103 protein-coding genes and 2 pseudogenes (2 of these 105 only partly in view) are annotated in these 112093 nt (G+C 72.7%); 45 read left to right on the forward strand and 60 right to left on the reverse strand.

The window, feature by feature from the left end; translation table 11 throughout:
• Positions 1–698, reverse strand: partial view of an aminoglycoside phosphotransferase family protein gene (locus tag AC07AW_RS05980; protein ID WP_478814229.1) — the 5' portion only. Its footprint begins 367 nt before the window's first position; only the first 698 of its 1065 coding nucleotides appear in the window; its start codon is at positions 696–698; the stop codon falls past the left edge of the window.
• A gap of 128 nt (positions 699–826) precedes the next feature.
• Between AC07AW_RS05980 and AC07AW_RS05985 the strand changes: the two genes are divergently transcribed.
• From AC07AW_RS05985 to AC07AW_RS06000, 4 genes are all read left to right on the forward strand, one after another.
• Entirely contained in the window at positions 827–1372 is a 546-nt protein-coding gene (locus tag AC07AW_RS05985) for a GNAT family N-acetyltransferase (RefSeq protein ID WP_478814230.1), read from the forward strand.
• 23 nt (positions 1373–1395) lie between these two features.
• On the forward strand, positions 1396–1908 hold the full coding sequence (locus tag AC07AW_RS05990) for an SMI1/KNR4 family protein (RefSeq protein ID WP_478814231.1): 513 nt from the start codon (positions 1396–1398) through the stop codon (positions 1906–1908).
• Between the two features lie 298 nt (positions 1909–2206).
• Positions 2207–2752: a hypothetical protein gene (locus AC07AW_RS05995; RefSeq protein WP_478814232.1), complete on the forward strand. Its 546-nt coding sequence runs from the start codon at positions 2207–2209 to the stop codon at positions 2750–2752.
• 148 nt (positions 2753–2900) lie between these two features.
• A complete protein-coding gene (locus AC07AW_RS06000; protein WP_478814233.1) occupies positions 2901–3329 on the forward strand; it encodes an SgcJ/EcaC family oxidoreductase in 429 nt (142 codons plus the stop codon).
• Positions 3330–3352: 23 nt separating this feature from the next.
• On the opposite strand, the gene AC07AW_RS06005 is transcribed toward AC07AW_RS06000, so the two are convergent.
• From AC07AW_RS06005 to AC07AW_RS06015, 3 genes are all read right to left on the reverse strand, one after another.
• A complete protein-coding gene (locus tag AC07AW_RS06005; protein ID WP_478814234.1) occupies positions 3353–4384 on the reverse strand; it encodes a sigma-70 family RNA polymerase sigma factor in 1032 nt (343 codons plus the stop codon).
• Between the two features lie 40 nt (positions 4385–4424).
• Positions 4425–5354 carry a hypothetical protein gene (locus tag AC07AW_RS06010; protein ID WP_478814235.1) on the reverse strand — a complete coding sequence of 310 codons (930 nt, stop codon included), beginning with the start codon at positions 5352–5354 and terminating at the stop codon, positions 4425–4427.
• A 159-nt stretch (positions 5355–5513) separates the two neighbouring features.
• The gene (locus AC07AW_RS06015; protein ID WP_478814236.1) at positions 5514–5924 is read right to left on the reverse strand and encodes a hypothetical protein; all 411 of its coding nucleotides are present in this window, start codon (positions 5922–5924) and stop codon (positions 5514–5516) included.
• A gap of 81 nt (positions 5925–6005) precedes the next feature.
• On the opposite strand from AC07AW_RS06015, the gene AC07AW_RS06020 reads away from it, so the two are divergent.
• Both AC07AW_RS06020 and AC07AW_RS06025 read left to right on the forward strand, forming a co-directional pair.
• A complete protein-coding gene (locus AC07AW_RS06020; RefSeq protein WP_478814237.1) occupies positions 6006–6824 on the forward strand; it encodes a helix-turn-helix domain-containing protein in 819 nt (272 codons plus the stop codon).
• A complete protein-coding gene (locus AC07AW_RS06025) occupies positions 6821–6994 on the forward strand; it encodes a DUF397 domain-containing protein (protein WP_478814238.1) in 174 nt (57 codons plus the stop codon). Before AC07AW_RS06020 ends, AC07AW_RS06025 begins: the two co-directional genes overlap by 4 nt.
• A gap of 55 nt (positions 6995–7049) precedes the next feature.
• Here the strand turns inward: AC07AW_RS06025 and AC07AW_RS06030 are convergent, their stop codons facing one another.
• The 3 genes from AC07AW_RS06030 to AC07AW_RS06040 form a co-directional block, all read right to left on the reverse strand.
• On the reverse strand, positions 7050–8273 hold the full coding sequence (locus tag AC07AW_RS06030) for a peptidase inhibitor family I36 protein (RefSeq protein WP_478814239.1): 1224 nt from the start codon (positions 8271–8273) through the stop codon (positions 7050–7052).
• Positions 8274–8402: 129 nt separating this feature from the next.
• The gene (locus AC07AW_RS06035; protein ID WP_478814240.1) at positions 8403–9359 is read right to left on the reverse strand and encodes an alpha/beta fold hydrolase; all 957 of its coding nucleotides are present in this window, start codon (positions 9357–9359) and stop codon (positions 8403–8405) included.
• A gap of 711 nt (positions 9360–10070) precedes the next feature.
• Positions 10071–10760, reverse strand: coding sequence for an iron-dependent transcriptional repressor DtxR (locus AC07AW_RS06040; RefSeq protein ID WP_362570237.1), 690 nt, complete (start codon positions 10758–10760; stop codon positions 10071–10073).
• Positions 10761–10912: 152 nt separating this feature from the next.
• On the opposite strand from AC07AW_RS06040, the gene AC07AW_RS06045 reads away from it, so the two are divergent.
• Complete coding sequence (locus AC07AW_RS06045; protein WP_478814241.1) at positions 10913–11668, forward strand: SIS domain-containing protein; 756 nt, start codon at positions 10913–10915, stop codon at positions 11666–11668.
• Positions 11669–11762: 94 nt separating this feature from the next.
• Here AC07AW_RS06045 and AC07AW_RS06050 read toward each other — a convergent pair whose 3' ends face one another.
• Complete coding sequence (locus AC07AW_RS06050) at positions 11763–12107, reverse strand: hypothetical protein (protein WP_478814242.1); 345 nt, start codon at positions 12105–12107, stop codon at positions 11763–11765.
• An 81-nt stretch (positions 12108–12188) separates the two neighbouring features.
• Positions 12189–13076, reverse strand: coding sequence for an NAD(P)-dependent oxidoreductase (locus AC07AW_RS06055; protein ID WP_478814243.1), 888 nt, complete (start codon positions 13074–13076; stop codon positions 12189–12191).
• 61 nt (positions 13077–13137) lie between these two features.
• Between AC07AW_RS06055 and AC07AW_RS06060 the strand changes: the two genes are divergently transcribed.
• Positions 13138–13488: a winged helix-turn-helix transcriptional regulator gene (locus AC07AW_RS06060; protein WP_478814244.1), complete on the forward strand. Its 351-nt coding sequence runs from the start codon at positions 13138–13140 to the stop codon at positions 13486–13488.
• 153 nt (positions 13489–13641) lie between these two features.
• Here AC07AW_RS06060 and AC07AW_RS06065 read toward each other — a convergent pair whose 3' ends face one another.
• Complete coding sequence (locus AC07AW_RS06065; RefSeq protein ID WP_478814245.1) at positions 13642–14970, reverse strand: PAS domain-containing protein; 1329 nt, start codon at positions 14968–14970, stop codon at positions 13642–13644.
• Between the two features lie 603 nt (positions 14971–15573).
• On the opposite strand from AC07AW_RS06065, the gene iscB reads away from it, so the two are divergent.
• Positions 15574–16890, forward strand: a complete 1317-nt coding sequence (gene iscB, locus AC07AW_RS06070) for an RNA-guided endonuclease IscB (protein ID WP_478814397.1) — start codon at positions 15574–15576, stop codon at positions 16888–16890.
• Positions 16891–17302: 412 nt separating this feature from the next.
• On the opposite strand, the gene pdxH is transcribed toward iscB, so the two are convergent.
• Positions 17303–17959, reverse strand: a complete 657-nt coding sequence (pdxH, locus tag AC07AW_RS06075) for a pyridoxamine 5'-phosphate oxidase (RefSeq protein WP_478814246.1) — start codon at positions 17957–17959, stop codon at positions 17303–17305.
• A 195-nt stretch (positions 17960–18154) separates the two neighbouring features.
• Here pdxH and AC07AW_RS06080 point away from each other — a divergent pair, with 195 nt between their 5' ends.
• Positions 18155–19255: a citrate synthase 2 gene (locus tag AC07AW_RS06080; RefSeq protein WP_478814247.1), complete on the forward strand. Its 1101-nt coding sequence runs from the start codon at positions 18155–18157 to the stop codon at positions 19253–19255.
• A gap of 5 nt (positions 19256–19260) precedes the next feature.
• On the opposite strand, the gene AC07AW_RS06085 is transcribed toward AC07AW_RS06080, so the two are convergent.
• A complete protein-coding gene (locus tag AC07AW_RS06085) occupies positions 19261–20301 on the reverse strand; it encodes an isopenicillin N synthase family dioxygenase (RefSeq protein WP_478814248.1) in 1041 nt (346 codons plus the stop codon).
• Positions 20302–20672: 371 nt separating this feature from the next.
• Here AC07AW_RS06085 and AC07AW_RS06090 point away from each other — a divergent pair, with 371 nt between their 5' ends.
• The gene (locus AC07AW_RS06090; protein WP_478814249.1) at positions 20673–21710 is read left to right on the forward strand and encodes a M4 family metallopeptidase; all 1038 of its coding nucleotides are present in this window, start codon (positions 20673–20675) and stop codon (positions 21708–21710) included.
• 5 nt (positions 21711–21715) lie between these two features.
• Here AC07AW_RS06090 and AC07AW_RS06095 read toward each other — a convergent pair whose 3' ends face one another.
• The 8 genes from AC07AW_RS06095 to AC07AW_RS06130 form a co-directional block, all read right to left on the reverse strand.
• Entirely contained in the window at positions 21716–22315 is a 600-nt protein-coding gene (locus AC07AW_RS06095; protein WP_392151238.1) for a TetR/AcrR family transcriptional regulator, read from the reverse strand.
• The gene (locus tag AC07AW_RS06100) at positions 22303–23037 is read right to left on the reverse strand and encodes an enoyl-CoA hydratase family protein (RefSeq protein ID WP_478814250.1); all 735 of its coding nucleotides are present in this window, start codon (positions 23035–23037) and stop codon (positions 22303–22305) included. Before AC07AW_RS06100 ends, AC07AW_RS06095 begins: the two co-directional genes overlap by 13 nt.
• The gene (locus AC07AW_RS06105; protein ID WP_478814251.1) at positions 23034–24611 is read right to left on the reverse strand and encodes an AMP-binding protein; all 1578 of its coding nucleotides are present in this window, start codon (positions 24609–24611) and stop codon (positions 23034–23036) included. The genes AC07AW_RS06100 and AC07AW_RS06105 overlap by 4 nt, the downstream gene beginning before the upstream one ends.
• 280 nt (positions 24612–24891) lie before the next feature.
• The gene (locus AC07AW_RS06110) at positions 24892–26025 is read right to left on the reverse strand and encodes an acyl-CoA dehydrogenase family protein (protein WP_478814252.1); all 1134 of its coding nucleotides are present in this window, start codon (positions 26023–26025) and stop codon (positions 24892–24894) included.
• Entirely contained in the window at positions 26022–27908 is a 1887-nt protein-coding gene (locus AC07AW_RS06115) for an acetyl/propionyl/methylcrotonyl-CoA carboxylase subunit alpha (protein ID WP_478814253.1), read from the reverse strand. The genes AC07AW_RS06110 and AC07AW_RS06115 overlap by 4 nt, the downstream gene beginning before the upstream one ends.
• 11 nt (positions 27909–27919) lie before the next feature.
• The gene (locus tag AC07AW_RS06120) at positions 27920–29518 is read right to left on the reverse strand and encodes an acyl-CoA carboxylase subunit beta (protein ID WP_478814254.1); all 1599 of its coding nucleotides are present in this window, start codon (positions 29516–29518) and stop codon (positions 27920–27922) included.
• Positions 29515–31182, reverse strand: a complete 1668-nt coding sequence (locus AC07AW_RS06125; protein WP_478814255.1) for an acyclic terpene utilization AtuA family protein — start codon at positions 31180–31182, stop codon at positions 29515–29517. The genes AC07AW_RS06120 and AC07AW_RS06125 overlap by 4 nt, the downstream gene beginning before the upstream one ends.
• Positions 31179–31973, reverse strand: coding sequence for a TIGR03084 family metal-binding protein (locus AC07AW_RS06130; RefSeq protein WP_478814256.1), 795 nt, complete (start codon positions 31971–31973; stop codon positions 31179–31181). Before AC07AW_RS06130 ends, AC07AW_RS06125 begins: the two co-directional genes overlap by 4 nt.
• Positions 31974–32480: 507 nt before the next feature.
• On the opposite strand from AC07AW_RS06130, the gene AC07AW_RS06135 reads away from it, so the two are divergent.
• Positions 32481–34979, forward strand: a complete 2499-nt coding sequence (locus AC07AW_RS06135) for an FtsX-like permease family protein (RefSeq protein ID WP_478814257.1) — start codon at positions 32481–32483, stop codon at positions 34977–34979.
• Here AC07AW_RS06135 and AC07AW_RS06140 read toward each other — a convergent pair.
• Positions 34976–35401, reverse strand: coding sequence for a hypothetical protein (locus AC07AW_RS06140; protein WP_478814258.1), 426 nt, complete (start codon positions 35399–35401; stop codon positions 34976–34978). The genes AC07AW_RS06135 and AC07AW_RS06140 overlap by 4 nt on opposite strands.
• Before the next feature lie 84 nt (positions 35402–35485).
• Positions 35486–36853, reverse strand: a complete 1368-nt coding sequence (locus tag AC07AW_RS06145; protein WP_478814259.1) for a hypothetical protein — start codon at positions 36851–36853, stop codon at positions 35486–35488.
• A 57-nt stretch (positions 36854–36910) separates the two neighbouring features.
• Here AC07AW_RS06145 and AC07AW_RS06150 point away from each other — a divergent pair, with 57 nt between their 5' ends.
• Complete coding sequence (locus AC07AW_RS06150) at positions 36911–37147, forward strand: hypothetical protein (protein WP_478814260.1); 237 nt, start codon at positions 36911–36913, stop codon at positions 37145–37147.
• On the opposite strand, the gene AC07AW_RS06155 is transcribed toward AC07AW_RS06150, so the two are convergent.
• Complete coding sequence (locus AC07AW_RS06155; protein WP_478814261.1) at positions 37102–38394, reverse strand: acyl-CoA dehydrogenase family protein; 1293 nt, start codon at positions 38392–38394, stop codon at positions 37102–37104. The genes AC07AW_RS06150 and AC07AW_RS06155 overlap by 46 nt on opposite strands.
• A 158-nt stretch (positions 38395–38552) precedes the next feature.
• On the opposite strand from AC07AW_RS06155, the gene AC07AW_RS06160 reads away from it, so the two are divergent.
• The gene (locus AC07AW_RS06160) at positions 38553–39131 is read left to right on the forward strand and encodes a TetR family transcriptional regulator (protein ID WP_478814262.1); all 579 of its coding nucleotides are present in this window, start codon (positions 38553–38555) and stop codon (positions 39129–39131) included.
• 450 nt (positions 39132–39581) lie between these two features.
• On the opposite strand, the gene AC07AW_RS06165 is transcribed toward AC07AW_RS06160, so the two are convergent.
• The 3 genes from AC07AW_RS06165 to AC07AW_RS06175 are packed head-to-tail and all read right to left on the reverse strand — an operon-like array spanning position 39582 to position 41832.
• Positions 39582–40334: an HAD family hydrolase gene (locus AC07AW_RS06165; protein WP_478814263.1), complete on the reverse strand. Its 753-nt coding sequence runs from the start codon at positions 40332–40334 to the stop codon at positions 39582–39584.
• Positions 40331–40789 (reverse strand): LysR family transcriptional regulator, encoded by a 459-nt coding sequence (locus AC07AW_RS06170; RefSeq protein ID WP_478814264.1) that lies wholly within the window; start codon positions 40787–40789, stop codon positions 40331–40333. Before AC07AW_RS06170 ends, AC07AW_RS06165 begins: the two co-directional genes overlap by 4 nt.
• Positions 40790–40842: 53 nt before the next feature.
• On the reverse strand, positions 40843–41832 hold the full coding sequence (locus AC07AW_RS06175; protein ID WP_478814265.1) for a ScbA/BarX family gamma-butyrolactone biosynthesis protein: 990 nt from the start codon (positions 41830–41832) through the stop codon (positions 40843–40845).
• Between the two features lie 121 nt (positions 41833–41953).
• Between AC07AW_RS06175 and AC07AW_RS06180 the strand changes: the two genes are divergently transcribed.
• Positions 41954–42595, forward strand: coding sequence for a ScbR family autoregulator-binding transcription factor (locus AC07AW_RS06180; RefSeq protein WP_478814266.1), 642 nt, complete (start codon positions 41954–41956; stop codon positions 42593–42595).
• A gap of 94 nt (positions 42596–42689) precedes the next feature.
• On the opposite strand, the gene AC07AW_RS06185 is transcribed toward AC07AW_RS06180, so the two are convergent.
• The 5 genes from AC07AW_RS06185 to AC07AW_RS06205 all read right to left on the reverse strand — a co-directional run bounded on the left by AC07AW_RS06185 (position 42690) and on the right by AC07AW_RS06205 (position 47994).
• Positions 42690–43739, reverse strand: a complete 1050-nt coding sequence (locus AC07AW_RS06185; protein ID WP_478814267.1) for a DMT family transporter — start codon at positions 43737–43739, stop codon at positions 42690–42692.
• 115 nt (positions 43740–43854) lie between these two features.
• A complete protein-coding gene (locus AC07AW_RS06190; protein ID WP_478814268.1) occupies positions 43855–45453 on the reverse strand; it encodes a class I adenylate-forming enzyme family protein in 1599 nt (532 codons plus the stop codon).
• A 34-nt stretch (positions 45454–45487) separates the two neighbouring features.
• Entirely contained in the window at positions 45488–47209 is a 1722-nt protein-coding gene (locus AC07AW_RS06195) for an aminotransferase class I/II-fold pyridoxal phosphate-dependent enzyme (protein ID WP_478814269.1), read from the reverse strand.
• A 106-nt stretch (positions 47210–47315) separates the two neighbouring features.
• Positions 47316–47498, reverse strand: a complete 183-nt coding sequence (locus AC07AW_RS06200) for a DUF1272 domain-containing protein (protein WP_478814270.1) — start codon at positions 47496–47498, stop codon at positions 47316–47318.
• Positions 47499–47616: 118 nt separating this feature from the next.
• Entirely contained in the window at positions 47617–47994 is a 378-nt protein-coding gene (locus AC07AW_RS06205) for a VOC family protein (RefSeq protein WP_478814271.1), read from the reverse strand.
• A gap of 207 nt (positions 47995–48201) precedes the next feature.
• Between AC07AW_RS06205 and AC07AW_RS06210 the strand changes: the two genes are divergently transcribed.
• The gene (locus AC07AW_RS06210) at positions 48202–48483 is read left to right on the forward strand and encodes a hypothetical protein (protein ID WP_359514381.1); all 282 of its coding nucleotides are present in this window, start codon (positions 48202–48204) and stop codon (positions 48481–48483) included.
• Positions 48484–48534: 51 nt separating this feature from the next.
• Here the strand turns inward: AC07AW_RS06210 and AC07AW_RS06215 are convergent, their stop codons facing one another.
• Positions 48535–49449 carry an EamA family transporter gene (locus tag AC07AW_RS06215; protein WP_478814398.1) on the reverse strand — a complete coding sequence of 305 codons (915 nt, stop codon included), beginning with the start codon at positions 49447–49449 and terminating at the stop codon, positions 48535–48537.
• A 201-nt stretch (positions 49450–49650) separates the two neighbouring features.
• Between AC07AW_RS06215 and AC07AW_RS06220 the strand changes: the two genes are divergently transcribed.
• Positions 49651–50508, forward strand: a complete 858-nt coding sequence (locus AC07AW_RS06220) for a LysR family transcriptional regulator (RefSeq protein WP_478814272.1) — start codon at positions 49651–49653, stop codon at positions 50506–50508.
• Here AC07AW_RS06220 and AC07AW_RS06225 read toward each other — a convergent pair.
• The 3 genes from AC07AW_RS06225 to AC07AW_RS06235 form a co-directional block, all read right to left on the reverse strand.
• Positions 50495–50887, reverse strand: coding sequence for a hypothetical protein (locus AC07AW_RS06225; RefSeq protein ID WP_478814273.1), 393 nt, complete (start codon positions 50885–50887; stop codon positions 50495–50497). The two genes, AC07AW_RS06220 and AC07AW_RS06225, sit on opposite strands and share 14 nt — an antisense overlap.
• An 18-nt stretch (positions 50888–50905) precedes the next feature.
• Positions 50906–52642, reverse strand: a complete 1737-nt coding sequence (locus AC07AW_RS06230) for an FG-GAP repeat domain-containing protein (RefSeq protein ID WP_478814274.1) — start codon at positions 52640–52642, stop codon at positions 50906–50908.
• Positions 52643–52769: 127 nt separating this feature from the next.
• Complete coding sequence (locus AC07AW_RS06235) at positions 52770–55535, reverse strand: FAD-binding and (Fe-S)-binding domain-containing protein (RefSeq protein ID WP_478814275.1); 2766 nt, start codon at positions 55533–55535, stop codon at positions 52770–52772.
• Positions 55536–55586: 51 nt separating this feature from the next.
• Here AC07AW_RS06235 and serC point away from each other — a divergent pair, with 51 nt between their 5' ends.
• The gene (gene serC / locus AC07AW_RS06240; protein WP_478814276.1) at positions 55587–56705 is read left to right on the forward strand and encodes a phosphoserine transaminase; all 1119 of its coding nucleotides are present in this window, start codon (positions 55587–55589) and stop codon (positions 56703–56705) included.
• A 60-nt stretch (positions 56706–56765) separates the two neighbouring features.
• On the opposite strand, the gene AC07AW_RS06245 is transcribed toward serC, so the two are convergent.
• Positions 56766–57755, reverse strand: a complete 990-nt coding sequence (locus AC07AW_RS06245) for an SdiA-regulated/phytase-like domain-containing protein (protein ID WP_478814277.1) — start codon at positions 57753–57755, stop codon at positions 56766–56768.
• Between the two features lie 70 nt (positions 57756–57825).
• On the opposite strand from AC07AW_RS06245, the gene AC07AW_RS06250 reads away from it, so the two are divergent.
• On the forward strand, positions 57826–58671 hold the full coding sequence (locus AC07AW_RS06250) for an alpha/beta fold hydrolase (protein WP_478814278.1): 846 nt from the start codon (positions 57826–57828) through the stop codon (positions 58669–58671).
• 58 nt (positions 58672–58729) lie between these two features.
• Positions 58730–59410, forward strand: coding sequence for a GDSL-type esterase/lipase family protein (locus AC07AW_RS06255; RefSeq protein WP_478814279.1), 681 nt, complete (start codon positions 58730–58732; stop codon positions 59408–59410).
• Between the two features lie 59 nt (positions 59411–59469).
• Here AC07AW_RS06255 and AC07AW_RS06260 read toward each other — a convergent pair whose 3' ends face one another.
• Positions 59470–59874, reverse strand: coding sequence for a carboxymuconolactone decarboxylase family protein (locus tag AC07AW_RS06260; protein ID WP_478814399.1), 405 nt, complete (start codon positions 59872–59874; stop codon positions 59470–59472).
• A gap of 48 nt (positions 59875–59922) precedes the next feature.
• Between AC07AW_RS06260 and AC07AW_RS06265 the strand changes: the two genes are divergently transcribed.
• The gene (locus AC07AW_RS06265) at positions 59923–60468 is read left to right on the forward strand and encodes a MarR family winged helix-turn-helix transcriptional regulator (RefSeq protein WP_478814280.1); all 546 of its coding nucleotides are present in this window, start codon (positions 59923–59925) and stop codon (positions 60466–60468) included.
• Positions 60469–60479: 11 nt separating this feature from the next.
• Here AC07AW_RS06265 and AC07AW_RS06270 read toward each other — a convergent pair whose 3' ends face one another.
• The 4 genes from AC07AW_RS06270 to AC07AW_RS06285 all read right to left on the reverse strand — a co-directional run bounded on the left by AC07AW_RS06270 (position 60480) and on the right by AC07AW_RS06285 (position 66945).
• Positions 60480–61469 carry an aldo/keto reductase gene (locus tag AC07AW_RS06270; RefSeq protein WP_478814281.1) on the reverse strand — a complete coding sequence of 330 codons (990 nt, stop codon included), beginning with the start codon at positions 61467–61469 and terminating at the stop codon, positions 60480–60482.
• Positions 61470–61656: 187 nt separating this feature from the next.
• Positions 61657–62241 carry an RNA 2',3'-cyclic phosphodiesterase gene (gene thpR, locus AC07AW_RS06275; protein ID WP_478814282.1) on the reverse strand — a complete coding sequence of 195 codons (585 nt, stop codon included), beginning with the start codon at positions 62239–62241 and terminating at the stop codon, positions 61657–61659.
• Between the two features lie 68 nt (positions 62242–62309).
• Complete coding sequence (locus tag AC07AW_RS06280) at positions 62310–64595, reverse strand: hypothetical protein (protein ID WP_478814283.1); 2286 nt, start codon at positions 64593–64595, stop codon at positions 62310–62312.
• A 94-nt stretch (positions 64596–64689) separates the two neighbouring features.
• A complete protein-coding gene (locus AC07AW_RS06285) occupies positions 64690–66945 on the reverse strand; it encodes a hypothetical protein (RefSeq protein WP_478814284.1) in 2256 nt (751 codons plus the stop codon).
• A 95-nt stretch (positions 66946–67040) separates the two neighbouring features.
• On the opposite strand from AC07AW_RS06285, the gene AC07AW_RS06290 reads away from it, so the two are divergent.
• Positions 67041–67541 (forward strand): GNAT family N-acetyltransferase, encoded by a 501-nt coding sequence (locus AC07AW_RS06290; protein WP_478814285.1) that lies wholly within the window; start codon positions 67041–67043, stop codon positions 67539–67541.
• Between the two features lie 209 nt (positions 67542–67750).
• On the opposite strand, the gene AC07AW_RS06295 is transcribed toward AC07AW_RS06290, so the two are convergent.
• Together AC07AW_RS06295 and AC07AW_RS06300 are read right to left on the reverse strand one after the other, a co-directional pair.
• Positions 67751–69103 (reverse strand): MFS transporter, encoded by a 1353-nt coding sequence (locus AC07AW_RS06295; RefSeq protein WP_478814286.1) that lies wholly within the window; start codon positions 69101–69103, stop codon positions 67751–67753.
• A gap of 26 nt (positions 69104–69129) precedes the next feature.
• Entirely contained in the window at positions 69130–69573 is a 444-nt protein-coding gene (locus AC07AW_RS06300; protein WP_030693586.1) for a MarR family winged helix-turn-helix transcriptional regulator, read from the reverse strand.
• A gap of 200 nt (positions 69574–69773) precedes the next feature.
• Between AC07AW_RS06300 and AC07AW_RS06305 the strand changes: the two genes are divergently transcribed.
• Entirely contained in the window at positions 69774–69998 is a 225-nt protein-coding gene (locus AC07AW_RS06305; protein WP_086830707.1) for a hypothetical protein, read from the forward strand.
• Here the strand turns inward: AC07AW_RS06305 and AC07AW_RS06310 are convergent.
• Entirely contained in the window at positions 69968–71419 is a 1452-nt protein-coding gene (locus tag AC07AW_RS06310; protein ID WP_478814287.1) for an NCS2 family permease, read from the reverse strand. The genes AC07AW_RS06305 and AC07AW_RS06310 overlap by 31 nt on opposite strands.
• 153 nt (positions 71420–71572) lie before the next feature.
• Here AC07AW_RS06310 and AC07AW_RS06315 point away from each other — a divergent pair, with 153 nt between their 5' ends.
• From AC07AW_RS06315 to AC07AW_RS06325, 3 genes are all read left to right on the forward strand, one after another.
• Complete coding sequence (locus tag AC07AW_RS06315) at positions 71573–71893, forward strand: DUF2530 domain-containing protein (RefSeq protein ID WP_478814288.1); 321 nt, start codon at positions 71573–71575, stop codon at positions 71891–71893.
• An 88-nt stretch (positions 71894–71981) separates the two neighbouring features.
• The gene (locus AC07AW_RS06320) at positions 71982–74390 is read left to right on the forward strand and encodes an HAD-IC family P-type ATPase (protein WP_478814289.1); all 2409 of its coding nucleotides are present in this window, start codon (positions 71982–71984) and stop codon (positions 74388–74390) included.
• A 251-nt stretch (positions 74391–74641) separates the two neighbouring features.
• Complete coding sequence (locus tag AC07AW_RS06325; RefSeq protein ID WP_478814290.1) at positions 74642–75454, forward strand: hypothetical protein; 813 nt, start codon at positions 74642–74644, stop codon at positions 75452–75454.
• 77 nt (positions 75455–75531) lie between these two features.
• On the opposite strand, the pseudogene AC07AW_RS06330 reads toward AC07AW_RS06325, so the two are convergent.
• The 5 genes and pseudogenes from AC07AW_RS06330 to AC07AW_RS06350 all read right to left on the reverse strand — a co-directional run.
• A pseudogene (locus tag AC07AW_RS06330) lies at positions 75532–75771 on the reverse strand (HD domain-containing protein); the annotation flags it as partial.
• Positions 75772–75820: 49 nt separating this feature from the next.
• Positions 75821–76570, reverse strand: coding sequence for a hypothetical protein (locus AC07AW_RS06335; protein WP_478814291.1), 750 nt, complete (start codon positions 76568–76570; stop codon positions 75821–75823).
• A gap of 181 nt (positions 76571–76751) precedes the next feature.
• The gene (locus tag AC07AW_RS06340) at positions 76752–77579 is read right to left on the reverse strand and encodes an alpha/beta fold hydrolase (protein ID WP_478814292.1); all 828 of its coding nucleotides are present in this window, start codon (positions 77577–77579) and stop codon (positions 76752–76754) included.
• Positions 77580–77691: 112 nt separating this feature from the next.
• The gene (locus AC07AW_RS06345; protein ID WP_478814293.1) at positions 77692–80835 is read right to left on the reverse strand and encodes a sacsin N-terminal ATP-binding-like domain-containing protein; all 3144 of its coding nucleotides are present in this window, start codon (positions 80833–80835) and stop codon (positions 77692–77694) included.
• 871 nt (positions 80836–81706) lie between these two features.
• Positions 81707–82636 carry a DUF3027 domain-containing protein gene (locus AC07AW_RS06350; RefSeq protein WP_478814294.1) on the reverse strand — a complete coding sequence of 310 codons (930 nt, stop codon included), beginning with the start codon at positions 82634–82636 and terminating at the stop codon, positions 81707–81709.
• 602 nt (positions 82637–83238) lie between these two features.
• Between AC07AW_RS06350 and AC07AW_RS06355 the strand changes: the two genes are divergently transcribed.
• The 4 genes from AC07AW_RS06355 (at position 83239) to AC07AW_RS06370 (ending at position 86868) form a co-directional block, all read left to right on the forward strand.
• Entirely contained in the window at positions 83239–84621 is a 1383-nt protein-coding gene (locus AC07AW_RS06355; RefSeq protein WP_478814295.1) for an MFS transporter, read from the forward strand.
• 150 nt (positions 84622–84771) lie between these two features.
• Positions 84772–85251 carry a DUF2771 domain-containing protein gene (locus AC07AW_RS06360; RefSeq protein ID WP_478814296.1) on the forward strand — a complete coding sequence of 160 codons (480 nt, stop codon included), beginning with the start codon at positions 84772–84774 and terminating at the stop codon, positions 85249–85251.
• 7 nt (positions 85252–85258) lie between these two features.
• On the forward strand, positions 85259–85990 hold the full coding sequence (locus tag AC07AW_RS06365; RefSeq protein WP_478814297.1) for a futalosine hydrolase: 732 nt from the start codon (positions 85259–85261) through the stop codon (positions 85988–85990).
• Positions 85987–86868, forward strand: a complete 882-nt coding sequence (locus tag AC07AW_RS06370; protein ID WP_478814298.1) for a 1,4-dihydroxy-6-naphthoate synthase — start codon at positions 85987–85989, stop codon at positions 86866–86868. The genes AC07AW_RS06365 and AC07AW_RS06370 overlap by 4 nt, the downstream gene beginning before the upstream one ends.
• 7 nt (positions 86869–86875) lie before the next feature.
• On the opposite strand, the gene AC07AW_RS06375 is transcribed toward AC07AW_RS06370, so the two are convergent.
• Positions 86876–87259 carry a cold-shock protein gene (locus AC07AW_RS06375; protein ID WP_478814299.1) on the reverse strand — a complete coding sequence of 128 codons (384 nt, stop codon included), beginning with the start codon at positions 87257–87259 and terminating at the stop codon, positions 86876–86878.
• 143 nt (positions 87260–87402) lie between these two features.
• On the opposite strand from AC07AW_RS06375, the gene AC07AW_RS06380 reads away from it, so the two are divergent.
• On the forward strand, positions 87403–87666 hold the full coding sequence (locus AC07AW_RS06380; RefSeq protein WP_369145735.1) for a hypothetical protein: 264 nt from the start codon (positions 87403–87405) through the stop codon (positions 87664–87666).
• A 2-nt stretch (positions 87667–87668) separates the two neighbouring features.
• Here the strand turns inward: AC07AW_RS06380 and AC07AW_RS06385 are convergent, their stop codons facing one another.
• Positions 87669–88295, reverse strand: coding sequence for an HAD family hydrolase (locus tag AC07AW_RS06385; protein WP_478814300.1), 627 nt, complete (start codon positions 88293–88295; stop codon positions 87669–87671).
• A gap of 101 nt (positions 88296–88396) precedes the next feature.
• On the opposite strand from AC07AW_RS06385, the gene AC07AW_RS06390 reads away from it, so the two are divergent.
• From AC07AW_RS06390 to AC07AW_RS06400, 3 genes are all read left to right on the forward strand, one after another.
• Entirely contained in the window at positions 88397–89401 is a 1005-nt protein-coding gene (locus tag AC07AW_RS06390) for a FecCD family ABC transporter permease (RefSeq protein ID WP_478814301.1), read from the forward strand.
• Positions 89402–89592: 191 nt separating this feature from the next.
• On the forward strand, positions 89593–90651 hold the full coding sequence (locus tag AC07AW_RS06395) for a FecCD family ABC transporter permease (protein ID WP_478814302.1): 1059 nt from the start codon (positions 89593–89595) through the stop codon (positions 90649–90651).
• A complete protein-coding gene (locus tag AC07AW_RS06400; RefSeq protein ID WP_478814303.1) occupies positions 90648–91454 on the forward strand; it encodes an ABC transporter ATP-binding protein in 807 nt (268 codons plus the stop codon). Before AC07AW_RS06395 ends, AC07AW_RS06400 begins: the two co-directional genes overlap by 4 nt.
• A gap of 385 nt (positions 91455–91839) precedes the next feature.
• Here AC07AW_RS06400 and AC07AW_RS06405 read toward each other — a convergent pair whose 3' ends face one another.
• Entirely contained in the window at positions 91840–92892 is a 1053-nt protein-coding gene (locus AC07AW_RS06405; protein ID WP_478814304.1) for a hypothetical protein, read from the reverse strand.
• Positions 92893–92964: 72 nt separating this feature from the next.
• On the opposite strand from AC07AW_RS06405, the gene AC07AW_RS06410 reads away from it, so the two are divergent.
• Positions 92965–95613, forward strand: coding sequence for a helicase-associated domain-containing protein (locus AC07AW_RS06410; RefSeq protein WP_478814305.1), 2649 nt, complete (start codon positions 92965–92967; stop codon positions 95611–95613).
• Between the two features lie 192 nt (positions 95614–95805).
• Positions 95806–97443, forward strand: a complete 1638-nt coding sequence (locus tag AC07AW_RS06415; protein ID WP_478814306.1) for a DNA repair helicase XPB — start codon at positions 95806–95808, stop codon at positions 97441–97443.
• Between the two features lie 42 nt (positions 97444–97485).
• On the opposite strand, the gene AC07AW_RS06420 is transcribed toward AC07AW_RS06415, so the two are convergent.
• Together AC07AW_RS06420 and AC07AW_RS06425 are read right to left on the reverse strand one after the other, a co-directional pair.
• A complete protein-coding gene (locus tag AC07AW_RS06420; RefSeq protein WP_478814307.1) occupies positions 97486–98820 on the reverse strand; it encodes a COG1361 family protein in 1335 nt (444 codons plus the stop codon).
• Between the two features lie 89 nt (positions 98821–98909).
• Entirely contained in the window at positions 98910–99086 is a 177-nt protein-coding gene (locus AC07AW_RS06425; RefSeq protein WP_478814308.1) for a hypothetical protein, read from the reverse strand.
• A 231-nt stretch (positions 99087–99317) separates the two neighbouring features.
• Here AC07AW_RS06425 and AC07AW_RS06430 point away from each other — a divergent pair, with 231 nt between their 5' ends.
• Positions 99318–101345 (forward strand): HelD family protein, encoded by a 2028-nt coding sequence (locus AC07AW_RS06430; RefSeq protein WP_478814309.1) that lies wholly within the window; start codon positions 99318–99320, stop codon positions 101343–101345.
• 215 nt (positions 101346–101560) lie between these two features.
• Here the strand turns inward: AC07AW_RS06430 and AC07AW_RS06435 are convergent.
• The 3 genes and pseudogenes from AC07AW_RS06435 to AC07AW_RS06445 form a co-directional block, all read right to left on the reverse strand.
• Positions 101561–101707: pseudogene (locus AC07AW_RS06435) on the reverse strand (helix-turn-helix domain-containing protein); the annotation flags it as partial.
• Positions 101708–101856: 149 nt separating this feature from the next.
• On the reverse strand, positions 101857–102744 hold the full coding sequence (locus AC07AW_RS06440; RefSeq protein WP_478814310.1) for an aminoglycoside phosphotransferase family protein: 888 nt from the start codon (positions 102742–102744) through the stop codon (positions 101857–101859).
• A 17-nt stretch (positions 102745–102761) separates the two neighbouring features.
• Positions 102762–103352: a TetR/AcrR family transcriptional regulator gene (locus AC07AW_RS06445; protein WP_478814311.1), complete on the reverse strand. Its 591-nt coding sequence runs from the start codon at positions 103350–103352 to the stop codon at positions 102762–102764.
• A 116-nt stretch (positions 103353–103468) separates the two neighbouring features.
• Here AC07AW_RS06445 and AC07AW_RS06450 point away from each other — a divergent pair, with 116 nt between their 5' ends.
• Positions 103469–104059 carry a DUF2867 domain-containing protein gene (locus AC07AW_RS06450; protein ID WP_478814312.1) on the forward strand — a complete coding sequence of 197 codons (591 nt, stop codon included), beginning with the start codon at positions 103469–103471 and terminating at the stop codon, positions 104057–104059.
• A gap of 39 nt (positions 104060–104098) precedes the next feature.
• Here the strand turns inward: AC07AW_RS06450 and AC07AW_RS06455 are convergent, their stop codons facing one another.
• Both AC07AW_RS06455 and AC07AW_RS06460 read right to left on the reverse strand, forming a co-directional pair.
• Positions 104099–104791: a copper homeostasis protein CutC gene (locus AC07AW_RS06455; RefSeq protein ID WP_478814313.1), complete on the reverse strand. Its 693-nt coding sequence runs from the start codon at positions 104789–104791 to the stop codon at positions 104099–104101.
• A gap of 51 nt (positions 104792–104842) precedes the next feature.
• Entirely contained in the window at positions 104843–105829 is a 987-nt protein-coding gene (locus AC07AW_RS06460) for a hypothetical protein (RefSeq protein ID WP_478814314.1), read from the reverse strand.
• Between the two features lie 218 nt (positions 105830–106047).
• Here AC07AW_RS06460 and AC07AW_RS06465 point away from each other — a divergent pair, with 218 nt between their 5' ends.
• The 3 genes from AC07AW_RS06465 (at position 106048) to AC07AW_RS06475 (ending at position 109113) form a co-directional block, all read left to right on the forward strand.
• Positions 106048–106329 carry a heavy-metal-associated domain-containing protein gene (locus AC07AW_RS06465; protein ID WP_041130551.1) on the forward strand — a complete coding sequence of 94 codons (282 nt, stop codon included), beginning with the start codon at positions 106048–106050 and terminating at the stop codon, positions 106327–106329.
• A 197-nt stretch (positions 106330–106526) separates the two neighbouring features.
• The gene (locus AC07AW_RS06470; protein ID WP_478814315.1) at positions 106527–108794 is read left to right on the forward strand and encodes a heavy metal translocating P-type ATPase; all 2268 of its coding nucleotides are present in this window, start codon (positions 106527–106529) and stop codon (positions 108792–108794) included.
• Between the two features lie 37 nt (positions 108795–108831).
• Positions 108832–109113, forward strand: coding sequence for a metal-sensitive transcriptional regulator (locus AC07AW_RS06475; protein WP_015035316.1), 282 nt, complete (start codon positions 108832–108834; stop codon positions 109111–109113).
• 28 nt (positions 109114–109141) lie between these two features.
• Here the strand turns inward: AC07AW_RS06475 and AC07AW_RS06480 are convergent, their stop codons facing one another.
• A complete protein-coding gene (locus tag AC07AW_RS06480) occupies positions 109142–109297 on the reverse strand; it encodes a hypothetical protein (RefSeq protein ID WP_478814316.1) in 156 nt (51 codons plus the stop codon).
• Positions 109298–109379: 82 nt separating this feature from the next.
• Here AC07AW_RS06480 and AC07AW_RS06485 point away from each other — a divergent pair, with 82 nt between their 5' ends.
• From AC07AW_RS06485 to AC07AW_RS06500, 4 genes are all read left to right on the forward strand, one after another.
• Complete coding sequence (locus AC07AW_RS06485) at positions 109380–109790, forward strand: BlaI/MecI/CopY family transcriptional regulator (protein ID WP_478814317.1); 411 nt, start codon at positions 109380–109382, stop codon at positions 109788–109790.
• On the forward strand, positions 109787–110698 hold the full coding sequence (locus AC07AW_RS06490; RefSeq protein ID WP_478814318.1) for a M56 family metallopeptidase: 912 nt from the start codon (positions 109787–109789) through the stop codon (positions 110696–110698). The genes AC07AW_RS06485 and AC07AW_RS06490 overlap by 4 nt, the downstream gene beginning before the upstream one ends.
• 122 nt (positions 110699–110820) lie before the next feature.
• Positions 110821–111303, forward strand: coding sequence for a GNAT family N-acetyltransferase (locus tag AC07AW_RS06495; RefSeq protein WP_478814319.1), 483 nt, complete (start codon positions 110821–110823; stop codon positions 111301–111303).
• 157 nt (positions 111304–111460) lie between these two features.
• A protein-coding gene (locus AC07AW_RS06500; RefSeq protein WP_478814320.1) for an SAM-dependent methyltransferase crosses the window boundary here: on the forward strand, positions 111461–112093 show its 5' portion. Its footprint extends 261 nt past the window's final position; 633 of the gene's 894 nt are visible here — the first part of the coding sequence; the start codon lies at positions 111461–111463; its stop codon lies off the right edge, out of view.

Here is a 112093-nt window from a genome sequence, read left to right on the forward strand (position 1 = left end):
CCCTCCGGCAGCAGCAGCCACGCGGCCGAGAGGTCCGTCGCCGGGTCGCCCGCGCAGAGTTCGCCGAAGTCGAGCACACCGGCGAGGGTGCCGTCCGCGACGACGACGTTCGCGGGGTGCAGGTCCCCGTGCAGCCACACCGGCGGGCCCTGCGGGCCGGGGGCCGCCAGGGCGTCCTGCCACACCCGTCGTACGTCCTCCGGGTCGGCGAACTCCGCCAGGAGCGGGAAGCCCGCCTCGAACCCCGCCACGAACTCCGCGAGGGGAACGCCCCGGTCCGGGTTGGCGGGAGCCTCCTCGGGCGCCTCGCGGTGCAGCGCCCGCAGGAAACGCCCGAGGGCCTCCGCCGCGTGGTCGCCGCGCGTGACCGGCACGACGTCGCTCGGCTCGCCCGGGACCCAGCGGGCGACCGCCCAGGTCCGCGGGAAGCGCGCGGACGGCTCCCCGGTGCGTACGGGGGCGGGCACGGGCAGCGGGAGCAGCGGCGCCAGGGCCGGCAGCCAGCGGTACTCCTTGCGCAGCAGGCCCGGGGCCCGTTCGGTACGGGGCATCCGTACCGCCAACTCGTCGCCGAGCCGCCACATCTGGTTGTCCCAGCCGCCCGGCACCCGCTGGAGCGGCAACTCCGCCAGGTCCGGGTGCTGGTCGCGGAGCAGCGCCCGCACAAGCCCCTCGTCGCATTCCATGGCGTCCCCCATGATGACTCTCCGTCCGATCGTCGACCGGCTTGGAGCGTACGCATCGCACGGCTGCGGACGCCGGAACCTGCGCCCGTACCCACCGAAATCCCTTTGCCCGGGTGATCGGTGCGGAGGATCCTCCGGGCATGAACCCTTCACCTGAGACAGTCATCGAGGTCGACGGCGGGCTCGTGCTCCGCGCGTTCGAGGGCGAGGCGGACCTTCCGGAGTTCTTCCGGGTCGTCGACGAGTCGCTGGAGCACCTGCGCCCGTGGATGCCGTGGGTCGCCGAGCACGGCAGCGGGGAGACCGCCCGCTTCCTGGCGACCCGGGCGGACCTGTGGGCGAGCGGAGAGGCGTACAGCTACGCGATCGTGCTCGACGGGGCGGTCGTCGGCTCCTGCGGGCTGCATCGGCACGAGGACACGCCGGACGGCACGGTCGAGCTCGGCTACTGGCTGCACCCGGCGGCAACCGGACGGGGCCTCGCGACGCGCGCCTCGCGGGCGCTCGTCGAGCAGGCGTTCCGCCTCCCCGGTGTCACTGCCGTCGAGGTCGTCCACGACGTCGCCAACCACGCCAGCGCCGCCGTCCCCTCCCGCCTCGGCTTCACCGCCCACCTCCGCCGCCCGCACGAGCCCACGGCCCCGGCGGAGACGGGCGAGGACCAGGTGTGGCGCCTGAGCCGGTGAACGGCGTTCCCTACGATGCGCGGGTGGCGCGATTCGACGAGGTGAAGACGGCGTTCTGGGGCGAGGGCCGGTACGGGGTCCAGGCGCCGCTGACCGACACGGCCGTCCGGGACGCGGAGGCCCGTCTCGGCGTCCGCCTGCCGGCGCCGCTGCTTGAGCTCCTACGGCTCCGCAACGGCGGTGACGTGGCGGAGTCGTGGAACGCGTACCCCACGGCCGTACCGACCTCGTGGAGCGACGGCCACGTCCCGTTCGACGTGCTGATGGGCATCGGCGAGGCCGACGGCCACCATCTGTCGATCGTCGACTCGGCCTACCTGATCGAGGAGTGGGACCTGCCGTCCCCCTGCGTCCTGCTCTCCGGCGACGGTCATACGTGGATCGCGCTCGACTACCGGGCGTGCGGGGCGGACGGGGAGCCGTCCGTCACGTGGTTCGACGCGGACGACGCGTCCGAGCTGCCCCTGGCCCGGGACTTCCGGACGTTCGTCGAGGGGCTGAGGGCGGCGACGTCGTTCGACGACGGCGAGGGCTGAGGGCCGCCCGCACCCGTTGGCGCAACCTTCCTGGCGGTGCCGGAGTCTGAAGGGAAAACACCTGCCGTGGAAGCAAGCGCCACTGTGGACGACGTTCTGGTGAGGGCAGTCACATGGGTCGCTCGCGGTGTGGGCCTCGCCGTTGATCTCCTCAATCTCCGCGAGGGATTCGTCAAGCTCCGCCACGACGTCCGCAAGGCCCGCAGGGCGCGCGGCCAGGACCCGCGCGGACAGCTGTGAGGGCTCCTCGGTCACCGCACCCGCCTGCTCGCGGGAAAGATCTGACAGGGAGACGGCGTTGCCGATACGTAAGAGAACGGGCCTCCTGCTCGCGGTCGTCCTGACGGCCGGGGGCCTCACCGGCTGCTCGGCCGTCACGGGCGGCCTGGACGTCAAGGGCTGCGCGGGCAGCGACGAGCGGGTGGAGCGGCTCGGGGCGCTCGCGATCCTCGGCTCCGGGCCCGAGGAAGCCACGTTCGCCAAGGGGTACGAGAAGGTCGACGCGGGCTGCTGGGCGGACAGCGGGGACGCGTGGGTGTACGCCAACCGCACCTACGCCTTCCCCGGCACCCCGGCCGACGTGATCCGGTACTACCGGACGGCGGCCGCCCGCGACGGCTGGCGACCCGGCCCGTGGTCTGCCTCGGACCCCGTGGCGGCTATCGACCTGTGCTTCACCCGGAACGTGGACGGAACCCCGACGGTCCTGAACATCTACTCCCTCGACCCCGAGAAGCACGCGACGGAGGGCGACTCGCTTCCGCCCGAACTCACCACCGGCTCGGGCTTCCGCGTCGCGGCGACGGCGGACGCCTGGGGAGAGCCGACCGACTGCGAGAGCTGAGGGCTGATGGACGGGCCTGCCGAAGCCGCAGCGGCTGCGGCTCGCCTGAAATCCGCGCTCCAGGTGCGATGAGTTCCGGCAGTCGGCTCGGTAGGTACTCGTGGGCCCGTCGAAGGGCCCGCGAACGCAGACCGACGAGGAGCAGACCATGAACACCGACCAGGCCGTGACCGTCAACGAGTCCCGAGAGGCCGACGAGGCCGCCATCCACGCCGTGCTGGCGGGCGTCTACCAGGCGTGGGACGCCGGAGACGCCGATGCCTTCGTCGCCGAGTACACCGAGGACGCCAGCGCGATCCTGCCCGGCAGCTACCGCGGCAGCCGGGAGGAGATCCGCCAGACCATGGCCGGCGGCTTCGCGAGCTACCTGAAGGGCTCGACGACCACCAACCGGATCGACCAGCTCCGCTTCCTCGGCGCCGACGCCGCCGTCGTGGTCAGCGAGACCGGCATCCTCTTCCCCGGCGAGACCGAGGTGCCCGCCGACCGCATCGCCCACGCGACCTGGGTGCTGGAGCGGCGCGACCGCGGTTGGCTGGTCGCGGCCTACCACAACAGCCCGGCCAACGCGGGCTGATCAGCGCCCTCGGGTTGGCGCCCTCAGTCCTGAAGCCGGGGCGCCAACCCGAACGCCGCGAACACCTCGGCATCCTGGAACACCGAGTTACGACTGATCCCGTCGGCCGTGACCGTGAACACCTGCAGCGTGTGCATCTCGTACGACCCACTCGCCCCGCGCACGTAGGCAGCGACCGCCGGCTGCCCGTTCGCCGACACGGACAGCAGCCGCCAGTCGGTACCGGCCTTGGCGAAGACCCACTCCATGAACAGGCCGTAGGCCTCCCGGCCGACGAACCAGTTGACCACGGGCGGCATCTCCATCAGCACGTCGTCGGTCAGCAGTTGCTTGAGCGCGGCCACATCGGCCTTCAGGAACGCCTCCACGTACCGGTCGACCATCGCGCGCCGCTCCGCCTCGGGCGGCTCCTCGATCCGCGCCTCGGACACTCCGGCCTCGCCGAGCCGGGCGCGTGCCCGCTGCAGCGCGCTGTTCACGGCTGCCGTCGTGGTGTCGAGGATCTGCGCCGTCTCGGCGGCCGAGAACTCGAGCACCTCACGCAGGATCAGCGCCGCACGCTGGCGGGCCGAGAGCACCTGCATCGCGGCGACGAAGGCGAGCCGCAGGCTGCCCCGGGCGACCAGCGCCGCCGCGGGATCGGCATCCGAGATCCGCGCGTCCGGGAACGGTTGCAGCCAGGCGATGTCCGCGCCGGACACCAGCGGCCCGGTGGGATCGCTCGGCTCGACCAAGCCGGACGGCAGCGGTCGGCGGCTGCGGCCGTCCAGCGCGGTCAGGCACGCGTTCGTCGCGATCCGGTACAGCCAGGTCCGGACCGAGGCCTTGCCCTCGTCGTACTGCTCCCGCGCGCGCCAGGCCCGCAGATAGGTCTCCTGGACCAGGTCCTCGGCGTCGTGCACCGAGCCGAGCATCCGGTAGCAGTGAGCGAGGAGTTCCGACCGGTAGGGGTCGATCCGCCGGCCGAACTCCTGCGTCGTCGCGCCTGCCAACCTGGCACCCCTCTCGATGGACGTGACGGAGCCGACCCTAGGGGGTGGCTCCGTCCCAGACACCTCGGGCGCCGCACTGGTGGGCCACCCGCGGAGTACGGACCTAACCAGCGGCCTCGGCCACCACCTGCTCGACGCGAGTCCGCCAGGAGGCGCCTGCGGCGGGCTCCCGGAGCCGGACTCCGTGGGCCTGCCGCGCCAGTTCCATGCGGCAGCCGCCGCAGTGCGTCTCGTCGCCGACCGGCCGGAAGACGTGCTCGTCACCGAACCCCTCGCAGGTGACCAGGCCCGGCCGCGGGGCTTCGGCCGGGCGCTCCTGGGGCGTCGGAGGCAGCAGCGGGACCGGGAGCTTCTCCGTCAGGCGGTGGCGCAGGAACCCGACCGCCGAACGGACGCCGTTACGCGGCAGATGGGCCGTCAGGGCGTGCCTGAGGTCCGCGACGGACACCCCACGCCGCAGCCACTCCGCCGCAGCCTCGGCCAGACCACGGGCCTCCCTGACGCCGAGCAGCAGATCCCGGTTCTGATGCCGGAGCGACAGCAACAGGCGTTCGGCCTCGACGACTTCGGGGGTGTCGTCGACAGCGGACTCCGGCTCCGGCTCCGGCTCCGGCTCCGCTTCCGGCCTCGGCGCCGGCTCTTTGGTGGGTGGGTGGGGAGAAGTCTTCTCTCCGTCTTTGTCTTTCGGAGAAGAGGCCACCGGCTTCCGGCTCTCTGTCGAACCGACCGCCCGTTCCCGCACACTCGGCGACTCGGTCGGCACCCCGTCCCTGATCCCGTTCGCCTCGTCACGCGTCAGGGTGACATTGGAGATCAGCTGCTCGGTGATCCAGTGCCCGCGCCGACTCTGCCACCGCCACTCGTGGAGGTACCCGTTCTGGACCAGGCACTCCTTGGCCCGGTGGTACGCCCGGGGCTTCATCCCCAGGTCCGCCGCGTGCTCGCCGAGCGGCTTGTACGACACGGAGGCGGGGAGGCTCTGGACGTACATCAGGAGGATCTTCGCGTCACTGTTCAGACGCGGATGACGCACGACACCGTTCGAAACCTTGGTGAAGGACTGAACGGGAGCGATAGCATGCCGAAGCATTTCTGGTGGACCTCTGACTTCCACTGGAGTGAAGGTCCCCGGGTCACTGGTGTTGGCGCACCACCGGGGGCCGCTCCGTTTTTACGGAGCGTGATGATGCGATCACCGTAGCGCACACTTCACCGTGTGATGCAACAACTCCGGCTCCACGAACGGATCTTCGATTGTCGGCCGCGACCTCCAGTCCAGCGGCCAGGTCACCCCGTGCAGCGCCGGAATCCCTACGAACGCCTCGCCCCGCCCGTTCCGGCTCAGCGCCCGCGCCGGAGCCGGCCACGCGTGCGCGGCGGCGGTCTGCGGCGGCAACAGGAAGTAGTGGTTCTTCTCCCCTGTCGCCTCACGGACGATCGGCCCCGCCTGGAAGTCCGTGAACGCCATGAGGCGGTACGCCACGTCCTCACCGAGGAACCCCCCGATCCGTACGGCGTCGAAGTGCACCCCGGCGTGACGGAGGGCGTGACCGGAAGCGGGCACCCAAGAGGGCACGCTGTCAAGCGACTTGCGCAGATTCATGCGGCCAGCTTGGCGACCGTGGTCTCCTGTGACCAGCGACGCAGTCCGGTTGTGCAGGACTGTGCACTCGGGAGGTCGGGTGTGAACAACGAGAACAAGAAGGGTCAGGGGGCCTCGAAGGCCTTCGGCGCGCTTCTGCGGTTCTACCGGGAGCGGGCCGGGGTATCGCAGGAGGCCCTGGGCAAGGAGACCGGTTATTCCAAGTCCCAGGTGGCCATGATCGAGCGCGGCCAGCGACGCCCGAGGGGCCGGTTCGTCGAGATCGCGGACCCGTTCTTAGGTGCACAAGGTGCACTTCTGGAGGTCGCGGAGCAGCTGACGGCAAGCGGTGTTGCCGCCTGGTTCGAGGACTACTTGGAAGAGGAGACCAAGGCGGCAGGGATTCACTGGTACGAGACGCATCTGATCCCGGGGTTGCTCCAGACCCCTGAGTACGCGCGGGCCGTCTTCCACTGCGCGGTACCGGCTCTGGAGGACGAGGACATAGAGGCCGGCGTCGCCGCGCGTATCAAGCGGCAGGAGCTGTACTTCCGTAAGCCTGCACCGGTCGTGACCTTCGTCCTGGAGAAGGCCGCGCTCACCAAGCCGATCGGCGGACAGGACGTCCTCCGCAAGAACCTGCTGTACGTACGCGAGTGCGCCGACCTGCGGAACGTCACCGTTCAGTTGATGCCTGAGGACCGGTGGAATCACGCCGGGCTCAACGGGCCGTTCATCCTGCTTGAGACCGAAGAGCGCCGCAATCAAATCGTCTATGTCGAGGGACAGGGCGGCAGGTACTTTCTCAGCGAACAGCCCGACGTGGGGGACTGCTTCGCCCGCTACAGCGCACTGCGGGCGCAGGCCCACACGCCGGAGGATTCCGTACGACTCATCGAACAGGTGGCACGAGAGCTATGAGCACCGACCTCAACTGGTTCAAGAGCAGTTACAGCGGCGATCAGGGGGGCGCCTGCGTCGAGGTCGCCTCCTGCCCCGACGCCGTCCACGTCCGTGACTCCAAGGACACCGCCCTCCCCTCCTTCGAGGTCTCCCCCGCCGCCTGGGACTCCTTCGTCGCGGCGCTGTGAACGCCGAGGGCCTCCACCCCCGGCCGGGGGTGGAGGCCCTCGTCAAGCTCGCCGGTCAGAACGCGCCGTTCAGGCCCCACCAGTTGCCGTCCTCCGGCACGCCCGCGTTCAGCGCGCCCGTGCCCTTGCCCGTGTACAGGACCAGGCAGCCCACGCCCCGGCAGCCCTCACCCGAGTAGCTGCTGGTGGTGATCGTCGCCAGGTCGTTGCGGCCGTCCGCGCCGAAGTCGCCGACCGCGAGGAACGAGGCCATGACGTTCCAGCCGCCGGAGCCGATCAGGACGCGCGAGCCGACGCCGCCCGTGGCGGTGCCCGGGTAGAACCACAGCTTGCCTGTGGAGCCCTCGCGGGCGATCAGGTCGGCCCGGCCGTCGCCGTTCATGTCGCCCGGTGCGACCAGCGCGTTCATCGCGTTCCAGCCGCCGCTGCCGATCAGCTTCCGCGCGCCGATGCCGGTGCTGGTGCCCGGGTACAGCCACAGCTTGCCCGTGGACTTCTCGACGGCGAGGAGGTCCGAGCGGCTGTCGCCGGTCAGGTTGCCGAAGGCGGTGATCTGGTTCATGCCGTTCCAGCCGCCGGAGCCGATCAGCTTCCGCGTGCCGACGGCGCCGGTGCCCGTGCCCGGGTACAGCCACAGCTTGCCCGTGGAGGCCTCGCGGGCGATGACGTCCTCGCGGCCGTCGCCGGTGAAGTCGCCGTGGCGGCTGAGGGCGTTCATGGCGTTCCAGCCGCCCGAGCCGATCAGGCGGCCGGTGTTGTCACCCGGCAGGAACCACAGGCGGCCTGCCTTGTCGCGGACGATGACGTCCGACGTCTTGTCGGCGTTCATGTCGCCGAAGCCCGCCGCGTTGGGGGCGGCGTACGCGTGCCACTCCGGGTACGCGGGCAGGACGCACTCGCGCTCGGTGGGGACGAACTTCAGCGAGCTGACGGTGTTGCTGCCCGGACCTCCCCACTCGGAGCCCGACGGGCTCGGGTCGATCACGGTCGCGCCCGTGGAGTCGCCGTAGTTCGGGTCGTCGTACAGGCAGGCGATCTTGTTCGTGCGGTTCACGACCGAGCGGAACGTGTTGTCCCAGGTCCCGAGCGTCGCCGTGTTCACGTTCGTCTTGTACATCGTGCCGGTGCCGTTGTCGGTCTTCCAGGCACAGAAGTAGCCGGACGGGCAGTCGCTGACGGCGGCCTGCGCCGGCGCCACGCCCGCGCCGAGGAGGCCGAGCGAGGTGAGCCCCAGCGTCGTGGCCACCGTGGCCACGCGCCGCAGCATGGAATTGCGCATGTGGTTTCCCTCCAACCGGCGCGGAGGCGTGCTGCTCGACGCGCCGTGGCAGGGACCGTACCGTGCCGGTTCTCCCGCGTCACCGCTGGGGCCCCGTTTCCGGAATGCCTGCTTCCCGGGGCCTCCGCGTCAGGGCGTGAGCACCCCGTTGAGGAAGGGCTCCACGGCCTCGCTCCAGGCCTCCGGGTGGGTGTAGTGGAGGAGGTGGCCGGCGTCGGGGATCTCCGCGTACGCCCCGTGGGGCAGGACCCGGACCATCTCCTGGGCCTCGGCGCGGCCCAGCTCGCCGTCGAGGCCGCGGACGACGAGGGTGGGGCAGCGGACCTGGGCGAGGGAGTCCCAGTGGGCGTCGTGGACCCAGGTCTCGCGGGAGGTCAGCATCTGCTCCGGGTCGAAGACCGGGCGCCAGCCGTCGGGGTGCTCGGCCATCACCTCGGCGAAGAACGCGCCCCGCGCCGGGTTCGGGGTCTCCACCCAGGGGTCCTCGTCGCCGAACCAGCGGTGGACCGCCTCCAGGGACGGGAAGGGCGCGGGCCAGCCGCGGAACCAGTCCTGCCAGGCGCGCTGCGAGGCCGCTCCGAGGGCCGAGGCGCGCATGTCGCAGATGACGAGGGCGCGGACGAGGTCGGGGCGCTCGGCGGCCAGCTGCCAGGCGGTCAGGGCGCCCATGGAGTGGCCGACGAGGGTGACGGGGCCGAGTCCGAGCTGCTCGACGACGGCGGCGGCGTCCGCCACGTACGCCTCGCGTGTGAAGGGACCGCCGGCGGGCTTCTCGCTCGCGCCGTGCCCGCGCTGGTCGAGGGCGACGATCCGATGACCGCCGGTGAGGCGCCGGACGGCGGGGGCCCAGTGTCCTGCGTGCCCCATCAGGCCGTGGAGCAGTAACACCCCGGGGCGGGCGGGAGCGTGCGGGCCGGGGGCCTGCGGGGCTCGTGCGGGGCGGGGGACGGGCCGGCCGCCGGGGCGCCCCGTGGTGTCCGGGCCGGGCTGCGGGACGATCCCCGGCCCGCCGCCGGGCCCGGCCGTGTGGTCCCAGGCCGCCAGCCGGACGCCGTCGGCCCCGGTGACGTCGAGTCGTCGCGCCATGGATCCGGCACCCCCTCTTTTCCGTCGAACCTCGCCAGACTATCGAACTCGCATTCGAAAATGCGCTCCTGCCGCGCAACACCCCTCGTTCGAGTGACAGGGCTCAAGGATTGACGCGCGCTGCCGAGGGGAGATCTTGAGCGGGAGGCGGACCGCTCGGGGAAAAACGGTCCGAGGGGAATGACCTTGAGAGCTCGGGGCTCCAGGTCAGCACAGGGGAGGACAGGCCCCGGCGCCGGAAGGCGCCGGGGCCCTCTGTCGTCCGCGGTCCGCGATCCCGTGCCGTCCGTAGCCCTCATGGCCCCACCCCCGCACCCGCTCCAGGCCCCGCTCCCACCAGCGTGGCACGGCAAGGGCGTGGGCGTGGCGATTCCGGCGTAAAACGGGGCGCGCGACGGTTCGTTGACCCGCCGAGGCCGAGCCGATACGGGTTCGTGACCCCGCCCCGTACAACCAACACCCCGGACCGGGGATCCATCTGGTCATGCTCACCGGATCGAGGGCGGCAACGCCTACGCCACCAGCGCCTTCCTCACCGCCCTGAACAACGCCCTGCCCGAAGAACGGGACCCGGCCGGCATCGCCCTCGGCATCCTCGCGCTCGGCCCGTGGGGAGTCCTCGCCCCGTACCTCTGATACGTGACGGGGCGCCCCGCCGGTCACTCACAGGACCGGCGGGGCGCCCCCGTCACGTACGGACGACGCGCGGACTCAGCGCTTCGCGACGAACACGTGCGCCGCGACCTCCGCGTCCAGCTCCGCCGCCTCGCCGCTGCTGCCCACCAGGACACCGCCCGGCGACTCCGACACCGACACCACCGAGCCGGGCTGCACGCCCGCCCTCCGCAGCGTGTACATCAACTGGGCGTCCGTCTGGATCGGCTCGCCGATCCGGCGCACGATCACCGTCTTGCCGCCGCTCGCGTCCAGGTCGGCGAGGGACACCATCGAGTCGTCCAGGAAGGCCTCGGCCTCCGCCTTCTCGCCCAGCTCCTCCAGACCCGGGATCGGGTTCCCGTACGGCGACTCCGTCGGGTGCCGCAGCAGCTCCAGGACCCGCCGCTCCACGGCCTCGCTCATCACGTGCTCCCAGCGGCAGGCCTCGGCGTGGACCTGCTCCCACTCCAGGCCGATCACGTCCACGAGCAGACACTCGGCGAGCCGGTGCTTGCGCATCACCCGGGTGGCGAGACGACGGCCCTCGTCCGTGAGCTCCAGATGGCGGTCGCTCGCCACGGCCACCAGGCCGTCGCGCTCCATCCGGGCCACTGTCTGGCTCACCGTCGGGCCGCTCTGGTCGAGCCGCTCGGCGATGCGGGCACGCATCGGGACCACACCCTCCTCCTCAAGCTCGAGGATGGTGCGGAGATACATCTCCGTTGTGTCGATCAGTCCGGACATACGTGCCCCTCGATGAGTCGTGCGCTGGCCCTGCACCAATTCTTGCGCATCGGACCGACAACCGGGCCGCGCCGGGTGAGGCGGTATTGACAGAGCAATGGTCCAGACCGCACCGTGATCGGCGACCACGAGGACGAGAAGGAGCCGCCGCCATGGGCGAGAGCAAGCTGGCCGGACAGTTCTTCGACGCCGCGATCGGCCTGCTCCAGCAGGTGCGCGACGGGGACTCCGCCGAGATCGCCGCGGCCGGAGCCGCGATCGCCGAAGCCGTCGCGAACGGCAACCGGCTCTTCGCCTTCGGCGCCGGACACTCCTCGCTCGCCGCCCAGGACGTCGTCTACCGGGCCGGCGGCCTCGCCCTGATGAACCTGCTCGCCGTCCCCGGCGTCGTCGGCGTCGACGTCATGCCGGCCACGCTCGGCTCCGCCCTGGAGCGCGTCGACGGCCTCGCCGGGGCGGTCCTCGACTCCTCCCCCGCCAAGGCCGGCGACGTCCTGATCATCATCTCCCTCTCCGGGCGCAACGCACTGCCCGTGGAGATGGCCATGAACGCCCGCGCGCTCGGCCTCACCGTCATCGGCGTCACCTCGGTGGCGTACGCCACGGAGACGAAGTCACGGCACGTCTCGGGGACGTACCTCAAGGACCACTGCGACATCGTCCTCGACTCGAAGATCGCCATCGGGGACGCGGAGCTCACCCACGAGGGCATCGAGGCGCCCTTCGCACCCGCCTCCACCGTCGTCACCAGCGCCCTCATGCAGGCCACGATGGCCGCCGCCGCCGAGGAACTCGTACGCCTCGGCATCGAACCGCCGTTGCTGCGCTCCGGCAACGTCGACGGCGGCCACGAGTGGAACGGGCGCGTGATGAGCGAGTACGGCGACCGGATCTTCTACCGGCGCTAGGCCGGCCCGGCGCCGGGGGCAGACCGGCGCTGGGCCGGACCGGCGCCGAGTCCCGTACGGACTAGGCCGGGACCGGCGCCGAGTCTCGTACGGACTAGGCCGCCGGGTGCGGGGCCCGCCCGTGACGCGGGCTCCGCCGGCTCGCCGCGATCTGGGCGATGCCGATGAGCTCCAGGAAGTTCCCGATGAAGGCGAGCCACGGGTCGCGCTCGACGGCACCGACGTGGAGTGCGTAGTACGTGACCACCGAGGTGAGCAGGCCCACGCCCACCAGTACGGCGCCGACGCCGTAGACCCGGGGCTGCCGGACGCTCCGGCGCGCCGGGGGGATCATCCATCCCGTACGGAACGCGGCCACGCCCATCGCGATCGCCAGCACGCCCAAAGGCACGCACACACCCATCAGCCACGCCACCATGACGGCCCCCACAGAGTTCAAGAAAGTGAGCCCATCGTCGTCCCGCCGCACCGGTCCCGCCATGCCGGAACCCGGCAGGTTCCGGCCCCTCTTCGTTGCCCGTCAGTGGCGGTCGAGGACCTGCGTCACCCGCGTGAAGCCGTCCGCGCCGTACCCCCGGTCCACCGCCCGGAGCGCCAGCGCCTCGGCCGCGCGCATGACGCTCGCGTCGATGCCGTGCCCCTCGGCGGCGTGCACGACGTGCCCCATCGTCGAGACGGCCGAGGTCAGCGGATTGCCCTCGCCCGAGTACGAGCCGCCGTCCACGTCCTCGGCCCACTCCTGGAACAGCGGCGGCAGGATCGCCCCGATGCCCTGGGCGTACGGCGCGAGCTCCCGCGCCGAGATCCCCTCCGCGCGGGCCACCGCGAGGGCGTGCACGTACCCCGTCATCGACGTCCAGAAGATGTCGAGCAGCGCCACGTCGTACGCGGCGGCGCGGCCGATGTCCTCGCCGAGGTGGGTGTGGGCACCGCGCAGCGCGTCCAACACCGCCCGGTGCTCGCGGTACAGCGGCTCGGGTCCGCTGTACAGGAACACCCCGGCGGGCGTCCCGATGTCCGGCGTCGGGGTCATGATCGCGCCGTCCAGGTAGCCGACACCGTGCTCCGCCGCCCAGCGGCCGGTGTCCCGGGCCCGCTCGGGGGTGTCGGCGCTCAGGTTGACGACGGTCCGGCCCTTGAGCGCGTCCGTGACGGCCGGCTGCCGCAGTACGGAGTCCGTGGCGTCGTAGTTGACCAGGCAGATCACCGTGAGCGCACTCGCCGCGACCGCCTCCTCGGCGCTCGCGGCCAGGACCGCGCCCCGCGCGCCGAGGTCGCCCTCCTTGCCCGGGGTGCGGTTCCACACGGTGGTCCACACCCCGGCGTCCAGGAACGCACCGGCCAGCGCCCGGCCCATCGGCCCGAGACCGAGGACGGTGACCGAAAACTGCTCGTCGGAAGAAGACATGACGGAACTCCCTTGCACATACGTGAGATACAGAGGTGACTGACGAAGGAGAGGGACGCGCATGACACGCCTCCGGGCCCAGGACACGAACGTCTGCGGCGTGACCGCCGCGATCGCCGTGATCGACGGGAAGTGGAAGACGTCGCTGCTGTGGCTGCTGGAATCCGGCCCGCACCGGCCCGGTGAACTGCGCCGCAGGCTCCCCGAGATCAGCGAGAAGGTGCTGACGCAGGCGCTGCGGGAGATGGAGACGGACGGTCTCGTGCACCGCGAGGTGCACGACGTGCTGCCGCCGAAGACCGTCTACTCGCTGACGGAGTTCGGGCTCGAACTCTCCGTACTGCTCGGCCCGTTGTCGGACTGGGGCCATCGCCGGCTCGACCGGCTGACGGCGGCGCGGGCCGCCTCCTAGGCCCTGTCGTTCCCCTCTCCGTCCGGGCCGTGACCAGGCTCTCCCGGACCCGGGACAGCGGACAAGTACCCACAAAAAAGTGGGTGTACGGGGTCCCCCGGGCCCCGTCGCCTCGTCCCGGTCGCCTCGTCCCGGTCGCCTAGTCCCGGTCGCCTAGTCCCGGTCGCCGAGATCCAGCGTCGCCGCCACCCGGGACGCCACCGCCTCCGCGTACACCACGTCCTCGCGCTCGAAGGCCGCCCGGCAGGCGGCCCGCAGGAAGGTCAGGACGCCGAGGGTCCGGCCCCGGGAACGCAGGATCACGCACAGGGCGTGCGCCGCGTCCCCCGGCCACTGATGGGCATCCGCCCACACCTCGGCGGTCCGGCCCGCGCTCGCCCGCACCGTGCCCACCCGGTCCCAGGCCTGGAGCGCCGGGTGCCGCGGCCCGTACCGCAGCGGGATGCCGCCGCCCACGACCGGCGAGGACGGGCCGGGGGCGCCGCCCGCCGGGGTGGCCAGGGCCCGGGTGAGGCGCCGCTCCCCCGCCGGACGGTCCACCAGGGCGTGGTCGGCGAACCCGGCCAGGGCGAAGTCCAGCAGGACCGTCGCCGCCTCCGCCGGGTCCTCGCACTCCGCGGCCGCCGCGCCCGCCCGGTGCAGCTGGCTCCACCGGAACCGCAGCCGGTCCGCCTCGCGCGCCGCGAGCCGCTCCTCCGTGACGTCCTGGAACAGCCAGGCGACACCCAGCGGCACGGGCTCCTCCGCCATCGGCGACGAGAGCCGCAGGAAGCCGCTGCGCCAGCACCGGCGCCGCTCCCCCGAGGAGGTCCTGAGCGTCACCCACACCTCGGCGGGCGCGGGCGGGGTGCCCTCGGCCAGGACGTGCTGGAGGGCGCCCTCCAGCTCCTCCGCGCCGTGCACGACGACGTCCCCGAGGGGCCGCCCGAGCAGGGCCGTACGGCCGGTCCCGAAGGCGCGGGCGGCGTGACCGTTGATGACGGCGGGACGCAGATCGGCGTCGACGAGCACGACGCCCCAGGAGGCGTCCTCGAACAGCGCCTCGCTGAGGGCGACCGACCGCTCCAGGTCGAGCTGGACGTGGACCTCGCTGAACGCGCAGTACACCCCGGCGGGGGTGCCGTCGGCGCCCCGCACCCCGGCGGCCTGGCTCCGCACGAGGACCCGCCCGCCGTCCTTCCGCAGGAGCACGAACTCGTGGACCTGCCGCCCGGGCCCCTTCATGGCCCCCATCAGCCGGCCCAGGGTCTCCTCGGCGTCCGCGCTCCGCGCCGCCCACCCCTCGAACCCGCGCCGCCCGACGGCCTCCCCGGCGGACCAGCCGAGAATCCGCTCGGCCTCCCGGTTCCAGTGCGTGACCGTCCCGTCGGCGTCGAACGCGCAGAGCGCCGCGTCCATCCCGTCGAGCAACGCGGCCAGCAGATCGGCCCCCGCGCCCGGGACGGACACGTCATCGCTCGTGGCCCCCGTGAATGCACTCATCCAGGCACCCCCCATACTGCGACCATTCAACTGGAACGTGACCCAGAGCACATCACCTTCGCGGGATTCGTCGCATCAGAAGCACGGATCGCGGAGCCTTCTCCGGCAAGCCACCCCGCCCGACGAATGGGATGTGACCCATATCACACGGATGGCTTCACGCGGAGATTCGCTGGTGCGCCTCCCTACGCTGATCACACGGATTCGTGAGGTCACTCGCTCCCCGGCGCATGCCGGACTCCCACGCGGAATCGGAGTGACCAGCCCCAGTCATCATGATCGTCGGATCGGAAGCGGGTGCCTTCGATGACTACGTTCCCGGCAGGCCGGAAGACCCACCAGGCTGTGCTTCCTCAGCAGCCTGCTCTGGAATCCGCGAGCGCAGACACCCCTGGGAGCAGGGACGAAACGGCTCGCGGACACCTCGCGGACACGCGAGGCACCGGCCGGGGACATGGGCGAGGGGAGACCGACGGGCGCGGCACCCGGGCTCGTCGGCGTCACGCCGAACAGGCAGAGAACAGGGGCGGTGACGCCCCACAGGCGCGGACCGGAAGGGGTAGCCATCGCGTGTTCGTCCTCTCCCAGGACGGGCAGCCCCTCATGCCGTGCCATCCGGCCCGCGCACGCGCACTGCTGGCCCGTGGGCGGGCGGCCGTGGCACGCCACACGCCCTTCACCATCCGGCTGAAGGACCGCAGACGCGCCGACGCCGAGGTCCCGGGTGTCGAGCTGCGGATCGACCCGGGTTCCCGCGGCACCGGCCTCGCACTCACAGAGACGCGGAGGCAGTCGTCCCCTGATGGCCGTGCCCCCACGGTCCGCCGGGGGCTGGTGGCGATCGAACTGCGGCACCGTGGGCCACAGATCCACCAGGCGATGGTGCGCCGTGCCGGGTACCGGCGCAGACGACGATCGGCTGGGCTCCGATACCGGCCTGCCCGTTTCGCCAACCGGGCCCGGCGGCCTGGCTGGCTCGCGCCGTCTCTGCGACACCGGGCCGACTCGGTCCTCTCGGTCGTCGCCCGGCTGTGCCGGTACGCCCCTGTCGTCGGGATCCACGTCGAGGAGAACTCCTTCGACATCCCCTCTCTGAGCGCGGCGGAGGGAGGAGGGACACCTCATGGCCGCGCCCGCTCACGCGTACGGTCGCGGGAGAGCTGCGCCTACTGCGGAGCGTCCGGCGTTCCGCTCAACGTCGACCACGTCCGGGCCCGCGCCCGCGGTGGCACCGACCGCCCTGCCAACCTGCTCCTCGCGTGCCTGCCCTGCAATCAGGCCAAGGCAGCCCGTCCCGTCGAGGAGTTCCTGGCCCATCGGCCCGAACGCCTGGCCGCCGTCCTGAGCCAGCTGCGGTCCCCCCTCGGCGACTCGGCCGCCATGAACGCGACCCGAGCACGGCTCATCCTGCTGCTTCAGGGAACGGGTCTGCCCGTGCACAGCTGGCCGGCGGCCGTGACCTCGGTGAATCGCGCTGCCACGGGCCTGGCGAAATCTCACACGCTCGACGCGCTGTGTGTGGGGCCACTGGGCACTGGAACGGACGACGCGATCGTCCGTCATGCGACCTCCGTGTACGTCTTCGCGTCCACGGGCCGCGGTTCGTACGCCCGCACCACACCGGACCGCTACGGCTTTCCTCGTCTGCTGCGCCCTCGTCAGAAGCGGCACCAGGGTTTCGCCAGCGGCGATTCTCGTGCGGGCCGCCGTCCGGAAAGGCCGCTGGACAGGTGTCTGGACCGGTCGGGTCTCGGTCCGCAGTACGGGGCGGCACAGCGTCGCCACGCCCCTCGGGCGGTTCAACGCGTCCCACGAGAACCTGCGCCTGCTCCAGCGGGCCGACGGATTCACGTACTCCTGGCGCAGCGAAGCCGCACTCGCCGAAATAAATCGGTTGAGCGCCCTGAGCGGGGTTCGTAACGTGTGAGCCACGCATGAAAGGAGGTGATCCGGAAGTGATTTCTTACCGGACCAGCGAGGTGACTGCGGGCTGAGGCCTGCCGTCGCACTCTGTGCACCTCGGCAGGCCGAACTGCCGAAGAACAACGCAGTCACCCGACCCGTGGGTCGCCGGTAAGTCCGGCCGGCTCCTGTCCGAACCTAGGCGGACGGGACCAGACCCACGGGTCGTCTGCGTTTCAGGACACGTGGGCGAGCGAGCGCGTCCTTCCTGGACGACCGGCTCGGCGGAGCCGGCTCGGAGAAGGCGGCGAACGCGTTGCGAGCGGCGCTCGAAGCGCAGCGGTTCACCGAGTACCACCAGGTGCTCTACGCAGCCGTGAGGGAGGTCCAGCAGGACCCCGTGTGGTGGAGCTCCTACGCATTCTGAGGGTCACGGCGCCAGTCGCTCCACCCGCCACGTCCCGTCGTCCTCGTGGACGTAGCGGAGGCGGTCGTGCAGGCGGTTTTCGTGGCCCTGCCAGAATTCGACCGTCTCGGGGACGACGCGGATGCCGCCCCAGGACGGGGGGACCGGGACCTGTTCCTGGTCCGGGTAGCGGGCGGCCAGTTCGTCGTAGCGGGCCAGGAGGTCCGACCGGGAGGCGATGACCTGGGACTGGGGGCTCGCCCAGGCGCCGAGCTGGGAGCCGTGCGGGCGGGTGCGGAAGTACGCGACCGTCTCGTCGCGGCCGACGTGGACCGCGCGGCCGGTGACGATGACCTGGCGGGCCAGCGGGTGCCAGGGGAAGAGCAGCGAGGCGTACGGGTTCGCCGAGAGTTCCCTTCCCTTGCGGGACTCGTAGTTGGTGAAGAAGACGAAACCGGCCTCGTCGTAGTGCTTCAGGAGGACCGTGCGGGACGACGGGCGGCCTTCGGCGGTCGCTGTCGAGACGATCATCGCGTTCGGCTCGTGGATCGCCGGGTTCGCGGCGGTCTCCTTGAACCAGCGTGCGAACTGTCCGATGGGTTCGGGCGCGAGGTCGGCCGCGGACAGCTCCAGGGTGCGGTACTGCTCGCGCATGTCGGCGGGATCCAGGGCGTCGGTCACAGGGTCATCCTGCCGCAGCGCCCCAGTCTGCCCGGCACCGCCGGGCGCTAATCCTCTCCGCCCGGATCGGCGCAGTGTGCCGGATGTCACGCTTCCCCGCATCATCGGAACCGTACAGACTCTTCCGCTGGATGACTGTTGATTCCCCACCATCGACCAACCTGGTTGATCGATCATCGATAGAGGAGCCGCCTGATGTCCGACTTCGTACCCGGGCTCGAGGGAGTCGTCGCGTTCGAGACGGAGATCGCCGAACCCGACAAGGAGGGCGGCGCCCTCCGCTACCGCGGGGTCGACATCGAGGACCTCGTCGGTCACGTCTCCTTCGGGAACGTCTGGGGTCTCCTCGTCGACGGCGCGTTCAACCCCGGCCTGCCGGCAGCCGAGCCCTTCCCGATCCCCGTCCACTCCGGTGACATCCGCGTCGACGTGCAGTCCGCGCTCGCGATGCTCGCCCCCGTGTGGGGCCTCAAACCGCTCCTGGACATCTCCGCCGAGCAGGCCCGCGACGACCTCGCCCGCGCGGCCGTCATGGCCCTCTCGTACGTCGCGCAGTCCGCGCGCGGCCAGGGCCTCCCGATGGTCCCGCAGGGCGAGATCGACAAGGCCGAGTCCGTCGTCGAGCGCTTCATGATCCGCTGGCGCGGCGAGCCCGACCCGAAGCACGTCAAGGCCGTCGACGCCTACTGGACCTCGGCCGCCGAGCACGGCATGAACGCGTCGACCTTCACCGCGCGTGTCATCGCCTCGACCGGGGCGGACGTCGCCGCTTCCCTCTCCGGTGCCGTCGGCGCCATGTCCGGCCCGCTGCACGGCGGCGCGCCCTCCCGCGTCCTCGGCATGATCGAGGAGATCGAGCGGACCGGCGACGCCACCGCGTACGTGAAGCAGGCCCTCGACAAGGGCGAGCGCCTCATGGGCTTCGGCCACCGCGTCTACCGCGCCGAGGACCCCCGCGCGCGCGTGCTCCGCCGTACCGCCAAGGAGCTGGACGCCCCTCGGTACGAGGTGGCCGCCGCGCTGGAGAAGGCCGCCCTGGACGAGCTGCACAACCGCCGCCCCGACCGGGTCCTCGCGACGAACGTCGAGTTCTGGGCGGCGATCGTCCTGGACTTCGCGGAGGTCCCGGCGCACATGTTCACGTCGATGTTCACGTGCGCGCGTACGGCCGGCTGGTCCGCCCACATCCTGGAGCAGAAGCGCACCGGCCGCCTCGTGCGCCCGTCGGCCCGCTACACGGGTCCCGGCCAGCGGGACCCGCGCGAGATCGAGGGCTACGCCGACATCTCCGGCTGAGGCCGTCAGACCAGCTGGGCCTGGTGCTCGTGTGCGAGCAGCAGGTCCGCGTGGTGGCGGGCCGTCGTCAGCGGGTGGGCGCGGAGCTTGCCCTTCAGTTCGTTGCGGCCGTACTCGGCGAACAGCGGGTTCGCCGGGTCGGCCGTGACGCCGGGCGCCCGGTCCGCGAACGGGAACTCCAGCGGGGCGATCCGGGCGTCCAGGCGCGGGTTGTAGAAGAACGGCACGGAGAATCGTTCCGTCGCTCCGGGCGGCGAGACCACGCGGTGGTTCGTGGCGATCAGGTAGCCGTTCGTGGCGACCTCCAGGAGCTCCCCCAGGTTCACGACGAACGCGCCGGGCAGCGGCGGCACGTCGTGGAACTCGCCGTCCTCGCGCTGCACCTGGAGCCCGCCGACCTGGTCCTGGAGCAGCAGGGTGAGGAAGCCGTAGTCCTTGTGCGCGCCGACGCCCTGGTCGTCGCCCTCGCCGCTGCTGCCCGGGTAGCGCACCAGCTTGAGGTGCGGGTGGGCGCGCGGGCCGAAGATGTCGTCGTAGAAGTCCTCGGGCGCGCCGATGGAGGCGAGCAGCTCGTGCAGGAGGCGCTCGGCGACGCCGCTGAGGCGGTCGATCCAGTGCAGGGCGGCCGTGCGGAGCTCGGGGAGGGCGGCGGGCCACTGGTTGGGGCCTTCGAGCCACCAGTACGGGGCTTCCCAGGGTGCCGGTTCGCGCGCGGGCCGCTCGGCGCCGATGTCGAGCTGGTCGCGCCAGTCGCGGGCGCCGGCGGTGCGCTCGTCGCCGATGCGCGTGTATCCGCGGAAGTGCGGCGAGTTGATGTTGTCGAGGGCGAGCCGGTCGGCCTCGGGCAGGGCGAAGAAGGCGTGCATGGCCGAGGTCAGGGCCTGCGTCTCGGCCTGGGTGACGCCGTGCCCGATGAGCTGGAAGAAACCCACGTCGTGGGCGGCGGAGTGGAGCTGCGCGTGGAGCAGCTTCCGGGCCTGGGGGTCTCGGTCTGCCGCCGAGAGGTCGACGATGGGGAGCTGCGAGGAGTACGAGCTGTTCGTCATGTGTATGCATCCGCGGGGTATACGGGTGCCCGGGGCGGCCGCCAAGGGTGGGGCAGGGGCCACGGGTGCCGGTCGGCTTGGTGCTCGGACGAGGGACCGCGGGGGTGTGGAGTGGTACCCCGGAGGTCAGGCGGAGCGGCGACAGCCCATGCTCGTGACGCGGACGTAGTCCACGTGGCGACGGCGTACGAGCAGAGGCATGGAGTCAGCGTACTGCGGTGGTGAGCGGGCGACTGTGGTCCCCGTCACGTCCTGTCCCGGGATGGCTCAAAGTCTGTTCAAAGTGGCGGGCTTGCGCGAAGATCGCCGCCATTGCGTGTTCAGTACACGCCAAGCTTCCCGTCACCGCATCCCATCGCAGGAGGATGTCCATGACCCGCCGCACCTCTCGTGGCCTGGCCGCCGCGGCCGCCGTCACCGTGGCCACGGCCACCGCGGCGCTGCTCCCGTCCGCGGGGGCCTCCGCCGCCACCGCGCCGCAGGCCCGCGTCTTCATGGTGAACCCGGTCCAGTCCTCGGGCGACCAGTCCCTCACCGACCACAAGGACGCGGTGAGCGACGTCCCCGCCTCCGCGTACGCCACCGCCACCCTGCGCAACCTCGACGCGAGCGGCGCCCTGTCCGGCAAGTGGGCGGCCGTCCGCTCGGAGACCGGCAACCCCGCGAAGGCCGCCGACGCCGCCGCGTACGACCGCTCGGACGACGAGTTCGAGCAGGTCATGGCGTACTTCTGGGTCAACGAGGCGCAGGAGTACCTGCAGGGCCTCGGCTTCGGCACCGAGCTGCGCGGGGCGAACGACCGGGTGCAGCCGGTCCGCCTCAACCAGTGGGGCGCCGACAACTCCTTCTTCACCGACAAGAAGGCCGAGATCCGCTTCGGCAAGGGCGGCGTGGACGACGCCGAGGACGCCGAGGTGATCGTCCACGAGTACGGTCACGCGGTGCACAACGCCCAGGTGCCCGGTTTCGGCACCTCCGCGGAGGCCGGCGCGATCGGTGAGGCCTTCGGCGACTACCTGGCCGTGGAGGTCGGCTCGAACGCGGTCGGCAAGTACGGCTGGCCGATGAAGGCCGACCTGGCCTGCGTCGCCGACTGGGACTCCACCGGCTACAGCGCGGCCCCGCACTGCCTGCGCCGGATCGACGGCACCAAGACCTACGCGGACCGGGCGGGCGAGGTCCACGCGGACGGCGAGATCTGGTCCCGCGCCCTCTTCGACATCCGGAACAAGCTCGGTGCCCGCACGGCGGACCGGATCATCGTGAACGCGCAGTTCGGCTTCGCCGCCGACACCAGCTTCAAGGACGCGGCCCTGACGACGGTCGCGACCGCGCAGAAGATGTACGGGACGCAGGCCGCGGCGGCCGTGCGGGACGCCTTCCGGGCGCGGGAGATCCCGGGCGTCTGACCGCTCTAGTCGCTGAGCGCCTCGCTCACCAGCCGCGCCCACTGGGACACCACGCGTTCCCGGCGGGCGCGGTCGTCCGTCAGGAGGGTGGCGAGGCCCAGGCCGCGGGCCATGTCCAGGAGGCCCTGGACGGTCTCGCGGACGCCGGGGCGGGACTCGTCGGCGCCCAGGACCTCGACGGCGATGCGGTGGGACTCGCGGCCGACGCGGGCCTCCAGCTCGGTGACCCGCTCGCGGAGCTGCTCCTCGCCGGAGGCGGCGACCCACAGGTGGAGCGCGGCCCGGAAGAGGGGCCCGGTGTAGAGGCCGACGAGGGCGGCGACGGCCCGTTCGCGGTCGTCCGTGCGGACCGCCCGCAGGGCCTGTGAGCGTTCCTCCGCGACGTACTCGACGGCGGCGGTGAACAGGTCCTCGCGGGTGGGGAAGTGGTGCTGGGCGGCGCCCCGGGAGACGCCGGCGCGTTCGGCGACGACGGCGACCGTGGAGCCCGCCCAGCCGTGCTCGGCGAGGCAGGACACGGCGGCTTCGAGCAGCCGCTGCCGGGTGGCGCGGCTGCGGTCCTGCTTGGGGTTCCGGTCGGGCTTGGGCGCGGTCAGAGCCGCCATGCGGGGTCCCGTCGTTCGAGGAAGGCCGTCATCCCCTCGCGCGCCTCGGCGGAGGCGAAGAGCGTGGCCGCCCTCTGCACCAGGTCCTCCGCGTCGCGTTCGAAGGTCTCCAGGACTCTAGCGGTGACCAGTCGTTTCGCCTCCCGCAGGCCCTGCGGGGAGGCGGCGCGGAGGGCGTCGAGGATGCGGTCCTTCTCCTGGTCGGGGGCGGTCACGAGGCCCATGGCGACCGCCTCGGGGACGCCGAACCGCTCGCCCGTCAGGTAGTACCGGGCGGCCGCGCGGGGTTCCAGCCTGGGGAGCAGGGTGAGGGAGATGACGGCGGGCGCGACCCCGATCCGTACCTCCGTGAGCGCGAAGTCCGCGCCCTCGCCCGCCACCACGATGTCGGCCGCGCCGAGCAGGCCGAGGCCGCCGGCGCGGGTGTGGCTGCCGGGGGTGACGTGGGCGACGACGGGTTTCGGCAGCTCGACGATCTGCCGGAGCAGGTCGACGAAGGCGTACGGGCTGGGTGGCGCCTTCAGGTCGGCGCCCGCGCTGAACGTGGAGCCGGTGTGGGTGAGGACGACCGCCCGTACGGCCGGGTCCTTGCCGCAGGTGGTGAGCGCGTCGGCGAGCTCGGTGACGAGCGGGGCGGAGAGCGCGTTGCGGGTGTCCGGGGAGTTCAGGGCGAGGGTGGTGATGCCCCGCTCCTCGGTGACGTCGATCAGGGGCAGAGTCATGCGCGGTCCCTCAGTTCCCTTCGGAGGATCTTCCCGGACGCTGCCCGGGGGACGGTGTCGATGAACTCCACGGCGCGGACCTTCTTGTACGGGGAGACACGCGCGGCGACGTGCGCGATGACCTCCTCGGCGGTGAGGCCGGGCGCGGCGGGCTGGCGGACGACGAAGGCCTTGGGGATCTCGGTGCCGTCGGCGTCGGTGACGCCGATGACGGCGGCGTCGGCGACGCCCTCGTGGGTGAGGAGGAGCGCTTCGAGTTCGGCGGGGGCGACCTGGAAGCCCTTGTACTTGATCAGCTCCTTGACGCGGTCGACGACGAAGAGCCAGCCGTCGTCGTCGACGCGCCCGATGTCGCCGGTGTGGACCCATCCGTCGGCGTCGATCATGTCGGCGGTGGCGTCGGGGCGGCCGAGGTAGCCCTTCATCACCTGGGGTCCGCGGATGGCGATCTCGCCCTCCTCGCCGGGCGCGGCGTCCTTGGCGGGGTCGTCGAGGGAGAGGATCCGCATCTCGGTGGAGGGCAGGAGCCTGCCGACGGTGCCGGGCGGGGGTGTCGGGGCGTCGAGCGGGACGACGTGGGTGCCGGGCGACAGCTCCGTCATGCCGTACGCCTGGCTGACCGGAGGGAGACCGAGCCGGGCGGAGCAGGCCTCGGCGAGGGCGGCGTCGAGGGGGGCGGCGGCGCTGACGATGTACTCCAGGGAGGACAGGTCGTAGTCGGCGACGGCCGGGTGCTTGGCGAGGGCGAGAACGATCGGCGGGGCCACGTACAGGCCGTTGATGCGGTGGGTCTGGATGGCGCCGAGGAAGGTGTCGAGGTCGAAGCGGGGCAGGACGACGACGGTGGCGCCGGAGCGGAGGGGGGCGTTCATGAGGGCGGTGAGCCCGTAGATGTGGAAGAAGGGAAGGACGGCGAGGATGCGGTCGCCCGGTCCCATGGGGATGACGGGCTCCAGCTGCGCCAGGTTGGTGGCGATGGAGGCGTGGGTGAGCATGACGCCCTTGGGCACGCCGGTGGTGCCGGAGGAGTACGGGAGGGCGGCGACGTCCTGGTCGGGGTCGATGTCGACGGCGGGGACGGGCCCGGTGGACCCGAGGAAGTCCTGGAGCGACCGGGCCCCGTCCCCCGCCTCGGCCCGGTCGCAGACGAAGATCTCCTCGATCCCGCCGGCGAGTTCGGCGGCCGCGCGGGCGGAGGCGAGCAGCGGGGACACGGTCACGATCCACCGCGCGGACGAGTCGCGGAGCTGCTTGGCGAACTCCTCGGGCGTGGCGAGCGGGTGCACGGTGGTGACGGAGGCCCCTGCGCGCGTGGCGGCGTAGAAGGCGATGGGGAAGAGCACGGTGTTGGGACTGTGCAGGGCGAGCACGTCCCCCTTCCGCACCCCGGCCTCGGCGAGCCCGGCGGCGACCCGCCGATGGAACGTGTCGACCTGCCCGTACGTGAGGCCGAGCTCCCCGGCCCCGTCGATCAGGGCGGGCGTGTCCCCCCACTCGGCGGCGCGCCCGAGGACGGCGTCGTGGATGGGGAGGGAGACGGTGGGAACGGGCTCGTACGCGCTGTGGAACACCATGCGTGTGCCTCCTGGGGAGGTGGAAGGTGATCGCCAGGATCGCTGCTGCGGGCGGTACTTGGGGAGACCTTGTCCGTACGGAGACTCGGTACGGAACCTTGTCAGTACCCCGAAAAACAATCAAGCATGCTTGCATGGTTCCTGGGACGACCGACGGCCCGCCCCTGGGAGAGGAGCGGGCCGCAGAACGCCTCGGCGCGTCTCAGTTCTCGCAGGCCACGCCGTCGCGGTCGGAGAAGCGCGGAGCGCCCGCCGGGCCGGGGCGGGCGCCCCGTCCCGGTCAGTACGACTTGGGCAGGCCCAGTGTCTGGTGGGAGACGAAGTTCAGGATCATCTCCCGGCTGACGGGGGCGATCCTCGCCACGCGGGCCGCCGTGATCAGGCGGGCCAGGCCGAATTCGCGGGTGAGGCCGTTGCCGCCGAGGGTGTGGACCGAGGTGTCGACGGCCTTCACGCAGGCCTCCGCCGCCGCGTACTTCGCCATGTTCGCGGCCTCGCCGGCGCCCATGTCGTCGCCCGCGTCGTAGAGGGCCGCGGCCTTCGCCATCATCAGGCGGGCCAGTTCGAGTTCGATGTGGGCCTCGGCCAGCGGGTGCGCGATGGCCTGGTGGGAGCCGATCGGGGCCTTCCAGACCTGGCGCTCCTTCGCGTACTTCACCGCCTGCGCGAGGGCGTACCGGCCCATGCCGATGGCGAAGGCCGCCGTCATGATCCGCTCCGGGTTCAGGCCCGCGAAGAGCTGGAGCAGGCCCGCGTCCTCGTCGCCCACCAGCGCCTCGAAGGGCAGGTGCACGTCGTCGAGGGTCAGCTCGAACTGCTTCTCGTTCGCGTCGAGTTCCATCTCGATGTGCCGCCGCCCGAAGCCGGGTGCGTCGCGCGGGACGATGAACAGGCAGGGCTTCAGGTTCCCCGTGCGGGCGTCGGACGTGCGGCCCACGATCAGCGTCGCGTCCGCGATGTCGACGCCCGACACGAAGACCTTGCGGCCGTTCAGGACCCAGCCTTCCTCGGTGCGGGTCGCCGTCGTCGTGATGCGGTGCGAGTTCGAGCCCGCGTCGGGCTCCGTGATCCCGAACGCCATCGTCTTCGACCCGTCCGCCAGCCCCGGCAGCCACGCCCGCTTCTGCTCGTCCGTACCGAAGCGGGCGATGACCGTGCCGCAGATCGCCGGCGAGACCACCATCATCAGCAGCGGCGCGCCGGCCGCGCCCGCCTCCTCCAGGACGATCGACAGCTCGGCCATGCCGCCGCCCCCGCCTCCGTACTCCTCGGGCAGGTTCACCCCCAGGTAGCCGAGCTTGCCCGCCTCGGCCCACAGCTCGGCCCGGTCGAAGCCGGGTCCGTGGCGGTGGCCGAGCGCGGAGACGGCGGCGCGCAGTGCGGTGTGCTCGGGGGAATCGATGAGGGTGCTCATGCGGGGTCTTCCTCCTGTGCTTCGGTCGGGGCGTTTTCCTGTACGACGGCCAGCAGGGCGCCCACCTCGACCTGGCGGCCGGGGACGGCGTGCAGCGCGGTGAGCGTGCCGGAGGCGGGAGCGATGACGCGGTGCTCCATCTTCATGGCCTCCAGCCAGAGCAGCGGCTGCCCGGCGGTGACCCGGTCGCCGACGGCCAGGCCGTCCGCGACCCGGACGACGGTGCCGGGCATGGGGGCGAGCAGCGAGCCGGGGGCCGACTGGTCGCGCGGGTCGGTGAAGCGGGGGCGGACGGCGAGGCGGTGGCCGCCCGCGTGGACGGTGTTCTCGTATGCGGCGACGGCGAAGTGCCGTACCACTCCCGCCACTTCCAGGCTGACGGAGTCGGGCTTCGCCTCCACGACCCGCACGCCCTCCGGGGACGTGACCTCGTAGCCGCCGTCCCTCGTCGGCCGGTAGCGGATCTCGTGGTCTCCGTACGTCCGCGTCTCGTCCTGCGAGCGGAGGTTGCGCCACCCTCCGCCGAACCGGCCCGTGCGGGAGGAGGCGTGGGCGAGGGCGGCGGCCACGGCCGCGTACTCCTCGCCCTGCGCCGGGGCCGTCAGGCCGGGCAGGTTCCGGTCGTAGAAGCCCGTGTCGAGAGCTTCCTCCCGCGCGTACTCCGGGTGCCGCAGGGAGGCGACGAGCAGGTTCCTGTTGGTGACCGGGCCGTGGACCACCGCCCGCTCCAGGGCGTGGGTGAGCTTGCGGAGGGCCGCCTCCCGCGTCTCGGCGTGGACGATCAGCTTCGCGAGCATCGGGTCGTAGTGGACGCCGATCGTGTCGCCCGAGGCGTATCCGGTGTCGACGCGCACTCCTCCGGCGACCTCGAAGCGGTGCAGGACGCCCGTCTGCGGGGCCCAGCCCCGCGCCGGGTCCTCGGCGTAGAGCCGGGCCTCGATCGCGTGGCCGTGCGGGGCCGGGGGTTCCGGGGGCAGCGGGCGGCCCTCGGCGACGGCCAGCTGGAGGGCGACGAGGTCGACGCCGTACACCTCCTCGGTGACCGGGTGCTCGACCTGGAGGCGGGTGTTCATCTCCAGGAAGTGCGCCCGCCCGTCCGCGACGAGGAACTCGACCGTGCCCGCGCCGACGTAGCCGACGGCCTTCGCCGCCGCCACCGACTGCTCGTACAGCGACTCGACGAGGCCGGGCGGCAGGCCGGGCGCGGGGGCCTCCTCGACGACCTTCTGGTGCCGCCGCTGGAGGGAGCAGTCGCGGGTGCCGAGCGCCCAGACCGTGCCGTGGGTGTCGCAGAGGAGCTGCACCTCGACGTGGCGGCCGTTCTCCACGTACGGCTCGACGAACACCTCTCCGTCGCCGAACGCGCTCGCCGCCTCCGTCGACGCCGCCCTCAACGCATCGGAGAGATCGGCGAGTTCTCGTACGATCCGCATGCCCCGGCCGCCGCCGCCCGCCGCCGCCTTCACCAGGACGGGCAGGTCGGCCGCGGTGACATCCATGAGCGGGGCGATCCCGAGGAGTTCCTTCGCGCGGGTCTTCGACGCCATCGCCTCGATCGCCGCCGGGGGCGGGCCGATCCAGATCAGGCCCGCGTCGGTCACGGCGCGCGCGAAGTCGGCGTTCTCGGAGAGGAAGCCGTACCCGGGGTGGACGGCGTCGGCGCCCGCCGCGAGCGCCGCCTTCACCACGAGGTCGCCGCGCAGATACGTCTCCGAGGGCGCGGCCCCCGGCAGCCGTACCGCCGCGTCGGCCTCCCGGACGTGCAGCGCGCCCGCGTCCGCGTCGGAGTACACGGCGACGGTGGAGATGCCCAGGTCACGGCAGGTGCGGAAGACCCGGCAGGCGATCTCGCCCCGGTTCGCGACCAGTACGGTCGAAATCATCGGAAGAGGCCTCACATTCGGAAGACGCCGAAGCCGCCGCGCGCGCCCTCGACCGGTGCCGTGTGGATCGCGGAGAGGCACAGTCCGAGGACCGTGCGGGTGTCGCGGGGGTCGATGACCCCGTCGTCGTAGAGCCGGCCGGAGAGGAACATCGGCAGCGACTCGGACTCGATCTGCGCCTCCACCAGGGCGCGCAGACCGGCGTCGGCCTCGTCGTCGTACGGCTGCCCCTTCGCCGCCGCCGAGGCGCGCGCCACGATGGACAGGACGCCGGCGAGCTGCTGCGGGCCCATGACGGCGGACTTCGCGCTCGGCCAGGCGAAGAGGAAGCGCGGGTCGTAGGCGCGACCGCACATGCCGTAGTGCCCGGCGCCGTACGACGCCCCCATGAGGACGGAGAGATGGGGCACGCGGGAGTTCGACACCGCGTTGATCATCATGGCGCCGTGCTTGATGATGCCGCCCTGCTCGTACTCCTTGCCGACCATGTAGCCGGTGGTGTTGTGGAGGAAGACGAGCGGGATGTCGCGCTGGTTGGCGAGCTGGATGAACTGGGCGGCCTTCTGCGACTCGGCGGAGAAGAGGACGCCCTGCGCGTTGGCGAGGATGCCGACCGGGTAGCCGTGGAGCCGCGCCCAGCCCGTGGTCAGCGAGGTGCCGTACAGCGGCTTGAACTCGTCGAAGTCCGAGCCGTCGACGATCCGGGCGATCACCTCGCGCGGGTCGAAGGGGGTCTTGAGGTCGCCGGGGACGATCCCCAGGAGTTCCTCCGGGTCGTGCTTCGGGGGTTCGGCGAACGCCGGGTCGGGGTGGGCCTTGCGGTGGTTGAGCCGGGCCACGATCCGGCGGGCCTGGCGGATCGCGTCGGCCTCGTCGACGGCGTAGTGGTCGGCGAGACCGGAGGTGCGCGCGTGCATCTCGGCGCCGCCGAGCGACTCGTCGTCGCTCTCCTCCCCCGTCGCCATCTTCACCAGCGGCGGACCGCCGAGGAACACCTTCGACCGCTCCCTGATCATCACGGCGTGGTCGGACATGCCGGGGACGTACGCGCCGCCCGCCGTCGAGTTCCCGAAGACGACCGCGACGGTCGGGATGCCGGCGGCGGAGAGCCGGGTGAGGTCGCGGAAGAGCGCCCCGCCCGGGATGAAGATCTCCTTCTGGGAGGGCAGGTCGGCGCCGCCTGACTCGACGAGCGAGATGACGGGGAGCCGGTTGGCGTACGCGATCTCGTTGGCCCGCAGGGCCTTCTTCAGCGTCCACGGGTTGGAGGCGCCGCCGCGCACGGTCGGGTCGTTGGCGGTGATCAGGCACTCCACGCCCTCGACGACCCCGATGCCGGTGACGAGCGAGGCGCCCACGGTGTAGTCGCTGCCCCAGGCGGCGAGCGGGGAGAGTTCGAGGAAGGGGCTGTCCGGGTCGACGAGCAGCTCGATCCGCTCGCGGGCGAGGAGCTTGCCGCGTTTCCGATGGCGTGCGGTGTACTTCTCGCCGCCGCCGGCGAGGGCCTTGGCGTGCTCGGCGTCGAGGGCGGCGAGCCTGTCCAGCATGGCCGAGCGGTGGGACGCGTAGTCGGGTCCGCCGGTGTCGAGGGCGGAGGCGAGGACGGTCACAACAGTTCCTCCGGAATGTCGAGGTGGCGGGCGCGGAGCCATTCGCCGAGGGCCTTGGCCTGGGGGTCGAAGCGGGCCTGGGAGGCGACGCCCTCGCCGAGGATCCCGGCGATCGTGAAGTTCACCGCGCGGAGGTTCGGGAGAAGGTGCCGGGTGACGGTCAGGCCGGCGGTCTCCGGCAGGAGTTCCGCGAGCTTCCCCACCGTGAGGGTGTGGGCCAGCCAGCGCCACTCCTCGTCCGTCCGGACCCACACGCCGACGTTCGCGTCGCCGCCCTTGTCACCACTGCGGGCCCCGGCGATCCGGCCGAGGGGTGCTCTCCGGGTCGGCCCCTGCGGGAGCGGCCGGGGCAGCTCCGGGTCGGGTACGGGTGCCAGGTCTGCGGTCCTCGGGGGTACGGGGAGCTCCCGGCGGCTCCCGTCGGGGAGGACCGCCGTGTGCGGGACCTCGCCGGCCGGTACGTACCCGGCCTCGAAGACCCCGTAGGGGGCGCCCTTGCCGGGCGGGGCGGTGACGTGGAAGCCCGGGTAGCTGGCGAGGGCCAGTTCGATGGCGGCCCCGGTGACGGTGCGGCCGACCTTCTCGGGGTCCCGGTCGCGGACGACGAGGCGGAGCAGGGCGCTCGCGGTCTCCTCGGTCTCCGCGTCGGGCCGGTCGGTGCGGACGAGTTCCCAACGGACCTCTGCGGGAGGGGACTTCTCCAGGGCGTCGTGGATCTGCTCCTGGAGCAGGGCCGCCTTGGCCTCGATGTCGAGGCCGGTGAGGACGAAGACGACCTCGTTGCGGAAGCCGCCCAGCCGGCTGAGCCCGACCTTGAGGGTGGGGGGCGGGGCCTCTCCCCGTACGCCCTCGATGCGGACCCGGTCGGGGCCGTCCTGGGTGAGCCGTACGGAGTCGAGGCGGGCGGTCACGTCGGGGCCGGCATAGCGGGCGCCGGCCGTCTCGTAGAGGAGCTGGGCGGTGACCGTGCCGACGTCGACGAGGCCGCCGGTGCCGGGGTGCTTGGTGAGGACGGAGGACCCGTCGGCGTGGAGTTCGGCGACCGGGAAGCCGGGGCGGCGCACGTCGTGCCCCCGGAAGAAGGCGTAGTTGCCGCCGGTGGCCTGGGTGCCGCACTCCAGGACATGCCCGGCGACGACCGCGCCCGCGAGCTCGTCGTACACCTCCGGGCCCCAGCCGAAGTGCCACTGCGCGGGCCCGGTGACGAGGGCGGCGTCGGTGACGCGGCCGGTGACGACGACGTCGGCGCCCGCGGCGAGGCAGGCGGCGATGCCGGCGCCGCCGAGGTAGGCGTTGGCGGCGAGGGCGCCGTCGCGGGCGGGCAGCCGGTCGCCCTCGACGTGGGCGATCCGGGTCGGCAGACCGAGCTTCGCGGCGAGGGTGCGCAGGGCGTCGGCGAGTCCGGCGGGGTTGAGGCCGCCGGCGTTGGTGACGATCCGGACTCCGCGCTCGTGGGCGAGGCCGAGGCCCTCCTCCATCTGGCGCAGGAAGGTCTTCGCGTACCCGGCGGTGGGGTCCTTGAGCTGGTCGCGGCCGAGGATGAGCATGGTGAGTTCGGCGAGGTAGTCGCCGGTGAGGACGTCGAGTTCGCCGCCGGTGAGCATCTCGCGGACGGCGTCGAAGCGGTCGCCGTAGAAGCCGGAGGCGTTGCCGATGCGGATCATTCGGCGGCCCCGTGAGGCGCGCGGCCGCCGCCCGCCGGGCCCGCGAAGGCCTGGGCGATGGTGAGCCAGCGCTCGGCGTCCGCGCCCTCGGCGACCAGGGCGGTGTCGTCGCGGTGGAGGCGCTGGGTGACGAGGAGGCAGAAGTCGAGGGCCGGTCCGGTGACCTTCTGGGCGGCGCCCTCGGGGCCGTACGTCCACAACCGGCCGTCGGGGGCGACGAGTTCGACGCGGAAGGGTTCGGCGGGCGCCGGGATGCCCCGTACCAGGAAGGCGTAGTCGCGGGCCCGGTGGCCGATCCAGGCGACGTGCCGGAGCCGGTCGGTGGGCGCGCGGACGACCCCGAGGGCGTCGGCGACGTCCTGGCCGTGCGCCCAGGTCTCCATCAGCCGGGCGGTGGCCATGGCGGGGGCGCTCATCGGCGGCCCGTACCAGGGGAACCTGACCCCGGGTGGGACGGCGCGCAGAGCCTCCCGGAGCCGCTCGCGGCCGGCGCGCCAGCGGGCGAGGAGCTCGGCGGGCGGCAGCTTCGCGCCTTCCTCGGCGCCCTCGTCGACGAAGCGGTCGGGGGCGGCGAGGGCCTTCTCGGTCTCGGCGGCGAACGCGTCGGCGTCGGTGGCGGCGAGGAGGGCGGCGCGGTCGGTCCAGGCGAGGTGGGCGATCTGATGGGCGATCGTCCAGCCGGGGGCGGGGGTCGGGGCGCCCCACTGCTCCTCGCTCAACTCCGCTACGAGGGAGTCGAGTTCCTCGCTCTCGTCGCGCAGGTCGTCGAGGACGTCGACGGGGTCGGACACGGTGCGCTCCCCTCGGGGGACGGGCGGTCACGGGCCTTCGCGGAGGAGCATGCCAGCGGGACCAGAAACAATCAAGCGTGCTTGCTTTAGTTTCGCTGCGGGCAGCCGTTCCGCCGGGGCGGCAACCACCCCGTTGTGGGCAATCGTTCCGCCGGGGCGGAACGGGTGGGCGCAACGGACCCGCGCCCTGCCGGCGCCCGAGGCTTCCGCGCCCTGACCCGCACCGACTCGTGCGCCGCCCGGGGGTGCGGGTCCAGGCTCGGAACGCGGAGGCGCCGCTGGGCGCGCCGTCCCGTGTGCCCACCCGTCCCGCCCCAGCGGGACGATTGCCCACACGGCGGGTGGGCCGGGGCGCCGCCCTGCGCGGGCGCTGGCCCACACCGGCGCGGGGCGCGGGGCGTCATCCTCCAGAGGTACGTAGGGGCGTCGCGGGGCCCCTTCGGGATGACCCCGAATCCTGCTCCGTGGGGCCGTGTTCGCCCCGCCCTCCCTCCTAGCGTGGACGCCATGTCGTCGTCACTGCTGACCTTCACCCTCAAGGACTTCCGGGCCCAGCTGCGCCGCCTCGTGCTGACCGGCTCGGCCGTCGCCGTCGGTGTGGCCTTCCTCGTCCTCTCCGTCGGCGGCGCGGGCGCGCTCGTCCAGTCGTACGAGCAGTCCGCCGCGGCCGACGTCGGCGACGCCGCCGTCCAGGTCGTCGCGGACGGCACCGACGGGTCGCTGCCCGCCGGCTCGGCCGCGCGCGCCGCGCGGGTGCCGCAGGTGACGTCGGTGGCGGAGCGCCTGGCCGGCCACGCCAATGTGATCGCCCCTTCCGGGCGCCCGCTCGACGACCGGGCCCTGGTCACCTCGATCGCCGCCGACCCGGCCCTGCGCTGGCAGCGCCTCGCCACCGGCCGCTGGCCCGAGGGCCCGGGCGAGGTCGTCCTCGACCGGGAGAGCGCGGAACGCGTCGGCGCCGAGCCCGGCGGCACCGTACGGGTGACGCAGGCCGACGGCGGCGCGGCGGACGTCCGGCTCACCGGCCTGCTCGACACCTCCGCGTCGGCCGCCCTCGGCTCGCAGCCCGCGATCGGCGTCCCGTACGCGCAGACGAAGACGTACGCGACGGGGGTGCGGGCCACCCACCTCGACCTCTCCGTCGCCCAGGACGCGGACGCGCTCACCGTGGCGAAGGCGACCAAGAAGGCGCTGGGCGGCAAGGTCTCCGCGTACACCCACGACGGCGCCGTGGGCAACGCCCTCCAGGGCGCCAGGACCATGTACGCCGTCGTCATGACCGCCGCCCTGTCCTTCGTCCTCATCGCGATGGCCGTGGCCCGCATGGTCGTCACCAACACCTTCTCCGTCGTCCTCGCCCAACGCGCCCGCCAGCTCGCCCTGTTGCGCTGCGTCGGCACCGACCGCGACCAGCTCCGCCGGATCATCCGCCGCCAGGGCCTGCTGCTCGGCGTGCTCGCCTCCGCGGCCGGGCTCGCGGCGGGCGGGGCGGCCTGCGCGCTCGGCACGGCGGCGATCAACGGCCTCGCCGACCTCGGGCCGATCGAGGTCTCCCTCGTGCCGGGCCCGTGGACCTTCGGCCTGGCCGGGGTCTTCGGGGTGCTGCTCACCCTGTGGGCCGTCCGCAAGCCGGCCCGGGCCGCGGCGGCCGTGCCGCCGGTCGCGGCACTCGCCGCGAGCGGCTCGGCGAAGCTGCCGGAGCCGGGCAGCCGGGCCGTCCGCGAGGCGGTGTCGGTGCTGATGCTCGTCGTCGGCACGGCGCTGCTCGTGCTCGGGGCGTTCGGCGGCTCGGCGCTCTCCCTCCTGGCCGTGACGGTCGGCGCGATCCTCACGTTCTTCGCCGTACTCCGGTACGCCCGGTACCTGTTGCCTCCGCTCGTCGGACTGCTCGGGCTCGCGCTGCGCCGCCCGTTCGGCACGGTCGGCAGGCTGTCCGTGCAGCAGCTGCGGGCCAACGCCCGCCGGACCGCCGCCGCCTCCTCCGCGATGCTCGTCGGCGTGACCGTCGCCGTCTCCGCCGTGACGGCGATCGGAGCGGCCAAGGGCGGCCTGGACAGCATGCTCGCGAACCGCATGCCGGCCGTCTTCGCCCTCGACACGGACGCCGGCCGGGTGCCCGCCGACGCGATCGCCGCGCTGCGCGCCGAACACGGGCTGACCGTCACCCCGGTCCGTACCGCCACCCTCACGGTGGACGGCCGCAAGACGGTCGTCGCCGCCGCGGACCCGGCCGGGCTGAACCCCGAAGCGGAGGGCGTGGGCGCGGCCCGCGCGCTCAAGGACGGCGAGGCGATCACCCTCACGCAGCGCCGGGAGCTGACCGTCTCGGGCACCCGGCTGACGCCCGTGACCGGCGCGGCGACCCTCCCCGTCTCCCTCTGTCCGGAGGCCACGGTGTACGTCACGGGGGCCACCTTCGACCGGCTCGCGCCGCGCGCCTCGACTGTCTCCACCGTGCTGCTCAATCCGGCCGGTGACACCGGCCACGACGCGGCCCGCGCGGCCGTGGACCGGGCGCTCGCCACGCACCCGGAGATCCGGATCGCGGACACCGGGTCCGATGCCGACCTCATCCGCTCCATGCTCGACCGGATGATGCTGGTCGTCACCGTCCTGCTCGGCTTCTCGATCGCGATCGCCGCGCTCGGCGTCGCCGCCACCCTGATGCTGACGGTGGAGGAACGCACCCGTGAGTTCGGGATGCTCCGCGCGATCGGCCTCGCGGGCGAGCAGCTGCGCCGGATGCTGACCCTGGAGTCGGTGCTGCTCGCACTCACCGGGGCGCTCGCCGGCACCGCCCTCGGCCTGCTGTACGGGACGCTGGCCGCCCGCTCCGTCCTGACGGGCCACGTCTCGCCCCTGGAAGCCCTGGCCTCCTCGGGCGGCACGGCCCTGACGATCCTGGCGATCCTCGCGGCCACCGTCCTCACGGGCGTCGCGGCCTCGGTCCTGCCGGCCCGCAGGGTCCGCCGGATGGTGGTCGTGGACGCGCTCCAGGCGGCCTAGACGACCTTCTTCTCCCTCCGTACGAGGGAGGCGAGGGCGGTGACGCCGACGACGAGAGCGAGGGAGTGGAAGGGGAGGAGGGTGCCGGGGGCGTCGTCGATCAGGTCGACGCCGTTCCCGACGGCGGTGACCCAGGCGACCGTCCCCACGAGCACCATCGGCCCCACCCGCCGCTCCCCCGCGACGAGCATCCCGATCCACAGGACCAGCGGCATGACCAGGAAGGTGTTGATGAGCGCCGAGGTGAACGCCTGATCGGCGGAGTACCCGGGCCCGGCCCCGAGCGCCGTGGCGGCCTGACCGGCGAAGGACAGGTAGAGCGTGTCGGAGAGGATCAGGTGCGCGGCGGCGACTCCGAGGGTGGAGACGATCAGCGCTTTGAGGAGGCGGGGGGCGAGGGGGGTGGGTGTGGACGGTGCCATGCGCACTGACTATACGCGCGGTGTATACATGGTGTGTATAGACCCCCTGCGGGGAGTCCCCCGCACATACGGGCTGCTCACGGACTAGTGGACCGGGGCAACAGCGAGGACGTCGTCCAGAACGGCCATGGGGATGACGAAGCCCCTTTCCCTCGACCCGCCCATCAGGAGCACCCCCACCAGCGCCCCCGCTCCGGAGAACGCCGGCGCACCGGACAGGCCTTTCGCCAACTCACCGGCCACACGCAGCAGCCTGCCCGAGCGGCCCTTCACTTCGAGAAGGCAGGAGTACCGCTCCTGATAGGAGTGCGCGCTCACCAGGAGGCGAGCGCCCGGCATGGGGCGCGGGTCGAACACCAGCGGGGCCGGGGGGACCGGAACCGGTTCGAGCAGATGCAGGACCGCAAGCACGGGCGTCGCGGCCTGTTCCTGTTCCATCTTCCGGACGGGCACCACCGCGCGCGCCGTGGTCGGCACCGCTCGCCCTCCGACGACGACGGTCCGTTGACGCTTCGAGAATGCGGCGAGATCCACATCGTGCGTCCACTCCGCGACGACGACCGTCTCGGCGTCGAGAAGGAGCCCGTTGGTCGGCGGCCCCTCACCGCGGGACACCTGAACGCTCACCGCCGCGACGAAGTCCTCGTCCACCTGCCAGCCGTCCGTGACGACCGTGACGTCACCGTTGACGTGCTCGAACCGGTACGCCGGATGCGCCTCGGCCGCGATCGCCCGTACCTCCACCTCCCCTTCGGCCTCCGACTCCGCCTCCGCCAGCCGCCGTTCCAGCCGCTCGCAGCGTTCCTCCGCCTGGCGGTGGAGGTCCCGGACGCGGTTCAGCTCGGCCGTCAGGTCCTGGACCTCCTCGCGCAGCCGGGCGTACTCGTCGGGTGACGGCTCCCCGCCCACGGCACCGAACGAGGCCTCGCCCGCCCGTAGCTCGCGCTCGCGCAGCTGGAGGTCCCGGATGCGGTGCTCCCGGTCCTGGAGGGCCTCCTCCAGGACCCTCTCGCGGGTGGCCGCCCCGCGGGCCGCGCGATCGGCCTCGGCCAGCTGGCGTTCCAGCAACTGCACTTTGTGGGTGGTGCCGTTGCCGGAGTCCACGGCCGCCGTGTGCAGCGCCCGGAGCATGGCGACGGTCTCCTCGGTCGGCAGGGCACCCCGCTCCTCGGCCACGTCGTGAACGAGGTCGAGGACGAACTTCCACGGTGGCAGCCGGCGCCCGGCGAGGTAGCGGGAGACCGTGCCGGAGTCGTACGAACGCCGGATCCCGTAGCGGCGGGCCGAGACCCGCAGCCCCTTGAACAGATCCCGCAACGCCCGGGCGAGTGCCTGCACTTCGGGCGAGCTCGCGCCCTCGATCGGCTTCAGCTCGGTCATCCCACCGCCCCGTTCCCGCATCCGCGCGTGCTGCCAGTCGTCCGGCAGCACCTGCTGCACCTGCCGCAGCACCCCACCCCTCGGAGAGCCTGGTCACCCCATCATCCACCGAGAGGCGGGAGCCCTCCCATGCCCAAAGGAAACAAGCGAGTTCAGGACCTCGTCGCCTTCCTCGCCGTGCTCGTCACCGGCGCTGTCCTCGTCCTGCGCGGCGTCGCACCGGAGTCGCTGGCCACGATCGCCGTCGCCGTGTCCGGCATCTACGCCGCCTGGCGCGGCAACGGCGGGCCCCCGCAGCCGCCCGCCACCGGGGGAGGCGGTCACACCCCCGGGACGGAGGCCGGCGGGAAGACCGTCGCCGCGTAGGCCGCGGCCGCCGGGGCGGGCTGGAGGGCGGCGTGGGCGGCGATGGCGTGGATGTCGCGCCAGGCGCGCTCCAGGCCGCCACCGGCGTTGAGGCCACGGGCGCCGCCGGTGCGCATCAGGCGCTCGACGGCACCGGTGAGGAGGTCGACGGCGAGGGCCACGTCACGCTGGTTGAGGGCGGCGTCGAGGGTCGCGTCGCGCCGGTCGGGGGCGGCGTCGAGGATCGCGTCGCGCCGGTCGGGGGCAGCGTCGAGGATCGCGTCGCGCCGGTCGGGGGCAGCGTCGAGGATCGCGTCGCGCCGGTCGGGGGCGGCCCCGGCCGAGTCGGGGCGCAGGTCCCGCCCGTCCGCTCTGGCCGCCGCCTTCTCCAGGAGCAGGCGGGCCGCCTCGATCTCCGCCGAGCAGCGGGCCAGGGTCTGCTGGACCGTCGGGTCGTCGGTGAGCGGCCGCCCGTCGGGGAGGCGGCGCGGGCCGACGAGACCGGTCCAGGCGTCCAGGGCCCCGCGGGCCGCGCCGAGCGCGGGGAGGGCGAAGAGGAGGGCGGCGACCAGCTGGTACGGCACCCGGTGGCAGGGGGCCGCGTCGGTGTCGGCGACGCCGGTCACCAGGGCTTCGCGGAGGAAGGTGCGGTGCTCGGGCACGTACACCCCGTCGACCGTGACGCTGTGGCTGCCGGTGGCGCGGAGCCCGACCGCGTCCCAGGTCTCCCGGATGCCGATCTCCTCGCGCGGCACCGCGAACACCCGGTACGCGGGGGCCCCGCCCCCCGAGTGGTCGAGGGAGGCGAGCAGGACCCAGTCGGCGTGCTCGACCCCGCTGGCGAAGGCCCACTCCCCCGAGAGGCTCCAGCCGCCGGGTGCCCGGACGAGCCGGCCGGCCGGGGGCACGATCGCCGCCGCGACGCGCACGTCGGGCGAGGCGCCCCACAGCTCGCGCTGCCCCTCGTACGGCAGGTGGGCGGCGAGGCGGCCGTGGGCGGCGAGCAGCACCGCGCACCAGGCGGTGGAGGCGCAGGCCGCGCCGGCTCCGGCGACGGTGTCGAGCAGCTCGACGAAGCCTCCGGCCGTGCCGCCCCAGCGGCGGGGCACGAAGTGCCGGGCGAGGCCGACGGCGGTCATCGCCCCGACGACCTCGGGGTGGAGCCGGCCGGTCCGCTCCGCCTCCTCGGCGTGGCGCGCGGCGGCGGCCCGGAGGTGGCCGGGGTCGGCGAGAGAGGCGAGAGAGGCGGGGGCGTCGACGACGGTCATGACGAGACTCCTTGCGTGGAGGTTCAGTGGTGGTACTGATGCGAGTAGAAAAAGATTCGGTCCGGAAGGTATTTTCTGAGAGGCCGTCATGAAAGCCATGGAGGGCCGCTACAGCAGAAGGAGGCGGACGCTCGGTGAGGCAACAGGACAGGGCCCGCATGACCTATGACCTGGTGCTCGGCGCGGCTGCCGCCGAGTTCGCCCTGCACGGATTCGCAGGGACGAACCTGGCCGACATCACGGCCCGCACCGGACTGACCAAGGGAGCCCTCTACGGGCACTTCTCCTCGAAAGCCGATCTCGCGGGCGAACTGACCCGCTCCTTCGAGGCGGCCTGGGCCGACGCCCTCGCCACCGCCGCCGGCGAGGCGGAGGAGAGCGGCGCGGCACTGCCCACCCTGCGGAGACTGCTCGTCGACCTCGCCCGCCGGGTGTCCGAGGACGTGCCCTTCGCCGCCGGACTGCGCCTGGTCATGGACGCCGCCCGCGCCGAGGGAACCTCGCCCGTCCCGCTCGGCGAGCTCTGTCGTGTCGTGGCAGTCCTGGTCCGCAAGGGCCAGGAGGAGGGTTCCGTCCGCACCGCCCACCCGGCCGACCTGCTGGCCCGGCTCGTCGTGGCCCTCCTCGTCGGGGCCCCCGCCGTGGTGACGGCGACGGACGCGACGGGTCCCGCCGAGCTGGTGAGCGAGGTGTGGGACCTGCTGGAGCCCGCACTGTCGGGTTCCCGCGGCGGCTGAGACGGCCGGAGGAGGGAGGAAGGACCCGGGGGCGGGGCGTGCGCGTGGGGGGCTGCGCATGTGGGACTACGCATTTGGGGGTGCGCAGGTGGGGCTGCGCATGTGGGGGTGGAATCAAGGGAGTTACGGGAGGGGAGGTCCGCGGGTCACGGGAGGTCCGCAGGCGCCGCGGCGGGGATCCGCGGGTTACGGAAGGGCCCACAGGTCACGCGGCTCACGCGGGTCACGCGGGTCACGCGGCTCACGCGGCTCACGCGGCTCACGCGGCTCACGCGGGTCACGCGGGTCACGCGGCTCACGCTGCTCGCGGGCTCCGCTCGCGGCGGAGGCGTACCGCTCCCCCGGAGCCACCGTGGCGGCGGGGCTCTCGTACGGGCGAGGCTTCGGCGAGGGGCAAGGCGTCCGTGACGGGCGGCGGCGGCGGAAAGGTCCGCGCACCGGTCCGGAGCCTCAAGCCGCCCGTGGCGCCGGAGTGCGCGCGGGCCGCGCGGCCGCCGGGGAAGCGGCTGGGGAGGCGGCCGGGGTCACCGGCGCCGGGCCCGGAAGCCAGGACCAGGACGCCGTCTCCGACGGCGGCGCGGAGATCGGTCCGTCGCCCACCAGGACCGGATGACCGACGGAGCGCAACAGCGGCAGATCGCTCTCGTCGTCGGCGTACACGAAACACTCCTCGGCGGCGAGACCGAAGGCCGTCATGACGCGGCGGGCGGCCTCGGCCTTGGGCTCGCCGATCATGGGCGGTCCCGACAGTTCCCCGGTGAGCACTCCTTCCGAGGTCACCTCGGGCACGGTGCAGACCACGAGATCGGCGCCGACCTCCCGGGCCAGGGGGTCGAGGCAGGCGGAGAAGGCTCCGGAGACGAGGACGATCAGGTCGCCGGCGTCCCGGTGGCGGCGCAGCGCCTCGTGCACGGGGGTGTGCAACAGCCCGCCCGCGCGGGCCTTCTCGTACCACTCCCGGCCGGAGGCCTCCAGGTCGTCGAGGTGACTGCCGGCGAGGAAGCGGAAGAAGGAACGGTTCACCTGCTCGCGGGGCACGCCCTCGCGGATCTGGCGCTGGAGCGAGGCGCGCGCGGCGGCCAGCCGGCGGGCGGCGACCTCGCCGCGCCCCCAGTACCGGGCGAGGACGCAGGCCATGCTCTTGCAGGTGATCAGGGTCTCGTCCACGTCGAAGAACGCGGCCCGGGCGGGAGCGATGCTCATGCTCTGCCTCCTCTGCCGAGGAGACGGCTGTCGACGCGACGGGTGTCGGCGCGGAGAGTGTCGGCGCGGAGGCTGTCGGCGCGGAGGGTGTCTGCGCGGAGGCTGTCGGCGCGGAGGGTGTCTGCGTGGCGGGCCTCACCGAAACGGCCGGGCATGCCAGTCTGCGGGGCCATCCGCCGGTCCACCACCGAGGGTGCCGGGTCGGCGATCTCGTACTGCGCCGTCTCGACCAGTTCGAGGATCCGTTCCGCCAGCGGGCGCAGGCGCGCACCGGCCGGCGTGAGCTCCACGGAGCGGTTGCCGCGCCGCTGGAAGAGCGAGGCCCCCATGTCCTCTTCCAGGCCCTTGATCTGCGCGGTCACCGCGGGCTGGGAGTAGTGCAGGTTGTGGGCCGCGCGGGTGAAGCTGAGTTCCCGGGCCACTTCGCGGAAGGCCCGTAAGTGCTGGAGTTCCATCCTTCTGCCTTTCTACGCTCGTCCGTTCTTCCCTTGACCGTGCCGTCGTACCGTCACGCGCACCGGGCCACGGCCGTGGCGAGGACGCGTCCTCCCTGGGTCGCGGAGAGGCGCACCCGGCCGTCCACCGTCGGCGCGGCCTCGACGGCCACGTCCTCGGCGAGCTCGCCGAAGACGGCGAAGTCGGCGTTCAGGGAGGTCAGCGTGGTCAGCGCCGTGTCTCCCGCCGTCTGCAGGGCCGCCTGCCGGAAGGCCTCCAGGAGCAGCATCCCGGGCACGTGGTCCGAGGGGTGCTCGAAGTAGCCGGGGTGGGTGGGGTCGACGTGCAGCCGCCATTCCCGCGTGCCCGCCGGCCTGGTCAGGGCCTCCTCGGCGGGTACGGGGCGCAGGACGGCCCGGTCGTCGGCGGCGCCCTCGGGTGCCCCGTACGCGGAGGTGTCCGAGCCGGAGGTCTCCGCGATCCGGCCGCGCTGCCGCAGCCGCCCGTACCGCACGCCGTCGATGACGACGACGCCGGCGGAGGCGCGGGCGCACTCCCGCCCCCCGACCTCGATCACCATGTCGAAGCGAGCGTCGAAGCGGCGCGGGTTCCGCGCTCCGGCGGGCGTCACGACCTTGACGTCGAGGACCGCCGCGAGCGGACCGCAGCCGACCCGGAGGGCGGCGGGGTCGCTGATGTGCAGCGACAGGGCCTTGAAGATGAAGTGGTGGCCGAGCGGCACGTCGTGGTAGCGGTGGCTCAGGAAGATGCCGGCCTGCCGGACGGTCTCCACGAGGAGCATGAAGTCGGCCTGCCCGGTCTCCTCCGGGCGGTACAGCGCGTGGTTCCGGGGCAGTTGCGCGCCGACCAGGAAGCGGTCGGACCCGGCGACGACCGCGTCGGTGAGGAAGACCTCCGTCACCGAGGCGCGGTGCACGAACCTGCGGGAGATCGTGCGGTCGAAGCTCAGCCCTTCCTTGGCCTCCCGGATCAGCGACTCCAGGGACTCGACGGGCGCGAGCGGCTCGACGGGTAACACGGTCTGCAGCACACCGATGGACATCCTTATCCCCCTCAAGGTGAAGCATCGTGGCGACGAGGGACCTCGGTGGCCCCTCGGCAGCAAGAAATATACCTTCGAGAATGTATATTGCAAGGCATAGGAACGAGAGAGGCGGACAGGCATGGCGACACCCCGAAGCGAACCCAAGCAACGAAGCGCCGACCCGAAGCAGCGCAGCGAACCGAAGCAGGAGCGTGCCCGGCGCACGAAGGTGCACATCCTCCAGTCGGCCGCCGAGCTCTTCGCCGAGCGCGGCTACGCGACCGTGACCCTCCAGGACGTGGCCGAACGCGCGGAGATGACCAAGGGAGCGGTGTACTTCCACTACACGAACAAGGAGGCCCTGGCCGTCGCGGTCGTGCAGGAGCACTACGCGCGCTGGCCCGAGATCCTCAAGGGCGCGGAGGGCAACCACGAGGAGCCGTTCGACACGCTCGCCGCCGTCCTCGACACGGTCACCCGGGCGTTCGCGACGGACATCGTCGTCCAGGCCGGCGCACGGCTCCAGATCGAGCGGGCGCTCATCGACGCCGAGCTGCCCGAGCCGTACGTCGGCTGGGAGGACTACCTCACCCGGCTGATCACGGAGGCCCGGGACGCGGGACAACTGCGGGCCGGAGTGGAACCGCGGGCGGCGGCCCGCGTGTTGGTCTCCGCCTTCTTCGGCATGCAGCACATCTCGGACGTCCTCAGCCGGCGCAAGGACCTCACCGAGCGGCACGAGGAGCTGCGGTCCGTCCTCCTCGACGGGCTGCGCGGCTGATCAGCCGCGCGCCCGCCGTGAGAGACAGGAGAACGGCGTGGCCCCCCACGGGTGTGGGAGGCCACGCCGTACGCGTTCAGCGGGTCGGAAGCGGTCAGGACCTGCTGCCCGAGCCGACCGGCGCCGGGGCGGAAGCGGAGCTCGTACCGGAGGCCGAACCGGAGGACGAACCGGAGGCCACGACCGGAGTGGGGGCCGGTGCGGCCGCGGCGGCCTTGGCGGCCACCCGGCGCAGGTACAGGTTGTTGAAGACCAGCGCGGCCGCCGTGAGCGAGGCGCCGACGATCTGCATGCCGGCCGGGACGACACCGGTCAGGGCGGAGATCACGAACGCGGTGATCGGCACGACGTCCATGAAGAGGACGCCGTTGAGCGGGCCGAGGTAGCGGTTGCCGAAGTTCCAGCCGAGGACACCGACGAAGCCGGCGATGACGCTCATGTAGGCCAGCTGGGGAAGGATCGAGCCCACGGCGCCCGCCGTCGGGACCGGGACGCCGCCGGCGGCCAGGATGATCGCCGTGATCACGGCGGCGCTGGCGAGGCCGAGGACCGTGGTGATGGCGGTGTACTTGATCGGGGACCAGGTCGGGAAGTAGCTCGCGCCCGAGGTGTAGACGACCCAGCACAGCGCGGCGAAGAGCAGCAGGGCGTCGGCGCCGGCCGTCTTCGGGTCGGCGATCAGCGAGCCGATGTCACCGTCGGAGACGACGAGGATGGTGCCGACGAAGGACATCGCGATGAAGACGAGCGAGAACTTCGGCGGAACGACCTTCTTCAGCACCCAGTTCACCAGGAAGCCCATCATGGGCATGGTCGCCATCATGATCGAGGCGTTCAGGGCGCCCCGCTCACCGATGAGGTCCTGGCCGAAAAAGACCAGGAACTGGAAGCCCGCGAAGCCGGCCGTGCCGAACAGCCAGGCCAGACCGATGCGTTCGCCCTTGAGACGGAGCCCTGCCTTGCCCTCGCGGATCCGGAGGAAGACCAGGAACATCGCACCGGCGATGGTGTAGCGCATCACGGTGAAGGTGAAGGGGTCGATGTGCTTCAGGGTGGAGTCCATGAGGGGGAACATCGCGCCCCAGGACACCGTGGCCAGGAGGCAGAGGAGAACGCCTCGCGTGTACGTGTTCTGACTGTTCATGAGTCTTCCTGTCGGGCCTGAGCCGGCTGGGAGTGGGAGGTGTGGGAGGGGAGGGGAGGGGGGCCGGGTCCTGCGGAGGGGGTGGAACCCGGCCCCCCGGGCGGGGACGGAGGGATCAGACCCCGACCGGCTCCGGCTCGCGGGACTCCGCGGGCCGGATGTCGAGCAGCGGCAGGACCGACTCCAGGAGCTGGGCGGCCCGGACCTTGCCGGTCGGGCTGTACGGGATGGCGTCGACGGGGACGACGTACGCCGGGAGGCAGGGCACGCGGCGGGCGCAGGCGGCGCTGACCGCCCGGTAGCCGCTCTCCTGCCGCTCGGGCGCGACGGGGGTGAAGGGCACGACGAGCACCTCACCCGCGCCGGGGAGCTTCGTCCGCAGGACGGCCGTCTCGCGGACGCAGGGCAGGTCCATCAGATCGGCTTCGAGGCCGAAGATGTTGACGTCGAGGGGCTTGCCCGCCTCGGCCTTGGCGACGCCGTCGTTGCGGCCGGTGAGTTCGAGCCGGCCCGCCTCGTCGACGAGCCCGCTGTCGCCGGTGAGCAGGAAGCGCTGCGTACGGCCGCCGTAGTCCAGCGTCATGAAGTCGGGCTCGCTCGTCGCGTAACTGTCCATCAGCTGGTAGCTGGCGATGGCGACCCGGCCCCGACTGCCCTTCGGGAGCGGCTTGTTGTCGGCGTCGAGGACGACGACGGTGTTGCCGGGCATGGGGCGGCCGGAGCGGCAGGGCGCCACGTGCAGCTCCTCGGGGCCGATCATGACGTTCACGCCGGTCTCGGTCGTCCCGTAGTAGAGGTGGAGCACCGGGCCGAGGCGGTCCCAGGCGTTGTTGATGACCCACCGGTTGAGGTGCCGGCCGCCGGAGAGGACGAAGTGCAGGCGGGAGGTCTTGTGCAGGTGCTCCGAGTTCGGGTGGGCGACGACCCGGGCCAGGACGGGCGGCACCATGAGGGTGGTGGAGACGCCCTCGTCCTGGATGATGCGGATGAGCTCCTCGGCGTCGTCGTGCGGGCCGAGGACGACGGTGCCGCCCAGGGTGAGGAAGATGCGCGCCCAGCCCGGCCCGGAGGCGTGGTACAGCGGCACCGTGACGAGGTGGACGTCCTCTTCGTCGAAGGCGTACTGGTCGACGAGGTCGGCGAAGCGGCGGGCCTCGAAGGAGGTGCGCCGGACGACCATCTTGGGGACGCCGCTGGTGCCGGAGGTGAAGGAGAAGGCCTCGAAGGGCTGCTCCACCGGCTGCGGTTCGCCCGGTGCCGACACGAGGAGGTCGGTGAAGCTGACCGAGACGGTCTGGCCGTCGGGCAGGCCCACGGGCTCGCTGTCGATGAATATGTCGAGTATGTCCTGGCCGCCCGGCCAGCCGCACTCCTCGACGAGGCCGCGGTGGGCCTTCGAGGTGATGACGACGGTCGGCTCCAGCTGGTCGAGCGCGGCGGTGGTGGCGACGGGTCCGGCGGTGTAGTCGAGGCCGACGCAGGGGATGCCGAGGGAGCTGACGGCGGCCATGGAGACCACCAGCTCCCAGCTGTTCTCGGCGAGGAAGACCGCGCGGGCCGGCCGGGCCTCGGGCAGCAGGTCCTGGATGGCGCAGGCCACCCGGCTGACCTTGTCGGAGAAGCTCGCCCAGGTCATGCGGGTCTCGCCGTCGACGACGGCGACGCGCTGGGGCCAGCGGGCGGCGTGCTTGCGGATGTCCGCGATCTTGATCATGGAGGTGCTCTCCTCGTAATCGGGGGGTGGCGGATCAGCTGGTGGCGACGGCGGTCGCGGCGGCGGTGACGGTGGCCGCGGTGGTGCCGGTGGCCGAGACGGCGGCGGCGGCACCGGCGAGCTGCTCGGTGGTGAGGCCCTCCGTGGTGAGGCTCTCCGTGGTGAGGCCCTCCGTGGTGAGGCCCTCGGTGGTGAGGCTCTCGACGGTCAGGTGGTCGGCCGTGGCCGGTACGGAGCCGGTGGCGGCGGCCTGGACGGCGAGCTCACGGGCGGAGACGGTCGGGTTCCGCAGCGTGTAGATCTCGCAGCCGCTGGAGCGGAGCGTGTCGATCTGACTGAGCGTCCGCTCGCAGAGCTTCTCGCCGGGCACTGTGATCGGGATGCCGGGCGGGTAGGCGATGATGAAGTGCTCGGAGGTGCCCGTGGCCAGGGCCGCGGAGGCGCTCCGGTAGGTGCGCTGGATGGTGCGCAGGGCGTCGAGGAGGCGCAGCAGGGTGGCCTCGTCCACACCGATGTGGATGTGGAAGAGGACGGCGTCGCCGCTCTCCCGGGCCACGTACAGCGCGTACTCGTCGAAGAGCATCCGGCGGAAGTCGGCGGCCGTGATGCCGAGGGCGCTGATGTCGACGAGGACCCGGGTGGGGTCGTCGCTGACGAGCTGCGCGGCGTCGGTGAGGTGGCCGTCGGGTCCGAGCGGGCGGTACGCGGAGAGCCGCGGGTCCGTGGCGAGCTCGACGCGCAGGGTGCGGGCGAGCCCGAGGGAGCGGCCGAGGAGCGACTCGCCCTCGGTCTCGGCCTGGAGCCGGGCCAGGTCCAGGCTGGCGAGGACGGGCCAGCTGGGCGAGGTGGTGTGGTGCTGGAAGAGGGCCTGCGCGGTGCGCTCCTGGGCCTCGCCGTCGCCGATGAGGTGCAGGTAGGAGCCCTGGCGGAGCGCCGACATCGACTTGTGCGCGGAGTGGGTGACGGCCACGTTCATGGCGAACCGGGGGTCGGCGGCGCGCAGCGCCTCGACGGCGTGCAGCGCGGTGAGCGGGCGCAGCCGGGGGTGGAAGCGGTGGGCGGCGCCCCAGGCCTCGTCGACCAGGACGGAGACGGTGGGGTGGACGGCGGCGAGCTCGGCGAGGACGGTCGGCAGGTCGTACCGGACGCCGTCGTAGGAGACGGCGGAGAGGACGACGGTGTCGAAGGGCCGGCCCTCGGCGGCGGCGGCGCGGAACATCTCCAGGAGCCGGGGCAGGTCGGCGTACGTCCGGGGGCAGCCGTCGCAGCAGCGCTGCATGGGGGCGTACGCGACCTGGACGCCGAGCGAGTTGAGGGCGAAGTGCACCGACTGGTGGCAGGAGCGGTCCGCGAGGACGCGGGAGCCGGGCTGGGTCAGCGCGGTCAGGGCGACCCGGTTGGCGGTGCTGGTGCCGGCGGAGAGGAAGAAGGTGGCGTCGGCGCCGAAGCTGCGGGCCGCGAGACGCTGGGCCTCGCGAAGCGGCCCCCGTGGCCGGAAGAAGGAGTCGAGCATCGTGCCGCTGTAGGACACGTCGGCCGCGAGCTGCGCGGCGCCGAAGAGCGCCTCGTAGGTCTCCCGCATGTGGGAGTCGCGGATAGACCGGCCGTGCGAGAGCGGCAGCGCGTGGAACGTGGCGATGTCACGTCGGGCGACGGCGAGCACGGCGTCAGCGAGGGGGGTCCTGCCGTCCCGGTAGGCCCCGGGACGAGCCGGCAGTGTCGCCGGCTCCGGAGTGGAGCTGGTGGATGCGGTCATGGACCCATGAAATAAAAACCTTCGCGAAGGTATCAACTATCATCAGTGAAGCTGATGGACGACCGGGAGGACCCCCCGGCCGACCAGCGGCGATGACAGCTCGTGGCTAGGCCGCGGCGCGGCGCGGACGGGGCACGAGTTCACCGCCGCAGTTGGGGCAGACGTCGTTCATGGCGTCGGCGCAGGGCACGCAGTAGCTGCACTCGTACGAACAGATCCGCGCGGGCCCGTCGGCCGTCAGGGTCGCCGTCTCGCAGCGCTCGCACCGGTCTCGCATCTCCAGGGCCATGATCGGCTCCCCTCCTCGTACGACTGAGAACAACTGAGAACGACTGAGAACGACTCCATCGTCCACGCCCGCCCGACAGGCCGAAACAGGCCTGCGGCCAAAGATCAACAGATTCGGGTCAGTGCCTGACCAGGCAGAACGGATGCCCCGCCGGGTCCGCGTACACCCGCCAGCTCCGCGCGCCCGACCCGCCGTCGAGCAGCTTCGCGCCCTGCGCGAGGACCTGCTCATGGGCCGCGTCCAGGTCCGCGACGCCGAAGTCGAGGTGGAACTGCTGAGGGAGCTCCGGGTCCGGCCACGTCGGCGGGCGGTGGTCGGCGACGCCCTGGAAGCAGAGGACGAGCCCGCCGGGGGTGTGCAGGGTGGACCAGTCCTCCCCGAGGGACCAGCGGGGGTCGGGCCGGTCGACGTCCCCGCCCAGCACCGCACGGTAGAAGGAGGCGAGTTCGCGAGGCGCGGGACAGTCGAGGACGATGCACTGGAGGTCGGCGATCATGGGCGGATCATAGGCGGGGCGGGGCGGGGCGGGGCCGGAGCCGGACCAGGCCAGAGCCGGACCGGACCGGAGCCGCGTCGCGATGCGCGGCACCGAGGTCACCCGGCCCGGCGCCCCGCGCCCGCCCGGACGTCGGTCGCCGGGCAATCCATCCCCCTCCCCGCGCACGTACCCATAGACAGGCACTCCGCGGAAGGAGGAGTGGTCATGCATCCGCTGAAGCGTGCAGCGCTCGCGGTGGCCTCGGTCGCCCTCGCGGCGGCGGGCACCGCGGGCATCGCCGCGGGCCCCGCCTTCGCCGGTCAGCCCAACCAGTCCTGCGAAGAGCAGCCCGTCCGCCCGGGTCAGTCCCAGTCGGCCCCCGGTTCCGCCTTCAACCCCGACGGCGTCGCCGGGACCCACTACGCCGGCGAACAGCCGCAGAACTCCGTCAACCCCCACTCCGTGTCCCAGTACGACGTGGCCTGCTTCCAGGTCTCGACGCACTGACATCCCCTGCCCTGAAGCGGCCTCGGCCCGAACGAGGACGGCCGGCCGCTTCTACTCCGCCCGGGTCCGGCGGGACTGGGTGCGGACCGCCCCCATGCTCGCCCCGATGACCAGGGCGATCGCCAGTGCGTCGGTGGCGGACAGGGCCTGGCTCAGGACGAGGAAGCCGGCCGCCGCCGCGATGGCCGGTTCCAGGCTCATCAGGATCGCGAACGTGGGCGCGGGCAGGCGGCGCAGCGCGAGGAGTTCCAGCGTGTACGGGAGGACGGAGGACATCAGCGCGACCGCGAGGCCCAGGCCGATCGTCGACGGTACGAGGAGCTTGTCGCCCGCCTCCGCGATGCCGAGCGGCAGGCTGAGGACCGCGCCGAAGGCCATCGCGAGCGCGAGCCCGTCCGCCTGCGGGAAGCGGCGGCCGGTACGGGCGCTGAAGACGATGTACGCCGCCCACATCGCCCCCGCCGCCAGCGCGAAGCCCGCACCCAGCGGATCGAGGCGGTCGAAGCCGCCGCCCCCGAGCAGCACGACGCCGCCGAGGGCGAGCCCGGCCCAGAGGAGGTTGACGAGGCGGCGCGAGGCGACGACGGAGAGGATCAGCGGGCCGAGGACCTCCAGGGTCACGGCGGCACCCAGCGGGATCCGGTCGGCGGCCTGGTAGAAGAGGATGTTCATGCCGGCCATGGCGGTGCCGAAGGCGACGATCGTCCCCCAGTCGGCCCGGCCGTAGCCCCGGACCTTGGGCCGGCACACGATCAGCAGCACGGCGGCGGCGAGCACGAGCCGCAGGGTGACCACCCCGAGCGCTCCGGCGCGCGGCATCAGCAGAACCGCGACGGCCGAGCCGAACTGCACGGACAGCCCACCGGCGACGACGAGCGCGACGGGCCCGAGCCGGTGACCGGCGGCGGACGGGGCTGCTCCGGGGTGCGCCGCGGGCGCCGCCGGCGCCGGCGCCTGAGCAGCCACGGGCGCCGCGGCCGGAGCCGCCTCCTTGACCGGACTGTCCACCGACGACTCCTTCACCCACACGCGCTAGTTCACTGAACTGAACCTCAAGTCCAGAATAATGCACCCCCGTCCGAGCCACACCCGGAACTCCCCTCCCACGCTACGAGCCCCAGCGCGGCACCGGAAATGCCGATTGTGCTGCGGTTATGCTCCGGACGCATGAGCATCGAGCTGCGTCACCTCCGCTGCTTCCTCGCCATCGCCGAGGAATCCAGCCTCACCAGGGCGGCCGCCCGGCTCCACCTCACCCAGCCCGCCGTCTCCCGCACCCTCGCCGCCCTGGAGCAGCACCTCGGCGCCCGGCTCGTCGACCGCTCCACCCACCACCTCGCCCTGACCGCCGAAGGCCGCGCGTTCCAGGACCGGGCCGCCGCCGCCCTCGCCGCCTTCGACGCCGCGGTCGACCCGGCGCGCCTGCGCCACCGCCCCCTGCGCCTCGGGCACGCCTGGTCGGCCTTCGGCCCGTACACCACTCCCCTGCTCCGGCGCTGGCAGCGCGCCCACCCCGAGACCCCGCTCGAACTCCTCCGCATCGACGACCGCACCGCCGGCCTCGCCCGCGGCGAGGTCGACGCGGCGCTGCTGCGCGGGGCCGTGGAGGCACCCGGCTTGGTCACGGCGGAACTCACCACCGAACCTCGGGTGGCCGCCCTCCCGGCCGACCACCCGCTCGCGGACCGCGGCCGACTCGCCCTCGACGACCTCACCGGCGAGACCGTCGTCCTCAACACCGTCTCGGGCACGACCACGCTGTCCCTCTGGCCGGCCACCGCCCGCCCGGCGGCGACCCTGACGGTCGCCAACACCGACGACTGGCTCACGGCGATCGCCGCCGGCCGGGGCATCGGCGTCTCCTCCGCCTCCACGGCCGCCCTCCACCCCCACCCGGGCGTCGCCTACCGCCCCCTCCCCGACGCACCCCCGCTCCCGGTCGTCCTGGCCTGGCGCGACGCCTTCCCGCACCCGGCGACGGAGGAACTGGTGACGATGGCCCGGGAGATCGTCAGCGGGGCGTGACCGGCTCCCGCCGCAGGGAACGCCAGACGTGCAGGGCCCAGGAGTGCGCCTCCGCCCCCTCGTGCGAGCAGTACAGCCCGACGGCCGCACCGTCCGGCTCCACCACGTACGCGGTGAGCTCGTGCCACGGACGCCCGGAGTCCCCCGGCGAGGTCCAGAAGGCGTGCCGTACACCGCCGTCGAGGTCGGTACGGACCGCGACGGGCAGCGGCACCGGGAACCGACCGAGGACGTGGTCGCGGTCCCCGACCTCCCCGAGCAGCCGGACGGCCGCCGGCCCGTGCCCCTCCACGAGGTACGGGAGCTCTCGCCGCTCGTCGGCCCTCGCCCCGGCGACCCGGGTCCGGTCGGACGACGTACGCCGGTCCACCGCGCCCATGCCGTTCCTCTCCGGAGGTCAGAACAGGCGGTTGTACGTGTTCCAGCCGCTGCCGATCCTGGTCCGCGGGGCGAACGGCGCGGCCGCCGTGCCTGTGCCCTGGTACAGCCACAGCACCCCGGCGCTGTCGCGGGCCACGGCGTCGGCCTTGCCGTCGTCGGTGAGGTCTCCGGTGACGACCAGTTGGCTGTAGGCGTTCCAGCCGGCGCCGATCCTGGTGCGGGTGGCGTACGGGGCCGTACCGCTGCCCGTACCCCGGTACAGCCACAGCACCCCGGCCCCGTCCCGGGCCAGCAGGTCGGCCCGGCCGTCACCGGTCACGTCGGCGCCACCGGCGAGCTGGTCGTACACACCCCAGCCGGCGCCGACCTTCACCCGGGTCCTGAACCGTGCGCTGGTGAAACTGCCGGTGCCCTTGTAGAGCCACAGCACGCCGGCCTTGTCGCGCGCCAGGAGGTCCATGTAGCCGTCCCGGTCGAGGTCTCCGGCGCCGGTGATCCGGTCGTAGATGTTCCAGCCGGCGCCGACCTTGACGCGGGGTGCGAAGGGGGCTTGGTAGCCGAGCTGGCGGTCGTAGTACCAGAGGGTGCCGGTCGCGTCACGGGCGACGAGGTCGCCGAGGCCGCGCGTGACCGCGGACGGCTTCACGTCGGCCCGGTAGTAAAGGCCCTGCCTGTACGGCGACAACGAGGTGATCGTGCTGTAGGTCTGCCAGCCGGGGCCGGCCTCGTCCCGGGCGTAGAAGGGAGCGGAGGCCCTGCCGGTGCCGTAGTACCTCCACAGTGTGCCGGTGGTGTCGCGGGCGTGGAGGCCGTGCCACGGGAGAACCTCCTTACCGTGCATCGTGAACGGCGTCCCCGACTGGACCACGTCGCTGTCCGGGGTCCCGGCGTCGTAGATGTCGTACCGCGACCGGGCCTCAAGTCGCAGCGCCTTCTGGTTCGCAGGGCTCGTCAGCTCGTAGCCGATGACGTGGTCACCCGGTTCGACACGACAGTCCAGGTTCATCGCGTCGAGGTAGAGCTGATCCGCGCGGTACGAGCAGGAAACCCCGGGATCGGTGGTGACGTTGCCGAGGGGGATCTTCCCCGGCCAGTCCCACAACTGGCCTTCGTCGGCCCTGAAGGAGAGGGACACGTCTCCGGCGTCGACGGCGTGTACGCGGAGCTGGTGGCGTACCGTTCCCCCGGTCGGGACGTCCGGGAGGTCGAAGGCCACGGTGTTCAGGGCGGCGGACGCAGCGGACTTGACGATGACCCTGCCGGTGCCGTGCGTCGCGTCGGCGGGCCGCGCTCCGGCCGTGCGGGCGGCCTCGATCGCGGCCGTCAGGTCACCGCTCCTGGACACGTACGAGAAACCCCAGTACAGCGTCGTGTCCTTGGCGTCCTTGGGCACGACGAGACTGGGGTTGCTGTAGGCGACCTGCTGGTCGCACACGTACACGCCGACGAGTCCGGCAGGCTGGTCACAGCCGTCCGCCTGGATCCGGTATCCCGGCGGCACACCGGCCCCGTCACCGGCCGCCCCGGTCAGCGGCTGCGTCCCGACGGCGATGACGAGCTTCCCCCAGAAAGTCGTGCCCGACTCGACGATCGGGTAGAAGCGCGGCACCGAGCCCGGCGCCGCGACCGAGTCGTGCCCCGACAGCTTCAGGTCCTCCGCCGCGGCGACCCCCGCCCCCGCCGTCACACCCGCGACGGCCAGCAGCCCGGCCACTCCGGTCATCGCCGCCGCGCGGCGCATGCGCTTGCTCAAGAGTCGTTCCCCCCGGAACAGAAGGGGCTCACGCCCCCGTACGCAACGAGTCGGCGACGCTCTCACCCGCACTCGGCAGGGGCGCGCCCGACAGTGCGTGCATCTTCAAACGTTCAGGAGTTCGGCGTCAAGGCATCGACGGCCCCGGCCCCTCGTCCAACCCCTCCGCCAGCGCCTCCGCCAGATGCCGCCCCCGCGCGTCCGTCAGGTCCGCGATCTGGGTCCTGCACGAGAAGCCGTCCGCCAGGACCGTCGCGTCCCCGGCCGCTCGCAGCGCCGGCAGGAGTTGGTCCTCCGCGCACGCCACCGACACCTCGTAGTGGCCCGGTTCGAAGCCGAAGTTGCCTGCCAGGCCGCAGCAGCCGCCCGCCAGGTCGCCTGTCAGGCCCGCTCGTTCCCGGAGGCGGCGGTCCGCCGCGTCGCCCAGGACCGCGTGCTGGTGGCAGTGGGTCTGGCCGGTGACCGGGCGGTCGAGGCGGGGTGGGGTCCAGTCGGGGGCCAGTTGTTCCAGGGCCTCCGCGAAGGTGCGGACCGATGCCGCCAGGTGCGCGGCGCGCGGGTCGTCCGGCAGCAGTTCGGGCAGGTCGGTGCGGAGGGTGGCCGCGCAGGAGGGTTCCAGGACCACGACCGGGCCGTTCGCCTCTCCCATGACGTCCAGCGTCCTCCGCATCACCTTCCGGGCCGCGCCCAGCTGGCCCGTCGACACATATGTCAGCCCGCAGCAGACCCTCCCCGGCGGCAGCTCCACCCCGAGCCCCGCGTCCTCCAGGACCCGGACGGCGGCCTCGCCCACCTCCGGTGCCAGGTGGTTCGTGAAGGTGTCCGGCCACAGGGTGAGCGACGGGGGGCGGGTCGAGGCACGCTGGGCGAACCAGTACACGAACGACCGCTCCGCCACCCGCGGCATCGTCCGCTCCGGCGTCACCCCCGCGAGCCCCGCCGCGAACGGCAGCCGCATCGCGGCGTTCAGCCCCCGCCCGAAGTGCGCCAGCCAGCCCGGCAGCCGGCCCATCGTCCAGTGCGAGCGCGGTCGCGCGAACGGCCGGTGCGCGTAGTGCCGGTCGAGGAACTCCGCCTTGTACGCCGCCATGTCGACCCCCACCGGGCAGTCACTGCGGCAGCCCTTGCAGGACAGGCACAGGTCGAGCGCCTCCCGGACCTCCTCCGAACGCCAGCCGTCGGTGATCACCTCGCCCAGCGCCATCTCGTGCAGCAGCCGCGCCCGGCCCCGGGTGGAGTGCTTCTCCTCCCCCGTCGCCCGGTACGAGGGGCACATCACGCCCGGGCCCGTGCTCGGCCCCTCCACCCGGCATTTGGCCACCCCCACGCAGCGGGCGGCAGCCCTGCCCACCCCCACCACCGGCAGGCCCTCGAACCGCAGTCCCTCGTCCAGCCGCCGCGGCCGCACCAGCATCCCCGGGTTCAGGCCCCCGTCCGGGTCCCACACGTCCTTGACCGCGCCGAAGAGGCCGACCAGCTCCTCCCCGTACATCCTCGGCAGCAGCTCGGCCCGCGCCTGCCCGTCGCCGTGCTCCCCGGAGAGCGAGCCGCCGTGGGCGACCACGAGGTCGGCGACCGCCTCGGAGAAGCGGCGGAAGTCCCGTACGCCTTTCCCCGTCCACAGGTCGAAGTCGATCCGCACGTGCACGCAGCCGTCGCCGAAGTGCCCGTACGGGACTCCCCTGAGGCCGAAATCGGCCAGCAGCGCACGGAAGTCACGGAGGTACGCGCCCAGCCGGGCCGGCGGCACCGCGCAGTCCTCCCACCCCGGCCAGGCGTCCCCGCCCCCCGGCATCCGGGTCGCCGTCCCCGCCGCGTCCTCCCGGATCCGCCACAGCGCCCGCTGCCCGGCCGCCTCCCGTACGACGGCCGCGTCGACCGCATCCGCCGCCCGGACCAGTTCGCGCACCGCCGCCTCCCCGTCCACCTCGCAGAACAGCCACGCACCACCCCGAGGCAGCCCCGAAGCACCCCGTACGAGATCGGCCGCCATGCCCTCCACCGTCAGCGGCCCGTGCTCCAACAGGCCCGCCGCCGCGTCCGCCGCCGCGGTCTCGTCCGCGTACCCCAGGACCACGAGGACCGGCTCGGCGGGCAGCGGGACGAGCGACACCGTCGCCTCCGTCACCACGCCGAGCGTGCCCTCGCTGCCGCACAAGGAGCGGGCCACGTCCACGCCCCGCTCGGGGAGCAGCGCGTCGAGGGCGTAGCCGGAGATGCGGCGCGGCAGACCGGGCGGGTAGCCGGTCCGGAGGAGGGCGAGATGGCGGTCGACGAGGTCGAGGAGTCCGGCGGGCGCGCCCTGCCCGCCCCGCCCCGGCGTCAACTCCTCTCCCCGGTACGTCACTACTTCCAGCGAGCGCACGTTGTCCGCCGTGGTCCCCCAGGCGACGGAGTGCGCCCCGCACGCGTTGTTGCCGATCATGCCGCCGAGGGTGCAGCGGCTGTGCGTGGACGGGTCGGGGCCGAACGTCAGGCCGTACGGGCGGGCCGCCGCCCGCAGCCGGTCCAGGACGAGCCCCGGCTGGACGACGGCCGTGCGCCCGGAAGGGTCCAGCGAGACGATCCCGCCCATGTGCCGTGTGAGGTCGAGCACGACGCCGGTGCCGGTCGCCTGGCCTCCGATCGAGGTCCCGGCGCCCCGCGCGACGACCGGAGTGATGCCGTGCGCCCGGCACACCTCCAGGACGGCCGCGACGTCGGCGGCGTCGCGCGGCGCGACCGTACCGGCCGGAACGCGGCGGTAGTTGGAGGCGTCCATCGTCGTCAGGGCCCTCGCGGCGACGGAGAAGTCGACCTCTCCGGCGACGGCCGCGCGCAGGTCGGAGGCCAGTCCGGACGCGTGTTCCTCGTGTCTTCCCACAAGCCCAGGATGTCTCAGTCCTCGTCTCATCGGGCGGACATCCGGCGACCGGCCCCGCCCCGACCCGATACTCTCCGCCTCGTGGCTGAGATCCAGATTCCCGCTGACATCAAGCCCGCCGACGGCCGTTTCGGCGCGGGCCCCTCCAAGGTGCGTACGGAGGCGCTGGACGCCCTGGCCGCCACCGGCACCTCCCTCCTCGGCACGTCCCACCGCCAGGCTCCGGTCAAGAACCTGGTCGGCGAGGTACGTACCGGCATCTCCGACCTCTTCTCGCTGCCCGAGGGCTACGAGGTGATCCTGGGCAACGGCGGCTCCACCGCCTTCTGGGACGTCGCGACCCACGGTCTGATCGAGAACAAGTCGCAGCACCTCACCTTCGGCGAGTTCTCCTCCAAGTTCGCGAAGGCCGCCAAGCTGGCTCCCTGGCTTGCCGAGCCGACCGTGATCTCCTCCGACCCGGGCACCCACCCGGAGCCGGTGGCCGAGGCGGGCGTCGACGTCTACGCGTACACGCACAACGAGACCTCCACCGGTGTCGCCGCCCCGCTGAAGCGGGTCGCGGGCGCCGACGAGGGCGCGCTCGTCCTGGTCGACGCGACCTCCGGCGCGGGCGGCCTCCCGGTCGACATCACCGAGACGGACGTCTACTACTTCGCCCCGCAGAAGTCCTTCGCCGCCGAGGGCGGCCTGTGGCTCGCGGCCTTCTCCCCGGCCGCCCTGGAGCGGGCGCAGAGGATCCACGCCTCGGGCCGGCACATCCCCGAGTTCTTCTCCCTGCCGACGGCGATCGACAACTCGCTGAAGAACCAGACGTACAACACCCCGGCGCTGTCGACCCTCTTCCTGCTCAACGAGCAGCTGAAGTGGATCAACGGCCAGGGCGGTCTGGACTGGGCCGTGGCCCGGACGAAGGAGTCCTCGGACGCCCTGTACACGTGGGCCGAGGAGTCGAAGTACGCGACCCCGTTCGTCACCGACCCGGCGAAGCGCTCGCAGGTCATCGGCACGATCGACTTCGCGGACGAGATCGACGCGGCGGCGGTCGCGAAGGTGCTGCGCGCCAACGGGATCGTGGACACCGAGCCGTACCGCAAGCTGGGCCGCAACCAGCTGCGGATCGCGATGTTCCCCGCGATCGACCCGGCGGACGTGCGGGCCCTGACGGCCTGCATCGACTACGTCATCGGGCAGCTCTGACCCCGTACGAGAGCGTACGAAGGGCCCGGCGCCGGACATCGTCCGCGCCGGGCCCTTCGGCTACCCCTTGCGGAGCAGGCGCTTGATGCCGACCACGAGGACGGTGGCGCCCGCGAGGACGAGGAAGCCGGTGGTGACGCTCCCGTTCTCCTCGCCGCCCCGGCCTCCCGCCGACGGGGACTTCGGCGCTCCGCCCGGCGCCTCCGTCGGCTTCGGCGACGGCGCGCCGGAGGCCCGGTCCACCCGCACCACCCGGCTGTTCCTGCCTTCCGAGCCGAACATGAGGGCCGAGCCGTCGGTCGTGTACGTCACCGATTCCGCCTGGCCCTGGAAGGGGGCCCCGACGGCCGTGCCCTCGTCGGCGAGGCGGCCGTCCTTCCAGGCGTACTCCTTGGCGCTGAAGTAGCCGCGCAGGACGAGCCGGTCGCCGTCCGGGGAGAAGGCGCCGTCGGTCACCCAGGGGACCTCGTCGACGCGCCGGAAGACGTTCGTGCCGGAGGTGGAGAGGTGCTCGGGGCCCGCGTACAGGCCGCCGCCGTCCTCCTTCTTGCTCGCGATGTACACCCGGCCGGTCTTCGGATGGACCATCAGGGCCTCGGCGTTGCGGGCCCCGTCGGCGTACTTCACGACGTACTGCCGGGCGCGGACGGTCTGGTCCTTGAGCGTCTCCGGCTCGGGGAAGCGGTAGATCCAGACGTGGTCCCAGGAGCCGTCGAGGTTGTCGCCGATGTCGCCGACGTAGATGTCGCCGTCCGGGCCGACGGCGATCGCCTCCATGTCGCGGGGGGTGCCGACGCCGGTCATGGTCAGGGTCGCGACGGTCTTTCCCGTACGGGAGTCGATGCCGTAGATCAGGGGCGCGTCCTGATCGTTGTGCGTCCAGTAGATCCCGGGGTGGGCCCGGCTCGCGGCGAGGCCGCTGGACTCGGTGATCCGGGAGTCCTCGATCGTGAAGTCCCGGTCGGGTTCCTGCCCTTGGGCACGGGCATGACCGGCCGGGAGCAGCACCAGGGCAGCGGCCGCGCCGAGGGCGCACAGAGCAGATCGCATGGATCAAGCGTGCCATGAGGGCGGGGAAACCCGCTTGACCAGCATCGGAGGCACTGTCATGGTCGCGCCCATGCCTACCTTCTCCGCTCCCGACGGGACCCTGCTCGCGTACCACGCGTCCGGTTCCGGCGACCCGCTCATCTGCCTGCCCGGCGGCCCGATGCAGGACTCCGCCTATCTGGGTGACCTCGGCGGGCTCGACGCCCGCCGGACACTGATCCGTCTCGACCTGCGGGGCACGGGCGGGTCCGCTGTGCCGGAGGACCCGGCCTCGTACCGCTGCGACCGGCTCGTCGAGGACGTGGAGGCGCTGCGCGTGCACCTCGGGCTCGACACGATCGACCTCCTCGGGCACTCGGCGGGCGCGAACCTGGCCGCGCTGTACGTGACCCGGTATCCGGAGCGGGTGGCGCGTCTTGTGCTCCTCACGCCGGGCACGGCGGCCGTCGCGCTCGACACCAGCGGGGAGGAGCGGCTCGCGGCGGCGCGGCAGGCGTGGCGCGAGCAGGAGCCGTGGTTCGGTCCGGCGTACGCGGCTCTGGAGGAGTTGGCGGCGGGGCGTGGTTCGGCCGAGACCTTCCAGGCCGTCGCGCCGTTCTTCCACGGGACCTGGGACGAGGCCGCGCAGGAGCGGCACGCCGACAACCACCGGCAGCGGAACGGGGAGGCCGCGGGCGTCTACGCGAGCGAGGGCGCCTTCGAACCGGCGGCCACGCGCGCGGTGTTCGCGGAGTTCGACCGTCCGGTGCTCGTCGTGGCCGGGGAGGGCGACGCGAACACGCCGGTGCCGACGGCCACCGCGTACGCCGGTCTCTTCCCGAAGGCCGAGCTCGCCGTCCTGGCGGGGGCGGGTCACTTCCCGTGGCACGACGACGCGGAGTGGGTCGCGTCGACGGTGGGCGGTTTCCTGGCATGAGCCGACGGTGTCCCGGATCACGTCGCAGGTCCGGGACACCGTCCGCAATGATGTGACCATGCGTTTTCTGTTCGTCGGCGACAGCATGACCATCGGACGCGCCGGCGACTGGACCTGGCGTTACCGCATGTGGGAGCACCTGGAGGCGACGCTCCCCGGCGGGTACGAGATCGTCGGCCCGCGCTCCGGCCTGTACGACCCCGCCGCCGACGCCCCGGCCTCGGAGGCGTACCCCGACCCGGCGTTCCCCGCCGCCGCCCGGCGTCATCTGGCCGGCTGGGGCGAGGGCTGGCTGCACATGGCGCCGGTGATCGGCGAGACGGTCGCGGCGACGGGGGCGGACGTCCTGCTGATCTCCCTGGGCCTGATCGACCTGGGTTTCTACACGAACAGCGACCAGACGGAGGAGAACGTCCGGGCGTTCGTGGCGGCGGCGCGGGCCGCGAACCCGCGCGTCCGGGCCGTCCTGCTGCCGGTCATCCCGAACGTCCGCGCCGGGTACGACGCCGCCTTCGCCGCCGAGTGCGCCCGCTTCAACGAGCTCCTCGCGAAGGCGGTCGCCGACCTGGACACGGCCGCCTCGCCGCTGCTGCTGGCGACGGTCCCGGAGTCGTACGACCTCCGGGAGGACACGTACGACGGCACGCACCCCGGCCCCACCGGGGAGCGCAAGATGGCCGCCGCGTTCGCCGACGCGATGCACCAGGCATGGGGCCTGGGCGGCCCGTACGCCGCCTGAGGGGTCGGGCCGCGCGTACTCCGCTGAGGGGTCGGGCGGCGCGCCCTCCGGCCGAGGGGTCAGGCGGCGCGGACGAGGCGGTTCGCGAAGGTCGACACCGTGTACGTACCGATGCCGAGGCAGACCTCCAGGGCGTTGCGGCGGGTGTAGCCGGCCTTCTCGAAGGCGGCGAGGTCCTCGTCGGTGACGGCGCCCGAGGAGGCGAGGACCTGGAGCGTGAACTTCCTTACCGCAGCCAGGCGTTCGGCGTCGGGGGCCGGCCCGAGGGCGGCCATCTTCGCCTCGTGCATGTCGACGCAGACGTGACACTGGTTGCGTTCGGCGACGGTCAGGATGACGGTCTCGCGGGAGTGCGGGTCGAGGGTGGTGGACTCGAAGATCGCGCTGAGCTTGAGGAAGCCGTCGAGGGTCTCCGGGGAGGTCTCCTTGAGGAGGGCGACGGTTGCGGCGATACGGGCGGACATGTCGAGCGGTGCGGACAAGGCGGTTCCCCCAAGACTAGAATGGACAACATGGTTGACCATGTCGCTGGAGAAAACGTAAACCAGGTTGTCGATGTGCGCAAGGGAGCACCCAAGGGAGTACCCGGGAACGACACCCCCGGCTACGAACTGCCCCTGCTCCTCTTCGGCGGCTTCCGCACGCTCATCGACCGGCTCCACGCCCGCCTCGCCGACGAGGGCCACCCCGACATGCGCCCCGCCCACGGCTTCGCCATGCAGGCCATCGGGCTCCACGGCGCCACCGCCAGCGACATCGGCCGACGTCTCGGCGTCTCCAAGCAGGCCGCCGGCAAGACCGTCGACCGGCTGCTCGCCGTCGGCTACGCCGAGCGCACCGACGACCCCGCCGACGCCCGCCGCAAACTCATCCGGCTCACCCCGCGCGGATACGACGCCCTCGCCCGCTCCGCCGCGATCTTCGACGACCTGCGGGCGGAGTGGGCCGCGACCCTCGGCGTGGACCGCGTCCGCGACATGGAGGCGGCCCTGCGGAACGTCGTCCCCCCGGAGACGGCGTTCCGCCTGGACGCCACGAGCTGGCTGGGAACCCCCTGACCCCTACGGGATCACCAGGCGAAGGCCTCCGGAGACGGCCCCGGCCCCGGGAAGATCTCGTCCAGACCGGCCAGCACCTCCTCGCTCAGCTCCAGCTCCAGGGCGCGCAGCGCGCCCGCCAGCTGCTCCGGGGTGCGGGGCCCGACGATCGGACCGGTGACACCGGGACGGGTGAGCAGCCAGGCAAGGGCCGTCTCGCCCGGCTGGAGGCCGTGCTTGTCGAGCAGGTCCTCGTAGGCCTGGAGCCGCGCCCGCGCCGCCGGGTCGGCGAGCGTGGCCGCCGCCCGGCCCTCCGTGCGCCGCTTGCCCTCGGCCTCCTTCTTCAGGACGCCGCCGAGCAGCCCGCCGTGCAGCGGCGACCAGGGGATGACCCCGAGGCCGTACTCCTGCGCGGCCGGGATCACCTCCATCTCGGCGCGCCGCTCGAAGAGGTTGTAGAGGCACTGCTCGCTGACGAGCCCGACCGAGCCGCGCCGGGCGGCGACCTCGTTGGCCTGGGCGATCTTGTAGCCGGGGAAGTTCGAGGAACCGGCGTAGAGCACCTTGCCCTGCTGGATGAGGACGTCGACGGCCTGCCAGATCTCCTCGAAGGGAGTGGACCGGTCGATGTGGTGGAACTGGTAGACGTCGATGTAGTCCGTCCCCAGCCGCTTCAGGCTGGCCTCCACGGCCCGCCGGATGTTGAGCGCCGAGAGCTTGTCGTGGTTGGGCCAGGCCTCGCCGTCGGGGCCCATGTTCCCGTACACCTTGGTGGCGAGGACGGTACGGTCACGCCGCCCGTCGCCCTGGGCGAACCAGGAGCCGATGATCGACTCCGTCCGCCCCTTGTTCTCCGCCCACCCGTACACATTGGCGGTGTCGAAGAAGTTGAGCCCCGCGTCGAGGGCCGTGTCCATGATGGCGTGACTGGTGGCTTCGTCCGTCTGCGGTCCGAAGTTCATCGTCCCGAGGACGAGTCGGCTGACCTTGAGTCCGGTGCGTCCGAGCTGCGTGTACTCCATGACCGTCAAGCCAACTGCTTCGAGCGCACTCGAAGCAAGGACCTTTCCACGGCATGGGCTGGGAGGGGTACGGGCGGCGTACGGGAGGCTACTGGCCGGTCAGCGAGGCCACCGCGATGATCGCGAACATCAGTACGAGCACGCCGGCCATGATCCGGTTACGGGTCTTCGGGTCCACCCGACGAGGTTAACCCGAGTGCCCCTCGCGCCCCTCAAGGGGCCAGGCGCCGATCGTCTCGTACCGGGGCTGCGCGCCCGGCACCCCGCCCCCCGGCAGGTTCGACCGGACGAGCGCCAGCTCGGTCACGGGCCAGCGCGTGCCCTCGAAACCGCCCAGCTCATCGGTGTAGGAACCGAGCGACACCCCCGCCCCCCGCGCACGGGCAAGGGTCAGGTGCGCCTGATAGCGGCGGTGCTCCTCCATCGCGACCCCGGCCCGGCGCGCGGCGGCGTCGGACCGCTCGGCGAGGAGTCTCAGCGTGTCCAGATCCCCGGCGACCCCGGCCCACAGCGTCTGTCGCCCGAAGTGTCCGCCGGCGTGCAGCCGCAGGGAGAACGGCGGCGTCCGGTGCGCGGCCCGCCCGAGCCGCACCCGCAGCTCGGGCAGCAGCTCCTCGTCGACCTCCCCCATGAAGGCGAGCGTGAGATGCCAACCGGGCCGCGTGGTCCAGCGGACCCGCTCCGCCCCGGGCATTTGACGGAGCCGGCCGACGACGTGCCCGAGCTCGTCGAGCCGCTCAGCGGGCGGCACAACCGCGGCGAAAAGCCTCATGGGGAAAGTCTGGCAGGCCGCGGGGCCGGGGAGCGGTCTTTCCGTCCCCGGCCCGGCGGCCCGTTCGGTCAGAAGACCTGGTTGTACGTCGTCCCGGCCGGGGCGACCCCGACCTCGGTGACGGCCCGGGGCACGAAGGGCGCCCGCCAGCTGCCCGTACCGGCGTAGAAGTAGGCCTTGTTCGTCGCGGTCCGCGCGTACAGGTCGGGACGGCCGTCCCTGTTGCCGTCACCGATACCGACGATGTCCCGGTACTCGTTCCAGCCGCCGCCGATCTTGACCCGAGGCGCGTACGTGCCGTCGCCCTTGCCCAGGTAGAGCCAGAGGACACCGGCCTTGTCCCGGGCCAGGAGGTCCCCGGCGGGAGCGCCCGCGACGTTCCCGACGGCGACGAGGTCGTTGTAGATCCCCCAGCCGAAGCCGATCTTCTTGCGGGGCGCGTACGGAGCGGACGCGTAACCCGTCCCCTTGTACAGGTAGAGATCCCCGGCCTTGTCGACGGCGACCAGGTCGGCCCGCCCGTCACCGGTGAGTTCGCTGCCGCCCGCGAGCAGGTTGTAGGTGCCCCAGCCGCCGCCGATCTTCCGGGCGGGCGCCTCGATGAAGCCCTGCTTGTTCCCCAGATGCAGCCACAGCACGCCGGACTTGTCGCGGCTGATGACGTCGGGCGCCGTCGAGCCGGCGAGGTCACCGGCGGACTCGATGCGGTCGTAGACGTTCCAGTTGCCCATGGCGGACGTCGACGACCAGCCGGGCCGGGCCTGCACGAACCGGCCCTTCGCGTCGTCCCAGAGGGTGTCGACCCGGTCGAGGTAGCCGCTCGCCGGACGCACGAACAGATCGGGCGAGCCGTTGCCGGTGTAGTCGTGCACCATCGGCGTACGGGTGACGGTGAACTCGCCGGTGGCGGAGACGGCCGGCATGCCGTTCCAGGGCTTGGCCGTCACCTTCCAGTCGTACGCGCCACCGAGAGCGCCCTCCTCGATCCAGTCGGGGTAGTCCCCCAGCACCCCGGCCCAGTCGATGCCGAGCGAGCCGTCCGGGAAGACCCCGCTGCCCGTCGTGCCGGGCCGGACGGTCTGCGTGAAGCGCCGCGACGTCTCCTTGTGCCTGAGCTCGACGACCAGGTCGGCCTTGGTGCTGGAGAACTTCCAGGCCAGGCGGGTCCTGGCGACGCCGTCGAGATCGACGACCGCCGGGACGGAGTGGCCGACGTACGTGAGGGGGGTGGTGTCCCCGTCGCTCGCGCCGGTGGAGGCGATCAGCTCGGCGGCCGGCTTCCCGTCCGCGCCGACCGCGATCCGGTAGACGCCCTTGCCGTGCTCGGCGGTGACGCCGAGGGCGAGCAGGGTGTTGCCGGGCCCCTTCCTCACGCTCGACGCGTGGGCGAGCACCGGAACGGTCTCCCCTGTCGTCAGCGAACGTGCCGTGAACCCCGGCGCGGACGCGCCGCCGCCGGTGGGGCTGATGCTGTCGGACATGAACCAGTCACCCAGCAGGCCACCGACGAGCGCCGCCCCGCCGTCGTAGCCGAGTTCCGTCCGCTTGACCTCGTCCGCACCCCGGGCCGCCGACGCGAGGACGACCTTCCCGTCCACGCGCTCGGTCCAGGCGACATGGCTCGGCGAGAGGAGCATGAGGTCCTGGTAGCTCGACCCCAAGGGCGACTTGTACGTCTCGACGACACGGCCGGTCGCGACGTCCAGAACCACCTTGTCCTCCACTTCGCCCGTGGAGGGGCCATAGGAGTAGTGACTGCCGAAAGCGGTGCCGGTCAGGCTGTCACCGAGGCTGAAGTAGCTGTAGTAGCCGCCGTACGGGTCGGCGACCTTGCGGACGGTGACCGTTCCCCCGACCTTGCTGATGATCTTCGGGTACTGCTCGACGCCGTTCACGACGAGGCTCGCCCCCACCGCCCCCACGACGTCCCCGGTGGCGTCTCCCTCGTTCAGTTCGATGGTGACGGGCGCGGCGCCGATGGCCATGTCGTACAGCTTCGCCCGCGCGTCACCGGCCCGGTGGTACACCTCGGTGACGACGGCGACGACATCGGATCCGGAGCCGGTGGCGAAGTCGTCATCGCCCGTCCCGATCACCGTCGAGACGCCGTCCGTGTACCGGGTCCAGCGGACCGTGCCGCCCGCGTCGGAGGACAGGAATCCGGTGGTCCCGGCACCGAGCACCCGACCGCCGTCGGCCAGGAACGGCACCGGGATCGGCGCGGCGGCCTCGGCGGCCGCCGGGGCCGTTGCCGCCACGTGCACGGGAGCGGCCGTGGCCGCCGGCGCCAGGAACGGGGTGGCGGTGGCCACCGCCAGGACGGCCCCCACCGACATCGAGACACGGCGTGACAAAGCAGTACGCAAGGTGTGTTCCCTCCCCAACCTCATGAATACGCACTGCAAGACCCGCCGCCCCGCCGAACGGTTGTACGGCGGGTCGCCCGGATCAGGCGAACTTGTTGAACGGCATGCCGTAGGCGCCTTCCCGGTACACCCCGACCTGGGTGGACGCGCGGGGCTTGAAGGGGGCGCGCCAGTCGCCCGTACCGGCGTAGAAGTACGAGGTGTTCTGCGGGCCGCGTGCGAACAGGTCGGGGCGGCCGTCCTTGTTGCCGTCGCCGATGCCGACGATGTCGCTGTACACACCCCAGCCGGCACCGACCTTGACGCGCGGGGCGTAGGTGCCGTCGCCCTTGCCGAGGTAGAGCCACAGCACGCCGGCCTTGTCGCGGGCGAGCAGGTCACCGGCGGGCGCGCCGGCGACGTTCCCGACGGCGACCAGCTGGTTGTAGATGTTCCAGCCGAAGCCGATCTTCTTGCGGGGCGCGAAGGGCGCGGTCGCGTTCCCCGTCCCCGCGTACAGGTACAGGTCGCCCCCGCCCTCGACGGCGACGGTGTCGGCCCGTCCGTCACCGGTCAGGTCGCTGCCGCCCGCGATCTCGTAGTACCGCCACCAGCCGGAGCCGATGCGGACCCGGCGCTGGAAGGAGGACCCGTGGTCGCTCCCTGTGCCCTGGTGGAGCCAGAGGTCGCCCGCCGCGTCTCGGCCGACCGCGTCGGGCACGTTCGAGCCGGCGACGTCCCCCACGGACTCGAAGCGGTCGTAGATGTCGTAGTTCAGGTCGATGGGGGAAGAGTCGTTCCAGTCGGAGGCGGGGACGAGTCGTCCCGTCGCGTCGTCCCAGCGCGTGTCGATCGGGTAGAGGGCGCCGTTCTTGTCCCGGGCGAACACATCGGGCGAGCCGTTGTCGCTGTAGTCGTGCGCCTTGGGGCTGCGGACCAGCGTGAAGCTGCCGGAGGCGGTGACGGGGGCCAGCCCGTTCCACGGCCGCGCCGTGACCTTCCAGGTGTAGTCGCCGTTGAAGGCGGCCTTCTCGCCCAGGCCGTCCTCCGCTCCGAAATCGCCCGTCCAGTCGAGACCGAGCGAGCCGTCCGGGTAGGCACCGGCGCCGGAAGACGGCCGGAGGGTCCGAGTGAATTGGTTCCCCGTCTCCTTGTGCGTGAGGGTCACCGACAGATCCGCCCTGGTCGTGGAGAACTTCCACCTCAGGGGAGTCTTGGCGACGCCGTCGAGATCGATCGTGGCCGGTACGGAGTGGCCGACGTACTCGAGAGGCGTGGTGTCCCCCGTCTCGCCGGTGGAGGCGATCAGCTCAGCCGTCGGCTTCCCGTCCGTGCCGAGCGCGATCCGGTAGACACCCTCGCCGTGCGCGGCGGTGGTGCCGAGGGCGAGCAGGGTGCCACCGGGCCCCTTCTTGACGCTCTCTGCGTGGGCGAGGAGCGGGAAGCTCGTCCCGTCCGTCAGCGAGCGGGCCGTGAACCCGGACGGGGGCGTGCCGCCGTCGGCCGGGGCGGTGTCGTCGGACATGAACCAGTCACCCAGCAGACCACCGACGAGCAGCGCGTCGCCGTCGTAGTCGAGCTGCGTCCGATTGACCACGTCCGTGCCCCGGACCGCCGAGGCGAGCACGACCTTGCCGTCCGCGCGCTCCGTCCAGGCGACATGGCTGGGCGAGATCACCTCGACATCGCCCCACCCCCACGTGCCCGGCGGCCTGGGGTTGGCCTTGTACGTCTCGACGGCACGACCGCTCTTCAGGTCGACGACCTGCTTGCCGCTGAACACGACACCCGGCAGGTAGTCACCCACCGAGACGCCGCCGGCCAGGCTGCCGTCCGCCGTCGTCACCGCACGGACGGAGACGTTGGCCCCTTCCTTGCTGACGATCTTCCCGAAGACGGGTCCGTCGCTTTCCTGCGCCACGACGTCCGTGCCCACCACTCCCTCGACGTGACCACGGGCGTCGCCCCACAGGCCGATGGTGACGGGCGCGGTGCCGTTCGCCATGTCGTACAGGGTCACCTGGCTGTCTTCGTAGGTGTGCCAGGTCTGCTTCACCACCGCCACGTAGTCCGAGCCCGAACCGATGGCGTATTCGAGGAAGCCGGTCGGGACGACCGTCGAGGTCCCGTCCGCGTACTTGGTCCAGCGTGACACGCCGTCGGGGTCCACGGACAGGAAACCAGTGGCTCCTGCGCCCGTGATGGTGCCGCCCGAGGCCAGGAACGGGACCTGGATCGGAGTGGCGGCCTGCGCGGACGCGGACACGGGAGCGGCGACGGCGGCCTGCGCGAGGGCCGGCGTGGCCGCGGCGACGGCGAGGACGACCGCCACGGACACCGACAGACGACGCAAAGACAAATGACTACGCAAGACGCATTCCTCCCCAACCCCAACGGATACGCCCTACTCGACTCCCCGTCCGACCGAAAGGTTGTACGGCTAATGTCGACGGGATGAAGATCCGGAAGGGCGGGGCCGAGGACCTCCCCGCGATACTCGCGATACTCGACAGCGCCGTGGTGTGGCTCAACGGCAAGGGAATCACCGCCCAATGGGGTACGGACTCTTTCTCCGAACGCCCCAAGGCCGTCGAACAAGTCACGCGGACGATGTCCGAGGGCGATCCGTGGATCGTCGAGATCGACGGCGTACCGGCGGGCACGATGACGCTGACGCCGCACCCCGGCCAGTACATCGAACCCGCCGGAGAGCCCGAGGTGTACGTCCGCCTTCTGGCGACGGACACCCGCTTCCACGGGCACGGTGTGGGAGCGGCCCTCCTCGCGCACGCGGAGGCGGAGACCCGGCGCCAGGGGGTGTCGCTGCTCCGGGTGGACTGCTTCGCGGGCAGCGAGGGCCGCCTGGTCGAGTACTACGAGGGCCAGGGCTTCACCCGCACCGAACCGTTCCAGGTCGGCGACTGGCCGGGACAGGTCCTCGAACGACGCTTCTGAGAACGACGGCGGGAGGGGCCGGGGCCGGAGCGGGGGAGGTGGTGTCCGGACGTAAAAGCGTCTTGAACTCGCGCGAAGCGCGGTGAGACGCAGTCCGGACACCACCTCCCCCGCGGAGGCCCCGGCCCCGGGCACGGCACCGCCCCGGACCGAAGCCGCACCCGGACACAGTGCCGCACCACCCCGGACCGAAGCCGCCCGCCCAAGGGCTACGCCGCCGTCGCGAGCCGTTCCCGCGCCACGAACCGCACCTGCGGGTGCCCGTGGTGCCAGCCCATCGCGACCTTGAGGCCGCCGACCCGCGCCAGGACGAGGCCGACGACGACCGCCGCGGCGAGCGAGATCACGCCGCCCGTGGCGAAGCCGACGCGTGCGCCGTACGTGTCGGTGACCCAGCCGAGCAGCGGGGCCCCGATCGGCGTACCGCCGGCGAAGACCATCATGTAGAGGCTCATGACCCGCCCCCGCATGGCGGGATCGGTGGCCATCTGGACGGCCGAGTTCGCGGTGATGTTCACGGTCAGGCCGATCATGCCGATCGGCACGAGCAGCAGCGCGAACACCCAGAACGCCGGCGAGAGGGCCGCCGCGATCTCCAGGACACCGAAGACGGCCGCCGCGATCACCAGCATCCGCAGCCGCGTGGAGCCGCGGCGGGCCGCGGCGAGGGCGCCCACGAGGGAGCCGGCGGCCATGAGGGTGTTGAGGAGGCCGTACGACCCGGCGCCGACGTGGAAGACGTCGCCGGAGAAGGCGGTGAGCCAGATCGGGAAGTTGAACCCGAAGGTCCCGATGAAGCCGACGAGGACGATCGGCCAGATCAGGTCCGGTCGGCCCGCCACGTACCGCAGTCCTTCCCGCAGCTGGCCCTTGCCGCGCGGGACGCGCTCCACCGGGTGGAACTCGGCGGGCCGCATGAGCAGCAGGCCGACGATGGGCCCGAGGAAGAAGAGCCCGTTGAGGAGGAAGGCCCATCCGCTGCCGACCCCGGCGATGAGGACACCGGCCACGGCCGGTCCGATGAGGCGCGCGGACTGGAAGTTCGCGGAGTTCAGGGAGACGGCGTTGCGGAGCTGCTTGGGGCCGACCATCTCGGAGACGAAGGTCTGCCGGGCGGGGTTGTCGACGACCGTCACCATCCCGAGGAGGAAGGCGATCAGGTAGACGTGCCAGACCTGGATGGATCCGGACAGGGTGAGGGCGGCGAGCGCGAGCCCGCACAGGCCGAGGGCCGCCTGGCTGACGAGGAGCAGGCGCCGCTTCGGGTAGCGGTCGGCGATGACACCGCCGTACAGCCCGAAGAGCAGCATCGGCAGGAACTGCAGGGCCGTCGTGATGCCGACGGCGGCGGCCGAGCCGGTGAGGCTCAGGACCAGCCAGTCCTGGGTGATCCGGGCCATCCAGGTACCGGTGTTGGAGACGATGGCTCCGGTGAAGAACAGCCGGTAGTTGCGGATGCGGAGCGAGGAGAAGGTGTCTCCGAAGAGACTTCCTCCCCGCCCACGGGTGTTGAGGGTGGGTTTATGGACGGGTGCGGAGTCTGCTCCGGGTCCCGTACTCAAAGTGCGTCGCCTCCTTGGCGCCTCGGTTAAAGGTGGGCGAGCTTCTCCAGGACCGGGGCGGCCGCGCGCAGCTTCGCCCATTCGTCCTCGTCCAGGCCTTCGGCGAGGGAGGCCAGCCAGGCGTTCCGCTTGCGGCGGGACTCTTCGAGCATGGCTTCGGCCTGCTCGGTCTGGCTGACCACCTTCTGCCGGCGGTCGTCGGGGTGCGGCTCGAGCCGGACCAGTCCCTTGGCTTCGAGCAGCGCGACGATGCGGGTCATCGACGGCGGCTGGACGTGCTCCTTGCGCGCCAGCTCACCGGGGGTGGCGGAGCCGCAGAGCGACAGGGTGCCGAGCACCGACATCTCGGTGGGGCTCAGCGACTCGTCGACGCGCTGGTGCTTGAGGCGTCGGCCCAGTCGCATGACGGAGGAGCGGAGCGCGTTCACGGCCGCGGCGTCGTCGGCGGTGCCGTGGGACAGATCTGGCATGTCTTTAGCCTAACTCATTACTCTGTCTAAATACCAACAGGAACAGGCGGGCGTCACACGCATCACACCCACAACTCCCGCGCGAGGTGACAGCACGGCACACGCCAGATCACGCTTCGGCATCCATGTATCACCCAAATGAGTGAGTCGGATCCGGAAAGTGACGCAAAGAGGCCCCGGCTGCCCCGACCCTGAACGGCATGGGATCGACAGTGCTCAGCCTGCGCATCGACGGTGAGCTGCTCGACCGGCTCAGGAGTCACGCCGCGAAAAGAGGAATGAGCGTCCAGGACTACGTGGCCCGGACGCTCATTCGAGAGGACTTCGACGAGCGGTTCAAGACCGCCGTCGACGAGACGGAGAAGTTCTACGGGGCGTCCGACGCGCCCCGGGATCAGGTCAGGCCGAGCGCAGGCATCGCGTAGTAGAAGACGAAGACCGCCGACACCACGTACATGGCCACCGGGACCTCACGGCCCCGCCCGGCCGCGAGACGCAGCACGCTGAAGGCGATGAAGCCGATGCCGATGCCGTTCGTGATCGAGTAGGTGAACGGCATCATCACCATGGCCAGGAACGCCGGCACCGCGATGGTGAAGTCGCTCCAGTCGATGTCCTTGACCGACCCGGCCAGGATCAGGAAGCCGACCGCGAGCAGCGCGGGCGTGGCCGCCTGCGACGGGACCATCGTCGCGAGCGGCGTGAGGAACAGCGCCACCGAGAACAGACCGCCGGTCACCACCGAGGCGAGACCGGTGCGGGCGCCTTCGCCGACACCCGCCGTGGACTCCACGAAGCAGGTGGTGGCGGAGGAGGAGGTCGCGCCGCCGGAGGCGACGGCGAGGCCGTCGACGAGGAGCACCTTGTTGATGCCGGGGAAGTTGCCGTCCTTGTCGATCAGCTTGGCCTCGTCGCCGACGCCGAGGATCGTGCCCATGGCGTCGAAGAAGCAGGACAGCAGGACGGTGAAGACGAAGAGGACGCCGGTCAGCAGGCCGACCTTGTCGAAGCCGCCGAAGAGGCTGACCTTGCCGACCAGACCGAAGTCGGGCGAGGCGACCGGGTTGCCCGGCCACTCCGGGGTGGTGAGGCCCCAGGAGGGGACCTTCGCGACCGCGTTGATCACCATGGCCACGATCGTCATGACGACGATCGAGATGAGGATCGCGCCCGGCACCTTGCGGATGATCAGCGCGAGGGTGAGCAGCGTGCCCAGGATGAAGACGAGGACCGGCCAGCCGGTGAGGTGACCGTCGCCGCCGAGCTGGAGCGGGACGGTGGTGTGCGCGGCGTCGGGGATGCGGGAGACGAAGCCCGAGTCGACGAGGCCGATCAGCATGATGAAGAGGCCGATGCCGATCGCGATGCCCTTGCGGAGGCCGACCGGGACGGCGTTCATGACGCGCTCGCGCAGACCGCTGGCGACGAGCAGCATGACGACGATGCCGGCGAGGACGACCATGCCCATGGCGTCCGGCCAGGACATCTTCGGCGCGAGCTGGAGCGCGACGACCGTGTTGACGCCGAGGCCGGCGGCGAGGGCGATCGGGACGTTGCCGATGACACCCATGAGGAGGGTCGTGAACGCCGCCGTGAGGACGGTGGCGGTGACGAGCTGGCCGCTGTCGAGCTGGTGCCCGTACATGTCCTTGGCGCTGCCGAGGATGATCGGGTTCAGCACGATGATGTAGGCCATCGCGAAGAAGGTGGCGAAACCGCCGCGGATCTCGCGGGCGACGGTGGAGCCGCGCTCGGAGATCTTGAAGTAGCGGTCGAGGCCGGAGACGGGGAGCTGGTCCTGGGGGGTCTCCGGGGGCGTGGCCTTGGCGGTGGCCGTCGAGCTCATGGGGGTTCCTCTTCGGAGGTTCAGAAAGTCCTTTTTTGGCGGTTCATACGAGGGGAACCCGCCAGAGGCAAACCGTTTCAGTATGAACACATGAACGATTGCGAGTCCATCTCCGCGCGTAGACACGAAAACGCGCGGCCTAAACTGAGCCCCATGGCGAAGTGGACACCGAAGCACGAGGCACCCGAGCCCCTCGAAGGGCCGGTCGTCGCCACCATCACCGGCGGAACGATCCTCTGGTTCGTCCTCTTCCTCGTCCAGGTCCCGTTCTACGGCTGGTTCGACGACCGGGACCTCACCTGGTGGGTGTGGACGTGCCTGGCCGGGGCGGGGCTCGGCCTGATCGGCATCTGGTACGTACGGAAGCGGGACGCCGCGATCAAGCGACACGCGGCGGCACAGGCGGGGCAGGCGGGTCAGCAGGCGGGTCACGCGGACCAGAGCCCCGAGTCGCACCCGGGCGGCGGCGCGTAGCACCGGGGGACGATCCCCCTCCTCCCCCGGTCTGATCTTCGCCCTGCTCGGCAGGTGAACGACCGCATCCGGTCGTACCGTCGAGAACATGACTCAGCGGGCGAAGATCGACACGGACGGCGGCGGGACGGCGACGACCGGGCCGCCCGTCGTGCACCGCCCCGCCGGACTGACCTCCGCCGAGGTCGCCGAACGCGTCGCGCGCGGCGAGGTCAACGACGTACCCGTACGGAGCTCCCGCTCGACCACGGAGATCGTCCGCGCCAACGTCTTCACCCGCTTCAACGCGATCATCGGCGTGCTGTGGGTGATCATGCTGTTCGTCGCGCCGATCCAGGACAGCCTCTTCGGCTTCGTGATCGTCGCCAACACCGGCATCGGCATCATCCAGGAGCTCCGCGCCAAGAAGACCCTCGACGGTCTGGCGGTCATCGGCGAGGCGAAACCCACCGTCCGGCGCGACGGGGTCGCCGCCGAGCTGTCCACCTCGGAGATCGTCCTGGGCGACCTGATCGAGCTGGGCCCGGGCGACAAGGTCGTCGTGGACGGCGAGGTGGCGGAGGCCGACAGCCTGGAGATCGACGAGTCACTGCTCACCGGCGAGGCGGACCCGGTGGTGAAGACGCCCGGCGACCGCATGATGTCCGGCTCGTTCGTGGTCGCCGGCGGCGGCGCCTTCACCGCCACCAAGGTCGGCCGCGAGGCGTACGCCGCCCAGCTGGCCGAGGAGGCCTCCCGCTTCACCCTGGTCCACTCCGAGCTGCGCACGGGCATCTCCACGATCCTCAAGTACGTGACCTGGATGATGGTCCCGACCGCGATCGGGCTCGTCATCAGCCAGCTCGTCGTGAAGGACAACAACTTCAAGGACGCGGTCGCCCGCACGGTCGGCGGCATCGTCCCGATGATCCCCGAGGGCCTCGTCCTCCTCACCTCCGTCGCCTTCGCGATCGGCGTGATCCGCCTCGGCCGCAGACAGTGCCTCGTGCAGGAGCTGCCGGCGATCGAGGGCCTGGCCCGGGTCGACGTGGTCTGCCTGGACAAGACGGGCACACTCACCGAGGGCGGGATGGACGTCACGGAACTGCGGGCCCTGAACGGCAGCGACGAGACCTACGTACGGAAGGTCCTCGGCGCCCTGGGCGAATCCGACCCGCGCCCGAACGCCTCCCTCCAGGCCATCATCGACGCCTACCCGGACACCGTGGAGTGGCGCTGCACGGAGAGCCTGCCGTTCTCCTCGGCCCGCAAGTACAGCGGGGCGTCGTTCAGCGAGGGGAGCGGGGAGAACTCGACCTGGCTCCTGGGCGCCCCGGACGTCCTCCTCCCGGCGGAAGACACCACCCTCACGGAGATCGACCACCTCAACGAACAGGGCCTGCGGGTCCTCCTCCTCGCCCGTACGGCCCATGAACTCGACTCCCCCGAGGTGGTCACCGGCACCCACCCCACCGCCCTCGTCGTCCTGGAACAGCGACTGCGCCCCGACGCCTCCGACACCCTCGCCTACTTCGCCGACCAGAACGTCGCCACCAAGGTCATCTCCGGTGACAACGCGGTCTCGGTCGGAGCGGTGGCCGGAAAGCTCGACATGCCGGGCGCGGAGAACACGGTGGACGCCCGCCACCTGCCCACCGCGCAGGAGGACATGGCGAAGGTCCTGGACGAGAACGCGGTCTTCGGCCGGGTCACCCCGCAGCAGAAACGGGACATGGTGGCGGCGCTCCAGTCCCACGGGCACACGGTCGCCATGACGGGCGACGGCGTGAACGACGTCCTCGCCCTGAAGGACGCCGACATCGGCGTCTCGATGGGCTCGGGCTCGGAGGCGACGAGGGCGGTGGCCCAGATCGTCCTCCTGAACAACAGCTTCGCGACGCTCCCCTCTGTGGTGGCGGAAGGCCGCCGGGTGATCGGCAACATCACCCGCGTGGCCACCCTCTTCCTCACGAAGACGGTCTACTCGGTCCTCCTGGCGATCCTGGTGGTGGTCTCGCAGGTGGAGTACCCTTTCCTCCCCCGCCACCTGACCCTGCTCTCCACCCTCACGATCGGCATCCCGGCCTTCTTCCTCGCGCTCGCCCCCAACAAGGAACGCGCGAAGCCGAACTTCGTACGGCGGGTCATGCGGTACGCCATCCCCGGCGGCATCGTCGCGGCGGCGGCCACCTTCACCACCTACCTGCTGGCCCGCCACTACTACAAGGGCGAGGACGCCCTGGGCGCGGAGACCAGCGCGGCCACCCTCACCCTCTTCCTGGTCTCCATGTGGGTCCTCGCGATCATCGCCCGCCCCTACACCTGGTGGCGCATCACCCTGGTCGCCGCCATGGCCGGCGCCTTCCTCCTCGTCCTCGCCGTCCCCTGGCTCCAGGACTTCTTCGCCCTGAAACTGGTGGGCGTGACGATGCCGTGGACGGCGGTGGCGATCGCGGCGGCGGGCGCGGGCCTGCTGGAACTGGCGTGGCGCTGGGTGGACCGGAGATTCCCCGCATAGACGCCGCCCGGCGTGACGCACTCTCAGGCCCGAAGCTCAAGGTTCGCGCTTCGAGCGGTGTTTGACGGAATGGGGTCGGGCCTGGAGTTCAACCCACCCGCCCACCCCGCGAGTTGACCGAGAGTCGCCGACTTGCCACGCAGTGTCATATGCCTCTAGCGTGACGGGCAAGCGTGGAAGACAAGCGACCCCCACAAGGTGCGGGAACACCTGAGGGGGTCTCACCATCAAGATCGAAAAGAGCGATCCTCATGGCTGACGCCGAGTTTAGTGATGCCCTCCACCCCCTCGCCAGCCCGGGCTACGGAAAGCGCTCCGCACCGCACCAGGAGCCGCGCGGACCTCAGGACTTCGCCCACCTTCCGGCCCGCGAGGCCGCCATCGCCGCGTACATCGACCGACTGCCCGAGGGCAGCGACATCTCGGTAAAGACGCTGGCCAAGCAGACGCCGTACGGGCAGTGCGCCCTGCGGACCGCACTCGGCCGCATCCAGCGGGCCGGTCACCTGCGGCGCGGACGCGAGTGCCTGAACGGGCGCTGGATCACCCGAACGTGGTTCACCCGGACGCCGCGCGACAGCGCCTGGTGGGCCGCCTTCCAGCAGGGCGACGTCCCCCGCGAGAAGAAGCCGACCCGTTCCCGGGCCTACGTCCTCCTCGCCGCCCTCGGCCGCTCGAACTCCACCCTCTCCCTGTCCCATGCCGAATGCCACGCCCTCACGCCGCTCGTCGAGGAGTGGTTCGCCCGGGACGCCACCGACGACCACGTCCTGCGCGCACTCACCACCGGCCTGCCGCAGCCCGTCCACCACCCCGCCGGCCTCGTCCGCCGCCGCCTCACCGACAAGCTGCCGCCGATCCCCGTCCGTCGTCACCCCGCCCCGCCCCGCATCCTCGAATGCGGCACGTGCGGCGCACCGGGATACGCCGACACCCTCCAGGGCGGCGACTGCGGCCCCTGCCGGGGCGAAACCCTCCCCCGACCGCGTACTCACCTCCCGGCCGCCCAGGTCCACACCCGGGTCGCCACCATCCGGGAAGAGCTGGACGCAGCGCGGAGGTGACCTCCGCGTGGCTGGGGCGAAGCCCGTCAGCTCAGGAAGGTCTTCCGCCACTCCAGCGGCGACATGGTGAGCGCGGCCGCCGGGTGCGCGGCGGACACCTGGTCCGCGGTGACCGTCTGATCCGTCGCGGCGTCGATGTAGCGGCGCCCGATGTGCTGGATGCCTCCGATCCGGGTCTCCTGCGTGTCGTGGAACAGACACATCAGGGCGACCTTGGCGGGGTCCACACCCTCCGTCATCGCCAGGACGGCGCCGATGACGCCCACACGGAACGAATGCTCATCGCTGGAACTGGCGTGGCGATGGGTGGACCGCAGGTTCCCGGCGTAGTTCCGCGCGGAGCCGACGCTCCGAGGCCGTCGCCGTTCACTGGGAGTTGTACGCCTTGACGCTCACCGCCGGGCCGTCCGAGTACCGGACTACCGCCCGCCCGGCTTCACCGGTCACCTCGAGCACCGCAGTGCCCTGAGCCGGGACGCGGATCAGCCCGCCGATGGGTGTCACGGAGACGGCCTGCTGGGAATCGCCCTCGGCCGGCTGGTCATAGACAAGGTAGGCGACACGCACGGAGACGGCGAAGGGGTCGGAGTTCTTCACACGGACGGCCGCGAAACGGGTGAACTTGCTGACGTCATGCCCGGCGGCGTCGAGCGTCTGGACGGTGACAGGGTGGATGTTGGCCCGCGCCCGTGCGGTAGCCAGATGGCGAACCGTGACGCGGACGTCGTACACCTCATGCTGCCCGGTTCCCGCGAAACGCAGGATGTCGAAGCTCACCCCGTACGGCGCCACCAAGCGGCCGCTGTCACTTCCGTAGACCGTTCGCACCCGTACGCCGGACAGCGGGTGGTGCTTCCGATCGAGAGCGGTGAACTCAAGTACAGGCACGACCGAGTTGGTGTCGCTGTTGTTGATTTCGAGCGCCTGGTCGATGTATTCGGAATCGCTCTTCCGGTGATATGTGAACGTCAGCACGTCGGCACCCGGCTCGGCGGAGGGCGCGGCCTTGCTCGGGCGGGCAGAGGATCCCGCCGTGGCCGATTGCCGGGCAGGGGCGCCCTCGTCCCGGGTTCTGCCGTGCGCCGTGTCGCACCCGGCGAGCAGCATCACCGCCATTCCCACGCAAACCCCTGCCGTGACGCGTCCTCGCCTCACCCTGGCCCCCCCGACCGCGGATTCACGCCCCCGGACTCTGCGGAGCGTCGCTGAAGCCTAGCCGGGCCGGACCACCTGCGACCTGCCGACTTGAGGAAGCCCGTGAGCGCATACGGCCTCACTCAGGCTGCGGACCTGGCCTTCACTTGCCCGACGAAGCCGTCCTGATGAAGTCCTTGAGGACCGTCGCGTACTCCTCGGGGTGGGTGATGTGCGGGATGTGGCCCGCGCCCTCGAAGGTCTGGTGCCGGGCGTGCGGGAGGACCGCGGCCAGGCGGTCCAGGACCGTGCCGAACCAGGCGGGGCTCTCGGTGCCGCGGCTCAGCTGGACCGGGACCGTGCACGCGGAGAGGCCTTCGAGGTCCAGTTCGGGCCAGGACGGGTCGTTCTGCTCGTCCAGCCAGGTCTGCCCGTGCCGTACGAACGTCTCGCGCATCGCGACCGGGAGCCGGTCCCACATGCCCGGGCCCAGGGCCACCTCCTCCACGAACGCGTGGGCCCCCTGCTCGTCCTCCCCCTTGCGGAGGTGGTCGAGGACGGCGTCGAAGGAGACGAACGTCTGCTGCAGCTGCGCCATGGTCTCCGGGTCGTCGGCCACCACGCCCACCAGCGGGGGCTCGTGCACCGTGATGCTGCGGAACAGCTCCGGCCGGCGGGCCGCCAGACCGAGGACGATCGACGCGCCGAAGGAGCTGCCGGCGACGTGCGCGGGGGCGAGGCCGAGCCCTTCGATCAGCCCGGCGAGGTCGTCCTCGTCCTGCCTCCGCATGCCCTGGCCGGGCACCGTCCCGCTGTCGCCGTGGCCACGGCGGTCGTACGCGACCACGGTGAACGACGCGCGGATGCCCGCCTCGATCGCCCCCTGCCAGCTCGTACGGTCGGTCCACGAACCGTGGACGAGGACGAGTGGTTCGCCCTCGCCCACGGAGTCGTAGGCGAGATCCACGCCGTTGGCGCGTACCTGTGGCATGCGGTGCCTCCTCGGGGCGGGTGGGGCGACGGGGCGTGACGCCCGCCACCGCTCAGGTCTCTACCAGCACCGTTCCGTGTCCCGCCCGCCGCCGCGCCGCCACCGCCCCCGGTCAGTCGAACCAGCGGTCCCTCGCCAGTTCCGCCGTCCTCGACGGGTCCTCCAGGAGCGCCGCCACCTCGAAGCGGCGCGGCCACTGCCCGGCCGCCCAGGCGAGGCCCGCCGCCACGCCCTCCAGGGTCGCGGCGTGGACGACGCCGTCGGGGGTGCGGCGCCAGTCGAGCTCGACGCCGCCCGCGCGGAGTTCCTCGTGCTCGATGTACGAGGCGGGGGTCGCCGGACCGAGCAGGGCGTGGACCGACGGGGGGACCTCGTGCTCCTCGCCGACCGTCGTGACCTCCGCCTCGACCGCCTCGCTCAGGCGCCGGACCTGGAAGAGGTCGGCCAGGTCGTCCGCGCGGGTCGGGGAGACCGGGAGGAGCGGGAGGTCGCCGGCCAGCAGGAGGAGGTCGGGGGCGTCCGCCACCAGGGCCTCCGAGGCCTCGACCACGACCAGGGCGCCGTCCACGACCGCGCGCAGGTCGTCGGGGAGCGTCACCTGGTCGGGGTCCAGGTCCGCCAGGGCCGTGTACAGGGCGTGCAGCTGGGGCGCCGTCACCTCCCGCGACGGGTCCGCCAGACGGGCCAGGAGCTCCGCCGCACCGCCCGGCTCGTCCAGGAGCGCCGCGACCGAGGTGCGGACGCCCAGGGCGCGGAGGACCTGCTCGTCCTCGAAGCCGGTCGCGTCGGCGGAGTCGTACAGCCCGGACAGCAGCGGGTCCGAGCCCTCCGCGCGCAGGCCCGCCGGACGGCGGCCGTCCAGGACCGGGTGGTCGCGCAGCCACCAGGCCGTGTACGAGCGGACGGTCTGCGTCGTGCCGTCCGGGAGGAGGATCCGTACGGGCTGGGTCAGGGCGTCCCGGAGCGGCGGCTGCGCGAGGAGCGCGAGGGCCTGCGGCCAGGCGTCGTCGTCGACCAGGTCCAGGTCCCGTACGGCCACGATCTCCGTCGCCACCGGGGGCACCGCCGTCATCGGCAGCCGGTCCAGGACGTCCTCGCACCACACGTCGACCGCGTCGAGCAGCCCGGCGTCGTCCGGCTCCGGGTAGTCGCCCTCGCGCGGCTCGACCTCGTCCGGGTCCAGGACCAGATCGTTCGCGCGGACCAGGGCGAAGTTCGCCAGGACCCCGCAGGCGGCGAGCGGCTGCTCGCCCCAGCGGGACGCCAGCTCGGCGTCCACGAAGGCCAGTTCGTCCTCGCGCATCACGGCCGCGAACGCCGAGCCCGGGAGGACCAGTTCACCCGCGGGGGACAGTTCGCCGTCCTCGTCGGGGAGGGCGAGCGCGCCGAGCCACGGCTCCTCGCCGGGGCCGAGCTCCGCGTCACGGACCAGCGCCAGGACCGTGTCGGCCAGCTCCTCCGCGTCCAGCGCGTCCGCGTCCTCGTCCCAGATCTCCCCCGCGTCGAGGGACGCGGCGACCGCCGCCCGCACCTGCGGGGTCGTCAGGACCGCGCGGGGCGTGGCCGGCAGGGCCCCCAGCTTCTCCAGGAGCGGGTGGGCCGCGTCCGGGTGCGCCACCTTCAGGCCCAGACGGGTCAGCTCGGCAGGAGTGCGGTCCTGCGGGAGGAGGACCTGGCGGGGGCCGATCGTCGAACGGATCCTGGCGCCCTCCTCCGCCTCCGCGAGCGGCACCGGGAGGCCCGTCAGCCGGTCCGGGTCGACGCCCGCGAGCGAGTCGTAGAGCCGCCACCACCACGTCGGCGCCCGGTCCACCCCGGCCAGCCGGTCGATCGCCTCGGTGAGCGGGACACGGCCGACACCGAGCGTACGGAGCTCGGGGCGGCGCTCAAGACCCGCGGGAAGCAGCGTCGGGAAGACCTCGGCGAGGACGTCGACGGTCTCCGCGCCCGCGCCCTCCACGACCTCCGCCTCGATCGGGCGGAGCGCGGGCAGCTCCTCGGACGGCGCGGCCGGCGCCAGGAACGCGATCCTCGGCAGCCGGTCCAGGATCGCCTCGCGCAGCGCCCCGTCGACATGGCCCTTGCCGAGCGGGCCGGGGACCAGGTCGAGGGTCGCCGTGGTCACCGGGTGCCAGTCGGCGAGCAGTTCGGCGTACGCGTCGGCCGCCCGCTGCACCAGGAAGTCGGTGAGCGGCCCGGGCGCCGGGTGCCGCCGGGCCGTGTCGAGCGGGAGCGACGCGATGAGGAGGGCCGGGATGCCGAGGGGCTCGTCGGTGGGGGTCGGCGCGTGCACGACCGGGGTCGTACGGGGGTAGCGCGGAGCCCCTTCCCCGTCCACGGGTACGGCCCAGGTCACCGACCAGTGCGGGCGGAGCCGCTCCTCGACCGGGCGGTCCTTGAGGAGACCCGGGTCGAGGGGGCCGCCGTGGCTGACGGTCCGCCAGCGGTGGCTGCCCGTGGCCGAGTCGTCGATACGGACGTAGCCGTCGTCCTCGGAGCGGCGGAGGGTCCGTACGCCCTCGGCCGTCTCCACGACGATCTCGGCGAGACCCGGAAGAGTGAGCAGCAGAGCGTCGTCGACGGACGTGAGCAGCCGCTCCGCCAGATCCTCCGCGGCGGTGTCCCGCAGCGGGAGGACCACGACGGTGTCGTAGCCGTCGGGCGCGGTGCCCTCGGCGGGCAGCGGCAGCCGGAGGAGCGGTACGTGGCCGTCGCGGCGGCGCAGCTCGTCGCCGAGGCCCGGGCTGTACCGGGCGGCCTCGGCGGCCAGCTCCCGCGCCTCCGCGAGGGACCAGCGGACGCCGCCGTGCCGGCCCAGGACGGCGGGCTCGTCGGAGACCGCGAGAACGGCGGCGAAACCGACGCCGAAACGGCCGACGGCGCCGTGCGTCTGCTCGCGCTTGGCGGACGCGCGGAGCGTCGACAGCGACTCGGCGCCCGCGGCGTCCAGCGGGGCGCCGGTGTTCGCGGCGGCGAGGACCGCGGGGCCCTCGTGGTCCGCGGGGTGCAGGGTCAGGCGGAGGCGGCCGGTGACGCCGGCGCGGTGGGCGGCGTCGGCGGCGTTCTGCGCCAGCTCGACGACGAGGCGGTCGCGGTAGCCGCCGAGGGCCAGGTCCTCCTCGGCGTTCGCGTCCTCCCTGAACCGGGCCGGACTCGCGCCCCAGGCGTCGAGCACGCCCCGCCGCAGCCGTGCGGTGCCGAAGGGATCGGTTCCGTCGGTCGTCGTCCGGACGCTGACGCTCACGTCTGACTCCACTCTGCGGGGGCGGGGATGATGCAGGGCCCGAAGGTACCGTGCGCTGCGGCACGGGGGCGGACGGGGCGCGTCGGTGGACGGGGGCGCGCGGGGTCGTTCGCCCGGGGGTCCCCCCGACCGGGCCCGAGACCACGGCAACGTCCCCCTCACGGACCCGTCCGTCGCCCCCGCGCCCGCGCCGAGCGACGCCCTCGCGGGCCCGGGCGCCGTGCCTCCGCCCCGCGGCGGCCTGGGGCTCGGGCCTGCGCCCGTTGCTGGCTGCGCCTTCGCCGCGCCGTTGTGGGCATGCGTTCCGCCGGGGCGATGGGGGTCCCCCCTGCTCGAGCGAAGCCGAGAGCTTGGGGGAGGGTGGGCACAACGGAACGGCGCCCTTGCCGACGCCAGAGGCTCATGTGCCCTGACCCGCTCCACGTTGTGCGCCGACGCTTGGGGTGCGGGTCCAGGCGCGGAACGCGGAGGCGCCGCTAGAGGGCGCCGTCCCGTGTGCCCACCCGTCCCGCCCCAGCGGGACGATTGCCCACACGGGCGTGGGCGGGGGCAACGCCCTACATGGGCGCCGTCCCGCACGGGCGCGGGCCCACACGGTCGAGGGCCCACACGACTTTGGGGCGCCGTCCCGCACCGGCGCGGGCCCGCCCCGGGTCGGTGCCACGGCCTCTGGGCGCGGGCCCGTACGGCGGGAGCGGTGTTCTGCGGGTCCCGCGCGGGGCGGGGTGAAGCCCCGGGCAGGTGCACCGCCCCGGGGCACGGGCCCACTAGGGCGCGCCGCCCTGTGGGCGTGGGACCGCAGGGACCCGGGGCCCGGGGCCCTGGGCCCTGTGCCCCGGGCAAGGCCCAGGCAGGGGCGCCGAGCCGCCGGTGCTGCCCCCGGTTACGAGTGGCCCAGGTCCTCCGACGCCGCGTCCGGTTCCGTCGTGGAGCCGGAGTCCTTCGCCGGGCGGAGCGGGAAGGCGTCGGCCGCCATGGAGTCCAGGACCGGCGGCGCCGGCCGCGGCGGCTTCGGCATGACCGCCGCCTCCGAGTGGCCACCGCAGCCGTACGCGAGGGACACGACCCGCCCGTCCGCCGGGGAGAACTCGTTCGCGCAGATGCCGAAGGCCTGCTTCAGCGAGCCCGCCAGCGGCACCAGGAACGCACAGGACTCGCACGAGGCCGGCGCCGCCTGCGCCATCGGCGTCTTCGCGCCGAACGCCTCGTCCCAGCGGTCCGCCGCCACGTGGAGGCCGTAGCGGGAGAGGACCCTCGCCCGACGCATGCCCAGTTCCTCGGCGACCGCCGCGATCGCGCCCCGCGACGGGGTGCGCGAGGTCAGCTCGGCGTCCTCCTCGTCGAGGTGCTCCGACATCTCCTCGGACACGGCGGAGTTCGGCGGCGGCGCGTCCTCGCCCGAGTAGCCGGGCTCCAGGCGCAGGTCGTCCTGCTCCGTGGGGAGGAGGTCGCCCGGCCCCATGTCGCCGGGCCGCAGCCGCTCGCTCCACGGCACCCATTCCGGGGCCATGAGCGCGTCGGTGCCCGGCAGCAGGACGGTTTCGTCAAGCGTGACGTTCTTGGCGCGGGAGGCGCGGGTGACGGTCACCGCCCAGCGCCAGCCGCGGTAGCCGGGCTCCTTGGACTCGAAGTAGTGCGTGACGACGCGGTCGCCCTCCGCGACCACCTCGACGTGTGCGCCGACGATCCCGGGCGCGGCCGCCTCCTCGGCGGCCTCCCGCGCGAGGTCTACGGCCTCGGCGCACAGGCGGTCGGGGGTACGCGTGGCTCGCGGGGTACGCGGGGTACCGCTTCGCGTCGTCGCAGCACTCACAGGTCTCGCTTCTCTCCTACGCCGTCTCACGGGTGCGCCGGCCGAGGGGCGGGAGCGAAGCCACGGGCGGCGGGCGGAGCGGACCAGAGGGCCGCATCGACGTCCGCACCCGACTTGTCTCGCGCGTCTCGGGCACACCTAACGTCATCCATTCTGCGGGATGCCGAAGAGGCGCGCGGCCGAGAGATTCCGCCGGTGACGCGCTACGCACGCTACCCCGTTCGCGGGCCTCCGCCCACCTGCCCGTCCCAAGTGGCCCGTATCGCGGACGACGCGCGCGGCCGAACCGGCCGGACGCGGGCGCCCGTACGCCCCGTGCAGCGACCCGTATCCGAGCCGTACCCGGGCCGTACCCGGGCCGTACCCGGGCCGTACCCGGGCCGTACCCGGGCCGCACCCGAGCCGTATCCGGGCCGTATCCGGGCCGTACCCGGGCCGTACCCGGGCCGTACCCGGGCCGTACCCGGGCCGTATCCGGACCGCACCCGAGCCGTACCCGAGCCGTACCCGAGCCGTACCCGGGCCGTGACCGACCCCGTCCCGTACGCGGTCCCTCGTCGTGCCACGGTTCGTCGGGCGCGCCCGTGGGGCACTATGACGGAGTGGCAGCCGCACGGTCCCCCGTACGATCGCATGATCCCGCCGGGCCGCTCCGCCGAGCGGGCCGGAAGGTCGGGCGCGCCCTGCACCTGCCGTTCACCGGGACCGCGAAGGGCATCCGGAGGGCGACGCACGCGCACGGCGCGGGCGAGTCCGGGCTCGGGAAGCTGATCGAGCTGCACGCCGTGAACGGCGCCGGCGACGTCATGATCACCGTCGCCCTCGCCTCCACCGTGTTCTTCTCCGTGCCGACCGACGAGGCCCGCGGCCGCGTCGCGCTCTACCTCGCCGTCACGATGGCCCCCTTCACCCTCCTCGCCCCGGTGATCGGCCCGCTCCTGGACCGGATCCCGCACGGGCGGCGCGCGGCGATGGCGGGCGCGATGCTGACCCGCGCGGTCCTCGCGATCATGATGTCGGGGGCCGTGGCGACGGGCGGCCTCGAGCTGTATCCGGCGGCGCTCGGTGTCCTCGTGGCCTCGAAGGCGTACGGGGTCGTCCGCAGCGCCGTCGTGCCCCGCCTCCTCCCACCGAACTTCTCGCTCGTGAAGGCGAACTCGCGGGTCACCCTGGCGGGGCTGCTCGCCACCGGCATCGCCGCGCCCATCGGGGCGGGGCTCCAGCTGATCGGGCCGGGCTGGCCGCTGTACGGGGCGTGCGCCCTGTTCCTGCTCGGTACGTTCTGGGCGCTGCGGATGCCGCACAAGGTGGACTCCGCGAAGGGCGAGCGGCGGGCGCACCTGCTGACGCACGGCGAGAAGAAGCCGAGCCTGCGGACGGTGGGCCCGGCGGTGCTGCACGGCCTGGAGGCGAACTCCGCGCAGCGCATGCTGTCCGGTTTCCTGATCTTCTTCCTGGCGTTCCTGTTGCGCGAGCACCCGCTGTCCGGGCAGAGCGCCGCCGTCTCCCTGGGGATCGTGGGCGTGGCGGCCGGTGTGGGGAACGCGTGCGGTACGGCGGCCGGCTCGCTGCTGCGGGACCGCGGCCACGGGCCCGAGGTGATCATCGCCACGATGATCAGCGTGGTCTGCGGTACGGCGATCTGCGCGGCCATCTTCTTCGGCGGCCTGATGGTCGCCGTCCTCGTCGCGGTCGCCGGGCTCACCCAGGCCCTGTCGAAGCTGTCCCTGGACGCGCTGATCCAGCGCGACGTGCCGGAGCTGGTGCGGACCTCGGCGTTCGCCCGCTCCGAGACGGCGCTGCAGATGGCGTGGGTGGTGGGCGGCGGGATCGGCATCGCCCTGCCCCTGAACGGCACCCTCGGCATGGCCGTGGCCGCCGGGATCCTGGCCGTGGGCGCGCTCCTCTCGGTCCGCGGCCTGCTGTCGGCGGCCCGCCGCCGCCCGGGCCCGAAGGGCGGCCGGCCCAAGGCGAAGGTGGCCTAGCCGCGCCGGGGAAGCGCCGCGGAGCCGCTCCGAGGAAGCGCCGCGGACCCTCCGTACGCGGCCCCGGACACTCCGCACGAAGCGGTACGCCGTGGCGGCACGCCGTACCCCCGCGTGGCGCGGGCGCGGCGGCCCGATAGCCTTCGGCTCATGACCGTTGCGTTCTTCTCCGGCTCGCGCCGCCGGGCCGCCGTCGCCCTCGGGGCCGTCTCCGCCGGGCTCCTCGTACTCTCCGCCTGCGACAAGCCGACTCCGCTCGCGACCCTGACGGTCGGGACCGACTCGGTGCACTCCGAGGCCGCCTGCTACAACGACGGCGACGCCATCAAGGAGTCGCAGATCCAGCAGTGCCTCAACAAGAAGGCCGAGAAGACCATCACGGTCTCCACGGACGACAAGATCCGCTTCGGCGTGGACCCGGAGATCGCGGACCACGGCTGGACGATCTTCCTCGGCGGCCAGCAGGCCGAGCCCGAGCCGTACAAGAAGACGTACCGGACCATCCCGGCCAGCGCCTTCTTCTCCACCCAGACCGGCGAGGCCACCGACAAGACCCAGGTGACCATCGTCGAGAACACCGGCAAGGAGCTGACCGGCATCTGGCACTTCCAGCTGAAGAAGGACTCCTGATCCGCCGGTGGTCCACCGGATCCTGATCGTGACGGCCGTGGCGGCGGAGGCGGACTCCGTCTCCGCCGGCCTCGGCCTCGGCGACCCCGAGCTCCTCGCGCTGCCGGGGAATTTCACCCTGCGCCGTCACGACGACCGCCTCGACGTGCTCGTGGGCGGGGTCGGCCCCGCGGCCGTCGCCGCCGCGACCGGGACCGCGCTCGCCCACGGGACGCTGACCGGGGACACGTACGGGCTCGTCGTCTCCGCCGGGATCGCCGGCGGGTTCCAGCCCGCCGCGCCGCTCGGGTCCGTCGTCGTGTCGTCGGCGATCGTCGCCGCCGACCTCGGGGCCGAGACCCCGGACGGGTACCTCGCCGTCGAGGACCTCGGCTTCGGACGGTCCGTCCACCCCGTGCCCGAGGCGCTGACCCGGCGGATCACCGCGGCCCTGGAGGCCGCCGGGGGCCCGCCGTACGCCCTCGCGCCCGTCCTCACCGTCTCCACCGTCACCGGCACCGCCGGCCGCGCCGCCGAGCTCGTGGAGCGGCATCCGACGGCCGCCGCCGAGGCGATGGAGGGCTTCGGCGTCGCCGAGGCCGCCGCCCCGTACGGGGTGCCCGTCGTCGAGATCCGCGCCGTGTCGAACGCCGTCGGCCCCCGCGACCGCGCCGCCTGGCGCATCGGCGAGGCCCTGGGCGCCCTCCGGCACACCTTCGAGCTGCTCGGCAGCACCGTCTTCGTGGAGGCGCACGCGTGAAACTCAAGATCGCCTACTCGCCCTGCCCGAACGACACCTTCGTCTTCGACGCCTGGGCGCACGGCCGGGTCCCGGGCGCGCCCCGGCTCGACGTGACGTTCGCGGACATCGACGTCACCAACGGGTGGGCGGAGAGCGGCACCGACACGCACGACGTCCTGAAGGTGTCGTACGCGGTGCTGCCGTGGATCCTCGACGAGTACGCCCTGCTGCCCTGCGGCGGCGCCCTGGGCCGCGGCTGCGGCCCGCTGGTGCTCACCCTCCCCCACTCTCGGCTTCGCTCGAGCGGGGGGACCCCCATGGCGGACGCGGACCTGGCCGGGAAGACGGTCGCGGTGCCGAGCGAGCGCTCGACCGCGTACCTGCTGTTCCGGCTGTGGGCGGCCGAGAAGGTGCCCGGAGGCGTCGGCGAGGTCGTCGTGATGCCGTTCCACGAGATCATGCCCGCCGTACGGGACGGGAAGGTCGACGCGGGGCTCGTCATCCACGAGGCCCGCTTCACGTACAAGAACTACGGGCTGCACTGCCTCGCCGACATGGGCGAGCACTGGGAGTCCACGACCGGCCTCCCGATCCCGCTGGGCGCGATCGTCGCCCGCCGCTCGCTGGGCGCCGAGACCCTGGAGCTGCTCGCCGAGTCCGCCCGCGCGTCGGTACGGATGGCCTGGGACGATCCGGCGGCCTCCCGGCCGTACGTCCTGGAGCACGCCCAGGAGATGGACCCGAAGGTGGCCGACCAGCACATCGGTCTCTACGTGAACGAGTTCACGGCCGACCTCGGCGAGCACGGCTACGCGGCGGTCCGCGGGCTGCTCACGCGCGCCGCGGCCGAGGGACTCGTACCGCCCCTCGGCCCGGACGCGCTCGCGTTCCCCTGAGGGGGACCTACACGTCGAGCTGGTCGGCGACCGCGCGCAGCAGGCCCGCGATCTTCTTGCCGGCCGCCTTCTCCGGGTAGCGGCCGCGCTCCAGCATCGGCGTGATGTTCTCCAGGAGCGTCGTCAGGTCCTGGACGATGGACGCCAGTTCGTCGGGCTTACGGCGCTGCGCCGCGGCGACGGACGGGGTCGGGTCGAGGATCGCGACGGACAGCGCCTGGTCGCCGCGCTGACCGGCGACGACCCCGAACTCCACCCGCTGACCAGGCTTCAGCGCGTCGACTCCGGCAGGGAGCACCGACGAGTGGACGAAGACGTCGCCGCCGTCGTCGCGGGAGAGAAAGCCGAAGCCCTTCTCACTGTTGAACCATTTGACCTTGCCGGTAGGCACGTCTGTCCTCGTCCTCGTCCTCGTCGATGGGGATGGCGAACGGCGGGTCGTCGGCCGACCCGCCGGCACCAGGCTAATGGTCAGGAGGCCGGTGACAAGACGCCGCCGACGTGTTCCTCCGGCCTGGGAACTACCCTGGCGGGATGCGTAGTGAAACCCCCGCCGTGCCGGTGGACGACAGTGCCCCGGGTGACGGACTCGTCAAGGCCGGTGTGATCCTGTTCGCGGTCGGCGCGGTCGCGACGCTGGTCACGGTGGCCCCGCTGTTCCTCGGGACGGACCCGTTCCCCACCGTCGCGTACCTCGTGTCGATGCTGATGGGGGTCGGATTCCTCGTCGCCGCCGCCGGGGTGCTGCGGTCGGTCGCGGCCCAGCGGCGGCAGGCCCGTTCCGGCCGGACGGCCTGAGCTCAGGCCAGGTACCCCTCCCACCAGGCACGGAAGTCCGTCAGGTCCGGCAGGACCACGTCCGCGCCGGCCGCCCGGAGCTCCTCGGCGGGGCAGGGGCCGGTCGCGACGGCCACCGAGAGGGCGCCCGCCGTGGCGGCGCCCCGGACGTCGCCGACGTGGTCCCCGACGTACACCGTGGCGCCGTGCGCGCGCAGGGCCTCCGCCTTGCCCTCGGCCCACAGGCCGCCGGCGACCGCGTCGGGCTCGATGCCGAGGTGGGCGAGGTGCAGTTCGGCGTGCGGGCCGTTCTTCGCGGTGACGACGATCGTGCGGCCGCCCGCCTCGCGCACGGCCTCGATCGCGTCCCGGGCGCCCGGCATCGGAACCGTGGGCTCGATCGCGTACGAGGGGTAGAGCGCCCGGTAGCGGGCGGTCATCTCGGTGACGTGCTCCGCCGGGAACCAGTGCGCCATCTCCTGCTCCAGGGGCGGCCCGAGGCGGCTCACGACGAGGTCGGCGTCGATCGGGACGCCGGTCTCGGCGGAGAAGGCGACGAAGGCGGCCTTGATGCCCGGGCGGGTGTCGAGCAGGGTCAGGTCGAGGTCGAAGCCGACGGTGGGCGCGTTCGCGGGCGGTGTGGTGGTCATGGGCCCATTGTCGGGGGCCTCGGGTGCACAGATGTTCGCACAGGGGCGCTGCTTAAACTGAGGCGAGCCTAACCAAACCTGCACTCCGCCGATGGGTCCCGATGCCAGCCGCTTTCCGTACCAGACGGGTCCTCGCGACCTCGGCGGCCCTCGTCGCCCTGCTCCTCGCCGTCCTCCTCAGCCTCGCCGTGGGCGCCCGCCCCATCGCGCCCTCCACCGTCCTCGACGCCCTGCTGCACGGCGCGACCGGCGACGACGCCGAGGTCGTCCGGCAGCTCCGCGTCCCCCGGACCCTCATCGGGCTGATGGTCGGCGCCGCCCTCGCACTCGCCGGCACCGCCCTCCAGGGCATCACCCGCAACCCGATCGCCGACCCCGGCATCCTCGGCATCAGCCAGGGCTCCTCGGTCGCCGTCGTCCTCGCCATCGCCTTCCTCGGCGTGCACGAGCTCAGCGGGTACGTGTGGTTCGCCTTCGCCGGCGCCGCCCTCGCCTCGGTCGCCGTGTACGCGATCGCCGCCGCCGGGCGCGGCGGCGCCACGCCCGTGAAGCTGGCGCTCGGCGGAGCCGCGATCAACGCGCTGCTGCTCTCGGTCACCACCGGCGTCCTCACCACCAGGGCCTCGGCGCTCGACGAGTTCCGGTTCTGGCAGATCGGCTCCCTCGACGGCCGCGACACCGAGATCGTCGGCCAGATCTGGCCCTTCCTGCTGCTCGGTGCGGTCCTCGTGCTCTCCGTGGCCCGCGGGCTCGACGCGCTCGCGCTCGGCGAGGACGTCGCCAAGGGCCTCGGGCAGCGCGTCGCGACCGTACGGATCGTCGGCGGGCTCGGCGCGACCGTCCTCACCGGCGCGGCCGTCGCCGCCGCCGGGCCCGTCGCCTTCGTCGGCCTCGCCGTCCCCCACATCGCCCGCGCCGTCGTCGGCTCCGACCACCGCTGGGTGCTGCCGATGGCCGCCGTCATCGGGCCGGTGATGCTGCTCGTCGCCGATGTCGCCGGACGGATCGTGTTCCCGCCGGGCGAGATCCCGGCGGGCGTCATGACCGCGCTGATCGGCGTGCCGTTCCTGGTCACCCTGGTACGGCGGAAGGCGGTGCCCGCGTGAGTACGACCGCTGGCGTCCGCCCCGCCGGACACGGGCTTCTGCGCGCCGGGCGGGGGTGCGCATGAGTACGACCGCTGGCGTCCGGCCCGCCGGACATGGGCTTCTGCGCGCCGGGCGGGGGTGCGCATGAGCACGACCGCTGCCGTCCGGCCCGCCGGACACGGGCTCGTGCGCGCCGGGCGGGGGTGCGCATGAGTACGACCAATGCCGTCCGGCCCGCCGGATACGGGCTCGTGCGCGCCGGGCGGGCCTCCTTCCTCGTCCACCGCCGCTCGGCCCTGATCGCCACGGGCCTGCTGCTGCTCCTGGCCGCGGCCTGCGTCGCGTACCTCTGCGTCGGGGAGAAGACCGTCTCCCCCGGAGAGGTCGTACGGATCCTCCTCGGCGAGCCGTTGCCGTCCGCGTTCGTCGTCGAGGAGCTCCGCGAGCCGCGGCTCGTCGTCGCGCTCGCCGTCGGCGCCGCGTTCGGCATCGCGGGCGGCCTCATCCAGACCGTGGCCCGCAACCCGCTCGCCAGCCCCGACATCATCGGCATCAGCCAGGGCGCCGGGGCCGTCACCGTCGCCGCGATGACCTTCGGCCTCACCTCGTACACCGTCCTGCCGTACGTCTCCATCGCGGGCGGCATCCTCGCCGCCGCGCTCGTGTACGCCTTCGCCTGGCGCGGCGGGCTGCACGCGACCCGGTTCGTCCTCATCGGCATCGGCATCGCGATCGCGCTCCGGTCCCTCATCACGCTCTTCATGACGAAGGGCGACTACCTCGTCGCCCAGCAGGCCCAGATCTGGATGACCGGCTCCCTCAACGGGCGCGGCTGGGACGAGTCCGCGCCGATCCGCTGGACGCTGCTCCTGCTGCTGCCCGCCGTCCTCTGGGCGGCCCGCGCCCAGCGGACCGTGTCCCTCGACGACGACACGGCGACCGCGCTCGGCGCCCGGCTCGGCGGGGTCCGGCTCGGGCTCGTCGCCGTCGGCGTCGTCCTCGCCTCGGTGGCGACCGGCGTCGCCGGGCCCGTCGACTTCGTCGCGCTGCTCGCCCCGCAGATCGCCCGCCGCATGACCCGGACGGCGCAGATCCCGCTGCTCTGCTCCGCGCTCACCGGCGCGGTGATCGTGGTCGTCGCCGACCTGCTCGGCCGACGGCTCTTCTCCCCCGTCGAACTGCCTGTGGGTGTCCTCACGGCGGCGGTCGGCGCCCCGTATCTGATCTGGCTCATCGTCCGGAGCCGAGCCGTTGGAGGTGCTTCGTGACCAGACTGCAGGCCCGTGAGCTGACGCTCGCGTACGAGGAGCGGACCGTCGTCGAGAAGCTGGACCTCGCGGTCCCCGACGGCAAGGTGACCGTGATCGTCGGCCCCAACGCCTGCGGGAAGTCCACGACGCTGCGGGCGCTCGGGCGGCTGTTGAAGCCGGCGGGCGGCGCGGTCCTCCTCGACGGGGAGTCCCTGGCGAAGCTGCCGACCAGGCGGATCGCCCGCTCGATCGGCCTGCTGCCGCAGACGCCCGTCGCGCCCGAGGCCATCACCGTCGCCGACCTGGTCTCCCGCGGCCGCCAGCCGCACCAGGCCTGGTGGAAGCAGTGGTCGGAGGAGGACGAGCGGGCCGTCGCCGACGCCATGGACCGCACGGACGTCGCCGCGCTCGCCGACCGGTCCGTCGACGCGCTCTCGGGCGGGCAGCGGCAGCGGGTGTGGATCGCGATGGCCCTCGCCCAGGAGACGGACCTGCTCCTCCTCGACGAGCCCACCACCTACCTGGACATCTCCCACCAGGTGGAGGTCCTCGACCTGGTCCGCCGCCTCAACCGGCTCCGCGGCCGGACCGTCGTCCTCGTCCTCCACGACCTGAACCAGGCCGCCCGGTACGCCGACCACCTCGTCGCCATGAAGGCGGGCCGGGTGGTCGCGGAGGGCCCGCCGTCGGAGATCGTCACGGCGGAGCTCGTACGGGACGTCTTCGGCCTGTCGTCGGTCGTGGTCCCGGACCCGGTGACGGGGTCGCCGCTGGTGGTGCCGGGGGCGCCGTGGTCGGCGGACGCGACCGTACCGATCTGACCGCGCGCCGCCCGGGCAATCGCCCCGGGCCCACCCCCGTGTGGCCGCGCGCCTGCGGGGGCGGTGCCCTCCGCCCCCGCCCGTGTGGGCAATCGTCCCGCTGGGGCGGGACGGGTGGGCACACGGGACGGCGCCCTTCAGCGGCGCCTCCGCGTTCCGTGCCTGGACCCGCACCCCAAGCGTCGGCGCACATGTGGTGCGGGTCCAGGCACGGGAGCCTCTGGCGCCGGCAGGGCGCGGGTCCGTTGTGCCCACCCGTTCCGCCCCTTGCGGAACGCCTGCCCACAACGGGGTGGGGGTGGGCATCGCCCCGGCGGAACGTATGCCCACAACGGGGGTGGGTGGGCACCGCCCCGGCGGAACGATTGCCCACAACGGCGGGGCGTCAGTGGCGGCGGGAGCGCCAGATCAGGAACAGTGCCGAGGCGATGGCCGCGGAGCGGAGGACCCACGGCCACGTCTCGGAGATCGCCGCGCCCATCGCCTCGCCGCCCGGGGCCACCGCCTCGCCCCAGCGGCCCTGGACACGGCCCCACAGCCAGAGGACGCCGGTCGCGGCGCTGAGGCCGGGGATCACGAGGACCGCGCCCTTGACCTCGCCCGGGGTCAGCCGGCGGGACGCGTACGCGAGGAGCCAGCCCGCCGCGAGGGCGACCAGCGAGCCGAAGACGGCGCCGCCGACCAGGAGCAGCGCGGCGAGCAGGACGAAGGGGTTCGCGAGGCGGGCGCGGGCCTTCGCCTCCCCGGACTCCCCGGCCTCCGGTGCCTCCTCCGGGGCCTTGCGGCGCCGGAGGAGACGGGCCAGGCGGCGGCGCTTCCCCTGTGCGGGGTCCTCGGCCGCGTCGTCCTCGTCCTCCGGCGGGGCCGGCGGCGTGAAGAGGTCGGGGCGCTCGATGCCGCCGACGAAGCCCGGGAAGCCGTCGTCGGCGTCGGGGTCGTCGGTGTCGGGGTCCGTCCCCCACCAGTCCGCCGCGCCGCCGGAGCGGCGGCGGACCGGGCCGTCGGGGCCTCGGTCGTCCTGCGCGGGGATCGCGGGACGCGCCGTACCGGGACGCGCGCCCCCCTCGCGGCCCGGCCGGCCCGGGCCCGCCGCGCCGGAGCCCCGCGCCTCACGGTCCGGGTCCGCTCCTGACGTCGACGCGCCCGAAGCCGGGTGCGGGTTTCGTGGACCGTCGGGCCCCGTGCGCGGCTTCGGCATCGGCCGCTCGTCCGAGGGGCCCGCGCGGTCCACGACCTCGTCCGGGGTGCCCAGGGACCCGAGGATGCCCCGTACCGCCGCCTCGCTCTCCTCGCCGTGCGTGGCGCGCCGGCGGTCGATCTCGTTCCGCAGGCCGGACACCAGCTTCATCCGGTCGCTCGCCGGCAGCTGCCGCTGCTGGGCCAGATCGCCGACCCGGCTCAGATAGTCGTAGACCAGACGGTCGCTCTCGATCCCCACGATGCCCCTCCACGGCCGGTTCGCCCGGTACGGCCCGACGTTAGCGCCTGGACAGCGGCTAACGTGGTCCGGATGGGGATCGGTGAGCTCGACCGGGAGGCGCACGTGCCCGAGGTAACTGGCGCCGGCGCGGCGCACCGCACGCTCGCGGAGGCGCTCCGCGCGCGGGGCGACGAGGGGCTCTCCGCGCTGCTGCGCGCGCGCCCCGACCTGCTGAGCCCCGTACCGAACGACCTGACGCAGCTGGCGACCCGCGCCGGCACCCGCGGTTCGGTGGTGCGGGCCCTGGAGCGGCTCGACCGTTTCGCGCTCCAGACGGCCGAGGCGCTGGCCGTGGCCCCGGACCCCGCCCCGTACTCCGTGCTCCTCGCGCTGCTCACCGGCGACGAGGGCGATCCGGAGATCGAGGCGGCGCTGCCGGGCGCGGTGGCGCTGCTGCGCGAGCAGGCGCTGGTGTGGGGCGAGGACGACCGGCTGCGGCTCGTACGGACCGCGCGGGAGCTCCTCGCGCCCTCGCCGCAGCACCCGTCGCCGACCGGGCTCGGACCGACGGTCGCGGAGGCGACGGCGGGGATGTCGCCGGGCCGCGTGCAGGAGATCATCGCGACGGCGGGGCTGACCCCGACGCACGATCCGGTGTCGGCGGTCGCGTCGCTGACGGAGCTGTTCACCGACCGGGCGCGGATGGGCGCGCTGCTCGACGAGGCGTCGCCGGAGGCCCTCTCCGTCCTGGACCGGCTGGTGTGGGGTCCGCCGTACGGCGAGGTGACGGCGAACCCGGCGCCTCCCGTGCAGTGGCTGCGCGACCGGGGCCTGCTGCTTCCGGTGTCGGCGCGGACGATGGTGCTGCCGCGCGAGGTGGCGCTGCACCTGCGGGGCGGGCGGGCGCACCGGGCGCCGGAGCCGGTGGCGCCGGTGGTGGGGGTGGCGCGCGAGTACCGTCCCCAGGTTGTGGACAGCGCGGCGGCCGGGCAGGCGTACGCGACGCTCGCGACGGTCGAGGAGCTCCTCAAGTCCTGGGACCAGGGCGGGCCGCAGGTCCTGCGGGCGGGCGGGATGGCCGTACGGGACCTCAAGCGGACCGCGGCGGCCCTGGACGTGTCGGAGCAGCTCGCCGCGTTCTGGCTGGAGCTGTGCTTCGGGGCGGGGCTGCTCGCCTCGGACGGCGAGGCGGACGAGCGGTACGCGCCGACGCCCGCGTACGACGACTGGCTCGACCTGCCGGCCGCCGAGCGCTGGGCCCGGCTGGTCGCGCCCTGGCTCATGGCGACCCGGGTCGCGGGCCTGGTGGGCGGCGCGGACGCGAAGGGCCGCACGCTGGCCGCGCTCGGCCCGGACCTGGACCGCGCGCCGGCGCCGGAGGTCCGGCACCGGGTCCTGGAACTCCTCGCGACCCTCCCGCCGGGCGCCGCGGTGGATTCCGAGACGCTGTTCGCGCGGCTGCGCTGGGAGCGGCCGCTGCGGGGCACGACGCAGGCGGGCCCGCCGCGGCCGACGGCCGGTACGGGGACGGGTACGGCGGCCGGCGCGACCACGCGCGGCGCGGCAGCTTCCGAGGACTCCCCGGCCACCGCGACCACCCTCGACGCCGCCCCCGACCCCGGCCTCCCCACCGACCTCCGTTCCCGGCTCGCACGCTGGACGCTCGCCGAGGCCGAGCTCCTCGGGCTCACGGGCAGGGCGGCGCTCGCGGCGCCCGCCCGGGCGCTGCTCAACCTGCCGCTCGCGGAGGCCGCGGCCCCCGCCGACCACGGCGGCCGGGTCGAACTGTCGGTGGCCGCCGGGCGGGCGGCGACCCTGCTCGCGCCGCTGCTCCCCGAGGCCGTCGACCACGTCCTGCTCCAGGCGGACCTGACGGCCGTCGCGCCGGGGCCGCTGCGGCGGCCGCTCGCCGACGCGCTCGCGGTCCTGGCGGACGTGGAATCGAAGGGTGGCGCGACGGTGTACCGGTTCACGCCCGGTTCCGTACGGCGTGCGCTCGACTCGGGGCGGTCGGCCTCCGACCTGCACGACTTCCTCACGGCGCACTCGCGTACGCCCGTGCCGCAGCCGCTGGCGTATCTGATCGACGACGTGGCCAGGAAGCACGGCCACCTGCGGATCGGGGCGGCCTCCGCGTACGTCCGCTGCGACGACGACACGGTCCTCGGCGAGATCCTGGCCGACCGGCGCTCCGCCGCCCTGGGCCTGCGCCGCCTCGCGCCGACGGTGCTGGCCGCGCAGACGGACCCGGCGTCGCTGCTCGACGGGCTGCGGTCGATGGGGTACGCCCCGGCCGCCGAGTCCGCGGAGGGCGACGTCCTGATCACCCGCGCCGACGCGTACCGCACCCCCGCCCGTACGGCCCCGGTACCCGTCCCCGACGGCCCGCCGGCCCCCGACACCACGCTCCTGGGCGCGGCGGTGAAGGCGATCCGGGCGGGCGACCGGGCGGCGACGGCGGTACGGAAGGAGCCGGCGACCCCCGCGACGGCGGCGGGCGGCCTCCCCCGCACCTCGGCCGCCGAGACCCTGGCGACGGTCCAGGCGGCGGCGATGACGGGTTCGGCGGTGTGGATCGGCTACGTCAACGCGGAGGGCGCGGCGAGCCAGCGGGTCATCGCCCCGGTCCGCGTGGAGGGCGGCTTCGTGACGGGCTACGACCACACGGCCGACGAGGTCCGCACGTACCCCCTGCACCGCATCACGGGCGTCGCGGAACTGGCGGACGACCAGGTCTAGCGCCTGGGGTTCACGAGGGCGCCGGGATCGATCTTCATCGAGAACGGCGCCTCGATCGCCGTCTCGCGTCCGGGCCGCCGCCTCCACGACGACGATGTCGGGGGGGGCGGCCCACTCCGACAACGGCCCCGGATCAGGCAGACTGGAGGATTGGCCGTCACCGAACGCGGCCCGGGAAGGATCTGATCGCACGTGAATGGGCCACTCATCGTCCAGAGCGACAAGACGCTGCTCCTGGAGGTCGACCACGAGCTCGCCGAGGCCTGCCGGCGGGCCATCGCGCCGTTCGCGGAGCTGGAGCGGGCGCCGGAGCACATCCACACGTACCGGGTGACGCCGCTGGGGCTGTGGAACGCGCGGGCCGCCGGGCACGACGCCGAGCAGGTCGTCGACGCGCTCGTCGAGTACTCGCGGTATCCCGTGCCGCACGCGCTGCTCGTGGACATCGCGGAGACCATGGCCCGGTACGGCCGGCTGACGCTCTCCAAGCACCCCACGCACGGGCTGGTCCTCACCTCCACCGACCGGCCGGTACTCGAGGAGATCCTGCGGTCGAGGAAGGTTCAGCCGCTCGTCGGGGCGCGGCTCGACCCCGACACCGTCGTCGTGCACCCCTCCGAGCGGGGGCAGATCAAGCAGACGCTGCTGAAGCTGGGCTGGCCCGCCGAGGACCTCGCCGGGTACGTGGACGGGGAGGCGCACCGGATCGACCTCGCCGAGGACGGCTGGTCGCTGCGGCCGTACCAGAAGCAGGCCGTCGACGGCTTCTGGCACGGCGGCTCCGGTGTCGTCGTGCTGCCCTGCGGCGCGGGGAAGACGCTGGTCGGCGCCGGTGCGATGGCTCAGGCCAAGGCGACGACGCTGATCCTGGTGACGAACACCGTCTCCGCCCGGCAGTGGAAGCACGAGCTGGTGAAGCGGACCTCGCTGACCGAGGACGAGATCGGCGAGTACTCCGGTACGCGCAAGGAGATCCGGCCGGTCACCATCGCCACCTACCAGGTGCTCACGACGAAGCGGAAGGGGATCTATCCCCACCTGGAGCTCTTCGACTCCCGGGACTGGGGCCTCATCGTGTACGACGAGGTGCACCTGCTGCCGGCGCCCGTCTTCAAGTTCACCGCCGACCTGCAGGCCCGGCGGCGCCTCGGGCTGACCGCGACCCTCGTCCGCGAGGACGGGCGGGAGTCCGACGTGTTCTCGCTGATCGGGCCGAAGCGGTTCGACGCGCCGTGGAAGGAGATCGAGGCGCAGGGGTACATCGCGCCCGCCGACTGCGTCGAGGTCCGGGTGAACCTGACCGACTCGGAGCGGCTCGCGTACGCGACGGCCGAGGCGGAGGAGAAGTACCGCTTCTGCGCGACGACGGCGACGAAGCGGAAGGTGACCGAGGCCCTGGTCAAGAAGTTCGAGGGGCAGCAGATCCTCGTCATCGGGCAGTACATCGACCAGCTGGACGAGCTCGGCGAGCACCTGGACGCGCCGGTCATCAAGGGCGAGACGTCGAACGCGCAGCGGGAGAAGCTCTTCGACGCCTTCCGCAACGGCGAGATCAACGTGCTGGTGGTGTCGAAGGTCGCGAACTTCTCGATCGACCTCCCGGAGGCCACGGTCGCGATCCAGGTCTCCGGCACCTTCGGGTCGCGCCAGGAGGAGGCACAGCGCCTCGGCCGGGTCCTGCGTCCGAAGGCGGACGGCCACCAGGCGCACTTCTACTCGGTGGTCGCCCGCGACACCATCGACCAGGACTTCGCGGCCCACCGCCAGCGCTTCCTGGCGGAGCAGGGGTACGCGTACCGGATCGTCGACGCGGACGAGCTGCTGGGCTGAGAAACGTGGAGGGCCCCGCACGAGGGCCCTCCACGTCGTTCGTCAGACCGCCGGGTTCAGGACCAGCTTCGCCTGGTTGTTGTCCGCGTTCGGGTCGAACGGGAAGCCCGTGCCGTACGGCGGCTTCAGGGCGATCGCGCCCTTCGCGCCGGTGACGACGGTGTCGACGCGCAGGTCGAACGGGAACGTCACGGTCTGCTTCTCGGCCACCCAGATCGGCAGCTGGCACACGTAGCGGGGCGCGCCGGTGCGCACCTCGCTCTCCCACCAGCCGCCGTCCGCGGTGCGGGGCTCGCAGGCGTCCGGCACCGTGGTGGCGGTCGCGCCCTGCGGGACCGTGACGTCGACGGAGCCGACCGGGTCGCCGGAGCCGAGGTTGGCGATCCAGGCCGGGCCGCGGTTGCGGAAGGTCACGTCCGCGCGGACCGTCTCGCCGGCGGCGGCGGTGAGCCGCGCGCCGCGGACGGCGAAGTCCGCGGTGTTGGTGACGCCGATCGACGCGACCGTGCCGTTGTTCCCCGGGTCGAGGTCCTCGGCGCCGCCGCGGGCGTTCACGCCGATGTCGATGCGCTCGGACAGCGCGTACGGGGCGGTCTTCGCCTGCAGCGCCGTCGGCAGGGTGAAGGAGCCGCCCGGGGCCACGACGTCGTCGAAGGCGCAGTCGATCTTGGTGAGCGGCTTGATCGTGCCCTCGCCGAGCGGCTCGCTGGTGCACTGCGGGGCGACCGTGCCGAGGTCGAGGCCGCGGGTGACGTAGAGGGTGACCTGGACGCCGTTCGCCGGCTCGTTGCCCTTGTTCACCGCGGAGACCGGCACGGGGACGGTGCTGCCCGCGGCGACGCCGGTCACGGGCGCGGCCTGGGTGACGACGAGGTCGGGGCCGGACGCGACCCGGACGGTGGTGGAGCTCCCGAACGCGGATATCGCACCGCTGTCGGTGTGGGCCGTGGCCCCGTACGTGATCTGGCCGGTGACGCCCGCCCCGGCGCCGGCGGCGGCGCGCAGCTTCAGCTCCACGGGGGCTTCGCCGGTCAGCGGCACCTCGGGGAAGGAGCAGATGTAGGTGATCCCCACCGGGGCGCAGGTGTCCGGCCAGGTGATGTCGGCGACGCCGGTCAGGCCGGAGGCGTCGACGGTGAGCTCGCCGTCGGTCACGCGGACATCGGGGTTGTCGTGGTACAGCCCCAGGCCGAGGGTGACGGTCTGGGCCTCGCCGCCGTCGATGCCCTTGGGCAGCGCGAGCTCCCAGGGAGACACGATCCACAGCTGGTCGCTGTTCGCGGCGGCCGGTGCGGCGGTCACGCCGACGGTGACCAGGCCGGCCGCGGTGGCGCACGCGGCGAGCCGCGCGAGACGGCCGAAGGAGGACTTCCTCATGATCTCCTGTGTTCCTCACTGCTTCGGGGACGGAGCGATGCGATGAGGAGACCGTCGAGGGCGGCGAAGAGTTGCACGCCGGAGCGGATTCAGTGGCTCCGGTGCGTCGGGCGGGGGTCGCGGACGCCCGCCTCGGCCGGGCCGTGGTCGCCCAGCAGGGCGACCGAGGCCGCCGCGCCGCCGAAGGCGCGTATCGCGCGCAGGGCGGTGGTGAGGCGGTGCGGACGGGGGACGGTGGTCACGAGGGTGAAGGTCGTCGCGGTCATGTCTCCATGATGGAATCCGGACATTGTCGACACATCGGTCTGGGGGGTGAACCGGTGTCCGCCTCGCGTCGGATCCCACCCCCTAGGGGGAAAGTGATTCGCCCCGGCCGACCGCCCGGAGTTAAACTCGTCGGCTTCCCCGCCTCCCGCTCGTGGAGCGCGCCGCCGCCCGGTCGGAAACCGGCGGCCACCTTGTCGTGTCCGCGTATCCACCTGCCCGGAGGCTGCACCGTGTCCGTGTCCGAATCCGATCCGCTCGCACGTGAGCGCGCCCATCTGACCTCCTCCCGCGCCGCGCTGCGCGCGATGCGCGAGGACGTCGAGGCGCTCGACATCAAGGACGTCACCGCGAACTGGGTCAACTCCCTGGTGCTGGGGCGGCAGATCGAGGACCGGATCAAGGCGCTCGCCGACCTCGCGGACACCCCGCTGTTCTTCGGGCGGCTCGACTACCTGCACACCACGCAGGAGGGGCAGCGCTTCTACATCGGGCGGCGGCACGTCCACGACGCCGACGGCGACCCGATGGTCATCGACTGGCGTGCGCCGGTCTCGCAGCCGTACTACCAGGCCTCGAAGAAGGACCCGCAGGACGTCGGGCTGCGGCGCCGCTTCGGGTACACGGGCGGCGACCTCACCGCGTACGAGGACGAGCACCTCTCCGACCCGGAAGAGCTCGAACACACCAGCCGGCTGCTCCAGGCCGAGATCGAGCGCCCCCGCGTCGGCCCCATGCGGGACATCGTCGCCACCATCCAGCCGGAGCAGGACGGGATCGTCCGCTCCGACCTGTCGGGGACGGTGTGCGTGCAGGGAGGCCCGGGGACCGGAAAGACCGCCGTCGGTCTGCACCGAGTCGCCTACCTGCTGTACGCGTACCGGGACCGGCTCGCCCGTACCGGCACGCTCGTCATCGGTCCGAACCGGTCCTTCCTCCAGTACATCGAGCAGGTCCTCCCCGCCCTCGGCGAGCTGGACGTCCAGCAGGCGACGGTCGACGACCTCGTCGCGCACGTCGAGGTGCGGGGCACGGACGAGGCGGCGACGGCGGTCGTGAAGGGCGACGCCCGGATGGCGGAGGTGCTGCGGCGGGCGGTCCGCTCGCACGTGACGCTGCCGACGGAGTCCCTGATGGTGGTGCGCGGATCCCGGCGCTGGCGGGTCCCGGCGTACGAACTGGAGGAGATGGTACGGGAGTTGCTCGGCCGCGACATCCGGTACGGCGCCGCCCGCGAGGCCCTCCCGCAGCGCATCGCGCACGCCGTCCTGGTCCGGATGGAGGAGGCCGGCGAGGCCCCCGACGACCGGGTGCAGAACGCCGTCGCGCGGAACACGGCGGTGAAGGCCGTCGTGAAGGAGTGCTGGCCGCTCGTCGAGCCCGCGAAGCTGGTGCTGCGGCTGCTGAGCGACGCCGACTTCCTCGCCGAGCACGCCGAGGGGCTGCTCACCGAGGACGAGCAGAAGCTGCTGCTGTGGGCGAAGCCCGCGCGGAGCGTGAGGACGGCGAAGTGGTCGGCGGCGGACGCCGTCCTCATCGACGAGGCGAAGGACCTGGTGGAGCGGACGCACTCGCTCGGACACGTGGTCCTCGACGAGGCGCAGGACCTGTCCCCCATGCAGTACCGGGCGGTGGGCCGCCGCTGCACGACCGGTTCGGCGACGGTCCTGGGCGACCTGGCGCAGGGCACGACGCCGTGGGCGACGGAGAGCTGGGCGCAGGCGCTCGCGCACCTGGGGAAGCCGGAGGCGCTGGTGGAGGAGCTGACCGCCGGTTTCCGCGTGCCGCGCGAGGTGATCGCGTACGCCTCGCGGCTCCTCCCGCACATGTCGCCGGGGCTCGCGGCGGTGGAGTCGGTCCGGGAGAACCCGGGCTCGCTCTCCGTCGTCCCCAGCGACGCGCTCGACGAGGACGTCGTCGCCGCCTGCGTGGAGGCGCTGACGCACGAGGGCTCCATCGGCCTGATCGCCGCCGACGCGCGGATCGCGCCGCTCGCGGAGGCGCTGACGGCGGCGGGTCTGGCGTACCTCTCCCCCGGCGAGGAGACGACGGCCGAGTCGCGCCTCACCCTCGTCCCGGCCTCGCTCGCGAAGGGTCTGGAGTACGACTACGTGGTCCTGGACGAGCCGGCGGCCGTCGTCGACGGCGAACCGGACGAGCGGACCGGCCTGCGACGCCTGTACGTGGCGCTGACCCGTGCGGTGTCGGGCTTGACGGTCGTTCACTCGGCGCCGATTCCGGAGCAGTTGGGCGCGCTGTGACCACCCCGCGCGTCGGAGCGCTGCACCACGTCGAGCTGTGAATGGAGGACCTGGAGCGGGCCGAGCGGAGCCTCGGCTGGCTGCTCGGGGCTCTCGGCTACGCGCCCTTCCAGTCCTGGGAGGGCGGCCGCAGCTGGGCGCTCGGCTCCTGCTACCTGGTGGTCGAGCAGTCCCCGGCCCGTACGTCGGACCGGCACGACCGCCTCCGGCCGGGCGACACTCGTCTTCGAAGCGTGCCGCCAGGCGTCGCGTCGTTCCTGCAACGCCCCGTTGTAGAGGAAGCAGTGATCACGCAGCATCCCGCCGAGCGCGATCCGCTGGCCCACGGTGGGCCGCATGAGGAACTTGTACGCACGAATCATCCGACCCACCCCCCTCAAGCCGCTACGGCCACCCTAGAACGGGCCATCGACACCAACGGCTCTCTGGCGACAAGTCGCCATATTTGGGAGGGCCAACCGCCCCGACCGGCGAGGACCGGGCCGTGATCCGTCGAACAGGCCCTGAGGGCTCAGAGCAAGGCCGTGAACTCGGGCAGCGCCTGCGTCCACGTGCGGTGGGCGACGGAGGCGAGGACCGGGTTCTTCCCGCGGTAGTAGTGCTCCGTCACGACGCCCCAGCACAGGGCCCAGCCGCGGCCGCGGGCCCAGGTGGCGTCGTCGACCTCGGCTGCCTCGTGGAAGAGGGGCCGGGTGTCGGGGGTGAGCAGGGACCAGGCGGCCATGAGGTCGACGGCCGGGTCGCCCGTACCGAGCGCGCCGAAGTCGATGACGGCGTGGAGGCGGCCGTCGCGGGTGAGGAGGTTGCCGGGGAGCAGGTCGCCGTGCTGCCAGACGGGGTCGCCCTGCCAGGCCGGGAGCCGGAGCACCGACTCCCAGGCGGCGGTGGCGGCCTCGGCGTCGAGGGTGCCGTCCGCGCCGAGGGCGTGGACGGCGGGCACCATGGCGCCCTCCTCCCAGTCGGTGACCGGGCCGCCGCGGGACGCGTGGGGTCCGCCGGTCGCGTCGACACCGCGCAGGGCGACGCCGAAGCGGCCCAACGCGACGGCGGCGTGGGCGAGATCGGCGATCGGCGCGTTGTACGCGTCGTCGCCGTCGAGCCAGGCGAACACCGACCAGCCCCGGTCGTACCCCTCCCCGGGCCGACCGTGACCGACGGGCACGGGGACGGGGAGGGTGAGGTGGGGCGCGAGGTGCGGCAGCCAGCGCTGCTCCTTCTCGGCGTGCCCGGCGGCCCAGTCGGCCTTCGGCAGCCGTACGGCGAGGTCGTCCCCGAGCCGGAACATCGCGTTGTCGGTGCCGGCGGAGTTCACCTCCCGTACGGGAAGGTCCGCCCACTCGGGGAACTGGGCGGCGATCAGCCGCTCGACGAGGGCCACGTCGATACCGGTGGAGGTCATGCGCGCGAGGCTAGCGATCAACCACTGTGCGGGCCACGGGATTTCGGCTCCCTCGGCCGGTCCAGGATCAGATCGCCGGCGCGGGCGAGGACCTCGGCGCGGGTGCGGCCGTCGTGGTCGGCGGCGAGGAAGTGGTGCCCGATGGCCACGCAGAAGGCGAGGAGGGAGCGGGCCTCGACCTCGTCGGGGTCGGCGCAGAAGGTGCCGATCATCTCGCGGAGCAGCTCCATGCGCCGGTTGTCGACGCGGCGCAGGCGCTCGGCGACGGCCTCGTCGCGCCGGGCCCAGTCGCGGACGGCGAGGTCGATGGGGCGCAGCCGGTCGCCGGAGAAGGTGAGCATGCCGGCGAGCGTGATGAGGGCCCTCGGGTCGCCGTCCTCGTCCTGGCGGACGCGGTCGATGACCTGGTCGGCGGCCTCCCGCTCCCAGGTGTCGAGCATGGCGGCGAGGAGGGCGTCGCGGTCGGCGAAGTAGCCGTAGAAGCCGCCTTTGGTGACGCCGAGGCGTTTGGCGAGGGCCTCGACGCGGACGGCGTCGGGGCCGCTGTCGGCGAGGACGGTCAGACCCTCCTCCACCCAGCGTTCGCGTGGTGTGCGTGCGGCGCCCACGGTGTGTCCTCCCTCACTCGGCGACCGAATATACGCCTCCGTACATCGGGTCTGGCATGGTTGACCTCGTCGTTATACGCAAGCGTATAGAACGCAGGGGAAAGGCGGCGGCGGTCATGAGGCTTCCCGTCAGCGAGCACACCGGTCGGCCGTGGCGGATCCACGAGTACGTCCCCGACTTCACGACCCTGGACGTCTGGTCCTTCCGCACGCCGGGCGCGGGGCCCGACGACTTCCGGCTCGCGCTCGACGTGATCAGGGCCGGCGCCGGCCCGTCGAGGCAGTCCGGGCCGACCGCGTTCCTGTTCGCGGTGCGCTGGAAGCTGGGTGCCCTGCTCGGCTGGGACAAGCCGCAGGAGGGCCTCGGCCCCCGGGTCCGGTCACTGCGCGAGCGCATGCCGGAGGACCTGACGGCGACGGCGGACCCGACCCCGGGACCGGGCCCGTTCACCTCCCTGTACGAGCTGCACGACGAGTGCGCCCGGGAGCTGGCGAACAAGACCGTCCACGGGGTCATGCACCTGGGCTGGGTGGAGACCGCCGACGGCGGCCACGAACTCCGCATGGCGGTCCTGGTCAAGCCCAACGGCCGCTTCGGCCGCCTCTACATGGCCCTGATCGCACCCTTCCGGTACGCGATCGTCTACCCGGCGATGTCCCGCCAGTGGGAAGCGGCCTGGCGCGACCGGGACCGGCTGCTCCGGTAGCGGCCAGGGCCTGTCCGACCCTGATCCGCCGGACAGGCCCTAAAGGGTGTCGACCGCCTCGCGCCAGGTGCGGACCGCCGCCGCCGAGACCGGGGCGGTCCAGCCCTGGGGGCGGGCCGCGCCGCCGATGTGGAAGGCGGTGAGGCCCGCCGCGCGGAGGGTCGGGAGGTGGTCGAGGCGGAGGCCGCCGCCCACGAGGATCTGGGGCTCGTAGCCCGGCTCGCCCGTGCGGGCCGCTTCGGCCCTCAGGGTGGCGAGACCGTCGTCGACGCCCGTGGCGGCGCCCGCCGTCAGGTAGGTGTCGAGGCCCGGCAGGTCCGCGAGGCGCTTGCGGAGGCCGTCGCGGTCGGCGGCGCGGTCGATCGCCCGGTGGAAGGTCCAGCGGCAGCCGTCCAGGACGGCGATCAGGCGCTCCACCGCCACGAGGTCCGGCTCGCCGTCCGCGGTGAGGAAGCCGAGGACGAACTCGTCGGCGCCCGCCGAGCGGAGCTCCTCGGCCCGGGCGACCAGGGCGTCGACGTCGCCCGCCGCGAAGCCGTCGGCGAGGCGGAGCATCACGCGCAGCGGGATGTCCACGGCGGCCCGGATCGCGGCGAAGGACGCCGTGGACGGCGTGAGGCCGTCCGCGGCCATGTCGGTGACGAGTTCGAGCCGGTCGGCGCCACCGGTCTGGGCTGCGACCGCGTCTTCCTCGTCGAGGGCGATCACCTCAAGGACAGCACGGTTGCTCATCTCGCCCATTCCTCCATGAATGACGACTACAGGTCTAGTCCAATGACCAGACTAGCCGTGCGCGTGACCTCCCGCATCGTGCCCCGCCTCACCCGTCCCACCCTTCTCGGTGGTGGCCGGAGCCGGTGCCTTCCCGTTCGCGCCCGCCGTCACCGTGAAGGACGCCGTCCTGACCTTGCCCTCGTGCTGGAAGTCGAGGAACAGGCGGTACGTGCCCGCGCTGGGGGCCGTCGCCGTGAAGGAGACGTCCGGGCCGGGGCCGCCCTCGTTCGGGTGCACGTGGAGGTAGGCGAGGTCGCCGTCGCGCAGGGCGACGAGGTGGCCGTACGCGCCGAGGTACGGCTCCAGGTCGGTGACCGGCTTCCCGCCCTTGGTGACGGTGAGGCGGAGCTCGCCCGCCTTGCCCGGGTCCAGGACTCCGCCCAGGCGGACCTGGTAGCCGTCGACCGTCGCGGTCGGGGCCACGGCCGGCAGCGGCTTCGGGGCGTAGGCGCCCGGGACCGACAGGTCCGCGCCCAGCGTGATGCCCTGGGCGCCGGGCGCGGCGGGCTTGAAGTCGGCGAAGGCCTTGTAGCCGCCGGCCGCCGGCAGGTCCGCGTCCACCGACCAGGTGCCGTCCGCGGCCTTCACCGGGTGCAGGTGGCGGAAGGTGTTGAGGTCGCGCGAGGCGACGATGAAGTGCAGTTCCTTGCCGTGCTCGGTGGTGAAGGCGGTGACCTTCCTGCCGGCCGCGTCCTTGATGGAGAACTTCAGGGTGCTCCGGCCCGTGGTGGGCGCGGGCGTCTCCATGGCCAGGGTGTAGCCGTCCTGGGAGATCTGGAGGCCGCCCGGGAGCGACGAGGCCGCCGTCGCCGCCTCCTCGCCGTGGCCCGCGTGGCCGCCTTCCGTCTTCTTCTGCGGTTCCTGCGCCGCGTGCTCGCCGTGACCCGCCTTCTGCGGCTCCTCGACGGGGCCGACCCCCTTGCCGACCCCGTACGCGGTCCCGAAGGTCGCGGCGAGCGCGGCGGCAAAGGCAGTGATCTTCACTCCGGTGTTCATGACTGCTCTCCCGTACGTGGGTGCGTGGGTCCGTGGGTGGCATGCGGGTGGCACGTGAGGGGGCATTCGTTCACCCGATGCACTTCACCATACCCCTGGGGGGTATCAAGTCAAGTCGGTCCCGCACTTGCGCCGGATACCACCGGGGGGTATACATGACCTCACAACCGAATACCCCCCGAGGGTATCGGTCACAGGAACCGACCGAGGAGGAAGCCATGGGCTCCTGCTGCACCCCCGACAACAGCTGCTCGACCACGGAGACCACCGCCGTCGCGGTCGCCGACAGCACCGTCACCGTCTACGCCGTCTCCGGCATGACCTGCGGCCACTGCAAGTCCGCGATCACCAAGTCCGTCAGCGCCCTCGACGGCGTCATCTCCGTCGACGTCGACGTCGCCGGCGGCCTGGTGACCGTGACCACCGGCGGCGAGCCCGACGACGCCGCGATCACCGCGGCCGTCGACGACGCGGGCTACGAGCTGACCGGCCGGGCCTGATCCGCCGCCGGGCAGACCGACACCCCACCGGCGTCCCCCGTCCCGGTACCCGACGGTCCGCCCGGCAGGCGGACACCGCCCGCACCACCCCGGCCGCCGGGGCCCGACCTCCCCCAAGCTCTCGGCTTCGCTCGAGCAGGGGGTACCCCCACGCCCGGGCCCCGGCCCCCGAACCCCGCCACACCGAGGAGCAGGAAATGACCACGACCACTCCGGGCACCGCCCAGGTCGAGCTCGCCATCGGCGGCATGACCTGCGCCTCGTGCGCGGCCCGCATCGAGAAGAAGCTCAACCGCATGGACGGGGTCGAGGCCACCGTCAACTACGCCACCGAGAAGGCGAAGGTCACCTTCGACGCCGACATCGACGTCGCCGACCTGATCGCCACCGTCGAGGCCACCGGCTACACCGCCCAGGAGCCGCAGCCCGAGCGCCCGGCCGCCGACGGCGGGCCTGAGGGCCCCTCCGACGAGGAGAAGGCCGACGAGGAGCTGCGGCCCCTCAAGCAGCGGCTGATCACCGCCGTCTCGCTCGCCGTGCCCGTCATCGCGATGGCGATGATCCCGGCGCTGCAGATCGAGTACTGGCAGTGGCTGAGCCTCACGCTCGCCGCGCCGGTCGTCGTCTACGCCGCCTGGCCCTTCCACAGGGCCGCCTGGACCAACGCCAAGCACGGCGCGGCCACCATGGACACCCTGATCTCGGTCGGCACGATCGCCGCGTTCCTCTGGTCGCTGTGGGCGCTGTTCTTCGGGACCGCCGGTACGCCGGGCATGACGCACCCCTTCGAGTTCACGATCGCCCGCACCGACGGCGCCGGGAACATCTACCTGGAGGCCGCGGCCGGCGTCACCGCCTTCATCCTGGCCGGCCGGTACTTCGAGGCCCGCTCGAAGCGCAAGGCGGGCGCCGCGCTCAAGGCGCTGATGCAGCTGGGCGCGAAGGAGGTGACCGTCCTCAAGGACGGCCGCGAGGTCACCGTACCCACCGCCGAACTCCAGGTCGGGGACCGCTTCCTGGTCCGCCCGGGCGAGAAGATCGCCACCGACGGCACCGTCGTCGAGGGCTCCTCCGCCGTCGACGCCTCGATGCTGACCGGCGAGTCCGTGCCCGTCGAGGTCTCCGTCGGTGACTCCGTCACCGGCGCCACCCTGAACGCCGGCGGCCGCCTCGTCGTCGAGGCCACCCGCGTCGGCTCCGACACCCAGCTCGCCCGCATGGCGAAGCTCGTCGAGGACGCCCAGAACGGCAAGGCCGCCGCCCAGCGCCTCGCCGACAAGATCTCGGCCGTGTTCGTGCCGATCGTCATCGCCCTCGCGCTCGGCACCCTCGGCTTCTGGCTCGGCACCGGACAGGGCCTCACCGCCGCCTTCACCGCCGCCGTCGCCGTCCTGATCATCGCCTGCCCCTGCGCCCTCGGCCTCGCCACCCCGACCGCCCTCATGGTCGGCACCGGCCGCGGCGCCCAGCTCGGCATCCTCATCAAGGGCCCCGAGGTGCTGGAGTCCACCCGCAAGGTCGACACGATCGTCCTCGACAAGACCGGCACCGTCACCACCGGCCGGATGACCCTCATCAAGGTCCACACCGCCGACGGAGTCGACGAGACCGACGTCCTGCGCCTCGCCGGCGCCCTGGAGCACTCCTCCGAGCACCCCATCGCCCAGGCCGTCGCCACCGGCGCCGCCGCCAAGGTCGGCACCCTGCCCACCCCCGAGGACTTCGTGAACGTCCCCGGTCTCGGTGTCCAGGGCATCGTCGAGGGCCACGCCGTCCTCGTCGGCCGCGAGAAGCTCCTCGAAGAGTGGGCCATGGCCCTCCCGGCCGGGCTCAAGTCCGCGAAGGACGAGGCCGAGCAGGCCGGCAAGACCGCCATCGCGGTCGCCTGGGACGGCGAGGCGCGCGCGGTCCTGGAGGTCGCCGACGCCATCAAGGAGACCAGCGCCGAGGCGATCAGGCGGCTCCGCGCCCTCGGTCTCACCCCGATCCTGCTCACCGGTGACAACAAGGCGGTCGCCGAGTCCGTCGCCGCCGAGGTCGGCATCGACGAGGTCATCGCCGAGGTCATGCCGCAGGACAAGGTCGACGTCGTCAAGCGCCTTCAGGGCGAGGGGCGTTCGGTCGCCATGGTCGGCGACGGCGTCAACGACGCCGCCGCGCTCGCCCAGGCCGACCTGGGTCTGGCGATGGGCACCGGCACGGACGCCGCGATCGAGGCCGGCGACCTGACCCTCGTACGGGGCGACCTGCGGGCCGCGGCCGACGCGATCCGGCTCTCCCGCAAGACCCTCGGCACCATCCGCTCGAACCTCTTCTGGGCCTTCGCCTACAACGTGGCCGCCCTGCCGCTCGCCGCGGCCGGACTGCTCAACCCGATGATCGCGGGCGCGGCCATGGCCTTCTCCTCGGTCTTCGTGGTCGGCAACAGCCTCCGCCTGCGGGGCTTCCAGGCCGCCGACCGCTGACGAACTCCCTTCCGCGCCTATCTCCGAGGAGCCCGCCGTGGCCGGTTACGGACAGCACAAGGAAGACATCATCAGACGCCTGAGGCGCATCGAGGGCCAGGTCAGGGGCGTGCAGCGGATGGTCGACGAGGACGTGTACTGCATCGACGTCCTCACCCAGGTCTCCGCCATCAACGCGGCCCTCCAGTCCTGCGCGGTGGCCCTCCTGGACGAGCACCTCAGCTGCTGCGTCACGGAGGCCATCGCCCAGGGCGGGGACCAGGCGAAGGTGAAGGTGGGCGAGGCGTCGAAGGCGATCGCCCGGCTGATCCGGACGTGACGACGCAGTGAAGCAGGACCTCGCAGTGTCAACCGCTCTTGCGTGAAGGGCAGTCGGCGGACAGCGTGAGACTCAGCCGGAGACAGAGGCCGAGCAGCTGGCGGAGGAGCACCAGCTCCACCGATCCGGGCAGACCGGAGTCGCAGACCTTCGCGCAGGGGCGGTTCTTCATGAGGGTCGACATCCTGCCATCGTACCCCTGGGGGGTATACCTGGGCGGGGGAAGCGGCCCGTACGATGAGCCGCCCGTAGGGGAGGGGATGCACGTGCGCCGGCTGGGAGAGCTGGAGGCCGAGATCATGGACCGACTGTGGGCCTGGCAGCGGCCCGCCACGGTCCGCGAGATCGTCGACGACATCAATCGGGGACGGCGGGTCGCCTATACGACGGTGATGACGGTCGCGGACATCCTGCACCGCAAGGGCTGGCTCCGCCGCGAGAAGTCCGGGCGGGCCTGGCTGTACGAGCCGGTCCGCAGCCGCGAGGAGTACACGGCGGGCCTGATGCGGGACGCCCTCGGCGACAGCCAGGACCGCCCGGCCGCCCTCCTCCGCTTCGTCGAGGTCATCTCGGACGAGGACATGGCCGCCCTCGACGCGGCCCTCCGCGCCACACGGGCGGACCAGGGCCCGCGGACGGGAGGCGGGGCCCGTCCCGAGAACGGGGCCGGCGCGTGAACCATCACCTGCTCGTGCCGCTCGGGCTCGCGCTGCTCACCGGACTCCTCGTGCCCCTCCTGCTCGTCCGGGCCCGGTGGGCCCAGCAGGTGCCGCGGCTCGCGCTCGCCGTGTGGGCCGCGTGCGGCGCCGGCTTCGCGGCCGCGGCCGCACTGCTGCCCGCCCAGCTGGTCCTGACGGCCGACAGCAGCCACCGTCTCGCGGACATGCTGTTCACGCTCCGGCCGCCCACGCTCGGCCAGCTCCGGAACCTCGACGGGCGCGAGCTGTTCGCGTTCTCCCTCTCGCTCCTCGTCCTCTCGCTGCCCACCGCCGCGTTCGCCCGCGCTCTCGCCAGGGCCCGGCGGGTGCGGACGCGGCACGCCGGGGTGCTGCGGCTCGTCGGCCGGTACGACCCAGCGCTGCGGGCCACGGTCCTGGACGACGACCGGCCGGCCGTCTACTGCCTGCCGGGCCGTTCCCGCCGGGTCGTCGTCTCCTCCGGTGCGGTGCACACCCTCACCCCCGCCCAGCTGGCGGCGGCCCTCGCGCACGAGCGGGCGCACATCGCGGGGCGGCACCACCTCCTGGTCGCGGCGGCGGAGGCCTTCGCGGCCGTCTTCCCGCACCTCCCGCTCGCGCGCCAGGGCGGGACCGCCGTACCTCTGCTGCTCGAAATGGCCGCGGACGACCGGGCCTTGCGCCGGTGTACGCGGGACGCGCTCGCGACGGCGCTGTACGCGCTGGCCTCGGGGCGGGCGCCGCGGTCGGCGTTCGCCGCGGGCGGGCCGTCGGCGGCGCTGCGCATGCGGCGCATCCTCACCCCGCACAGCGCCGGACACCCCGTGCTGCGCGGGCTCCTCACGATCGCGGCGGCCGCCCTCGCGATGGCCCCCTTGATCGTCGCCTGCTGCTCGTTCCCCCAGTAATCGTGAACACCGTTATTTACTAAGCGAATTCGTAGATTTCGCATCGGTCACGAACTACGTAATACGCCGCTATTGTAGGTACGTTGGGGCTCGGACTCGGCACGTCGAAGGGTGCAAAACCAATGCAGCTCGCTGGCGTTCGTACGGCAGCGGCCGGCGACGCGACGACGATATCCAGACTGCTTGCCGACATCATCCGGAGCAGCTATGCCGGAATACTGGACGAAATCCCGATGCGGCGGCTGATCTCGGCCCAATGCGCACTCCCCCGCATACGCGCGGAAATTGAAATTCCGGGGGGCGCGCCCGGATGGCTCGGCTGGCTGGTCGCCACGGACGCGGAGGGCACGATCGTCGGCGTCGCCGCGGGCGGTGTCCCCGTGCCGGGCGAGGGCGAGGTGTACGCGCTGGCGGTGGAGCCGGGTTCGCGCCGCGCCGGGGTCGGTACGGCCCTGCTCGCCGCCGCGACCGAGCGGATGCGCGGCTACGGCGCCCGGGAGCAGCGGGTGGAGCTCCCGGCGACGGCCGATCCGGCGCTCCCCTTCTACTCCCGCCTGGGCTTCGCCGCCCTCTCCGAGAGACGGTGGAGCCGGCCGCTCGCCTGAAGCCCACCGTGGCAGATCCACGCCATCGCGTGTTCACGCAGCCCGATCCGGTGGATCGGGGTTCGTTCCCCAGGTCAGGATGGGTTCAGCGGCGCGGGCCCGGCGGCACGGGTTCCTCGTCCGGACGGCATGGACCGAGCGAGCCCCTGGAGGAGCGATGCACACACCGATCGGCACTTCCCTGCCCGTGGTGCCCGCAGCGCTCGCTCCGGTCCTGCCGTCCCGATACGGCCTCGACCAGGAGCCCGGCCCCGGCGCCGGCATCCGGGTCACCGCCGACACCCTCCCGGGGCTCGAATCGGTCTCCCCCGCCGACGAGAACTCGGTCTGGCTGCACGACGCCCTGCTCGGCCCGCACAGCGCGGACATCGTCCGCTATCTCAGCCTCGCCCGCTCCACCGGCGGACCCGTCCTCGACCTCGGCTCCGGCGCCGGGCGGCTCGCCGTCCCGTTCGCCCGGCACGGCTTCGCCGTGGAAGCCGTGGACCGGGACGCCTCGGCCCTGGAGCGCCTCGAAGGCTGGGCCCGCAGGATCGGTCCGCAGGTGGCCGGGCTCGTCGTCACCCATCGCGCGGAGCTCACCGAGCTCCGTCTGGAGGGCAGCTACCGGCTCGCGCTGCTCGCGGGCGCCATGGTCACCGCCGTCCCGCCGGACAGCCGTCCGGGGCTGCTCCGGGAGGTCGCCGCCCATCTGGAGACGGGCGGGGCGCTCGCCCTCGACTACACCGCGCACCAGCTGCCGGGGCTGGTCGCGGAGCCGCGGCGGACCTGGGCCTTTCAGGTGCCGCGC

The sequence above is a fragment of the Streptomyces sp. NPDC044003 genome, assembly GCF_056435185.1.

Excerpts from the sequence above, each read along its gene's own strand:
- AC07AW_RS06460 (WP_478814314.1), bottom strand. The coding sequence starts at position 105,829 with ATGAACACCGGAGTGAAGATCACTGCCTTTGCCGCCGCGCTCGCCGCG.
- AC07AW_RS06495 (WP_478814319.1), top strand. The coding sequence starts at position 110,821 with ATGCAGCTCGCTGGCGTTCGTACGGCAGCGGCCGGCGACGCGACGACG.
- AC07AW_RS06480 (WP_478814316.1), bottom strand. The coding sequence starts at position 109,297 with ATGTCGACCCTCATGAAGAACCGCCCCTGCGCGAAGGTCTGCGACTCC.
- AC07AW_RS06000 (WP_478814233.1), top strand. The coding sequence starts at position 2,901 with ATGAACACCGACCAGGCCGTGACCGTCAACGAGTCCCGAGAGGCCGAC.
- AC07AW_RS06140 (WP_478814258.1), bottom strand. The coding sequence starts at position 35,401 with ATGGCACCGTCCACACCCACCCCCCTCGCCCCCCGCCTCCTCAAAGCG.
- AC07AW_RS06310 (WP_478814287.1), bottom strand. The coding sequence starts at position 71,419 with ATGAGCTCGACGGCCACCGCCAAGGCCACGCCCCCGGAGACCCCCCAG.
- AC07AW_RS06030 (WP_478814239.1), bottom strand. The coding sequence starts at position 8,273 with ATGCGCAATTCCATGCTGCGGCGCGTGGCCACGGTGGCCACGACGCTG.
- AC07AW_RS06100 (WP_478814250.1), bottom strand. The coding sequence starts at position 23,037 with ATGACTCTGCCCCTGATCGACGTCACCGAGGAGCGGGGCATCACCACC.
- AC07AW_RS06180 (WP_478814266.1), top strand. The coding sequence starts at position 41,954 with ATGGCGACACCCCGAAGCGAACCCAAGCAACGAAGCGCCGACCCGAAG.
- AC07AW_RS06420 (WP_478814307.1), bottom strand. The coding sequence starts at position 98,820 with ATGAGGAAGTCCTCCTTCGGCCGTCTCGCGCGGCTCGCCGCGTGCGCC.
- AC07AW_RS06095 (WP_392151238.1), bottom strand. The coding sequence starts at position 22,315 with ATGGCGGCTCTGACCGCGCCCAAGCCCGACCGGAACCCCAAGCAGGAC.
- AC07AW_RS06450 (WP_478814312.1), top strand. The coding sequence starts at position 103,469 with ATGAGGCTTCCCGTCAGCGAGCACACCGGTCGGCCGTGGCGGATCCAC.
- AC07AW_RS06380 (WP_369145735.1), top strand. The coding sequence starts at position 87,403 with ATGCGTAGTGAAACCCCCGCCGTGCCGGTGGACGACAGTGCCCCGGGT.
- AC07AW_RS06325 (WP_478814290.1), top strand. The coding sequence starts at position 74,642 with ATGGCTGACGCCGAGTTTAGTGATGCCCTCCACCCCCTCGCCAGCCCG.
- AC07AW_RS06055 (WP_478814243.1), bottom strand. The coding sequence starts at position 13,076 with ATGTCTTCTTCCGACGAGCAGTTTTCGGTCACCGTCCTCGGTCTCGGG.
- AC07AW_RS06065 (WP_478814245.1), bottom strand. The coding sequence starts at position 14,970 with ATGAGTGCATTCACGGGGGCCACGAGCGATGACGTGTCCGTCCCGGGC.
- AC07AW_RS06150 (WP_478814260.1), top strand. The coding sequence starts at position 36,911 with ATGCCCAAAGGAAACAAGCGAGTTCAGGACCTCGTCGCCTTCCTCGCC.
- AC07AW_RS06040 (WP_362570237.1), bottom strand. The coding sequence starts at position 10,760 with ATGTCCGGACTGATCGACACAACGGAGATGTATCTCCGCACCATCCTC.
- AC07AW_RS06410 (WP_478814305.1), top strand. The coding sequence starts at position 92,965 with ATGGGGATCGGTGAGCTCGACCGGGAGGCGCACGTGCCCGAGGTAACT.
- AC07AW_RS06035 (WP_478814240.1), bottom strand. The coding sequence starts at position 9,359 with ATGGCGCGACGACTCGACGTCACCGGGGCCGACGGCGTCCGGCTGGCG.
- iscB (WP_478814397.1), top strand. The coding sequence starts at position 15,574 with ATGCCGTGCCATCCGGCCCGCGCACGCGCACTGCTGGCCCGTGGGCGG.
- AC07AW_RS06390 (WP_478814301.1), top strand. The coding sequence starts at position 88,397 with ATGCCAGCCGCTTTCCGTACCAGACGGGTCCTCGCGACCTCGGCGGCC.
- AC07AW_RS06265 (WP_478814280.1), top strand. The coding sequence starts at position 59,923 with ATGGTTGACCATGTCGCTGGAGAAAACGTAAACCAGGTTGTCGATGTG.
- AC07AW_RS05985 (WP_478814230.1), top strand. The coding sequence starts at position 827 with ATGAACCCTTCACCTGAGACAGTCATCGAGGTCGACGGCGGGCTCGTG.
- AC07AW_RS06090 (WP_478814249.1), top strand. The coding sequence starts at position 20,673 with ATGACCCGCCGCACCTCTCGTGGCCTGGCCGCCGCGGCCGCCGTCACC.
- AC07AW_RS06235 (WP_478814275.1), bottom strand. The coding sequence starts at position 55,535 with ATGAGACGAGGACTGAGACATCCTGGGCTTGTGGGAAGACACGAGGAA.
- AC07AW_RS06360 (WP_478814296.1), top strand. The coding sequence starts at position 84,772 with ATGACCGTTGCGTTCTTCTCCGGCTCGCGCCGCCGGGCCGCCGTCGCC.
- AC07AW_RS06255 (WP_478814279.1), top strand. The coding sequence starts at position 58,730 with ATGCGTTTTCTGTTCGTCGGCGACAGCATGACCATCGGACGCGCCGGC.
- AC07AW_RS06135 (WP_478814257.1), top strand. The coding sequence starts at position 32,481 with ATGTCGTCGTCACTGCTGACCTTCACCCTCAAGGACTTCCGGGCCCAG.
- AC07AW_RS06195 (WP_478814269.1), bottom strand. The coding sequence starts at position 47,209 with ATGACCGCATCCACCAGCTCCACTCCGGAGCCGGCGACACTGCCGGCT.
- AC07AW_RS06170 (WP_478814264.1), bottom strand. The coding sequence starts at position 40,789 with ATGGAACTCCAGCACTTACGGGCCTTCCGCGAAGTGGCCCGGGAACTC.
- AC07AW_RS06305 (WP_086830707.1), top strand. The coding sequence starts at position 69,774 with ATGGGATCGACAGTGCTCAGCCTGCGCATCGACGGTGAGCTGCTCGAC.
- AC07AW_RS06185 (WP_478814267.1), bottom strand. The coding sequence starts at position 43,739 with ATGAACAGTCAGAACACGTACACGCGAGGCGTTCTCCTCTGCCTCCTG.
- AC07AW_RS06080 (WP_478814247.1), top strand. The coding sequence starts at position 18,155 with ATGTCCGACTTCGTACCCGGGCTCGAGGGAGTCGTCGCGTTCGAGACG.
- AC07AW_RS06110 (WP_478814252.1), bottom strand. The coding sequence starts at position 26,025 with ATGAGCACCCTCATCGATTCCCCCGAGCACACCGCACTGCGCGCCGCC.
- AC07AW_RS06165 (WP_478814263.1), bottom strand. The coding sequence starts at position 40,334 with ATGAGCATCGCTCCCGCCCGGGCCGCGTTCTTCGACGTGGACGAGACC.
- AC07AW_RS06470 (WP_478814315.1), top strand. The coding sequence starts at position 106,527 with ATGACCACGACCACTCCGGGCACCGCCCAGGTCGAGCTCGCCATCGGC.
- thpR (WP_478814282.1), bottom strand. The coding sequence starts at position 62,241 with ATGAGGCTTTTCGCCGCGGTTGTGCCGCCCGCTGAGCGGCTCGACGAG.
- AC07AW_RS06455 (WP_478814313.1), bottom strand. The coding sequence starts at position 104,791 with ATGAGCAACCGTGCTGTCCTTGAGGTGATCGCCCTCGACGAGGAAGAC.
- AC07AW_RS06160 (WP_478814262.1), top strand. The coding sequence starts at position 38,553 with ATGACCTATGACCTGGTGCTCGGCGCGGCTGCCGCCGAGTTCGCCCTG.
- AC07AW_RS06395 (WP_478814302.1), top strand. The coding sequence starts at position 89,593 with ATGAGTACGACCAATGCCGTCCGGCCCGCCGGATACGGGCTCGTGCGC.
- AC07AW_RS06200 (WP_478814270.1), bottom strand. The coding sequence starts at position 47,498 with ATGGCCCTGGAGATGCGAGACCGGTGCGAGCGCTGCGAGACGGCGACC.
- AC07AW_RS06465 (WP_041130551.1), top strand. The coding sequence starts at position 106,048 with ATGGGCTCCTGCTGCACCCCCGACAACAGCTGCTCGACCACGGAGACC.
- AC07AW_RS06085 (WP_478814248.1), bottom strand. The coding sequence starts at position 20,301 with ATGACGAACAGCTCGTACTCCTCGCAGCTCCCCATCGTCGACCTCTCG.
- AC07AW_RS06315 (WP_478814288.1), top strand. The coding sequence starts at position 71,573 with ATGGCGAAGTGGACACCGAAGCACGAGGCACCCGAGCCCCTCGAAGGG.
- AC07AW_RS06025 (WP_478814238.1), top strand. The coding sequence starts at position 6,821 with ATGAGCACCGACCTCAACTGGTTCAAGAGCAGTTACAGCGGCGATCAG.
- AC07AW_RS06205 (WP_478814271.1), bottom strand. The coding sequence starts at position 47,994 with ATGATCGCCGACCTCCAGTGCATCGTCCTCGACTGTCCCGCGCCTCGC.
- AC07AW_RS06245 (WP_478814277.1), bottom strand. The coding sequence starts at position 57,755 with ATGCGATCTGCTCTGTGCGCCCTCGGCGCGGCCGCTGCCCTGGTGCTG.
- AC07AW_RS06340 (WP_478814292.1), bottom strand. The coding sequence starts at position 77,579 with ATGCCACAGGTACGCGCCAACGGCGTGGATCTCGCCTACGACTCCGTG.
- AC07AW_RS06115 (WP_478814253.1), bottom strand. The coding sequence starts at position 27,908 with ATGATTTCGACCGTACTGGTCGCGAACCGGGGCGAGATCGCCTGCCGG.
- AC07AW_RS06155 (WP_478814261.1), bottom strand. The coding sequence starts at position 38,394 with ATGACCGTCGTCGACGCCCCCGCCTCTCTCGCCTCTCTCGCCGACCCC.
- AC07AW_RS06225 (WP_478814273.1), bottom strand. The coding sequence starts at position 50,887 with ATGGGCGCGGTGGACCGGCGTACGTCGTCCGACCGGACCCGGGTCGCC.
- AC07AW_RS06290 (WP_478814285.1), top strand. The coding sequence starts at position 67,041 with ATGAAGATCCGGAAGGGCGGGGCCGAGGACCTCCCCGCGATACTCGCG.
- AC07AW_RS06125 (WP_478814255.1), bottom strand. The coding sequence starts at position 31,182 with ATGATCCGCATCGGCAACGCCTCCGGCTTCTACGGCGACCGCTTCGAC.
- AC07AW_RS06175 (WP_478814265.1), bottom strand. The coding sequence starts at position 41,832 with ATGTCCATCGGTGTGCTGCAGACCGTGTTACCCGTCGAGCCGCTCGCG.
- AC07AW_RS06250 (WP_478814278.1), top strand. The coding sequence starts at position 57,826 with ATGCCTACCTTCTCCGCTCCCGACGGGACCCTGCTCGCGTACCACGCG.
- AC07AW_RS06385 (WP_478814300.1), bottom strand. The coding sequence starts at position 88,295 with ATGACCACCACACCGCCCGCGAACGCGCCCACCGTCGGCTTCGACCTC.
- AC07AW_RS06300 (WP_030693586.1), bottom strand. The coding sequence starts at position 69,573 with ATGCCAGATCTGTCCCACGGCACCGCCGACGACGCCGCGGCCGTGAAC.
- AC07AW_RS06190 (WP_478814268.1), bottom strand. The coding sequence starts at position 45,453 with ATGATCAAGATCGCGGACATCCGCAAGCACGCCGCCCGCTGGCCCCAG.
- AC07AW_RS06210 (WP_359514381.1), top strand. The coding sequence starts at position 48,202 with ATGCATCCGCTGAAGCGTGCAGCGCTCGCGGTGGCCTCGGTCGCCCTC.
- AC07AW_RS06015 (WP_478814236.1), bottom strand. The coding sequence starts at position 5,924 with ATGAATCTGCGCAAGTCGCTTGACAGCGTGCCCTCTTGGGTGCCCGCT.
- AC07AW_RS06220 (WP_478814272.1), top strand. The coding sequence starts at position 49,651 with ATGAGCATCGAGCTGCGTCACCTCCGCTGCTTCCTCGCCATCGCCGAG.
- AC07AW_RS06045 (WP_478814241.1), top strand. The coding sequence starts at position 10,913 with ATGGGCGAGAGCAAGCTGGCCGGACAGTTCTTCGACGCCGCGATCGGC.
- AC07AW_RS06425 (WP_478814308.1), bottom strand. The coding sequence starts at position 99,086 with ATGACCGCGACGACCTTCACCCTCGTGACCACCGTCCCCCGTCCGCAC.
- AC07AW_RS06105 (WP_478814251.1), bottom strand. The coding sequence starts at position 24,611 with ATGGTGTTCCACAGCGCGTACGAGCCCGTTCCCACCGTCTCCCTCCCC.
- AC07AW_RS06260 (WP_478814399.1), bottom strand. The coding sequence starts at position 59,874 with ATGTCCGCCCGTATCGCCGCAACCGTCGCCCTCCTCAAGGAGACCTCC.
- AC07AW_RS06440 (WP_478814310.1), bottom strand. The coding sequence starts at position 102,744 with ATGACCTCCACCGGTATCGACGTGGCCCTCGTCGAGCGGCTGATCGCC.
- AC07AW_RS06335 (WP_478814291.1), bottom strand. The coding sequence starts at position 76,570 with ATGGCGGTGATGCTGCTCGCCGGGTGCGACACGGCGCACGGCAGAACC.
- AC07AW_RS06320 (WP_478814289.1), top strand. The coding sequence starts at position 71,982 with ATGACTCAGCGGGCGAAGATCGACACGGACGGCGGCGGGACGGCGACG.
- AC07AW_RS06270 (WP_478814281.1), bottom strand. The coding sequence starts at position 61,469 with ATGGAGTACACGCAGCTCGGACGCACCGGACTCAAGGTCAGCCGACTC.
- AC07AW_RS06060 (WP_478814244.1), top strand. The coding sequence starts at position 13,138 with ATGACACGCCTCCGGGCCCAGGACACGAACGTCTGCGGCGTGACCGCC.